Here is a 115051-nt window from a genome sequence, read left to right on the forward strand (position 1 = left end):
TGGTCCGGCGTCGCCCCGAACAGCGAATCGGTGACGTGCAGGTGGAGGGGTGTCGCCGGGCGGAGGGTCGGCAGGGTGGTGGGAAGCGCGGCCAGGGCGTCCGGCAGCGAACCCACGTCCGCCACCTCGAGCAGCGGGGCCCCGGCGGCGCGGGCGCACTCGGCGGCGAAGCGGGTCACCCCGTGCCCGGGCGGTCCCAGCGCGATGGTCAGCGGCAGGGTCGTCGGTGCGGTCGGCGGTGCGGTCGGCGGTGCGGTCGGCGGCGTGGTCGGCGGCGTGGTCGGCGGCGTGGTCACATCAGGCCCAAGAGCTCGATGCGGGCGGCGTGCCTGCGCAGCCCCTCCTCGACCACACCCGGCGTGGCTGCGTACCAAGTCAGGTGAGCATCGACGACCTGACGGGTGGGGACGGCGACGCCGTCGACCAGCCAGTCGCGCGGGCCGGTCTCCGGCAGGCCCAGGGCCCGCTCGACGGCGGGGTCCACGGGTGCCCGGGTGGCGCCCAGCGGTTCGCGGTCCCCGATCCGGGGCGGGGGGTCGATCATGCCGGCGGGCAGCTCGGCGAGGATGCGGTCGAAGACCTCTGCCAGGGTGGGGCGGTCCGGGTGGTTGATGGTGTGCCAGCGCGGGATGCCGGCGAGCAGGTCCGAGGCGGTCAGCGTTCCGTGGGCCTGTTCGCGGGACCGCAGCGCCTCAACCGATTCGTTCGCCGAAGCGTGCGCCCGGGTGGTGTCGGGCGCGGCGTCCAGCACGTCGCGGTCCCCGGTCGCGGCGGCGACGATCGCCCGGAGATCGTGGTACGGGGCGATCGGCGGGACCAGCGAGCGGTCGTGTGGGGGCCGGATCAACACCTGGTACGGGTGCAGCCCGGCGTACCGCAGCACGGGCACCAGCACGACGGTGGCCGAGGCCGGCAGCTGCGCGGCGAGCTGGCGGTGGCCGAGAGGCAGGTCGCGGTAGTCGTCCCGGACGGGTTGGACGATCAGCACGTCGGTCCGGGCGAGGTCGGCCTGCAGCGCCGGAACGTCCCGGGCTGTCATCTCGTACACGGGCCGCAAATCCGTCACCTCGACCCCGTCAGCGGAACGCAGCAGGTCGCGGTAGACGTCGGCCTGGCAGTTGCCGATCACCATGACGGAGGGGACGTCGGCGGTACTCACTTCGCCCGGGCCTTGACTGCGCCGGCCGGCTTCACTGCGCTGGGGGTCTTCACTGCGCCGAGCGTAGGCAGGCCCCGGGGGGCCGGCAACCGGCGGGAGGGGACGCCGCAGGTCAGGGCTCCAGCAGCGCCGGCGGCGGTAGGGGTCGGGGATGACGGGGGCCACCGGACCTGGCACGGTGGCGATGTGATTCCCCGAGTTCCCCGTGTCGCCCGCCCCGCACTCCGGGTCCGGTCCATCCCTGCTGGCCACGACTACGTCCGCCACGCCGTCGGCCCGGCAGCCGGGGTGCTGGTGCTCGCCGATCCTGTGCTCGACCCCGCCGACCCGTCCCGGTGGTGGCCGCATCCGGCTCTCGAGGCCGCCGGTCGACCCGAGGTGCTCGACGGCGCCGACGTGGTGCACGTGCACTTCGGCTACGAGCACCGCACTCCGGGGCAGGTGGCCGGGTTCGTCTCGGCCGTGCGGGACCGCGGGCTACCGCTGGTGGTGACCGTGCACGACCTGACCAACCCGCACGAGGCCGACCCCGCCGCGCATCTGGAGCGGACAGGGCATCTGGTGCGCGGGGCCAGTGCGGTCATCACCCTCACTGCCGGCGCGGCAGCCGAGATCCGGCGGCTCTGGGGAGTCGATGCGCAGGTCATCCCGCATCCACGGCTGATGCCTGCCGAGGTCACCGAGCCATACCGACTCCAGCGCTCCGAACGGCACGAACGGGGCCGGCAACCCGACCGGCCCCAGCGAGCCGAGCAAGGCGAGCGAGCCACCTCGACCAACGCCCCCGCCGAGCGGAAGACCGTGGGCGTGGTGCTGGGCTCGCTCCGCGCAGGCGTCGCCGCCGAGGGCCTGCTGCCGCAGCTCGCGGACGCTCTCCCCGATGGCGCGAACCTGTTGGTGATGGTGCGCTCGGACGCCCTCGCCGCGGCCCGCGATCCCGGCCACGCCCGCCACGCGGCCGCGCTCGCGTTGGGCCGTCTGGCCACGCGCGCGGAGGTCGAGGTCCGTCCGCACGAACTACTGACCGACGACGAGCTGTGCCAGTCCCTCTCCGGGTTCGACGCCCTGGTCCTGCCGCATCGCCACGGAACACACTCCGGATGGCTGGAACTGTGCCGCGACCTGGGGGTGCCGCCGGTAATCCCAGAGGTCGGGTGCCTGCTCGAGCAGTGGGGTCCGCCGGCCGGCTCCTACGACCCCGAGCATCCCGGGGCCGCTGAGCTCCGCCGGGCCCTGCAGACCGCCCTCGCGAGCCCGCCGGTCCCCGCGCGCACCGCCGATGCCGAGGACAGCGCGGTGCGCGCAGCCCACGCCGAGCTGTACTGGGCTGCGATCGCGAGCCGTGCCGCCTCCTCGAGCGTCGGGTCCGCGGGCTTGGTCGAGGACTGATGAAAAGTCGAGGACTGTTGAGATCTGGTCGAGATTCGTAGCCGGTTACTCGAAACCTCGTACGCTCCGGCAGCGTGTTCCGAGCACTCAGCGCGACCAGATGTGAAGAATCTCGACCACCAGTGCAGGTACCTCGACCAGATCCCCACGAGCGATCCGCGTGGAGTCACCCAGTCCCCCGTCGCAGCCGAGCGTCCTGGGCAAAGGCTGCACGGAGTGACTCCGCCGGGGCTAACGGTCGCCGGCGGCGCGGCGGCGCGGCGGCTCGCGGAGGCGGTCGGTAGTCGGCGCGGGTGATGCGCCCGCCCGCGGCTTCAGCCCTCCTTGCGACGCACCATCTCGCCGATCCACTCCGGGGCGAACGGCGAGGTGCAGTTCGGCGGAGTCGGATAGTCCCGCAGCACGCCCAGCCGCTCGCCGATGTCCAGCGCTCGCCCGCGCAGGTCCGCATTCTCGATCCCGATCTGCGCCAGGCAGGTGTTCATCTCCCACTGCAGCCGCTCGTGCGCGCTGGCCATCCGGGCCTCGATCACGTCGAGCAGGCCGGGCAGGTCCAGGCCCTCGGGCCGTTTGACCACACGATCCGCGGTGAGGGCCCAGCCGGCGGCGGCGACCACCGGGTCGGCGTCATCCAGCCACGCCACGCGGAGCTCCTCGGAATGCGGGCCCTTCATCACCACGTAGCCGACCAACCAGTCGTGCACCTTCCGGGTTCGCGCCTCGCGCAGCATCGCGTCCAACTGGGCGGGCGTGAACTCCCTGGGCCGGCAGATCAGGAGCGCCAGCAGACGTGCCGCCGAGTCACTAGTCCCCCACAGCTGTAGTGCGAAGTCGTGGTTCTTCTTCACACGCTTGGCCACCGCGCGCAGCTTGGTCAGGTTGACGGCGTGGTCGTCGCCGTGCCGCTGGTTGACCTCCCGGATCCCCGGGTCTTCGAGCGAGGCGAGCTCCGCCATCACGCCCGCGAGTGTTGGCGTTGTCGTCGTCGTCATCTCGGTCTCCCTCGTCTCCGCAGCGAGCCGCCGCCACGCCCCTCCGCCACGCGCATCCGTCACGCCCAACCGCCACGCCCATCAGCCATTCTGCGGCCGCCCTATACTCGCCGGATGCGCCTGTGGAGCATCCATCCCGACCTGCTCGACCGCGCCGCGCTGGTCGCCGGGTGGCGCGAGGGGCTGCTGGCTCAGAAGGTACTCCGCGGGCTCACCAAGGGGTATAGGCATCACCCGCAGCTGGAGCGCTTCCGCACAATGCGCGACCCGGTCGCCGGGATCGCCACCTGGCTCCACGGCCTCGCCGACGCCGCCGATGCCCGCGGGTATCGCTTCGACCGCACCCGGGTCGCCCTGCCCGCGGGCGACGACCGCCTCGAGCTGACCGACGGGCAACTGGCCCTGGAGTGGCAGCACCTGCGTGCCAAGGTCGAGGTGCGCGACCCGGCGTGGCTCGACCGGCTGACCGACCCGCGGCCCCACCCGATGTTCGACCTGGTCCCCGGCCCCGTCGCCGCCTGGGAACGTTCACCCCACCCGGAGGCGTGACCCGTGCTGCCGCTGCTCCTCATCCCGCCCGCCCTCTGGACGGCATTCGCGCTCACCCCGATCCGCAGGCCGTTCGCCGTGGCCACCGCGGGCTGGGTGGTCGGTCTCCCCGCCCAAGAGCTGCCGCTGCACGTGGGGATCTACACCGCGGTGGCGACGAGCGTCGCGCTGGCCCACGGGGAGGTCACCACGGCGGACCTGGTGGGCACCGGGATGGCGGTGGTGATCTGCGCGGGCCTGATCGCGCTGCTCGCCCGCCACGTCGCTGCGCAGCGCGCGCTGGACTGCGCGTTCGAGGAGTCCGCGCGGGGAGAATCCGCGCGGCAGGAATCCGCGCGGGACGAGCCGGTGCGGGCGGGCGGCGCCGGTGACACGCCGACAGGTCGGACGGCACGGGTGTCAGCAGGCGGGACGACGACGGGTTCTGCCACCCGTCACCGCACGCCGTGGCTCACGGCGCTCTTCCAGCCGTGGCCCCTCCGGCCCCGCGGCGTCGAGGCTCGCAAGGGCCTGACCTATGGGCCCGAGCCGCGTGCGAACCGCTTCGACCTCTACACCGGTCGAGGTCGCGATCGGGCTCGTACTCGGGGCGTGCTCATCCACATCCACGGCGGGCACTTCCGTGCGGGCGGGCCGAGCCGGGAGTCCCGGGCCATGCTGTTCGACCACGCGCTCCGGGGCTGGGCCGCGATCAGCACCACCTACCACCTGTCCCCCACGCCGGAAGGGGGCTTCCCCCAGCATCTGGTGGACGTCAAGAGGCTGATCCATTGGATCCGGACCGAGGGCCCGCGGGTCGACATCCCGGCGGACGCCCCGATCGTGGTGGCGGGCAGCTCGGCCGGCGCGCACATCGCCATGATGACCGCGCTGACCGCCGGTGACCCGCGGTACCAGCCGGGCTTCGAGCACACCGACACGACCCTCGCGGGCGCGATCGGGCTCTATGGCTACTACGGGCGCCTGGGCGCCGCGACCAAGGACGTCTCCGACCCGGTCCGCCACCCGGCCGCGGGCGCACCCCCGATGTTCGTCATCCACGGCACCGCCGACGTATACACGCCGGTGAGGGGCTCACGCCGGCTGGTGCGGCACCTGCGGAGTGGGTCCCCGAATCCCGTGATCTACGCCGAGCTACCGGGTGCGCAGTACGGGTTCGACGCGGTGCAGTCGGTGCGCTACCTGGCGGTGGTGACGGCGATCCGGCGGTTCACCGACTCGTTGGTAGCCGGACTAAGCGTAGATTCAACAACAGCTGACCGTCCGCGCAGGACGCTACCGAGGAACAGGGGTCCCCATGCCGTTGACCGGTGAGTATGAACCCAGCCCCAGTCAGTGGGTGCGGGATCAGGTCGAGCAGTACGAGAAGAGCGACGGGGCTTCGGGTTCCGAGCTGTCCGGCATCCCCGTGATCATCGTGACCACGGTCGGCAACAAGTCGGGAAAACTGCGCAAGACGCCGTTGATGCGAGTCGAACACGACGGCTCGTACGCCGCCGTCGCCTCCCAGGGCGGCGCCCCCACGCATCCCGTCTGGTACTGGAACATCACGGCTGACCCCCACGTGGAGGTGCGGGACAAGGACCGGGTCGGCGACTTCACGGCTCGGGAGCTGACCGGCGCGGAACGCGATCTATGGTGGCAGCGGGCGGTCGCGGTGTACTCCGATTACCGGGACTACCAGGAGAAGACGGAGCGGACCATTCCCGTCTTCCTGCTGGAACCCCAGGACTGACTGCTCGCGGCGCCGGAGACGGAGCCGACCACCCCATCACGTCTCACTTCAGGAGGCCCCGGATGAGCCGGACCGCCATCGTCATCGGCTGCGGCGGCACGATCGGTAGCGCGTGGGCGATCGCGGCTCTGCTCGCCCTCGCCGAGCAGACCGGCATCGACCCCCGGAACGCCGACGTCCTCCAGGGCACCTCGTCCGGGGCGGAGTTGGTGACCCTGTTGGCCGGTGGCGTCGGCGTCGACGAGCTGGTGGACATGCAACGCGGCCGGGCACACGACCGCCGGCTCCGTGAGCACATCGCGTCCACCCCGGCCAGCAGGCCGCCCATGCCCCGGCCACCCCTGCTCAATTCCGGCCTGCAGCGCACGCACTCGGGTCTGGCCGCCTTCACCGTCATGGCGCCCACCGGGCGCGGCGACATGGGATGGCTGCAGCGGCTGGCCGAGGGCTTCGAGGTGGGAGCCTGGCTGCCCCACCCCGCCGCCCGGATGGTCGCCTACGACATCCTGGCCCGTGAGCGGGTCGTGTTCGGCGCACCGGGCGCGCCGTTCGCCACCGTCAGTGAGGCGCTCCGCGCCTCCTGGGCGACTCCCGGGTGGATGACGCCGGTCCCCATCGGGAACCGGATCTTTGTCGACGGCGGTATCAGTTCGACCGCGTCAGTGGATCTGCTCTCGCCCGAGGACGCCGATCGGATCTACGTCATCGCCCCGATGGCCTCGGCGCCCGGCGTCCGTGTCCCCGGGACCGGTGGCGTGGTGGAGCATCGGCTGCTCCGCCGCCCGATGTCGGCGGGCCTCGCCGCAGAGATCGAGGCCGTCCGCGCGCGCGGGACCACCGTCGTGCCGATCCTGCCCACGGCCACCGACCTCGCGGGCCTGGGCGCCCACTTCATGAGCCGCTCGCACCGGGCGGCGGCGTTCGAGTCCGCGATGACGACCGCTCCGACAACGGTCCGCGACGCACTGGCCGGCTGAGGCCCGATCTGGTCTACCGCGCCGCCCGCCGGGTGACCGGCCGTGTCCCGTCGCCGAGGTCCGGGGCGGGCAGGCGGCGACCCGGGTCCGCGAGCCCCACGATGTGCCCGTCCACGCCCAGTCGCCGCATGGCCTCCAGCAGCATCCGGCGCCCGCTGGAGTTCACCGACGACACGCGGCTCAGATCCAGGGTGACCTCGCCCGGGCCCGGGGGGATCTCGGCCAGTCGCCGCAGGACCTGCTCGGCGCTCGCGAAGGTCATGGGGCCCTGGAGGCGGAAGGTGCGCCGACCGGTGGTCTCGTCGAACCGCACCGAGCGGACCGCGTCGACCTCGGTCACGGTGGTGTTCATCAGGTGGAGTTCCAGGTCGTGCGAGAGCCGCTCGAACGTCCTCACCCCCTCCACGCTGTGCCCGTGCTCGTCGAGCCGCGGGGAGAAGACGCCCAGTCCCACCTGGCCGGGGAGCGCGCCGAAGATCCCTCCGGACACCCCGCTCTTGGCGGGGATCCCGACGGTGGACATCCAGTCGCCGGCCGCGTCGTACATCCCGCACGTGGTCATCACCGCGAGCACCTGCCGGGCCACCGGCGCCGAGACCACGCGCTCGCGGGTGACCGGGTTGATCCCGCCCGTGGCCAGGGTCACCGCCATCACGGCCAGGTCGCGGACGGTCACCCGGTAGGCGCACTGGCGGGTGTACCCACGGACCGCCTCGTCGGGGTCGTCGTCGATGATCCCGCCGGCCCGGACCAGGTTGGCCATGGCCCGGTTGCGGAACGCCGTCCGCAGTTCGGAGTCCAGGACGGCGGTGTCCACCTCGAGGCGACGCCCGGCGAACGCCGACAGCCCGTCGGCGAGGGATTGGTCGCGCTCGGCTTCGCTCGCCCCCACCGGCCCGACCATCGTGTGCGTGGTGATCGCGCCGATGTTGATCATCGGGTTGCGAGGTCGGCCACTGACCTTCTCCAGGGAGATCTGGTTGAACGCGTCCCCAGACGGCTCCATGGCGACCTTCTCCAGCACCGCTTCGATCCCGCGCTCGCGCAGCGCGAGCGCGTAGGCGAACGGTTTGCTCATGGACTGGATGGTGAACTCGGCGTCCGCGTCGCCGGCGGTGTAGACGACGCCGTCCATCGTGCACGCGGCCACGGCGAACCGGTCCGGGTCCACGGCCGCGAGCTCAGGGATGTAGTCGGCGAGGTGACCGTCCGCCCCGACCGAGCAGAGGTCACGGATCTCGAGCAGATAGTCAGGTACCGGCGTCTTCACGTCCCCAGGGTGTCACGGAGCGTGCCGGTCCACGCCTCCGAGCGTCACGCGGCAGAGCCGCGTGGGGCCGCCGACGATCGTCACGGAGCTACAACAATCGAATTTCACCCGTTTCCCCGGAGAACAGCGAACCCACAGACTGGGCCCAACCCAACCCGACCGTCAACGAAAGGTTGCTCATGAAGCGGACGATCGCAGTAACGGGGGCCATCGGTCTCGCAGTGTTACTCGGTGCGTGCGGCACGGATGACACTTCGGACGAGACCACCATGACCACGGAGATGACCACCCAGGAGACCACCACCGAGGAGACGACAGCGGAGGAGACGACCGCGGCGCCGGCAGCCACGGGCGACATCGTCGACACCGCGATCGCTGCGGGCGACTTCACCACCCTGACCCAAGCGCTCGGGGCAGCGGGATTGGTCGAGACCCTCAAGGGCCCCGGCCCCTACACGGTGTTCGCACCCACAGACGAGGCCTTTGAGGCCCTGCCGGAGGGCCAGCTCGACGCGCTTCTCGCCGACCCCACAGGCGACCTCGCGGAGATCCTCAAGTTCCACGTCATCGACGGTGAGGTCATGGCCGCCGATGTGTTGGAGATGGACGGCCAGAAGGTCGCGACACTCCAGGGTGCCGAACTCACCGTCGAGGTCGAGGGCGAGACCGTCAGCCTGGTGGACGGCGCCGGCAACCGCGTCAACGTCGTCCAGACCGACGTGCCCGCCACCAACGGCGTCATCCACGTCCTCGACGGGGTCATGCTCCCCACGGCCTGACCCGCCCACCTCGGAACGCTCCGGCTCGGCCCGCTCAAGGGTCGGCCGGACGTTCTGTGGACTTGGGCGCCCGCTGTGGCTCACCCGGAACTCGAACGAGCGAGCACCTGCTCTGCACGGTCAGTTCTTGTCGTACCTCTTGAGGTCGCTGGTGGCGGGGCCTTCGAGCAGCTCGCCGCACGCCGAGAACCGCGAACCGTGCCACGGGCAGTCCCACGAGCGCTCGGCCTCGTTCCAGCTCAGGGCAGCACCCATGTGCGGGCACAGCAACCCGACCCGGCAGGTCTCGCCGTCGTCCCCCGTCGCCTCACCGATCGGCTTGATGCTCGGCCGGGGCGGGCGCACGGCCGCCTTGACCGCGCTCGCCGCCAGCTGCACCGGGAGGTCGCTGTACAGCGACACCGACGTGCGGAGCATGCCGGCGACCGTGGGTTTGCCAAAGGACACGCGCGGTTCCCGGCCGGCCAGCCGGTCCACCATGATCCCGGCCGCCGCCGGCGCGCCCGTCAGTCCCCACTTGCTGTAGCCACCGGCAAAGTGGACCCGGCCGCGCCCCCACGGCATCGGCCCGGACTTGGGGAGCAACGTCACCGGATGGAAGTCCTGGGCCGACCAGCCGTGGGTGAACTCGGCGCCGGGGAAGTACTTGGCGGCGTACTCGCGCAGCGAGTCGATCTTGGATTCGGTGCCCCCGACCGTGCCCGTCCGGTGGCCGTTGCCGCCCACAAAGAGGACCTCGCGGTCGCCCACGGGCACGGTCCGCAACGAGCGGACCGGGCTCTCGACCGAGCCGTACATCCCCTCCGCCAGCCCGCCGGGGAATTCGAACGCGCAGAGGTAGGACCGCTCGGGCTCCATCGACGCGACCGTCGGGCCGCGGTCCAGTGCGGGCGACGCGGTGGCCAGGACCGCGTCGCGCGCGGTGAGGATCCCGGCGTCGCTGGTGACGACGACGAGGGCGTCGTCTCCGCTGCCCTGTGCCTTGAGCCCGGTGACGCGGGAGTGCTCGACGATCCGCACGCCGAGGGCGGCGGTCGCCCGGACGAGCGCGGCGAGCGCCTGCACCGGGTCGATCTGCATCTGATCAGGCAGTTCGACGGCCGCCTGGACAGGGAACGGGACGTCGAGCGTGTCGTGCCACCGGGCCGGCAGGCCGAGGTCGGACAGCGTCTGTTGCTCCTTGCGCAGGGTGGCGGTGCCCTTCTTGCTGCGCGAGAACGTGACGGCCCGCCGCCGCTGCGCGTCCAGGTCGTGTGACTCGGAGAAGTCCGCCCACCAGTCCAGTCCGTACTGGTTGGCCTCGGCGTACGCGCGGGCGGTGTCGAGCCCGTGGTGCGACCGGATGGTGGACAACCGCGTGCCCTGCAGAACCGACACCTTGGCCGTGGTCGCGCCGCTGGCCCCGGCGCCGACGGTATGAGCCTCCAGCACCACCACCGAACTGCCCCTGGCGGCCGCCATCAGGGCCGTGATCAGGCCGGTGAAGCCCGCTCCCACCACCACCAGGTCCACGTGTTCACCCTCGGGGAACTCCGCTACCGGGGGGTCGATCGTCGTGCGTCGCCAGAATGATGTGCCCATCGTGCGTCTCCTACGAAGTCGGTGCGGACCCAGTGCGGTCACTGTAAAGCCGCAGGCCCGGGCCCGCACCCGCTCGGGCGGGTCCCGGCTACTTGGCGGTGAACCCCGCGTCCACCGGGAGGGTGACGCCCGTGACGTGGCGTCCGGAGTCCTCGACCAGGTAGAGGACGGCGCGCGAGATGTCGATGGGGTCGAGCATCGGCACGGGCAGCGCGTTGCCCATGTTGCCGCCCTCGGGGTTGTTCGCGAACCAGTTCATCATCTCCTCGTGGGCCACCATCGCGGTGGGCACGCCCGCGGGATGGATCGTGTTGATCCGGATGCTGTGCGGCGCGAGCCAACCCATGAGGCTGCGCATGATCCCCACCACGCCGTGCTTGCTGGCGGTGTACCCGGTGGCCGCACCGGAGCCGTCCCCGCCGCGCCCGTTGAGGCCCTGGGTGGAGGAGATGAGGACGATCGAGCCGCCCTCGCCGCGCTCGATGAGCAGCGGCGCGATCGCGTGCACGGTGTTCCACACCCCGACCAGGTTGACCATGATCGTGTCGACGAAAGCCGAATGCGGATCCGGCTCCTCGCCGCGCTGGGAGTTGATGCCCGCGTTGGCCACCACGATGTCCGGCACGCCGAAGGCCTCGCGGCACCGCTCGACCGCCGCCGCGATGTCGGCCGGCTCGCGCACGTCGCCCTGCACCGCGATGATCTCCCCGCCGACCTCCCGGACCTCGGCGACGGTCTGCTCGAGATCGGCGGACGTCCCCAGCCCGTACGGGACCGTCTCGATCTGCTCGCAGATGTCCAGCGCGAGGATGCGCGCCCCGCGCCGGGCGAGCTCCACCGCGTGGCTGCGACCCTGGCCTCGTGCGGCGCCGGTGATGAAGGCGACCTTGCCCGCCAGTGACTGCTCTTGCCCCATGTGTGTCCCGCTCCCAGGTCCGACGTCTCGTGTGAGTTGACTGCTGTCAGGATTCAAGCACCGTCCACGCACCCGCGGGCGGTGATCAGTCGATTCGCCACCGCTCCAGCACCCCTCGGAGCTCCACCGCGAACGCGGCCGCGTCGCGGGACGAGAGCCGCGAGTAGCTCAGCACCAGGCCGGACACGGCATGCCGCGCGGACTGCCCGCTGAGCGACCGAGTGCGCCACCCGGCCCGCTCGAGCTCGCGCACCACCTCGTCGTCGTCATACCCCGGCAGCACCACGCACAGATGCAGACCCGCCTCCACACCCGTGACCTCGAGGTCCGGGAGTTCCCGGCGCAGCGCCGCCACGAGCCGGGAGCGGCGGTCGCTGTACACGCGGGCCGCCCGCGCCAGGTGCCGGTCCATCGCGCCGGAGGAGATGAAGGCGCCCAACGCCTCGGCGGGCAGCGTCGACGGGCCCCGTCGGTGGACGGCGAGCCAGCGTTCGACCTCGCGTCGCATCGCCGCCGGCGGCAGGCACCACGCCACGCGCAGGTCCGGGGCCACGGACTTGGACGAGGTGCCCACGTAGGCGACGTGGTCGTCCGCCGCGGGCAGGCTCACCAGCGCGGGCAACGGGGCGACGCCGTAGCGGAATTCCCCGTCGTAGTCGTCCTCGATCACCAGCGACCCGGTGCGCCGTGCCCACTCCACCAGCGCGACCCTGCGGTCCACGCTCATGCGGTGCCCCAGCGGGAACTGGTGCGCGGGGGTGGTGAACACGATCGCCGGCTCCGAGCCCAGCCGCGCCGCGTCGAGGCCGCCGGGCCGCGCGGGATGGAACCGCACCTCCAGGCCCTGCTCCCGGGCCATGAGCACCGCACCGCGGTAGCCGGGGTCCTCGGTGTGGAACCGCACGGGCCGGCCCCCGGCCCGCCCCGGCTGCGCGGCGACGAACGCCGCACACAGGGCCGCGATCGCCGACCGCGAACTGTCGAACAGCACCGGGTCGCCCGCGGCGATTCCCCGGTGTCGGCGCAGATGTCCCGCCAAAGCGGTGCGTAGCGACGGACTCGGCTCCTCCCACGGGTTCAGACCCGCCAGCCCCTGCGCCGCGGCGGCGCGCACCGCCGACCGCCAGGCACGATCGTCGACGAGGGAGACGTCGGGGATCCCGGGGCGTAGATCGCGCGGTGACCGGCCGTGACGGGGTTCGGGGACCGGCGACGAGGGTGACGACGCCCGCGCGGATGACCGCGGGGACGACAGCGGGGACAAATGCGAGGACGACGACGAGGTGCGGCCCCCTCCGCGCGTCCGCGCCCCGGCCCGTGCCGCCTGACCGGCTCCGGCAGCGACCCGGGTGCCCGATCCCTGGGTGGAGTCGACGAAGCCGGCCGCCGACAGTTCGTCGAAGGCCCGGACGACGGTCCCGCGGGAGAGTCCGGTCTGCTCGGCGAGCGCGCGCGTGGAGGGCAGCCTGTCGCCGTCGGCCACGGACCCGGCGGCGACCAGGTCGATGATCGCGTCCGTCAGCTCCGCAGCGCCCGACACCTTGCCCACCACCAGCGATCCGGGACGAGCGGTACGGGCCATGGGCCGAGGGTAGCCCACGCCGCCGCTAAGTGGTCCTCCGAAAATGCGCAAAATGGACCTTCCGAGTGCACCACTTTCGGGGTGGGATGGTCCCCATGATGACCTACCGCCAATCCCGACGCCTGCGCGACGTGCGCTACGACGTGCGAGGCCCGATCCTCACCGAGGCGATGCGCCTCGAGGCCGAGGGGCACGACATCCTGCGACTCAACCTCGGCAACATGCACCCCTTCGGGTTGACCGCCCGGCCGGAGCTCGTCGACGCGGTGGCGGCGGGACTCGCCGCCGGGCAGGCCTACTCCGACTCCCGCGGCATCCCCGCCGCCCGCGAGGCCGTGTCGGACTACTACCGCCGGCACGGCATCGGTGGCGTCTCGCCCGAGAACGTCTTCCTGGGCAACGGCGTGAGCGAGCTCATCACGCTGGTCCTGCAGGCCATGGTCGACCCCGGCGACGAGATCCTGGTCCCCGCACCGGACTACCCCACCTGGACCGGCGCCGTGAACCTCACCGGAGGCGTGCCCGTGCACTACCTCGCCGACGAGTCCGACGGGTGGAACCCGTCGCTGGAGGACATCGAATCGAAGGTCACCCCGCGCACCACCGCCCTGGTGATGATCAACCCCAACAACCCCACCGGCGCGGTGTACAGCGACGACACCGTCCGGGGGATGGCCGACATCGCGCGTCGCCACGGGCTCGTCCTGCTGTCCGACGAGATCTACGAGAAGGTCCTCTTCGGCGACGCCCGCCACCACCACGCCGCGCGGGCCGCCGGCGACGACGTGCTGTGCCTGACCTTCGGAGGGCTGTCCAAGGCGTACAGGGTGTGTGGATACCGGGCCGGTTGGGTGGTCGCGACCGGCCCGGTCACCCACGCCGCCGATCTGCTGGAGGGACTGACCCTGCTGTCCAACATGCGGGTCTGCCCCGGCGTCCCCGCACAGCACGCGATCCCCGTCGCCCTGGCCGAGGACTCACCGTGGGGCCACGACGTGGTGGACCCGGACGGCCGACTCGAACGGCAGCTGGCCCTGACCGCCGAGCGCCTCAACGCGATCCCCGGCGTGAGCTGTGTGGCACCGCGGGGCGCGCTGTACTGCTTCCCGCGCCTGGACCGCGGCATGTTCGGCATCTCGAGCGACGAGGAGTTCGTCCTGGACCTCCTGCGCTCCGAGCACGTCCTGGTCACCCACGGCACGGGCTTCAACTGGCCCGAACCCGACCACTTCCGCATCGTGTGCCTGCCGGAGGCGCCGGTGCTCGACCGGGCCCTCGACGCGATCGCCCGACACCTGGACCGTCGACGCCTGGCTGCCGCCTGACCTGCCCTCCCCTCCCCCTCGACGAGAAGACGGTTCTGCACACATCGCCCGAGAGGCGGGTGTGCGGAACCGTCTTGTCGATGAGTCCTCGGCGGCGGCGGCCCGCCGGTGCGCCGGTGCGCCGGTGCGCCGGGATCAGTTCTGCAGCGCGGGCTTGATGTGGTTCCAGCCGGGCGTGATGTAGTCGACGAACGTCTGCCACCCGTGGAGGCCTTCGTCGCCGTAGTCCACGCGATGCGCGATGCCGTGGCGGTCGAGTTCGCGGGAGAAGTTCTTGGCCCCCTCGATGACCCCCTTCTCCAGGACCAGCCCCTGCAGCATGTCGAAGTAGTCATCGCCGTAGTTCTGACGATCCCCTTCGGAGATCGCCATGCCCCCGGTCGCGAAGTACACCGCGGTGCCCTCGAGACCTCCCACGTGGGAGATCGTGTCGTGGTACTTCCACCGATCGCTGCCGCGCGGGCCCCACATCTTGGCGGAATCACCGCCGCGGCCATCCACCGCACCGCGGATCGACTGGTAGCCCAGCTCGTCGGTGGTCGAGTAGTAGCCGGAGAGCCCGATGACGCCGTCATACAGCTCCGGATACGTGGCCCCCAGATGCATTGCGGCCTGCGCACCCATCGACGCGCCGGCGATGCCGTTCTTGCCGTTGTGCTTCGTCTCTCTGGTGTCCAGCTCCGCCTCGACGAGGTCGGGCAGTTCCTTGGTCAGGAACGTCTCCCACTTGTTGTAGCCGAAGACCTCGTCCTCGCTCTGCCAGTCGGACCAGTACGTGGAGGGCCCTCCCGTGGGCGTCACCAGGTGGACGTTCTCCCCACCGAAGCGCACGGGCAGGTTCCCGGCCCGCTTCCAGCCCGAGTTACCTTCGATAGAATCGACCCCGTCCAGGAGGTACAGCACGGGCGCCGGCCCCTCGTCCTCAACGCGGGACGGGAGCACTTCGAGCACGATCTCGCGCTGCATGGCAGCGGACGTGACGAGCCAGTGCTCGTACTCCCCGTGTCTGGTGATGCCGCGGAGTTCGACTGTCTCGATCGACTCGTCGCGAGGTCGCGGCGGGTTGGGGAGCTCCACGTATGACCCGGTGCCGCCGAGCGGGATGTTGGTGGAGCCGGCCGATCCGAGGGACCCGAGCGTCGAGCCCAGCGGGAGGGAACCGGCCGCGGACCCGATCAGCTCGACCTCCTCGAGCCCCAGCGAAGAGGTGTCGATACCGCCGCCGATCTGGGCGGAGGCGAGCCGAGCCGGCCCGAGGGCCATTCCGACGACGAGCGCGCCGACCACGGCGCAACAACGGAGACGAGTGTTCATCAGGCTCCCCAGCAGTGAGTTGTGGTTCTACAAGTGCGGCCCTGCGCCCCGGTATGGGAGCGCAGGACCGCCTTTAGGGATGTTGCTCAGGAACCGATCGACCCGGAAGAGCCCGCGGATCCGGAGCCCGGAGTGCCCGTCCCGGGCTCGACATCGTCGCCGTGCAGGGCGGGCATGATGTGGTTCCAGCCGGACTCGAAGTTCTTGAGGAAGTTCGGCCAGTTGTGCAGGCCGCTCTCCGCGTAGTCGACCTTCACGTCCTCGACACCGGCGCGGTCCAGCGCCCGCTCGAACGCCCGGGTGCCCTCGAGGACGCCGCTCTCCAGCAGCAGGCCGAGGAACATGTTGAGCTCCCAGCCCGGCTGCGTGCCGTAGTTGGCTCTGTCGTTGTCATCGACCATGGGCGCGCCCGAGGACATGTACACGGCCGTGTTCTCCAGACCCTCCGGGTGCGAGATGGTGTCGTGGCGCTTCCACTTGTCGCTGCCGCGCGGGCCCCACATGTTCTCCAGGTTGCCGCCGCGGGTCTCGATCGTGCCGCGGATGGTCTGGTAGCCGAGCTCGTCCATGGTGGAGTAGTAGCCACTGAAGGACATGACGCCCTGGTAGAGCGTGGGATAGGTGGCCGCGAGGTGCATGGCCGCCTGGCCGCCCATCGAGATGCCGCCGATGGCGTTCCTGCCGTTGGTGCCCACGTAGCCCTTGGCGGTAGACAGCTGCTCGGTGACGATGCCGGGCAGCTCCTGCGTCAGGAACGTCTCCCACTTGTTGTAGCCGAGCCGCGGGTCGGCCTCGTTCCAGTCGGTGTAGTACGCGGCGAAGGCACCGGTCGGTACCACCACGTGGACGTTCTCAAGAGCCAGACGCTGGTCGAGATGGCCCTGATGGTTCCACCCGGAGTTGAACTCGGGGGCGTCGACGCCGTCCAGCATGTAGAGGACCGGTGCCGCGCCCTCGTCTGTGATCTTGGACGGCTTGACCTCCACGATCACCTCGCGCTTCATGGCCTTCGAGTGGACGAGCCAGTACTCGTAGTCGGCGTTGGTCCCGTGCGCGACCTTCTCGACGAACTTCGACTCGGTGATGCTCTCGTCGACCGGGCGGGGCGTGCCGATCGGGCTCATGGAGCCGGTGAGCGGGAAGTCGGACGAACCCACGGTTCCGACCGACCCGAGCGTGGAACCGAGCGGGACGGAGCCGGCGGTGCTGAGGAGCGTGTCGAAGCCCTCCGGCCCGAGGGACGCGGGATCGAGACCGGCGAGCTGAGCAGAGGCCGGGGCGGCCGCGCCGAGAGTCAGAGCGACGGCGAGTGCGCCGGCGGTGGCGGCGAACCGGGGGAAACGGGAGGACATGAAGCTCCAATGTTGTAAGAGATGACTTAACGCAGGTTAATCGCGACCTACGACAAAGTGTTACTCCCAGACGGAGTCCGCTCCCCTTCGCTCCGCCCTCACCGCCCTGCCGACGGGTCACCCGTCACTGCGCCAGCGCCTCCTCCACGGCCGCGCGGAGGTCCTCCGGCTTCTTGTTGGGCCCGAAACGGCCCACCACGGTGCCGTCGCGCCCGATGAGGAACTTGGTGAAGTTCCAGGTGATCCGCCCGCCCAGCAGCCCCGACCTCTCGGACTTGAGCCAGCGGTACAGCGGGTGGGCGCCCGAGCCGTTCACCTCGATCTTGGAGAACAGCGGGAACTCCACGCCGAAGTTGCGCTCACAGAACGCACCGATCTCGCCGTCGCTCGCCGGCTCCTGGTGCGCGAACTGGTCGCACGGGAAGCCCAGCACCACGAATCCTCGGCCAACGAACTCTTCATATAGCGCCTGCAGACCCTTGTACTGCGGCGTGAACCCACACTTGCTCGCGGTGTTGACCACCAGGACGACCTGCCCCGCGTAGTCGGCCAGGTCTTTCTCGGTGCCGTCGAGCAGGTTGGCTCGGAAATCCGTGAGGGTGGACTGCTGGGCGGCCATGGCGGCTCCTCGTCGTCGTAGTGGATCCCACCGGCACTCACCGGCGAGACCATATTGCCGCGATTATCCCCGTTCCCGGGGCCCTGGTGCGGGCGTACGCTGGCAGACCCGCTCGAGGAGGCCCTCATGCGCACCCTGATCTATACCGCGTTCGTGTCGATCGACGGCGTCGTGGAGGCTCCGGGGGGCGAGCCCGGGTACCGGAACTCCGGGTGGACGTTCAACGCCGTCGAGTTCTGCGAGGACGCCTACGAACTCAAGGGCCGCGAGCAGGACGAGGCCGGGGCCATGCTGTTGGGCCGGGTGAGCTACCAGGCGTTCTCGGCGGTGTGGCCGTCGATGACCGACGAGTTCCCGCGGTACAACGCCTTACCGAAGTACGTCGTCTCCACCACGCTCACCCGGGACGACCTGGTGGACAACTGGGGTGAGACCACCATCCTGCGGAGCCTCGACGACGTGGCCGAACTGAAGAAGACCGACGGCGGGCCGATCTCCGTGCACGGATCGGCAACGCTGGCCCGCGACCTCGCCGACGCCGGGCTCATCGATCGCTACCACCTGCTCGTGTTCCCGGTGGTGCTCGGCGCCGGCAAGCGGATGTGGAGCCAGACCGACAAACCGCTGCAGAAACTCGAGCTGGTGGAGAGCCAGTCCTACCCCAACGGCGTACAGAAGCTGGTCTACAACGTGGTCAGGTGAGCGGGACTCGCTTCAGCTCAGGCGAGCGGGCCACCGCAGTTGGGCCACGCGCCGGCGCCCTGACCGGCGAGGACGCGCTCACCGATCTGGATCTGCTGCTCGCGGGAGGCCTGATCGGCCGTCGCCGCGTACTCGCCGCCGCCGAAACCGGACCAGGTCTGGGCCGAGAACTGCAACCCGCCGTGGTACCCGTTCCCCGTGTTGATCTGCCAGTCGCCGCCGGACTCGCACTGGGCAACCTGGTCCCAGGCGCCCGGCGCAGCGGCATTGGCGGCCGGGGTGGCCAGTGAGGCGCCGCCCGCCGCGATTCCGCCCGCGAGCATCACACCGGTCAGGGTTCGAACAAGCTTCTTCTGCATTCCTCGTGACCTCCTACAGGTCTCGTGTCGTGCTTTCGATAGTTCGTCGGACAGCCGCCGACCCTACGAGCCGATGGGCGGGCCGCCGCAACCCCCGCGCAGCTCCCGGCCCGGGATGAGCAGCTCACGGGCGGCGGGGTCGGTCGCGGTCGTCGCAGGTCGGAGTGCCTGTTTGCTCGATCCCCCCGGGTGGCGGGTCGTGGGGTGAGATGGCTCACCTCGCCGTCGTCACCCGGGGCGCGCCCCGAAGCGATCGCCGATCGAGTGGAGCCCGTGCCGACCCGCCGCCCTCGCCCCGCTCCTAGGCTGGCGGCCATGACAGAACACGTGGTGCACGTCAGCGAGCGTTCCGTGGCGGTCCACGAGTCCGGTGACCCGGCCGGTACGCCGCTGATCCACTTCCACGGCACACCCGGTTCGCGGCTGGAGGCGGACTTCGGATCGCCGCTCGCCGAGCGGGCGGGCGTTCGCGTGATCGGATTCGACCGCCCCGGGTACGGCCGGTCCGACGCCGGGCCGATCAGTCAGGACGGGATCGTGCGGGACGTCCGGGCGATCGCGGATCACCTCGGGGTGGAGCGCTTCGCGGTCTCCGCGTGGTCGGGCGGCGCTGCGTTCGCGCTGGCCGCCGCCGCCGCGCTGCCCGATCGCGTCACGCGTGCCGGGGTCTCCGGCGGGTTGGCGCCGTTCGAGCGGATGCCGGGCGCCCGCGACGCGCTGAACCCTAACGATCTGGAGGCGCTCTCCCACCTCCCCGCCGATCCCGCCCGCGCCGCAGCCCTGTTCACGGCCGGGAACTCAGGATTCCTGGACGCGATGTTGTCGGTCAGAGACGACGAGGCCGCGCCCTGGATCGACTGGATGTGGGCGAGCAGCGACGCGGCGGTGATCGCCGACCCCGCAGCCCGGCGCGCATTGTTCGCCAACTTCCACGAGGCACTGCGGCAGGGGACCGACGCGATCGCCTGGGACAACGTCGCCTTTGTGGGCCCGTGGGACTTCCGGGTCGAGGACGTCCGCGCGCCCGTGCACCTCTGGTACGGCGACCGCGACGAGATCGCACCCCCGGTCAACGGGCGATGGCTGGCCGGGCACCTACGCGAGGCCCACCTGACGGTCTATGCGGGCGAGGGCCATCTGCTGCCACTGGCCCACTGGGCCGAGATGCTGCGGGTGCTGACCTCGGCGGGGTGAGAAGGCTCAGCCCGCCTAGCCTGCGACGGCGGAAGCGAGGTTGCCCAGGGCGTCCTCGAGCTGCTTCTCCGACACCAGCGGAAAGGACACCTTCTTCAGGAGTTCCTTGTCGGTGACCTTGGACCAGTCGTAGGTGTGGCGCACCAGGGTGGAGTCGGGGCCCTGCGGCTCGAGCTCCCAGACCCATTCCCAGCCGGGGGGCTCCGTGCCGGCGGGAGCGGTCTTCCAGGCCAGGAGCTTGTCCTTGGCATAGCCGATGACGTGGTTCTCGGTGCGGTACTCGCCGCCCATGTGCTCGCCCTCCATGTCCATGGAGAACACGTCGCCGACCTGCTGGATCCGGTCGGACTTGTAGTCGCCGCGGACGAAGCCCGACCCGTCCAGGCGGGCGTGGTTCTCCGGGTTGGAGAGGAATTCGAAGATCTCGGCCGCCGAGTGGTCGATCACGCGCTCGACGGTGACGCTCGTAGATGTACTCATCCCCCCACCGTGCCCGCTGGGGCGCCGGAGCGCATCCGGTCGGCGCGTCCGGAACCCGGTCGCCGGGGCTGGGATCTCCGGCTACGGTCGTGAACATGAGCGGAAAACCCGAGCAGGTGACCGAGGCGCGCGCGGATCAACCGACGGGCTGGGCCATGCCCGTGATCACGCTCCTGGGCGTGGTGGCCGCGATCGTCGCGGCGTTTGTCGGGAGCGGCGCCCTCGGTGGCACCGCGGTGGCCGAGGCCGCGGGTGGAGCCCTCTCGGCGGACGCCACCCCGGTCGCGCCGGCGGGGTCGGCGTTCAGCATCTGGAGCGTCATCTACCTGGGCCTGTCGGCCTACGCGCTGTGGCAGCTCACCCCGACCGCACGACGGTCGACCCGCCAGGGCGCGCTGCGGCCGTGGGCCCTGGCCTCGGTGCTGCTCAACGCGGCGTGGATCTGGACCGTGCAATTGGATCTGCTCGCCGTCTCGGTTCTGGTGATCGTTGTCCTGCTCGCGGTGCTGATCCGCATCATGTATCTGCTCGGTTCGCCGCGCACAGGTGGCTGGGTGGAGTCGGTGGTCACCGACGGCACCTTTGGCCTCTACCTGGGCTGGGTGTCGGTGGCGACGCTGGCCAACGCTTTCGCGCGGCTCGCGGCCGAGGGGATCGACCCGGTCACCGGGGTGCCGTTCGGGATCGTCGGGATCGTCGCGGCCGCCGGCATCGGGATCGCGACCGCGTTGATCAGCCGCGGTCGCGTGGCCCCGGCGCTGGCCACCTCGTGGGGACTGGCCTGGGTCGCGATCGGCCGCACCGAGGGCCGCTACGAGTCCGCCGCACTGGTGTGGACCGCGGCGATCTCCTCAGCGGTCGTCCTGAGCGTGGCCGCGCTAAACCTGTTCCGACACCGCCGTCAGGACGCCCGCCGTGCCCACGGCGCGGCCGGCCCGGAGGCGTCGCGCCGGAGGAGGGCCTCCTCGACAAGCTGATCGCCGAGCACATCCAGCGGGGACCGGCCACCGGGCCCCGGTGCGGTGTACTGACTGATGTACCCGCCGTCTCCGTACCGGACCAACTGGTCCCGCGCCTCGTCCAGGCGACGCCCGAACACGCTCGCCCACTCGGTCGGGTGTTGGAACACGTGCAGACGGGCGGCCATCTTGGTGCGGGAGGCGGGGAGGTCCTCGAGCAGACCGCGGTACACCTGATCCGGGGTCAAGGCGGAGTCCCGGACCGTCGCGCGCAGGAGACTGTCCTTCCCCACGTCGCTGAGGGGGTCACCGGGGACCGTCACCCAGAACGTCCGATCCGGGATCGGGCCCACTCGCCCGCCCGCCACACCGCGGCCACCCGGGTCGCCGCTTCCCGGCAGCGAACGGCCGTGCGGCCGGCACGGATCCGCCATCAGCCCGACGCCCACCACCCGGTCCACCTGATCGGGGTACGCCTCCAGACAGTCCTGGACCACACGACACCCGCAGCGGCTGCCGAGCAGGATGATCTCGTCGGACGGGTGGAGCCGCACGATCCGGGCCAGGTCCGCCACCCCGGCTGCGGACGCCGCGTCCCATGACCTCGGTCGCCGGAGGCGGGTCTCGTCGGGCTCCGGCCACTGCACCCGGACGGGCGGGCGTGCCCCGAGCCGTGTCGCGAGGGTGGCAGCGAACTCGTCGATGACCGCGACCGAGTGGCGATAGCCTCCGTCGCCGTCGGCTATGAGAATTCTCACGATGCCCATCCCCCGTTCGCCCCGCCTGTCGGGGCAGGTGCCTGTAAAGCAACAGCGTCCCTGTCCCCCAGAACGTAGGTCACAACTTGCAGCTACGTCAATAAGTTTTCATTGACAACTCGGTGGTGCCCCGTTCGACCCCAGCTCACGGCGCCGGGGCGACCGCCCTTGCGGCCGAGATCAGCGCCCGGCGCGACCCATGACCACACCTGCCGCAGCGTCAGCGACCCGGAACGCGTCCGCCTCTCCCAACACCGTCGCCGCGACCTGCGCACCCTCGTAGAGCTGGTGGATCGCCGCCGCGGTGGCCCTGTCCCCTCCGGTCAGGGTCACGAGCAGCTCCCGCATCCACCGCTTCTCGTCCCGGATCGTCTCCGCGGCGGCCGATGCTCCCGCACCCCCGACCTCCGCCCAGGCGTTGACGAAGGCACAACCCCGGTGGTGCGACTGCGCCCACTGCTCGGCCCGCCGGAAGAACTCGGTGACGGTCCACCCCGTGGCGTCGAGGTGGTCCACGAGGTACTGCTGCCATCGGCTTCCGCGACGCCGCAGGTAGGCCTCGACGAGTCCGTCCTTGGACCCGAACCGCTGGTAGAGAGTGCGTTTGGTGGTCTGCGCCTCCTCGGCGATGAGTTCCACGCCCACCGCCGTGATCCCCCGGGCATAGAAGAGCTCGTCGGCGGCGACCAGGATGCGTTCACCCACCTCGGTCGTCGCAACGATCGGCCACGGTTCAAGCGCCACGGCGTCGTCCTCCTCTGGGGCTGCCAGGTGCACTGACAGTATACCGATCGGTATGCTTTGCTCGATCCCATGATCAAGTCAGCGGTGACCGTGGCATTTGTCCTGCTGTGGAGTTGCGGATTCGTCGGCGCCGCGTGGGGCACCACGGCGGCGGAACCCGCCGGCCTCCTGGCGTGGCGGTACGTCATCACCGCCGGGTTGTTGCTGGCGGTGGCCTCGATCTTCCGGGCTCGGGTCAGCCGGCGCGAGCTCGGTCAACAGTGCGTCCTGGGACTGGCCGCTCACGTCATGTTCCTCGGGTGCTTGTTCGCCGCAGCGGCGTCCGGGGTCGGCGCGGGCACGGCCGCTCTGGTGTGCTCGGCCCAGCCTCTGCTCGTCGCCGCCGCCGGCGCCGCCTTCTGGGGCGACCGATTGACGCCACGACAGTGGGCCGGGGTCGCGCTGGGGCTCGGCGCGGTCGCACTCTGCGTGGGGGGCGTCAGCGACCTCGGGCCCGCGATCGCCCTACCGGTGTTCAGCCTGCTCGGGCTGACCTGCTCCGCACTCCTCGAACGTCGCTGGACCCCTCAGGTCAGCGTGGTGACCGCCCTGACAATCCAGGTGAGCGCGGCGGCACTCGTCTTTGTGGCGGCCGCGATGGTCACCACGGGGCTGGCGGTCGAGCCGACGGCCAAGCTGGCCGGTTCACTCGCGTGGTTGGTCTTCCCGGCCGGCCTCGGGGGCTACGGGGCGTACCTCCTCGCACTCCGCCAGCTCGGCGCGACCCACACCAGCATGTTGCTGTTCCTCACGCCCCCGGTGTCGGCGATCTGGGCGTGGGCGATGCTCGGCGATCGGATCGGGGCGCCGCAACTCATCGCCATGGGGCTGGGGATCGTGGCTGTCCTGCTCACGGCACGTCCCGGGGGCCGCAGGCGAGAGGCCGCGCCTCACCGCGCATCGTGCGCGGGCCCCGAGTGCGCCGGCCCCGCGTGTGCCGGCCCCGAGTGCGCCGACCCCGCGTGTGCCGACCCGGTGCGCGAAGTCCCCGCCGCGGCGTCACCCGGGCCCGTGTCCTAGGTCCCGCAGTAGGTGACGTGCGCGGCGGCGCCGGGCGGGGCGGGTGCTGCGTAGCGCTCGAGCCCGGGGCGCTGGGTGTACGGCCTGGTGACGACGACGAGGAGTTTCTCGAACGGCCCCGGGTCCCCGGCCGTCGCCGCGTTCAGGGCTTCCTCCACCAGATGGTTCCGCGGGATGTAGACGGGATTGACCTCGGCCATCCTGGCGACCGAGGGATCCAACGCCCGCCACGTCGCCAGCCAGCCGTCAGCGAGGCTGCCCACCAGATCCCGCACCGGCGCGGAATCCCCACCCGCGGCTGCGGTGAGCGCGTGGAAGAACCCGGTGAAGTCGGCTCGGGTCGCACTGAGCAGGCGCGAGAGCTCGTCGATGAGGTCGGTCGCGGCCCCGTCCGGCACGCCCTCTGCCAGACCGAGCTTGTCGCGCATCCCGGCCGTCCACGCCTGCTGGTACCGCGCGGGGAACGTCCCGAGGGCCTCGGTGAGCAGCCGGACCGCCTCGTCCTGGTCGGGGTCGATCAGCGGCACCAGCGTCTCGGCGAAGCGCGCGAGGTTCCACTGCATGATCGGCGGCTGGTTGGCGTAGGCGTAGCGACCCTGGGCGTCGATCGAGCTGAACACCGTGGCGGGATCGAACTCCTCCATGAACGCGCACGGGCCGTAGTCGATGGTCTCGCCGGAGATGGTGGTGTTGTCCGTGTTCATCACGCCGTGGATGAACCCGATGAGCATCCACTGCGCCACGAGGTCCGCCTGGGCGCGCAGGACCGAGCCGAACAACTCGAGGTACGGGTTCGCCGAGTCGGCGGCGTGCGGGTGGTGCCGGGCGATCGCGTGGTCGGCCAGCCGGCGCAACAGCTCATCGTCGTCCATCGACCGGGCGTACTGGAACGTGCCCACCCGCAGGTGACTGTCGGCCACGCGGGCCAGCACCGCGCCGGGCAGGGGCGTCTCGCGGAGCACCGTGTTCCCGGTCGCCACCACGGCCAGCGAGCGGGTGGTGTCCACGCCCAACGCGTGCATGGCCTCGCTGATCAGGTACTCGCGCAGCATCGGGCCGACGGCGGCCAGCCCGTCCCCGCCGCGGGCGAACGGGGTGCGTCCCGACCCCTTGAGGTGCAGGTCGCGGCCGTCCGCCAGCTCGCCCATCAGCAGGGCCCGCCCGTCACCCAGGCGCGGTGAATAGCCGCCGAACTGGTGGCCCGCATACGCCTGGGCGACCGGGGTGGCGCCCTCCGGCACGTGGTTGCCGGCCAGCAGACGGACGCCCTCGTCGCTGCGGAGATACGCGGCGTCGAGGCCCAGCTCCGCCGCGAGCGGCTCGTTGAGGGCGAGCAGCGTCGGGCTCGCCGCCTCCGCGGCCTTCCAGGGCACGGCGAGTTCGGGGAACTCGCTCGCATACCGGGTGCCGAGGACGATGCCGGGAAGTTGCTGAGTTGTCATCCTCTCAACGGTACGTCGATGGACACTCGACGGACAGTCCCCCGAACCGCCACCGCTCCCGATTCGCCCGAGGTTATGAACCAGTGGGAATGAACCGGTGGTGATGAACCGGTGGTGATGAACCGGTGGCCGGGCCGGCCCACCCGACCTAGCATCGCCTCCACCCCGACCCGCCCCGACCCCGCCGTCAGGAGGTCCTCCGGTGCCCGCACCCTCGCTGTTCACACGGACCACCCCGCCGAGCCCGGACCGTCGACTCGTTCTCTCGGGATTCCTGTTCGGGTGCGGTATCGCCGGCGCGGTCATCGACCTGTTCGTCTTTCACCTGGTCCTGCAGTGGCACCACTTCTACGACCTGTCCACCACCACCGTCGCCCTGGTGACCGACGGGTTCTTCCACGGCGCGACCTGGCTCATCACGGTCTGGGGCCTGTTCATGTTCGCCGACGTCAGGGGCCAGATCAGGGTCTCGTGGGGCCGGTGGGCCGGGGGCGTCCTCACCGGCATCGGCTCCTTCCAGCTCATCGACGGCATCGTGTTCCACAAGATCCTCGGCATCCACCAGATCCGCTACCAGGTCGACCTGGTGGCCTACGACCTGGTCTGGATCGCCTCGGCGGTGCTCCTGCTGGCGGGCGGCCTGCTGATCCTGTGGCGGACCGCGGGCGCGACTGCCCCGCCGCAGGCAACGAGACCGGAACCGGAACGACGCCGGACACAGGACTGACGGCCTGTGCACCTGCAGCACGGGCCCCATGGAACCGAGAGTTGGTGGGTCCCGGAGACGATCGGCGCGGCACTGCTCGTGCTCGCCCTGGCGGCCTACGTGGTGGGCGTCCACCGACACAGCGACCGCGACCGCGGCCCCTGGCCTCGCCATCGCATCGCGCTGTGGGCCGCCGGCCTGTCGTGCGTCGGCGCGGCGTGGCTCGGTCCACTCGCCGAGGCCGCACGCACGGACTTCACCGCCCACATGGCCGGGCACCTGCTCCTGGGAATGCTGGGGCCGCTGCTCCTGGTGTGCGCCGCCCCGGTCACCCTGGCGCTCCGAACCCTGCAACTCCACCATGCGCGGGTCCTCTCCCGGGTGCTCCGCTCGCCGTTCGCGCGCGCCGTCACCCATCCCGTCGTGGCCACGGTCCTCAACGTCGGGGGCGTGTGGGTTCTCTACGGCACCGGGCTCTACGCGCTCATGCACCAGTCCATGGCACTGCACGTCCTCGTGCACGCTCATGTCCTCCTGGCCGGGGTGGCGTTCACCGTCGCGATCGTCGGCCCCGACCCCAATCCGCATCGAGCGGGCTTCGGCACCCGGGCCGCGGTGCTCGTGGTGTTCATCGCCGCCCATTCCATCCTCGGCAGATGGTTGTACGGGCACCCCCCGGCCGGCGTCGACCCGGCGGATGCCCGGGCCGGAGCCCAACTCATGTTCTACGGAGGGGAGCTCATCGACCTGGCGTTGCTCACCCTGCTGTTCGCCGGCTGGTACCCGGGGACACGGCGTCAACGCCGCCCGCGCGTTCCCGCCCACGCGTCAACCACCCCGAGGCCGGGCGAGACATTGCGCGGGTGAGACATGCGCCCGGACGCAACATCGCGGCCGGGCGAGACACTAGAGTCATGAGCACTCGTCAGTCATGAGCACTCGTCGATGAAGAGGCACCATGGTGAAGAAGAAGTGGAACGACCTGACCGACGCCCAGCAGACGGCCATCCTGATCCTGGCGTCCGTGCAGGTCTCACTGGCGGCCACCGCGTGGACGGATCTCGCCGTCCGGCCGCCGGAGAAGGTGCGGGGCAGCAAGGGCAAGTGGGCCGCGATCATCGCGATCAACTTCATCGGCCCGGCGCTGTACTTCTGGCGGGGACGGGTCCCGGACTCCGGCGACAGCCGCCCATCATGACCACCCCGAGACGGGCCGGGGCCGCTGCAGGCGTCCTCCTCGTCGTCGTCCTCGCACTCGGGGCGTGCGCAGCCGGTCCCAACGTCGACGTCGGCGCGGCGGGGGCCGGCTTCTGGCTGGGGCTCTGGCACGGGGTCATCCTCCCCGTCACCTTTGTCATCTCCCTGTTCACCGACACCGTGACCGTCTACGAGGTGAGCAACAACGGCAACTGGTACGACTTCGGGTTCGTCCTGGGTCTGGCGCTCTTCTCCGGGCCCGCGATGGCCGGCGGCCGGCGTACGCGCTGATGCGGATCCTGGTCACCGGAGGCGCACGCTCGGGCAAATCCCGGCACGCCGTGCGCCTGTTGGAGGACGCGGGCTCGGTCACCTTCGTCGCACCGGGCCGACCGGCCGACGAGCTCGACGACCCCGACTGGGCGCGCCGGGTCGCCCACCACCGGGCGCACCGACCGGCGGCGTGGCCGACCGTGGAGACCGCGGACGTGGCGGGCGCGCTGGCCGCGGCGCCGGGCCCGGTCCTGGTGGACTGCCTGGGCACCTGGCTCACCGCGACCGTGGACGCGCTCGACCTCTGGGACGCGCCGACCGACGACGCGCGGGCGGCGATCGACCGACGTACCGACGCGCTCTGTGCTGCGCTCACCGGCCGCGACAACGTGATCCTGGTGACCAACGAGGTCGGTTCGGGCGTGGTACCCGCGCACCGCTCGGGCGGGCTGTTCCGCGACCTGCTGGGCGCGGTCAATCAAGCGGTCGGCGAGGCGTGCGACGAGGTGCACCTGGTGGTGTGCGGGCGGGTGCTGCGGTTGTGAGTCCCGGAGCGGCGGCAGGCCGGTTCCGCGATTCGTCGCTCCCGGCCGGCCCCCCTCACGTGGCCCGCGCGATCACCGCACTCTTCCTGGCCGAATAACTTTTGATTCACCTTTCGCTCGACCATAATCGGGTTCATCCGCCTCGCTGACGGACCGAAGGATCGCCAGACCTGGCCTTCCCCGTCGCGGCCATCCCGGAGGGCAACGTTGAGCACAGATCAGATCGCCGAGACGACCGACGGGTCCGAGGGACCGTCGCCGCTGGCCAGGGCGGCCGGAGCGGTCGCGCTCGCCGCGCGCCGACTGCCGGTCACCGCGGCCGTCGTTGCCGCGCTGCTGGTGACCGGGGTGGTGTTCGAGACGCTGTGGCGATCGGCGCACAGTGCCCCGTGGTTCGACGGCGTGGCCTACGGCGTCCCCGCGCTCGAGGGCGGCCGGTGGTGGACAGTGATCGCCGGGCCCTGGTTCGGGCTCACCCCGCTGCAGCACATCTCACTGCTGATCCTGGTCGCGGTGGGGATCGGTGTCGGCGAATGGCGACTGGGCTCGGCCCGCACGGCGCTGGTCGCGATCGGCGGCCAGCTCATCGGGGTGCTGGGGGCGTTCGCGGTGGTCGTCCCCGGGAACGCGGTCGGCTGGGAGTGGGCAACGGAGCTGTCGGTTGTGCTCGACGTGGGGTGCTCGACCGCGGTGATCGCGGTCCTGGCCGCCACCACGGCAACCCTGGTCTCGCCGTGGCGGCTGCGCGCGCGGGCCGCGCTCTACGGCTACGTGATCGTGTCGTTCCTGTTCCTCGGGCGCCTGGCCGACCTCACCCACCTCATCGCCTTCGCGGTGTTCCTGCTCGTCGGCGAGCGGCTGTTCTCCCTCACCGAGCGCGGGCTGCGGCCCCGGACCCGCCGCGAGACCCGGCTCGTCGCCTCTGCGGGGATGTGGTTCCTCGCCGCGGTCCACGTGGTGGTGTACTTCCTCCCCGCCGACGGCCCGCTCGGCCCGACCGAGGCCGACGACGTGAGCCTGTGGGGCATGCTCCTGTCCGTCCTCGTCGCGGCGGTGACGGCGGAGCTGCTGCGCCGCGGGTACCGGGCGGCGTGGCTCGTGGCCCTCGTGTACGCACTCCTCACCGCGGTCGCCACCCTCGTCGTCACCGTGCTGGTCGTCGCCGCGGACTTCCAGAGCCTCGGCGCCGTGACCGCCGGTACCGGTCTGCTCTGGGCGGGCGAGGCGGTGCTGTTGATGACCGGCCGGGGCGCCTTCGGGGTGCGGGTGTGGAAGCGCATCACGGGGGCCGGCGTGCACTCCGAGGAGGTGATCGACCGCGTCCGCGACCTGATCCGGCGGCACGGCGGCAGCACGATGTCGTGGATGATCACGTGGCAGCCGATGAACTACTACTTCGCACCGGGCGACGGGCCCGACGCCACGGATGTAGAGAACGACGGTGTCGTGGGCTACCGCCTGCACTTCGGCACCATGATCGCCCTCGCGGACCCGATCGCCGCGCCGGGGAACCGCGACCGGCTGCTCACCGGGTTCGTGGAGTTCGCCGAGGCCAACGCGGCGGTGCCGTGCCTGTTCTCGGTGTCCGGCGAGACCGCCGACCGCATGCGCGCGCGCGGCTGGCGGTCGCTGCAGATCGCCGAGGACACCCTGATGGACCTGCCCGACCTCGCGTTCGGTGGCAAGAAGTGGCAGAAGATCCGCAGCGCCATGAACAAGGCCGAGAAGAGCGGCACCACCTATGTCTCCGGGCTGCTGCGCGAGCAGCCGCCGGGGCTCCTGGCCCAGGTCCGCGAGATCTCTGAGCAGTGGGTCGGGGACAAGGAGCTCCCCGAGATGGGCTTCACCCTGGGCACGGTCGAGGAGGCGCTGGACGGCGACGTCCGCATCGCCCTGGCCGTCGACGCCGAGGGGGTCGTCCAGGCCGCGCTGTCCTGGCTGCCCGTCTACCGCGGCGGCGCTGATGTCGGAGTGGGAGGGGGCGGGGTCCGCGGCTGGACGCTGGACGTGATGCGCAAACGCAACGGTCCCGGCGCCAACAACATGATCGAGTTCCTCATCGCCCGCTCCGCGATGGAGTTCAGGGACGAGGGCGCCGATCACGTCTCGCTCTCCGGTGCCCCCCTGGCGCGGAGTGGCGACGACGACGAGGTGGCCACCCTCGACCGCGGATTGGACCTGCTCGGCCAGGCGCTCGAGCCGTACTACGGGTTCCGGTCGCTGCACCAGTTCAAATCCAAGTTCAACCCGCGCATCGAGCCCGTCTATCTCTGCTTCCGGGACGAGGCCGATCTGCCGCGGATCGGGGTGGCCATCGGCCGGGCTTACCTGCCGGGCGCCACGACCCGCCAGCTGGCGGCGCTCGCCAGGTCGGGCAGAGGCGATACGGTCGCCGCCGCCGGGTAGAGCGTCCGCTCCCGCGCGGGGCCGGTGGGGCGGAGCCGGTGGGGCCGGTGGGGCCGGTGGGGCGCCGAGGGGGCTCAGGCTCGCCGGGCCAGCACCGCGTCCCGGGCCTCGCGGGCCGTGTCGCAGTCCAGCGCTGCCGCCGCCAATCCCCGACACTCCTCCAGCGTCACCTCGGCCAGCGCCGCCCCGACAAAGGGGAGCGCGGCGGTCGCCGCCGAGAGCGAGCTGACACCCAGCCCGAGTAACACGCACGCCAGATTCGGGTCGGCCGCGGCCTCGCCGCACACGCCGACCGGGACCGTGCGCCCGTCCGGAGCGCTGCTCGCGGCCTCGGCGACGGCCCGGATCAGCCGGAGCACGGCGGGCTGCCACGGGTCGGTGAGGGCCGCCAGGTCGGAGGACATCCGGTCGGCGGCCATCACGTACTGGGTGAGGTCGTTGGTGCCGATCGACAGGAAGTCGACGTAGGGCAGGAAGCGGTCCACCGTCACGGCCACCGACGGGACCTCGACCATGATCCCGGGGGTCAGACCCCGTTCCCGGCAGCGGTGAGAGAAGTCCCGGGCCTCGTCGACCGTCGCGATCATGGGCGCCATCACCCAGGGTGCGGACTGCGCCCCGCCCACCCGACGGCCCGCCTCGGCCAGGGCGTCGAGCTGGCGGTCCACCAGCCCGCGGTCCAGCAGGTCCACCCGGATCCCGCGCACCCCGAGCGCGGGATTGTCCTCCCTGGTCATCCCGGCGAAGGCCAGCGGCTTGTCCGATCCCGCGTCCAGGGTCCGGGTGACCACCCGGGCGTCGGGGAACGCCCCCAACACGCGGGCGTAGAGCTCGGCCTGCTCGTCGGGCGTCGGTTCGGTGGGCCGGTCGAGGAACGCCAACTCGGTGCGGAACAACCCGATCCCGCCGGCCGGTCCCGCCGCCGCGGCCTCGGCGCTGCCGGCGTCCTGGACGTTGGCCAGCAGACGCACCGGGTGCCCGTCGGCGAGCACGGCGGGACCGGACCACCCGGCCGCCTTCGTGCGCAACTTCTTGTCCGCCGCGGCGGCGGCCGACGCGGGCCCCTCATGCGGGTCGACGGTCACCGTTCCCGCTCCCCCGTCCACCAGTACGAGCGCGCCGTCCCGGGCCCCGGTGAGCCCCGACGCGGCGACCACGCACGGGATGCCCAGTTGCCGGGCGATGATCGCGGTGTGCGAGGTCGGGCCGCCGTGCTCGGTGACGATCCCCAGCACCTTCTCCGGGTCGAGGCCCGCGGTATCGGCCGGGGCGAGGTCGTCGGCCAGTAGCACGCCGGGCTCGTCGAACTCGGGGATGCCGGGTTCGGGCAGGCCCCGAAGCTCGGCCACCACACGAGCGCAGATGTCCCGCAGATCGGTGATGCGCTCGGCCTGGCGGCCGCCGACCTTCGCGAACATCGCGACAAAGGTCTCGGTGGCCGCGACCGTGGCCGCCTCGACGGCCAGGCCCTTCTTCAACTCCTTGACCACTGCCTTGGCCCAACCCCGGTCCCGCACGAGCACGGCGTTGGCGGACAGCACCTCGGCGCTCACGCCCGTGGACTGTGACGCGCGCTGGTCGAGCCTCCCCGCGACCGTCGCGGCGGCAGCGGTGAAGCGCTCCCGGTCCCTCTCCAGCTGCTCCTCGCTCGGCGGCGTCCCCGGGGCGGCACCGACAGCTGGGCCGTCAGAGCTGTCGGTGCCGTCGGGCTGCTCCGTGCGCCCGACCCACCGTGCGGCTCCGTAGGCGAGACCGGCCACCACGCCGGTCCCTCGGATGACCTGACCGGTCTGCGATTCCTGCGACATGGGGACTCCTTAGCGGATCGGGCTCGCCGTTCGGGGCGCGCACCGGAATTGTGACGAGACTAACTAAAATGACTTGACTTTCCAACCGGATCGGGCAGACTTCCACACAATCGGTCAACAACGAAGGGTCGGTCCCACGATGTACGGCAGCGAACGACGGCGACGCATCACGGAGACACTGGCCGCCTCGGGCCGGGTCGCCGTCGCCGACCTCGCCTCCGGGCTGGACGTGAGCGCCGAGACCATCCGGCGCGACCTCTCCGTCCTCGAGTCCGAAGGTCACCTGGAGCGCACCCACGGCGGCGCGGTCCCCGCCGTCCCCGGCGGCCGCGTCGAGCGGACCCTCGCCGCGCGCCGGTCGGAGAACGTGGCCGCCAAGTCGGCCATCGGTCGGGCTGCGCTCCGCCTGCTCCCCGCGGCCGGCGGCAGCATCCTCCTCGACGCCGGGTCCACCACCGCCAGCCTGGCGGACGCCCTCGGCGAGGCGCGTCCGGACGGCCCTGAACTGGCACTCATCACCAACTCGGTCCCGCTCGCCGACTGTCTCCACCGCTCAGGGGCGCCCGGCCTCCACCTGCTCGGCGGCGCCGTGCGCGGCCTGACCGGGGCGTGCGTCGGCGCGTCGGTACTCCGCGCGCTGGACGCGATCCGCGTGGACGTGGCGTTCCTCGGGACCAACGGCCTGCACGCCGAGCGCGGCCTGACCACCCAGGACCCCGACGAGGCCGCCGTCAAGGCCGCGATGTGCCGCGCCGCCCGGCGGGTGGCCGTGCTCGCGGACTCGAGCAAGTTCGGGCACGAGTTCCTGGTCTCCTTTGCCGGCCTCGACCTGATCGACGTGCTGGTCACCGACGTCCCACCCACGGGCCCACTGGCCGCCGCGCTCCACGACCGGGGAATCGAGGTCCTCCTGCCATGATCCTCACCCTCACCATGAACCCGTCCGTGGACCGCACGGCCACGCTCTCCGCGCCGCTGGCCGTCGGCGGCGTCAACCGCATCGCCGAGGTCGACGACTCCCCCGGCGGCAAGGGTGTCAACGTCGCCCGCGTGCTGGCCGCGGGCGGGGTCGAGGCGCGGGCGGTCTTCCCCGCCCCGGCGCAGGACCCGTTCGTCGCCATGTGCGCCGGCGCCGGGGTCCTCACCACCGTGGTCCCCGCGGACGGCCCAGTCCGGATCAATCTCACCCTCGCCGACCCCGACGGCACCACCACCAAGATCAACGCCCCCGGCCCCGAGGCCGGCGAGGCCACCCTCCTCCGCGTGCGGACGACCGTCGCCGACCTCGCGCGCGGCGCGGCGTGGGTGGTGCTGTGCGGGTCGCTGCCGCGGGGCGTCCCGGACGACTTCTACGCCGACCTGGTCACCGAACTCCGGTCCTCGGGGGCCCGCCTCGCCGTCGACACCTCCGACGCGCCGCTGGCCGCCCTCGCCGCCCGGCTGCCCGGCGCCGCCCCCGACCTGGTCAAGCCCAACGGCGAGGAGCTCGGCCAGCTCGCCGGGGTCGACGGCGTGGAACTGGAGCGCCGCGCGGCCAGCGGCGACCTCGCCCCGGTCGTGGAGACCGCCCGCTCGCTGCGCGGACAAGGCGTGGGAACGGTGCTGGTCACCCTGGGCGGCGCCGGCGCCGTCCTGATCGACGACGACGAGGCCTGGTTCGCGAGCACCCCCGCCATCCGGGTCCGGTCCACGGTCGGGGCCGGCGACTCCGCGCTCGCCGGGTACCTCCTCGCCGAGGCCCGGGGGGCCCGACCGGAGGAGCGCCTGGCCTGGGCGGTCAGTCACGGCAGCGTGGCCGCCTCCCTGCCCGGTACCGGGATCCCGCTGGGGCTCGACCCCGCCACCTTCCGCACCACCCTGCTCAGGCTCGACTGACTCGCCCGCCGAGCCCAGAACCCCGTTCCCCAGTCAGACCCACCCGACCCGAGACACCTCGCAGAAGACACGGAGGAAGGCCATGAGCCAACCGATCATCGAGACCGCCACGGTGCGGCTCGACGCCGACCTCGGCAGCAGCAAGGAGGAGGTGATCCGCTCACTGGCCGGAGCGGTCGTCGACGCCGGCCGCGCCGACGACCTCGAGACCATGATCACCGACCTGCTGGCCCGCGAGGCCAAGGCCGCCACCGGCATGAAGGGCGGGATCGCGATCCCGCACTGCAAGTCCGAGTCCGTCCGGACCCCGAGCCTCGGGTTCGCCCGGCTCGACCCGCCCGTGGACTTCGGCGCCAAGGACGGGCCCGCCGACCTGGTGTTCCTCATCGGCGCGCCCGCGGGTGGCGGCAAGGAACACCTCAAACTCCTGGCCACCCTCGCCCGCAGCCTCGTACGCGCCGATTTCGTGGCCGCACTGCGCGAGGCGGCCACGCCCGAGGACGCCGTCGCGGTGATCCAGGGAGTGCTCGCACCGGCGGCGGACGCCTCGTCGTCGTCGTCGTCGTCCGCATCCACGTCCGGCTCCACTGCGTCGGTAGAGGGCGCGTCGGTAGGGGGCGCGTCGGTAGGGGGCGCGGCAGCGGGCGGCGCGGCGGCAGGGGGCGCGGCAGCAGGGGGCGCGGCGGTGGGCGGCGCAACGACCGCGACCACGGACCCGGCCGGCGGCGGTCGGCCCCGCCTGGTGGCCGTGACCGCGTGCCCGACCGGCATCGCCCACACCTACATGGCCGCCGACTCGCTGGCCCAGGTCGCCGCCAGACGCGAGGTGGACCTGCAGGTCGAGACCCAGGGTTCGGCCGGGGCCACCCCGCTCGATCCCGCGGTGATCGAGGCCGCCGACGCGGTCATCTTCGCCACCGACGTGGGCGTACGCGACCGCGGCCGCTTCGTGGGCAAGCCGGTGGTCGAGTACGGCGTCAAGAAGGCGATCGACTCCCCCGAGCAGGTGCTCGACGAGGCGCTGGCCGCCGCCATCAACCCCGACGCCCGCCGGGTCTCGGGCGGATCCGGGGGCGGCGAGTCCGCGGGGTCGTCCGGGAAGGACGAGCACTGGGCGCGGGGGCTGCAGCGGGCGGTGATGACCGGTGTGTCGTACATGATCCCGTTCGTGGCCGCCGGTGGTCTGCTGCTGGCGCTGGGCTTCCTCTTCGCGGGCTATGACGTCGCCTTTGTCTGGCAGGAGCTGGCCACCGGGTTCTCCCTGACCGACCTGCCCGGCGAGATCTGGTACCTCGACGGCGAGATCGTCAGCGCCGGCACCGCCGGGGCCGAGATGCTCACCCACGCGGGCCTGCGGCTGTACCTCGGCGCGGTGTTGTTCGCGATCGGGCAGGCCGCGATGGGCTTCATGATCGCGGTGCTCTCCGGTTACATCGCCTACGGACTGGCCGACCGCCCGGGCATCGCGCCGGGCTTCGTCGGCGGCGCCATCTCCGCCACCCTGGGCGCCGGGTTCATCGGCGCGCTCATCACCGGCGTCCTCGTCGGCTACCTGGTGCGGTGGATGTCCACGTGGAACACCCCGCGCTGGCTGTCCGGCCTCATGCCGGTGGTGCTCATGCCGCTGCTCGGCTCCCTGGCCATCGGCCTGCTGATGTTCCTCCTGCTCGGACGGCCATTGGCCGCGCTCACCTCGGCCCTGGAGTCGTGGCTCAACGGCATGACCGGCTCGTCGGTGATCCTGCTGGGCGTCATCCTCGGGTTGATGATGTGCTTCGACCTGGGCGGTCCGATCAACAAGGCCGCGTACACGTTCGCGACCGCCGGACTGGCCGCCGACAACCCGGCCTCGCTCAAGATCATGGCCGCCGTCATGGCCGCCGGTATGGTCCCGCCGCTGGCCATGGGCCTGGCGACGGTCCTCCGCAGTCGACTGTTCAGCGAGGTCGAGCAGGAGAACGGCCGCGCTGCGTTCCTGCTGGGCGCCAGCTTCATCACCGAGGGCGCGATCCCGTTCGCCGCCGCCGACCCGCTCAGGGTGATCCCGTCGATGATGGCCGGCGGCGCCGTGACCGGCGCGCTCATCATGGCGTTCTCCGTGGAGTCCTACGCTCCGCACGGCGGATTGTTCGTCGTCTTTGCCATCAACCCGGTGTGGGGCTACCTCGTGGCCATCCTCGCGGGGATGCTGGTCTCCACCACCGCCGTGATCGTGGCCAAGAGCGCCCGCCGCGATCCCGTCGAGGTGCCGGAGGCCGCGCCCGTCGCGGTCGCCGCCTGAGTTCGCCACCCACCTCTCCCCGCCCACCCGCTCGCCCGCTCGCCCGCTATCCCAGGAGACTCCATGCCCAGTCAGACCGTGATCGTCGGATCCGCCGAGGGGCTGCACGCCCGCCCGGCCGGGATCATCGCCGAGGCCGCTGAGAAGTACGACACCGACATCGAGATCACCTTCGAGGGCGAGGACGCCGACGCCGCCTCCGCGATGCTCATCATGGCGCTCGGGGCGGAGAAGGGCGCCGCGGTGCTGGTGAGCGGGGAGAACGCCGACGCTGTGGCCGAGATCGCCGCTCTGATCGAGCAGGACCTCGACGCCGGCTAGGTCGCCTCGCGGCCTCATCGCCTCCCCCGCCCGCCGCGTCCGGTCGACGCCGGTCGCGGACACTGTTCAGGATTTCCGTCGATGGGTGGACCGAACACCTGGCGGGGTGGGCGAGGCTCTGGAACCGTGGCGACATGACAGTCCTCGTGGTGGGGTCCGGAGGGTACGTGGGCTCGCGGCTCGTGCCCGCCCTCCTGGACCGCGGACACCGGGTCCGGGCCGGCTTCACCGACCCGGGCCGGGCGTCCGGTTTCGAGTGGGCCGGCCGCGTCCGGCCGGTCCGCTGCGACGTCCTGGATCCCTCGTGCCTCGCCGACGCCCTGGACGGAGCGGACTCGGTGGTCTACCTGGTCCACCGGATGGCCGCCGGCCCGGATTTCCGGGACGAGGACGCGGCGGGGGCGGCGGCGATGCGCGACGCGATGGCCGCAGCGGGTACCGGCCGGTGCGTGTTCCTCTCGGGCCTGGCCCCCTCGGGCGGTGGTGCACGGCCGCTGTCCCGACACATGGTCTCGCGCCTCGAGGTGGAGGAGGTGCTGTCCGCCGGACCCACGCCCGTGTTCACCCTCCGGGCCGGCGTCGTGCTCGGCGCCGGGTCGACCAGCTTCGAGGTGCTGCGCGCCCTCTGCGAACTCCTGCCGATCCAGCCTCTTCCCTGGTGGATGCGCCGCCAGCGGGTCGAACCCGTCTCCGAACGCGACGTCCTGGAGGCGCTGTGCCACGCCCTCGAGGGCGCACCCGGGACGGGCCACGGTGACCTCGGGTGCGGCGAGACCCTGACCTACCCCGAACTGCTGCGCCGCTTCTCGCGGGTCGCCCGGACCCCGACGATCCGGGTGCCGGTGTTCGGTGTGCCGTGGGACCTGGTGGCGGCGGGCCTCACTCCCGTGATCGCGCAGGATCCCGTCACCGTGGCCGCCCTGGTCGAGAGCCTGCATCACGACATGGTGACCGCCGGTCCGTCCGCGGACCTGGTGCGTCCGGGCTGGGAGATGACGGGGATCGACGAGGCGATCCGGGTGGCCCTGGCCTCGACCGGTCCGGCCGCCCCCGGACGGAAGGGTGCGACATGAGTACTGGAAGACCGTGGTCGAGCTACTACCTGGTGGCGGGGACGTCGTTCTGGTCGGTGATGGCCCTCGGGGGAGGTTACGGCCTCGCCTCCGCCCCGGACGGTGCGGCGCTGCACTTCGACACGGCGTGGCTGTCGGGCACGCCGTTCCGCGACTATCTGGGCCCGGGGCTCATCCTGGCCGGGTCGGGCGTGGCCGGTCTCGCCTCGTCGGCGCTCGTCGTCCGAGCGCTCCGCGCGGCTCGTGACGGACGCGCCGTCCCGGCCCGCGACCGGTACCTGGTGACCGGCGTGGCCGCCGTCCACGCCGGGTGGATCGCCGGGGAGCTCGTCCTGCTGTGGGACGTGGTCGCCGGGCTACCGGCCGAGCAGCGGCGGTTCTTCCACGGTTTCTGGTGGGTCTTCACGCCGCTGACCGCACTCAACCTGGCAGCGGCCCTCGCTCCCGCGACGCGTCGGACGCTCGGGCGACGGGGTGGGAGTAGCCGGGTGTCGCACTGACCCCGGCAGGCGCCGGCCGCCTGGGGGATAATCCGCCCATGACGTCGAATCTGCCCCTGACCGCTGCGGCGTTCCTCCGGGCCGCTCTGGACCGCCAGGTCCCCGGCGGCACCACCGACGCGATGGGCGAGCAGCTCATCGACGCGGCGATGCGGCAGTTCGAGTTGTTCGGGGTGACCCGGTCGACCATGGGGGACATCACGCGGCGATCCGGACTGTCCCGGATGACCCTCTACCGTCGGTTCGCCAACAAGCAGGAACTGGTCAATGCCGTCCTGCTCCGCGAATCGGCGCGGATCCTGGCCGGTCTGAAGAAGGAGATCGACCGGTACGACGACGTGGAGTCCAAGTTGACCGAGGGTTTCCTCTACATCGTGGACACCCTGCGGGGACACAGCCTGCTCAACCGGCTCCTGGAGAGCGAGCCCGAGGTCTCCGTCCCCTATCTCACCGTCCGGGGCGAACCGCTGGTCCGCAGCAGCGCCGAGTTCCTGGCCGCGGAGATGGCCACCGACCTCGACGACTCCCGGACGCACGAGGAGTTGCTGGTCGCCGCCGAGGTGGCGGTCCGGTTGGTGATCTCGTTCGTCCTCACCCCGTCGACCACCATCGACCTCGACGATCCCGACGTCGCACGGGAGTTCGCCCGGACGCACCTCGGCCCGCAACTGCAGGGCCGGCGGGACCGCCCGACAGGCGAGTAGGGAGCACCCGATCGTTGACACCGCGCATCCGCCTGCCTAGCCTGAGGTACAAAGAGACCGAAGTTGTCACTCTGTACTCCTCGGTCTCGCCACCCCGGTCCACCGAGGCCGGAACGGAAGGATCGCCATGACCGTGGACTCGCCCGCACCACTTACGTCTCGCGAAGAGTACGACGCCACCCTGCTCAGGCTCTCCGAAGCGTCGGTCCGGCGCCACTTCGACGCGTTCGTCGACGTGCCCTGGGACCACCCCGATTTCCGGGTGGACCGGAGTGACGCGCGCTGGGTGTTGCCCGCGGCGACCGATCCCCTGGGCGCCCATCCCTGGTACCGGGGACTGCCGCTCGAGACCCAGATAGAGATCGGCCTGTGGCGCCAGGCCAACATCATGAAAGTCGGCCTGCAGTTCGAGAACATCCTCATCCGCGGGATCATGCAGTACGTCTCGACCCTGGACAACGGCTCCGCCGAGTTCCGGTACCTCACCCACGAGGCGACCGAGGAATGCCATCACACGCAGATGTTCCAGCAGGGCGTCAACCTGATCGGGGCCGACGTGCCCGGGCTGCCGCGCTGGATCCGTCGGGCCTCACCGATCATCCCCCTGTTCGCGTCCCTCGCACCGGTGGGCTTCTTCATCGGCGTACTGGCCGGCGAGGAGCCGATCGACCACACCCAGAAGCAGATCCTGCGTGGCGCCGACGAGATCCCGCCCGTCCTGAGCCGCATCATGGAGATCCACGTGGCCGAGGAAGCGCGGCACATCTCCTTCGCGCACACCTACGTCGCCCGACACGCCTCCCGGTTGAGCCGGGGTCAGAAGTTCGCGGTGTCGCTGGCCTTCCCCGTGATCATGCGGGTGCTGTGCGACGCGATCCTCAAGCCCACGAGGGAGTTCCGCGAGGAGTTCGACATCCCCCGCGAGGTCGTGGACGAGCTGTACTGGGACGGCCCGGCCTCCAGGGAGTTCCTCTCCGACCTGTTCTCGGACGTCCGTATGCTCGCCGAACAGTCCGGATTGATGACCCCGCTCTCGCGGCGCGTCTGGCGCGCGCTGAAGATCGACGGTCGCGCCTCCCGCTACCGCAGCGAACCGCCGGTCACGTTCTCGACCCACGCCTGATGCCCCACGTCGTCACCCAGGCGTGTTGCGCCGACGCCTCGTGCGTCAACGCCTGCCCGGTCAACTGCATCCACCCGACCCCGGACGAGCCGGACTTCGGCACCGCCGACATGCTCTACATCGACCCCGACGTCTGCGTGGACTGTGGCGCCTGCGTGGGCGCGTGCCCGGTCGGCGCGATCGTGCCCGACGACCGCCTCGCCCCCGACGAGCGCGTCTTCCTCGACCTCAACGCCGCGCTCAGCGAGCCCGGCCGGACGTACCCGCCCCAGGCGCCCGTCCCCGCGATCCGCCGACTGGAGCCCGCCCGCGGGCCGCTGCGGGTGGCGATCGTCGGAGCCGGCCCCGCCGCGCTGTACGCCGCCGACGAGCTGCTCAGGCAACCGGGCGCCCGGGTGACCGTCTTCGACCGCCTGGCCGTCCCCCACGGACTCGCCCGGCACGGTGTGGCTCCCGACCACCCCCGGACCCGCGCGGTGACCGACCTGTTCGCCCTCATCGAGGCCCAGCCCGGGTTCGACTACCGGCTCGGGGTCGAGATCGGCCGGGACCTGACCGTCGACGAGCTCGCCGCGCAGCATCACGCCGTGGTCTACGCCACCGGGGCCAGTACCGATCGCCCCCTCGACATCCCGGGCCTCGACCGACGCGGGAGCATGTCCGCGACCGAGGTCGTGTCCTGGTACAACGCCCACCCCGACCATGTGGACGCCCGGGTCCCGCTCGATCACGAACGAGCCGTCATCGTGGGCAACGGCAACGTCGCGCTGGACGTGGCCAGGATCCTGGCCACCCCTGCCGAGTCCCTCGCCCGGACCGACATCTCACCCCTCGCCCTCGCGGCGCTGCGGGACAGTCGCGTGCGCGAGGTCGTCGTGCTGGGTCGGCGCGGGCCCGCGCAGGCGGCGTTCACCCTCCCCGAACTGGTCGGACTGGCCGCGCGCGAGGACATCGACCTCCGGGTCGAGGCCCCGGACGGGATCGCCCCGGACGCGGAGCCCGATCTGCAGCGGCGGCTCACCCTGGAATGCCTGGCGGAGGTGGCCGCGCGCCCGCCGCGGACGGGCAGCCCCCGGATCGTCCTGCGTTTCCAGGCCGCGCCGGTGGAGATCCTCGGCGGAGAGCGAGTGGAGGGCCTGCGGATCGCCCGGACGGAGCTGACGGCCGAAGAGGACGGCGTGCGTGCGGTCGTCCTCCCGGGCTCGGAGGAGGTCCTGCCGGCCGGGCTGGTGCTGCGGTCGGTGGGGTACCGCGGCGTGCCCGTGCCCGGGGTGCCGTTCGACCCGGTCACGGCGACCATCCCCCACCGCGCCGGCCGCGTCCTCGACCGTCCCGACGGGACCGAGGTCCCGGGGGCGTACGTGGTCGGGTGGATCAAGCGCGGCCCGCGCGGGTTCATCGGTTCCAACAAGACCTGCGCGCAGGAGACCGTCGACGCGCTGCTCGCCGACGCCAACGCTGGGCGACTCGCTCGCAGTGCGGCCCACCGCGTCTCCCGGAACCGGTAGCTCCAAGGCCCGTCGCGCCCCGCCCGACTCCGATAGTATTGACAGTCGTCAAGTGATGACGGCGCCGGCGTGTGCCCTCGGGGACCCTCATCACCGGAGAAGAAGAGGTCACACGTGATGACGCCATTGGTCGCCACCTCCCGCGAGGCACTGTTCCGGCCCTTCCGGGTGCGCAGCCTGGAACTGGACAACCGCCTGGTCATGTCCCCGATGACGCGCATGGGCTGCCCGGGCGGACTGCCCGACGAGGTCAACCGCGACTACTACGCCGACCGGGCCGCCGGCGGCACCGCGCTCATCGTCACCGAGGGCATCGGCGTGGACCACCCGACCTCGGTCGACCACTCGATGATCCCCCGCCTCGACGGCCCGGAGTCGGTCGCCGCGTGGCGGGCAGTGACCGATGCGGTCCACGCCGCGGGCGGCCGGATCCTCGCGCAGCTCTGGCACGTCGGCCCGCTGTGGGGCGCCAACGCGCGCTTCGACCGGCCCGACCGGGACCGGTTGATGCAGATGCACCCCATGCGCCCGTCCGGCCGCTGGGGCACCCCGGGTGTCACCACCTACTCCGAGCGCAGCATCGCCCGCTGGCTCCCTGAGGTCGCGCCGATGACCGAGGCCGACATCGCCGAGACGATCGCTGCCTTCGCCCGGTCCGCCGCGCTGGCCACCCGGGCCGGTTTCGACGGCGTGACCCTCCACGGTGGCCATGGCTATCTCCTCGACGCCTTTGTCTGGGCCGACACCAACCAGCGCACCGACTCCTGGGGCGGCGACCTGGCCGCGCGCAGCCGCTACCCCGCTGCGGTGGTGTCCGCGGTGCGCGAGGCGATCGGCCCGGACACCCCGCTGTTCTACCGCTTCTCCCAGCACACCCAGCAGGACTACACCGCCCGCAAGGCCACCACGCCCGACGAGCTGGCCGTCTACCTGGGCGCCCTCGCCGACGCCGGGGTCGACCTGTTCGACGCCTCCACCCGCCGCTTCGACGACCCCGCCTTCCCCGACCTCGAGGGGGACGACGGCGAGGTGACGCTCGCCGGATGGGCCCGCCGCCTGACCGGATTGCCGTCCGGAGCGGTGGGCGGCGTGGGGATCGGCACCTCGCTGCGCGAGCAGAAGACCGGCAAGCCGACCCACTCCGCCGACAACATCGACGCCGTGGTGGACGCCATGGGCCGAGGCGAGTTCGACCTCATCTCCGTGGGCCGCCTGCACCTGGCCGACCCGGCGATCGCCCGGGTCCTGCGCGACGCGGCACCGCTGCCGGAGTTCGTGCGTGAGGTGCACGAGATGCCGCTGCGGTAGTTCGAGAACCGAAAACCCGAACTCGCTACGCGCGAGGCCGCGGTCAATGCCGCGTTCCCGCCGGCCAGGCGGCTACCGGTGGATCGGTCCGGGCCGCACCGCCGGGAGGTCCCGGACCGCGTACTCCTACTCGACCGACGGCGCCCACTGCACGCCGTTGATGTGCGACCCGCCGTCCACGTACAGCGTGTTGCCCGTCAGGTAGCGGCTCGCGTCCCCGGCGAGGAATGCGGCCACCGGCCCGATGTCCTCGAGCGGGTCGCCGACCCGGCCCATCGGGTTGGCGGCCGCCATGCCCGCCGCCATCTCCGGGTTGGCCTCGGCGACGCGCTTGTAGGCCTCGCTCTGCGCGCCCGGGCAGATGACGTTGCAGCACACCTGCCGCGGCGCCCACTCCCGGGCGGCGGTGCGGGTGAGCGTGCGGAGCGCCTCCTTGGCCGCGTTGTACTGCGCCGAGTACATGTGGGCGTTGACGCCGTTCAACGAACACAGGTTGATGACGCGCCCGGTGCCATGCTTCTCCAGTTCCGGCAGGGCGGCCTGCATGGCCCAGAACGCGGCCATCACCGCCATGTCGAAACCCGATCGGAGGTTCTCATCGGTCATGTTCTCCAGCCGCGCGAACCCCGAGCCCTTCCAGGCGTTGTTGACCAGGATGTCGAGTCGACCGAACCGGCTGACCGCCGCGTCGACCATGCCCACGACCTGGTCCTTGTCGGTGACGTCGGTGCGCACGAACTGCGCTTCCGCGCCCCACTCGGCACACAACCACGCGGCAGTCTCGGCGCCGGCGGCCTCGTTGATCTCGGCGACCACGATCGCCGCACCCTCCCGCGCGAGAGCTCCCGCGATGCCGCGTCCGATGCCCATCCCTGCGCCGGTGACCACTGCCACCCGGCCGTCTAGAGTTCCCACTACGCCACCTTTAAGTCGGTTTCTTAAACCTGTACGAGGACAAGTTCTACGCAAGTGACGCCCCGGGCGGGGCGGTTCGGGCGAGACGGTTCGGGCAATGCTGCATCCGCTGCCCTACAAGATCTCGTCAGGGCGAGCGCAACCCTGGTGCGGGCCGCCGGGCCGGGGTTAGATTCCCACCCATGACCGTCACCGATGAACTGCTCGAGGCCGCCGAGGCCTACAAGGCCGGTTTCGACAAGGGCGCCCTGCCCATGCCACCCGGCCGCAAGGTCGCCGTGGTCGCCTGCATGGACGCCCGCCTCAATCCTTACGGCCTCCTCGGACTGACGGAGGGCGACGCCCACGTCATCCGGAACGCCGGCGGCGTCGTGACCGACGACGTCCTGCGCTCCCTGTCGATCAGCCAGCGACTGCTGGGTACCCAGGAGATCGTGCTGATCCACCACACCGACTGCGGGATGCTCACCTTCCGCGACGACGACTTCAAAGACCAGATCCACGCGGACACCGGCCTGAGGCCGCGGTGGGCGCCGGAGTCGTTCCCCGATCCGGAGGCGGACGTCCGCCAGTCGCTGGCGCGCGTCGAGGCCGACCCGTTCCTCCTGTATCCCACCGCGGTTCGCGGCTTCGTCTACGACGTGGCCACGGGCGAGCTGCGCGAGGTCACGAGGGGCTAGGCAGTCCGGGTGCCCGCCGATTCCGGGGGCACCCCCGTGGTGTCGCACCTGCTCGACATGATCGAGACGGGTGGTCGAGCTAGGTGTAGAGCGAGGTCTTGCTGGTCTCCGGAGCCAGGACCAGGGAGACGATGGTCAACACACCCAGACCCACCAGGTAGTACCCCACGTAGGCCACCGAGAAGTTCTGCACCAGCCACACGGCGACGAACGGCGTGAGCGCTGCGCCCAGGATCGCGGAGAAGTTGTACGCCACACCCGATCCCGTATACCGCGTGTTGGTGGGGAACAGCTCGGGCAGGACCGCGGACATCGGACCGAAGGTCAGACCCATCAGGATCATCCCGACGCACAGGAACAGCAGCATCCTGACCACGTCCAGGTCCTCACCGGTGCCGATCTTCGCGGGATCGAGCCACCAGCCGAAGGACAATCCGAAGACGATGATCGCGGCGGTGACGCTGATGAGCATCCGCCTCCGCCCGAACCTGTCAGCCAGGAGGCCCGCGACCGGTACGAACACCGCGAACAGGATGATCGCGAGCACCTGGAGGATCAGGAAGGAACGGTAGCCGTAGCCCAACCCGCCGGTGCCCTCGCCGCCGATCGCGAAGGACAGGATCCACGTGGTCATCAGGTAGAACAGGCCGTAGGTGGCCAGCATGATGAACGTGCCGAGGATGATCTCCCGCCAGTTCTTGCGGAACACCTCCGACACCGGGGCCTTGACGCGCTGGTCGTTCGCGATAGCGCTGGCGAAGACCGGCGTCTCCTCGATGCGGAGCCGGACGTACAGGCCCACCGCCACCATCACGATCGAGAGCAGGAACGGCAGTCGCCAGCCCCACACCAGGAACGGATCCGACAACTCGCTGGCCGTGGAGTCATACGCGAACCAGGTGGTCAGGAGCAGGAAGACACCGTTGGCCAGGATGAACCCGAACGGGGCTCCGAGCTGGGGCCACATCGCCGCGAACGCGCGCTTGCCCGGTTGCGCCGTCTCGGCGGCGAGGAGCGCTGCACCCGACCACTCGCCACCCAGCCCGATCCCCTGGAAGAAGCGCAGGATCGTCAGCATCGCCGGCGCCCAGAGCCCGACCTGGTGGATGGTCGGCAGCAGGCCGATCAGGAACGTGGCGATGCCCATGGTGAGCAGCGCCCCGACCAGGGTGACCTTGCGCCCCAGTCGGTCCCCGAAGTGGCCGAAGACGATCGACCCCACCGGGCGGGCGATGAACGCGGTACCGAAAGTTGCCATGGACGCCAGGAGCGCGGTGCCGGAGTCGCCGCCGTAGAAGAACAGCAACGGGAACACCGACACCGCGGCGGTGGCGAAGACGTAGAAGTCGTAGAACTCGATGGTCGTACCGATGAGCGAGGCCAGGATGATGCGGCGCCGCGCGGCCGGGTCGGTCGGAACCGCCGCGTCGACGGCACCTCCGCTGTGGCCGTGGGGCTCGGCGAGTGCGTCCGGCGTTCCCATGTCTTCTCCTAGAGCTGTAGCTGTCAGTCACGACCTCGGCCGACCCGGGCCAGGAATGCCCGCGCCACGCTATGGGCGTTTGTGACACCCGTCACGTCCACGGTCGGCGTGCGTACACATGGTACGAGAACGGGTCACGAGCCTCCGCAGTCGCTGTGCACCCTGCTCAACTCGACGTGGTCTGTCCGGATGAGCCCCGTCGCGCCGCCCTGTCGCGCACCGCCCTCTCGCGCGCCTCCCTGTTGCGCACCCATGCGACGAGTCCGCTCGTCTCGCTGAAGAACAGCGCGCGAGACAGTCGGCCGCTAGGAGCTCGGAACCGTCCCTCGTGGACGTTCACGCGCAGTAACCGGAATCTGTCGGTGGTGGCGCGGTTGACTCCCTCGCTGGTTGTCACCGCGCTGGAGAACCCCGCGTCGACGACCGTGGAGACGTCACGGTCGAGGAAGTCACCCGGCCCGCCGTTGGGGTAGGCGAAGTGGCGCGGCGCGGCGCCCAGCTCAGCTGCGAGGTGGTCCCGCGAGCCGAGGATCTCCGAGGTGGCCGCACGGTCGTCGGCGTTCGCGAGGATCGGGTGGTGGACGGTGTGCGCGCCGATGTCCACGCCCCAGCCGCTCAGCCGGCGCACCTCATCCCAGTCCAGCATGTCGCCGGTGCGCGGGGGCACGGTGGAACCCAGGCCGGCCATGACCTCCGACAGGGTGTCCGCGAACTCCGCATATGGCACGGTCTTGAGCGCCGCCACCAGCCGTTCCAGCACCTCCTGCCGCCGGACCGGCGAATCCAGGCACACCGTTCCCGGCCCGAGGAGTTCCAGCTCCACCGACCGGTGGGGGCTGTGCGCGACCGCGTCGGACAGCGCGTACGGCCACAACGTGTCCCGGCCGATGTGGCCGGTGGCCACGTACAGCGTGGCCGGCACCGGCAACCCGAGGGACGCGAGCGCCTCGAGGTTGTCGCGGTAGCCGTCGTCGACCGTGATCGCGTACCGCACCCCCGCCCGGCGCTCGTCCAACGCTCGGAGCCCGGTGTCCAGATCCACCAGGGCGCCCCGGGCGCGGCACCACGCGGCCAGCTGCCGAAAGGTCGCGGGGCGGACGGTGATCGGGTGCGGATCCGGGACGTCGCTGAAACGGTGGAACATGAGAAGGACCAGGCCGGGGCCTCCCCCACGCCGGATCACGGCGTCGACGCCCAGGTAGTGGCCGACGACGGCGACGGCGTACACGAGCCACGGGCGGAGCACCGTCGTCGTGGCCACTCTCGCGCGTCCGGCCCACGGGGGCAGCCCGAACGACGGTGAGGGCGGTGGCGGCGACGTCCGTCCCGCAGGTCGCGCCGCCCGCGTGAACAGTCGCGAGAGGTCGGCCACGCTGGCGTCCAGCTCGAACTGTGCGCGCACCAGCTCGCGGCCGGCTCTGCTCATGCGTTCGACCGCGGCGGGATCGGCCGCCATCTGCTCGATCGCGCGGGCGAGGTCCGGGGCGTCGCCGGGACCGCACAGCAGGCCGGTCTCCCCGTCCACCACGATCTCGCCGATGCCGGACAGTCGGGTCGACACGGTGGGGACCCCGCTCGCCAGGGACTCCATGAGCGCCACCGGGAGTCCCTCCATCTGGCCGTCGGCAGCCACCACACTGGGGAGGACGAACAGGTCGGCGGCCTCGAGCGCCGCAGCCACCTCCGACTCCGGGAGGGCGCCCCGGAACCGGACGCGGTCCGAGATCCCCAGCTCGTCCGCGCGGGCGGTCAGGTCGGCGCGGAGCGGACCGTCACCGATCAGCTCCAGCTCGACTCGCTGCACGGCCGGACCGCCCGCCGCCAAGGCCTCGAGGAGGAACCGATGTCCCTTGTACTCCTGCAGCGACGCCACGCAGAGCGCACGGATCGGGCCCGTCGAGGGAAGCCGACGGGGCCGAAAGGGATACCCCGCCGTGTTGATGCCACAGTGCACCAGTTCGACCGGGACCGCGACCCCGAGCCGGCCGCGGAGCAGCTCTCTGTTGTGCCGGGAGATGGCCACCACGAACTCCGCCTCCGCGCAGCGGCGGGACAGACCCGAGGTGTCCACGTAGATGTCGTGCGCGTGGGTGGTGACGCTGTAGGTCACGCCGGTGAGGCGGTGGCAGACCCACGCCGCCAGCAGGGGGAAGGTGGCGTAGTGCGCGTGCAGGTGCACGTCAGGGGCCCGCGAGAGCTGCCGGGCGTGCGCAGTGGCCACCACGAGTGTCGCGAGCGCCCGCAGGAGCATCCCCGGTGAACGGTGGAAGTCCTTGGTGACCTCGGCCAACAGACGGGCGAACCGGGCGGGGTGGGCACGGAGCGCCCAGACGAGACCGGCCCCGGCCTCCCGGCTCCCCGGCCGCCACACCCGGTCGACCCAGCGGGCGGCTACCGGGTGCACCGTGGTGTCCGGGGAGGGGAAGAGCGAACGGATGGTGCCGATCGAGGTGCCATTGCGGGCGAGAGCGTCGATCTCACGCACGATGAACGTCTCCGAGGTGCGCGGGAACCGTGACACCAGGTAGTCGATACGTGCCGGGTTCATCGCGATACCTCCCGGTAGATCTCGCCGAGGCGGTTGACCCACGCGTCGGCGGAGAACTCCTCCCGGATCCGGGACGTGGCCTGCGAGCCCATTGCGGCGCGCAGTTCCGGGTCGTCGACCAGGCGTAGGATCCGCTCGGCCATCGCAGCAGGGTCGGCGGGCGGGCACAGCAGCCCTGTGACGCCGTCGAGCACGATCTCGGGGATGCCGCCCACCGTTGTCGCCACCACGGGACGCCCCGCCGAACCGGCCTCGATGAGCACGGTCGGCAGGTTCTCCACCAGTGACGGGAGAAGAACGGCGTCCGCGGCGCGGTACACCGCCGCCATGTCGGTGCGGACGCCGGTGAACACCACCGAGCCCTCGAGCCCGTGTTCGCGGACCGCCTCCCGCAGTACCGGCTCCTCGTCACCGCCACCCACCAGCGCCAGCAGCGCTTCCGGGTGAACCTCGACCACCCGGCTCCACGCCGAGATCGCGTGCGTGATGCCCTTCTGTTCCCGGAACGCGGCGGGCAACACGGCCAGGAACCCATCCCGGCCGCCGGTGAGCTCCCCGCGCACGCCGGCGTCGGCCGGCCCCGGACGGAAGCCGGCGACATCGATCCCGTTGTGGACCACTCGCCAGTTCGTAGGGGCCACGCCGGAGTAGTGGAGCTCGGCGTATGAATCGAGCGAGGCGCGAGAGGCGAACAGCACAGCATCCGACCGGGTGGCGGCGAGGACGGCCAGACGTTCCCGAACCCGGGCGCGGCCCTCGTACCGGGGGGCCAAGGTGTGGAAACTGGTCACCACCGGCCGCCGGGCCAGTCGAGCGGCCGGCACAGCGAGCGTGATGGCCGTGGCCAGGTGCGCGTGCACCACGTCGTGTCTGCCCTGGCGGATGTACCGGACCAACTGCAGGACGGCACCCGGTTGGAGCAGACGAACGATCTCCAGGGAGTTCACCGTCAGTCCGGCGAGTTCGTACTGGTCGAGCACCCCTGGGGCCGCGTCCGCCATCGGTGCCACGCTCACCAGGTCCACCGCGATGCAGGCCTCCTGGGCGGCCGCGGTGAACGGGATGAGCAGCGTCTCCGCCCCACCCAGTCGGAAACCGTCGATCAACACGAGGATTCTCATCGGCTCTCTCCTGTGAGCAGCTGGAGCCGGTCCCACGGGATGCCCGCGAGCCCGTCGTAGTCCCAACGCAGGTCGGATTGTCGGTACACCTCGCCCGGGTAGGTGCCCTCCGCATCCGGCGCCAGTTCGAAGCTGATACTCAGCGGCGCTCCACCCACGTCGACCACATATCCCCCGTACAGCTGGAACGCGCGGGCGATCGCGAGCTGCGCGGGGGGCAGGTCGAGGACATCGAGGTCAAGTGTCGGGTCCAACCTGATCCTGGACCCTTCCGGGACGCAGTCCGGGCGATCCGACCGGCCGTCCGTCTTGATCGCCGGCGCCCGGAACGACCCGGCGCAAGCATTGTTCGACTGCAGGGCCAGCGCGTGGTCGATCACGCCCCGTCGGATCTCGTCCGTTCGCACCACACCCGCCAGCCGAGAGGCACCCGAGCCCGTGGCGGCCCCGCCCCAGCCACTGCCGTTGAGCGGGTTGACCGCACCGAAGGACGTCATCCAGCGTCCGCCCACACGTTTGACCTGCCAGAACTCGTAGGACAGCTGCGCTTGCTCATCCACCACGACCATCGCCCCGTCGGACCCGGCATGCGGGCGTGCACCGTCGGGGATCGGCGTCTGCCTGTGGGCGAACGGACAGGGACCCCACTGCGCCTGGAGGCAGATCACCTCATCCCGGGGTGTCTGCTCGTCGGCGGTGTAGATCGGGATGCCGAACTCCACGAGTGACGCGTACACCCGGCCCTCGCCGACCAGGTGTGCGGTGACCGCCGGACTGGCCGGGTCGATCTCCGCGCCAATCGGCACGGGCGTCCGGAACGGGCTGTCGGGGCGGAAGGGCACCGCCGCGGTAGCGCGGTACTCCGCTTGCGCCGGCAGCTCCGTGCCGGGCCCGGCCACCACGCGCACACCTACCACGAGGACCAGAGCCAGCACGACTACGAGCATCGCGGGCAGGACGAACCGCATCGCGTTTCCCGGACCGGCCGTCATCGGTTGTCCCCCGGCCCCGTACGGCACCGGTCGAGGGAATCCGACACCCGTCGGGCCGCTTCCTCCCCGGTGCCGGCCAGGCCTTCGTGACCGCGGGTTCCCAGACGCCCTGCCAGCGACGGATCCAGGAGCAGTCGGGTGATCGCCCCGGCGAGCGCTGGCACGTCCCCCGGAGGTACCACCAGGCCGGTCTCGCCGTCGTTGACCGCATCGGCGAGATCACCGACCCCGGTGGTCACCACCGGGCGGCCGTGACTGAACGCCAGATGGATCACGCCGCTCTGGCTGGCTCGCAGGTACGGGGTCACCACCATCCGCGAGCCGCGGATCAGCTCCGGTACGTCGGCGGCGTCCACGTACCCGGGCCGCAGGTCGACGTTGCCGACCGTGCGGGCGAGCGCGGTGACCGCACCCTCGTCGAGGTCCGCGCTCACCGCCCCGGCGAGGACCAGCCGGGCCTCGGGGACGGACCTCCGCACCTCACTGAACGCGTGCAGGAGTGGTTCGATCCCCTTGTAGCGGGTCCAGGTGCCGAAGAACAGGACCGTACGGTCGGTCAGGGCGGCGGACGCCGCGCGGTCGAAGTCGCCGAATACCGAGACCGGCCCGTGCGGGATCACCACCACCTCCCCCCGGGGTTCCCAGTTGTCCAGCACCACCTGTCTGGCGTTCTCCCCCAGCACGTAGGCGACATCCATCCGGCGCCACGCGGCGGCGAATGCCGCCAGAAGCAGCCGGCCGGTCCTGGGAGTGCTCGTATCCCGGGCGTCCGAGCGCGGGAGCGGTTCATGCGCGATGATCCCCACGGCGGTTCGGGGGAGCAGCCACGTGATGGCCACCACGAAGAGAGGCTCGAAGAGGAACCGCCAGTTCGACCACAGCACCACGTCGGGTCGCATTCGCACGAGCTGAGCGGTCAACACACACCATGCCGCGACCAGCCGCAACGCCCGAGTCCCGCGCCGGAGTACCCGGAGCGCCGGGGACGTCGGGGACGCCGTCGCCGGATGCCAGGTGGGTAGAACAGCCCGGATCTCCATCCCGGGAACGGTCTGTCGTATCTCCGGATCCGGCCCGGTCAGAAGAAACACCTTCTCGCCGCGCTCGGCCAGCGACGTTCCCAGGCGCACGCCGAAGTGGAACAGGCCACCGGAGGGCGAGAACTCGACCAGGACGATCCGTCGTGCCGTCATGGAGTGCTCCTCGTTGTGAGTGGGTAGTTCGAGTGCGGGGGCTCCGCTGCGCGTCCCCGTGGTCGGCCGGCCCTCCGCCGCTGAACGCCCCAGCCCAGGATCAGGACGCCCACCCCGGCAGCCGCGCCCGCCATGAGCGCCGCCGGCGTGTGGTCACGACCCTGCGTGATGTCCGGGGTGCCGAGCATCACCACGCGGAAACTCGAGGTCATCCCGAACTCCTCGAGACGATCCCGTGCGGCGATCTCCGCGGCGCGGAGCATCGCGCGGACGGCCGCGGGATCTGTCGCGGTGACGTGCACCGTCACCACCCCGCGCACCGGGTCGCCGATGTACCTGGTGTCCGGGACCCCAGAGTCGAAGAGCGCGGCGAGGGTCGGCATGATGGTCTGCCGCGACCGGACGTCCATCGGCCAGGCCGACAACGCGTCGGGCGTTCCGCTGGGTACCGCCACCAGCTGCGCGGACACCCGCACCTCGTCTCGGCTGAGCGCCGTCGAGGTTCCAGCGGCGACGAGAGCCGCGAGCACCACGACCGGCACCATCAGGGAAAGTGAGCGGACAAGTCCTCGCCCGTCGATGGGCCGCGGATCCGGTTCCCTCTGGGAACAGATCACCGCCGCGAGCACCACGAGAAGACCGAAGGTTCGGAAGTAGGCCAGGTGGAGGAACACGCTCGCTGCCGACCAGGCGACGAGACCGCCGAGGACGGCGGCTGCGAGGCGCCGCTGCGCGACGTCACGGGTGGCGAGAAGCCAGCGCAGGACCAACCCACTGAGACCCACGACCAGCACCACCCAGCCGATCAACCCGATGACTCCGGTCTCAGCGGCGAGTTCGGCGTAGAGGTTGTGGGTTGCATCGGTGGGGTCGGCCACAGCCGTCTTCACGCGGCCTGCGTACTCCTGCACGAGCCCCGCGTAGCTGCCGACCCCGAAGCCGGTCAGCGGCCGCTCGGCGAACATCTGCCACGCGATCTCCTGCGCGGCGGACCGACCGAGAACCGACGGGTCCACCCCCGCGGTGGCGCCATCCGAGCTCAAGTCCTCCACCAGGGCGAGAAAGCGGTCGCCGACACCGGGCAGCAGGGCGAGGCCGGCCGCGGCCGGGATGAGCCAGAGTCCCCGCAGGCGGACCGTCCGGTCGGCCAACAGGAGAAAGAAGACGATCCCCACGACTGCCGCGAGGTAGGTCCCGCGCGACTGGGTGAGATACATCCCGACCGGTAACACCGCCACCGCGGCGAACCACAGGGCAGCTGCCACCCGGCGTCGTTCCCGGACCGCACGCAGCGCCAGCGCCACCGCCAGCGGAAGTCCCAACGCGAGGTGCCGGCCCCAGAAATTGGAGTCAGGGAGGGGACCACCGAATCTCACCGTGGTCGTCAGCTCGCCCGAGGCCTGGGTGACCACCGAGAATCCCATCATGTCCGACGCGCCGTCCAACATGACGAGGTTGATCACCGAGACGGCCGAGAGGAGCGCGAGCGGGACGACGACGGCGCCGGCCACCCGCCAACCACTGTCCGTGGCCACGGCGAGCATCAGGAGAATGATGAGGAAGAGACAGTCGACGGCGCGCTGGTCGACCGCCGTGACGGTGGCCGCGAGGTCGGAGGTCACCATGATGCTCGACGTCTGGGTAGCCAGATAGACCAGCAGGAGCGCTGTACACAGCCAGGAGTGGTGTCCGATCCTCTGCCGTGCCTGCTCCCGGCGAAGGACGGTGACGAGCGCAACCGCAGCCAGAATCAACAGCGCTTGGAACACGCCCGGGACACCCAGCCCCGCCGCGACACCGGGCAGGTTGACCACCTCTGCAGCCACCGACAGCACCAGCATGGCCACAGGCCGGACAATCGCACACCAGGTCAGCAGGCCGGCGAGGATGCCCGCCGCCACCGCCAGCTCCGCCGGTAGGCGCAGTGGCACGAGTGCGACGAGGAGCGCGAGACCTGCCGTAGCCATCCCGAAACCGGCGGCAGTGTGGGAAGCGGGGCCGGCGGAGAGCCGCGTCCCGACTCCGGGCGGTTCGCCGCCTTCTCCCGCGGGTGCGGGAGCCGGCACGATGTCCGACGCAGCGGTCATGGTCATCGCGGTCTCAACCGGAGGCCGGAGCGGTCCCCGCGGCGTGGCGGCCCGCGATGGGATCCCCGGGGTATGTGCCCTCGGGGTGTGCGTACTCCACGTCGGCGACCTCGAGTCCGGGGTTCACGGGCTCAGGGCCCCGGGGCCCGGGACTCCCGGGCGCAGGGTCCACGCCGTCACGGTCCCGTCGGCGGATACCGGCCAGCACCAGGCCCGCACCGGCGCCCACCAGAGCACCGGCCACGGCCGACGCACCGAGCAACTGCATCGTCGCGCCCGGACGTGCTGTCGCCGCCGGCTGGACGGAGGCCTGACTGATCACGAACGGTTGGAGGATCTCTGTCGCCGAGGTGCCCGCCGAACCGAGAATCATCGCGAGGGCCGCGTCGGCGGTGCCGGTCGAACCGGACTGCACGCTGACCTCCACCAACGTGGTGTCCACCAGAGCGGTGGCCGAGAGCTCCACCTCGGACCCCGGCACTCCGAGTGCTCTCGCGGCGTCGGCGGCCCACTGGCCGTTGCCGTAGATGGTGGCCGCGGTCCGGACCACCTGCTCCTCGCTCAGTACCTGCCAGAAGTCGGCCGCGAGGTCTTCGGCGAGGTCGGAGGCGGGGACGATCGCGACCGTGGCTGTGGACTCGTAGCGGGCGGAGTCGCCGGTCAGTGCGGCCCCGGCCCCGGCGCCGGCGAGGGCACCGATCAGGGCGGCGACCGCGACTATCCGTCCTCGTCTTCTCTGTGTGGTCATCTCATGCTCCCTGTGAGGTCGGCGCTCTTGCGACAGAGCCTGGCGGCACGGGCCCGACCGACCAGGCCGACACCCGTGGAGAAGAGAACTGGGGCGGTGACCCGCAGCGCGATCGGGTACACCGACAACCCGACGGGAACCAGGATCGACAGGGCGACTGCCGGATGGAGGCCGGCCGTGAGGAGCGACGTCAGCCACACCACGCCGGCCATCACCGCAGCCGCGACCAGCGGACGCAGGATCGAACCCAGGAGAGTGCCCATCGGGGACGCGGTCACCCGGGTGAGCACCCACAGTCGCAGACCCGAGCTGACCAGCTCGACCGCCACCAACACCGCGGCCACCGCGACCGCTCCGTGTCCGGCCGCCCACCACACCGGACCGACCATCACCACTAGTTTTCCGGCGTTCAGTGCGGTGAGGATCCCGGGTCGACCGATGGCCTTGAAGACATCACCGGTGTGGAAGGACGTGGCGTAGGCCACGGCGAACAGGCTGATCAGCGCCAGCATCGGCGCCGCCTCCGCATACCGGTCGCCATACAGTGTCCGGATCAGCGGGTCGGCGACCACCATCAGTCCCAGACCCACCGGGGCGGCCACCGCGATCACCCACGCGACCGCGTCCCGGTAGTGACGGACCAGCGCCTCAGAATCGTCCTGGAGCCGGGACAACGCGCTGAACAGCACGTCACTGACGACGATGCACAGATTGAGCACGAGCAGCTCCGGCACACGGTAGGCCAGGGTGTAGAGACCCAGGGTCCCGTCCCCCAGTCTGGCGCCGATCGCCAGGTAGTCGACGTTATAGATCCCATACGCCACGATCGTCACCATGGAGACGGGCAGGCCGAACCGGAGCAGTTCGCCGAACACCCTGCGATCGAACCCGAACCTGAGCCCCGCGCCGCCGGCGCGCCAGTACAGCACCGTCGTCACGAACACCCCGAGGATCTGCGCGCACACCAGGCTCCAGACGCCCTGACCGGCGAAGGCCAGGACGATCGCGGTAGCGGTCTTCACGGCAGCACCACCTGCCTCCGGGATCAGTCGTCCCCGGAAGTCCAGGCGCCTGCGGAGCGCGGACTGGGGGAGGACTCCGAGAGCCGAGATCACCAGGGCCACCGCCAGCCCCCGTACCGGCGACGCGAGCTCCGGTCGGGCCGCCACGTCGGCCAACGCGGGCGCGGCCACCAAGAGGATTCCCGCCGCGGCCACCCCGGTCAAGGAGGTGACGAGCAAGCCGGTTGGGGCGATCTCGGCCCAGGGCCGGCGGGATTGCACCACCGACGCACCGAACCCGAGGTCCTTGACGTAGTCGAAGAAATTGACGACGAGTAGAGCGAACGCGAACAGTCCGAACTCGGCGGGTTCGAGAAGTCGGGTCAGGACGATCATCATGATCAATGCTGATGACTTGCTGAGCGTGAAGACGATGTAGTTCCACGCCGACTGACGGCCGGTATCCGGTGTCGCGATTGAGGGTCCGTCCTGCACGGGGCCTCCGAACTGCGTAGGAGAGCTATTGATTCCCTGAGCTTCGCGGTCCAGAGATTCAGATGCGCTTTCGGCACACTGTTGACATGATAGGCCTCTTATCTGAAGCTGGGAATGTTCACCTCGGTCTTAACCGAGGTGGCCCAGACCACCTCAGGGGGCTACCCGACAATGTCACGCCGGATCGCGATAGTCAGCGCCGTGAACCCGTACCCATCGGACGCGGGGAAGAAGGTCGTGCTCGCCGGACTCCTGGAGTATTTCGCGCACCGCCACGGGGCGGATTCCGTGCACTACATCCACGTGGGCCCGATGGGGGATACATTTCCCACGGCCGTGACCACGGTGTCGGGTCCCCGGACCCACGAGGCGATGTGGCAGGTCCTCACCCGCACGACCACCGGGCGGGCCAGTCTGCAGGAGTCGCTCCTGCGCTCCCCTCGGACCGGCGCCGAGATCCGTCATGCTCTCGGACGATTGCGGCCGGACGTGATCGTCTACGACACCCTCCGTATGGCGCAGTACGCCGGGGAGACGGGGGCGACGCAGCAGATCTGTTATCTCGACGACCTGTTCTCCGAGCGGTACTCCACCATGCTTCGGACAGCCGCCCAGTATCCCGAGATCGACATCGCGCCGCTGGGGAACTTCGCCGCGTTCGTACCGTCGCTGCTCCGCCCGATCGCCGGACACCGCCGCGGGTGGCAGACCCTGCTGGCCGTGGAACGACGACTGGTCCGGCGTGGCGAGGACCGCATGCCCCACCGACTCGACCGCGCTCTACTCATCAGCGAACCCGAGGCGCGCACACTACGCGCCCGGACGGGGCTGGGCGACGACCGGATAATGTCGGTCCCGCCCCTACTCCGTGAGCCGGCGAGGCGCCCTCGCCGGCCGTCCGAAGACCCCACCTACGTGTTCCTGGGACAGCTTTCGCTCCCGCACAATGACGACGGGCTACGTTCGTTCCTCGGCGTCGTGTGGCCGCTGGTCCTCGCCGCCGAGCCCAGAGCACGGCTCCGGATCATCGGCCGCTCGCCGAGGGACGGGCTGACGGAGGCCGCAGCAGCGCACGGCGACTCGGTCTTCTTCGAGGGATTCGTCCCGGACCTCGGGGAAGCACTGGGCTCCGCCACAGCGATGGTCAACCACCTGCGTTTCGGCTCCGGGATCAAGTTGAAGGTGATCGAAGCGCTCGGCCACGCCCTACCCGTGGTCTCCACGCCCATCGGTGCGCACGGCATCGACAGCGGCGACGGGTCCGGACTACTGGTCGGCGAGACCCCGGAGAGCTTTGCCAGTCACCTGCTCTCGCTCACCGACGCGACACGAAACGCCGAGTACTCCGAGGCGGCCCTGTCCCACTTCACCCGGGCGTACGCCCGCGACGCGGTGATGGCGAGCTACGACCGGGCCTTCGCGGCCGCGTAGGAACAGCCATGTCCCGGATGGTGTCCAATGTCCTGGGAACAGTCATGACGCTGGTGGCGCTCGGTGGCCTGGCCGTGGGGGGGATCCAGCAGCTCGAGAACCGGGTGGATCACGGAGTCACGCGGGTCGACGCCGCCTTTCCCCCGGAGAGCACCCGGCCGCCACCGGAACCGGAGGAACTGACGGTTCTCCTCCTCGGACAGGACTGGCATCCCGAGACGCAGGAACACGGCCGGAGTGACGCGGTGATACTCCTTCGGGTGCCCGCGCATCGCTCCTCGGTGATGGCCGTGTCGATCCCGCGGGACTCCTGGGTGCCACTGCCGGGCCATGGTGAGGGGAAGATCAACGCGGCACTGGTCCTGGGCGGCCCAGCCCTGGCGGTCTCCGCCGTGGAGGAACTGACCGGGATCCGGATCGACCACGTGATGCTGATCGACGGAGACGGCTTCGGCACACTGACCGACGTGGTGGGCGGGGTCACCGTGGACATCCCTGAGACGGTCTATGACAACGCTCGCGACATCACATGGGTGGCGGGACCACACCACCTGGACGGCGCCAGGGCACTCGAGTACGTCGGTCAGCGATACGGACTGCCCAATGGTGACCTGGACCGGGTACGTAGACATCAGAACTTTCTCCGAGCGCTCCTGACCGAGTTCGTCGGGAACGCCATGCCAGAAGATCCACTCGCCCTGTACGGGCTGGTCGACGCCATGTCCAACTCGATCGTGCTCGACGACGAGTGGAGCATCGACGAGCTCCGGGAACTCGCGGCATCCCTCCGCTACCTCGAACCCCCGGACCTGACCTTCACGACCGCACCCGTGTCCGGGCTGGATCAGGTGGGGGGACAGAGTGTGGTCCGTCTGGACCCAGTGCGCGGCGACGAGCTGTGGACGGCGATGCGACAGGACTGGGCCGCGGACTGGGTCCGTCAGCAAGGCGTCGCGTTGTCCGGGCCCGTGGCCTGATCGCTGCGATCCGTCCCGCACGTCCCGCTTACCGGGCTCGTACCTGCCGGTCGCGTCCGCGACCCAGGAGCGCCCGGAGCCCCACGTTGCCCGAGAGGTCCACCAGCTCACTCGGCAGCTCGGCGGGAAGTCCGGGGCGCCAGCGGACCGTGGGCGCGGTCTGCATCACCACACGGTCCCGGCCGTGATCCTTGGCCAGGTACACGGTGCGATCGGCTTGCCAGGTGAGCGCGTCGATGATCTCCGAGATGTTGGAGTGCCCCTCGCGAGCGCGCTCGATCGGGGCGTATACCGCACCCACGCTCACGGTAACCTGATCCCCCGCCGCGACGGCCGCGCGGATGCGCGCTGCCTTGGCACTCATGTCCGCGACGCTGTCCACGCCGCACAGGACCACGAACTCCTCGCCGCCGATCCGGCTGACCAGGCTCTGGGACGGGGCGGCCGCCGCGATAGCTCGCACCGTGTCCACGAGCACCTTGTCGCCCGCAGCATGGCCGCGGCTGTCGTTGACGGCCTTGAAATGGTCGATGTCGATGAGCAGGAAACCGGCCGCCTGGCCGTTCCGGGTACAGCGGTCGAAGACACGGGCATGACGCTGGATCAGACCGCGTCGGTTCAACGCACCCGTCAGCGGATCGATCTGGCCGAGCTTGGCCACCTTCTCCACCGCGAACTCCAACGAGCTCCGCAGGACCGCCACCATGAAGACCGGCATACAGATGGTGAGGACCGACGCACCTGCGGCGACCAACCGGGCGGTGTTGGACGCCGACCAGTAGACGGAGAGGACCACGGCGATCAGGATCGCAACCGTGGTGAACAGGGTCGTGACCCGCCTCGTCGAGGCCATCGCGGCGATCGCCGGGATGGCGGACAGCAGCGCGACGATCGCTCTCGCGGCCGCCGGGTCGGTCACCAGGAACGCCGAGACCGCGACGCCGATCATCCCGCCGAATCCGATTACCACGAACTGCCGGTCGCTCAACCTGCCAGCACGCAACGTGTAGGCGAAGGAGGCGATGGTGAACAGCCACACCCCGACAAGAGCCGGCATCCCCCCGGCTCGGATGAACTCCGGACTCCCGAAGGCAAAGAGCGGCAAGACGAACGCCCCGCTGGTACTCACGAGGACGGCAGCGGACCTAGCGTCGAACCGTTCCCAGACCGGACCCCCCATAAACGGATCGTAGTCGGGATCGTGCGCAATTGGCGTCCGCACGTCTCGGCCCCGATCACCACGCATTCGTCGAACAGGGTGGTCACAGCGGCGCTTCACCATCCGGGAGGGAATGGCCGGGGGTAGCATTCCCTTCATCTCCACTGATCCTTTGTGGCGGTGGAGTTTTGCCGTTCCCCTCACCCCGCCCCTAGTGCGGGTCGCCATCCCGGCTGGCCGGATCAAGGAGATCTCATGTCTGAATCGCGGCCCGTCTCGTCCGCCCGTCCCCCGGCATCGGAGACCCGCCCGATGGCGCGGGAGAACGGGATCTCCCTGGTCCTCTCCACGCCATCAGCCGCGCCGGAACTCTGGCGCGGGTACCTGGACGGTGCCCGCGACAGTTACGCCGAGCACGGGGTGTCGGCAGCGCTGCCGTACGCCGAGGTGGTCGACGGTGCGAGCACGATGCTGTTCTTCGCCGCGGTGGACGCGCGCGGCTCGGTGGTCGGCGGGGTCCGCGCGCAGGGCCCCTACCGGAGCCACCACGAGTCGCACGCACTCCTCGAGTGGGCGGGGCAGCCCGGCGTGAATCAGGTCGCCGATTCCATCGGCCAACGCCTGTCCGACGGGGTCGTGGAGATGAAGACCGCCTGGACCGCCTCGGGCCCCGACGCCGCCACCGTTGCCGCCCTCCTGCCCCGGACGGCGCTGCCCACCATGGTCCTCACCGGGGTTCGCTACCTCATGGCCACCGCCGCCGATCATGTCCTGCGTCGGTGGGAGGTCTCCGGCGGGCGGGTCGCCGAGCAGATCCCCCCGGCGCCCTACCCGAACGCCAAGTACCGGACGAATCTCATGTGGTGGGACCGCGAGCGACTTCACCTCGATGCCCATCCCGACGTGCACCGGGAGATGCTCCGGGACGTCGCCGCGGTCACCAGCGGCGCCGGGTCCTCGGAGGGCTGAGCCGGTGCACGGGGAGGCTGCGTCACATTCCGCCGAGGTGCTCGACGAGCGCGAGCCCGCGCAGGCAGTACGCCTCGCGCAGCTCCGCGACGCCGGCGCGCTCGTACTGGACCACTCGGCGAGCCAGATCGAGGCGCTCACCGCGCTCGCCGAACCGTTCGACGGCGACCCGACCGATACCCGATGGGTGCACTACCCGTGGCGATCGACCCTGGTCAGGCTGCTCGCTCCCGCTGGCTTCCGACGCCTCCGGCTCGACCGGAACCGGAACAAGATCACCAACGACGAGCAGCAGCGCGCGGGCGCCCTGAGCATCGGCGTGGTGGGGCTGAGTGTCGGCCACGCCGTCGCCCACACGCTCGCCCTCGAGGGATTGTGCGGCAGGCTCCGGCTGGCCGATTTCGACCACCTGGAGCTGTCCAACCTCAACCGCGTGCCGGCGACCGTGTTCGACCTCGGGGTGAACAAGGCGGTGGTCGCCGCCCGGCGGATCGCCGAACTCGACCCGTACCTCGTGGTGGAGGTCGAACCCCGGGGCATCACCGAGGACACCCTCGGCGCTTTCCTCGACGGCCTGGACCTGGTGGCCGAGGAGTGCGACTCCTTCGACGCCAAGGTGCTGGTGCGGGACCGCGCCCGGGCGGCCGGGATCCCGGTGATCATGGAGACGAGCGACGGCGGGGTGCTCGACGTGGAGCGGTTCGACCTGGAACCCGGTCGGCCCCTCTTCCACGGGCTGGTGGGCGACCTCGACCGCGACGCGTTGGCCCGGTTGACCACCGAGCAGAAACTCCCCTTCGCACTGGAGATCCTCGACGGCTCCGCGATCACCCCGCGCATGGCCGCCTCAGCTCTGGAACTCGGGAGGACGCTCTCCGCCTGGCCGCAGACCGGTGGCGACGTCGCACTGGGCGGGGCGAGCGTCGCCGCGGCGGTTCGGCGGCTGGTCCGGCGTCAACCGCTCCCCTCCGGCCGCATCCGGGTGGACCTCGACGTCGCGCTCGATGGTCTCGGATCCAGCGACCACTCCACCACTGCGGGACCCCGGGCGAGCGGCTCGGCACCGCCCGTGCCAGCGCGCCCGCACGTCGATCCCCGTCAGGCCGCGCGCGGCACGGGTGCGGTCAACACCGTGCTCCACGCCGCCTCGCGGGCGCCGTCGCTCGGGAACATGCAGCCCTGGCGCTTCCGCCTGGTGGACGCGTCTCTCGAGGTGCGCCCGGCGCCGGTCGCCGACTCCCCGGTCGACCTCGCTCGGCGCGCGACGATGATCGGGGTCGGGGCGGCCTGGTTCTCCGCCGCCGTCGCAGCCCGCGCCGTCGGGCTGAAGGGTACGACCGGGCTCCGCGGCGACGCGGGCGACCCCCGCGTCGTCGTCGACCTGACGGCCGCGGAGACCGAGGGCGAGGCCGCGTTGCACGCCCTCCTCGCCCGGCACACGTCCCGTGCTCCCGGTGCCGGGTCGCCCCTGACGGTCGCGGAGCTCGACGCCGTCCGTGGCCGCCCGTTGGTCGAGGGCCCGTTGGAGGGACCCCCGCCCCGCGTCGTCCTTCTCCACGACCCCGCAGAGCTCGCCGCTCTCGCCGAGATCCTGGGTCGCGCCGAGCGTCTCCGCTTCCTCACCCCTCGACTCCACGCGGACTGGGTGGCCCTTCATCCCCGCGACCCTGAGCCGGTCGGGGTTCCCGACTCCGAACGCGCACTGGCCCCGCCGCAGGTCCCGCTACAGACGATCTTCCGTCGCCCCGACGTGATGGATCACCTGCGCGAGTGGGACGCCGGGCAAGCCCTCGGCGCCGACGTCGCGGCGCGGGCGGGTTCGGCGTCGGTTGCGGCGGTGATCCTCGCGCCCGATGGTTCCGCGCTCGCCCACCTCGGGTCGGGTTGGGCCGCCACCGATCTCTGGGTACGGGCCAACGGCGCCGGGGTGGCGGTGCACCCGATGACGCCGGTCTTCCTGCACGCCGGGTCCCGGACCGACCTATCGGCGTTGGCGCCGGGCCACTCCGAGGAGCTCACCGACCTCGCAGATCGCTTCCGTGCGCTCACCCGCGCGACCGTGCACGAGGTCCCGGCGGTGCTACTCCTGCTGTCACACGCCCAGTCGTCGTCACACGCTCCGGCGCCCGGGCCGGTGAGCCTGCGTCGTCCCGTCGAGGACCTCACCGACTGACGCCGACCGCGGGTGGCCGACTCAGGAGCCGGTCCTCGCCACCACGGCCCTGACGGTCAGCAGCAGGATCTTGATGTCCAACCACACCGACCAGTTCTGGATGTAGAAGTTGTCGTAGAGCGCACGGTCCCCGATGCTCGTGTCGCCGCGGAGACCGTTGATCGCCGCCCACCCGGTGAGCCCGACCTTGACCCGGTGGCGGTCCCCGTAGGAGGGGAAGGTGCGGGCGAACTGCTCGACGAAGTGCGGGCGCTCCGGCCTCGGACCCACCAGGGACATGTCCCCGCGGACGACGTTCCACAGCTGGGGAAGCTCGTCTATCGAGGTCGCGCGGAGGAAGCGCCCGACCGGGCCGATCCGGTCCTCGGGATGCCAGTCGGTGTCGGAATCCGTGGCTTTGACCGGGCGCATCGAGCGGAACTTGTAGAGCATGAACTCGCGCCCGTCGCGGCCCACCCGGACCTGACGGAACAGGATCGGCGCCCCGCGGCCGGACACGCTCACGGCCAGCGCGCAGAGGGCGAGCAGCGGAGAGAGCAGGATGAGCGCGGTGCCGGCCACCGCGATGTCAAACACCCTCTTGAACTGCCAGTACCAGGTCCGATAGATGTGCCTCCGCACCCGGATGAGCGGGATGGTGTGGATCCGGTCCATGTCCGAGTTCATGTGCACGAACTCGAACAGGCGGGGGACGAGGAAGATCTCGCAGTCGAGTTGATCGCACTGGCGCAGCGCGGAGACCAGCGCCGAGTCCGGGCGGTTCCGGAACGCCACGATCACCGTCTGGGCATCGAGGTCCACCACCACTTCCCGCAGCGGTCGGTCGAGAATCGGCACGGGCAGACGGTCGGCGCCCAGCAGCGGGTCGGCGTCGATCACCGCCACCGGCTCGAGGCCGAGTTCGGGGAACCGTTGGATGCTGTCGAGCAACTCCGAGGCCACCAGTCCGCCGCCCACGATGACGGTCCGGCGCCGAGCTGACGGGGACAGCCGACGACGACGGATGACGGCGTAGTAGAGGACGCGGATCGCGAAGAGGGCCGCGAAGATGCAGGCCGCCATCTCGAGGAGGTCCCCGATCGGGTCCTGGCCCCCGCGGGCGAACTCCACCACCAGCGAGCCGACGAGTGCGGCCCCGGCGAGCCGCGGCGCGTCGTTGAGCGCGGACAGGGTGATGAGGGAGCGGTAGTTCCCCGATATCTCGACGGTCAGCACCACGGCCAGCGCGGCCGCCACCGCCGCCCACACGTTCTCCAGCAGAACGGCCATCACGGCGGTGAACACCACCGTGTCCAGCAGCGCCAGGAAGAAGTCGGCGCGACGCCGGGAGAAGCGGAGGTTTCTGTGGGGAGGCGTCGTGACGACCTCCGCGCTCTGCACGGTCATACCAGCGCCTCCTGCCGGCGGATTTCGTCGTTGAGCTCCTCGGTCTCCCGCATCGTGCTCAGGTGGTTCCGGCGGCTGAAGCGCGAGAAGAAGGTCTCGGCGTCCAGCCCGGACTCGGCGTAGGCGCGATGCAGCTCGACCACACCGTCCGCGATCCCCCACCGGGCCTCGAAACCGACGGCTCGACGGATCGCCTCGAAGCCGACCCGACAGGGCCTGGGACTGGACGGGTCCGTCCCGGTGGGGCCCAACATCGCGCCCGCGATCTCCTCCACCACCGTGCGCGCGATCTCCGCGCCACTCATCGTGGCAGCCTCGCTGCCCACGTTGAACGCCGCGCAGTCCACCACCTCCGGTCGAGCGGTGAGGCAGAGCAGGAAGGCGTCGGCAGCGTCCCGCACGTGCACCATGGGCCACCTGGTGTCCTCGCCGGCCGGTGCCTGCACCCTTCCGGTGAACACGGCGTCGCCCACCATGTGATTGAGCAGCATGTCGGAGCGGAGCCGGGGAGAGAACCCGAAGGCGGTGGCCAGGCGCAGGAACACCGGGACGAACCCCGGCTCCGCGAGCCCGGCGAGCTCCTCCTCCGCCCGCGCCTTGGACTGCGCATACGGGTTGCACGGGTGCAGCGCGGCGGACTCGTTGACGGGCTCATCCCGCCTCGTCCCGTACACCGAACACGTCGAGGCAAAGAGGAACCGGCCCACCCCGGCCGCCTTGGCAGCGCGGGCCAGTCGCACGGTGGCGAGGTGATTGACGTGGCCGGTGATGTCCCGTACGGCCGCGTCGCGCGGGGGTACGGGGAGGGCCGCGAGATGGACCACCGCGTCGAACCCGGTGAGATCAGACGCGGTGACGTCCCGCAGATCGGTCGCGAGCGTCGGGGGGTCGAGCGGCCCCCGCCCCACCACGCACCCCGCGAACAGCCCCGTGTCCAGACCGGTGACCTCGTGTCCCGCATCGCAGAACACCTCCGCGGTCACGGTCCCCAGGTATCCCTGGTTGCCGGTGATCAGGACTCGCATGAGGAGCCCTCCCCCCGCGACGGACGTGATCCAACCGGAGAGATGCGCGCGGCCCCGGGCCGCATGTCGATTCGCCTGTTCATCGGAGTACCCCACCTACTCGACTTCTGGGCGGACCCCCCACGAACCACGCCCCCAAACTGACATGAGGATATCCTCATTGAGGCGATATGAGAAGGCCTGCCTCGACCTCAGGGGTCCACTCAGGGATTGACGAGGTCGGCCGCCGGCGCGGGGCGCCCGAAGTGGAATCCCTGGGCGTGGGTGAAACCGAGTTCCCGCAGCTGGGGGATCTGATCCTCGTGCTCGATGCCCTCCGCCACCGTCTCGATCCCGAGCGAGCGGGAGATGTCACAGACCGCCCCCACGATGCTCCGGATCGACGGATCCTCACCGACAGCACACACCAGCGAGCGGTCGACCTTGGCCACGCTCACGGGGAGGTCGGCCAGATAGCGCAGTGCGGCGAAGCCGGTCCCGAGGTCGTCGACGCAGATCACGCAACCCAGTTCGGCGAGCGCTTCGATCGTCCGGGTGGCCGGAGACCCGAAATTGATGAGATCCCGTTCCGTGATCTCCACCCAGAGCGTGGACGCGCTGAGGGCCAACTCGTCCAGCACACGCTCGACGTGCGGCAGCAGGAGAGCATCGGACAGTTGCCGGGCGGAGTAGTTGACCGACATGAAGAGAGGTCCGTCGGCGCGCCCCTCGTTCCACCGGGCGGCCTGCCCCAGCGCCACGCGGGTCCCCACTCTGCCGATGGGCAGAATCAGGGACGTCTCCTCGGCGGCGGCGAGGAAGGCCGGAGGAGCGAGCAACTCGCCCTCACTGCGCCACCGAAGAAGGGATTCGTACCCGAGGACCCGGGCGGTCGTGAGGTCGACGATGGGCTGGTAGTGCAACTCGAAGTCGCCGCGGACAGCACGCGCCATCGCAGTGCGCAGCGTCGCTTCCCGACGGGTCTCCGCCACGAGGGAGTCCGTGGCCTCATGGACGAGCACCCCCGACTCCATCGCCACGTGGGCGGCCGCGAATGCGGCATGGACCAGGTCTCCGAGGTCCGTTGTCCCGACCGCCGCCGCCGTGGCCAGCCCCACGCGGGACTGGACGAAGTGCGCTTCGCCGGAGAGCTCCAGGGGCAGCGCGAGGTGGTCCAACAGCGCCGCCACCAGGTCACCCGGGTCGTGGACGTCGGTATCGAACAGGACCACAGGCGCCCGGTCGAGCGGGCCCGGCAGGACGACGGCCCGGTCACCCACAGCGGTCCTGAGCGCGGCCAACCCCGCCGAACCGATCGTCTCGGCCTCGCGGAACCCCCGGGCGGCGATGAGTCCGCCGGAGTGGTCCAGCACCACCAGGATCACTCCGGGCGAGGAAGGGGTGAAGGACCGCCCGTCAGCGGCCAGAGCGGCCAGACCGTCAGCCAGGAAGCCCTCGTCGGATTGCAACTCGGACACACTCACCTCCTCCACCCATCACTCCCGCACCACAGAAGCGGATCGAGTCGACACGACTTCCGGCGGGTTCACATCACAATATGTCTACCGGTTTCCGGTACGTTCGCTCGACCGAGCCACTGGCGTGTTCCCCGCTGCCCTCCGGGCTCGCGCGCAGGTGCGGAGCGGGGCAATGGTCGCGGAGGACGTGGGCTCCCGGTGGCGGTCGCCGGACGAGGAGTGCTGGTCCTCGAGTCGGGCCAGAGTGGTCCGGTTACGCTCTGGACATGGCGAATCCTCGTTGGGCGCAGGCGCGCGTGTCGGCGGCTCGTGTCGCAGCGGGCGCACGGGAGGTCAACCGACACCCCGGGGCGGTCGAGGTGCTGCGCCGCGCCAGGCGGGTCCTGCCCGGGGATTCCGGCTTCGGCGACCCGCTCTCGGCGGCCGGTCGAGACAGCGCGGGGACGATCGCCCGGCTCGCCGGCCGCATGTTCGACGAGCAACCCACCGCATCGCGTGAGTTGACGCTGGGCGGGCTGCAACTGTGGCATTCGCTGCTGGAACGCACGGGTAGAGGGGCCGGCGAGACCGAGGTCACCATCGTGTTCACCGACCTCGTCGGCTTCTCCACCTGGGCCATGCGCGCCGGCGATGAGGACTCGCTGCTGCTGCTCCGCGAGGTCGCCTCGGCCCTCGAGCCCGAGGTGCGCGCGCATCGCGGACACGTGGTCAAACGACTGGGCGACGGACTCATGGCCGTCTTCCCGTCGCCGCAGCTCGCCTTTGACGCGGTCGTCGCCGGTACCGCCGGCGTGGGCGAGGTCATGGTTGCCGGCTGGCAGCCCCGGTTGCGGGCCGGAATCCACACCGGGCACCCGCGCATGATCGGTGGCGACTACCTCGGGGTCGACGTCAACATCGCGGCCAGGCTGGCGGAGAAGGCCGGTTCGGGCGAGATCCTCATCAGCGAGACCACGCTCGCCGGTCTGGACGACTCGCGCGTCGCCGCTCGGCGCAAGAGGGCCTTCCGGCTCGCCAGGATCAAGGGCGTGCCCGACGAGATCGCCGTCTACACGGCGATCCCCCGCTAGCGCGGAATCCCCTACGTTCCACGTGGAACCTGACCGTTTTCCCTAGAGGCGCGCCGACCATCCGATGTCACCGTGCGTCACCGGCCTTCATCGCGGTGAAGATCGCGTGGGTGAGCTGGGCGCGGTCGTCAAAGGAGATCGCATGGTCGCCGTAGCGCTGCACGTGGTCGTTGCCGCGTCCCGTGACCACCACAACGTCAGTCGGGGCGGCGGTGGCCACGGCGAGCTCGAAGGCGCGGGCCCGATCCGGTTCCTCCACGACCCGGGCGTGGCGTGCCCGGCGGGCCCCGGCGAGAACCTCGGCCCGGATCGTGGCGGGGTCCTCGTCGTTCGGACTCTCGTCGGTCACGATCACCACGTCGGCGAAGGAAGCTGCGGAATAGCCGAGTGGGCCGCGCTTGGTGGTGTCGCGGTCGCCGGTCGCCCCGATCACCAGGATGAGCCGACCGCCCGCCAGCGAGTCGAGAAAGGGCAGTAGGACCCGTTGGCCGGATTCGTTGTGCATGTAGTCGACGATCGCGGTGAACGACTGCCCGGCGTGGACAGGCTCGCAGCGTCCCGGTATCCGGCTGAGGGACTCCAGGCCGCACGCGACCGCTGCGGGATCGAGCCCGTCAGCGAGCAGACTCGTCAGCGCTGCGACGGCGTTGGGAACCTGATGCGGCCCCATCACCTGGAGGTGCACGGGAAGAGCACCGAACGGCGTGTGCGCGACGAACCGCGAACCAGCGGAATCGCAGACGATCCCGTCGGCGTAGACGTCGACCGATGGGTCGCGCACCGAGAACCGCCACGTAGGTCGCACCGCGGACGCGGCCAGCCGACGGCCGTATTCGTCGTCGACACAGATCACCGCGGTGTCCGTGCGCTCGGCGGTGAACAGCGACGCCTTGGTCCGGTAGTAGGCCTCCATCGTGCCGTGGTAATCGAGGTGATCGCGCCCGAGGTTGGTGAACGCCATCGTGCGGAACCTCGTGCCGTCGATGCGGCGCTGGTCGACCGCGTGGGAGGACACCTCCATCGCGCAGGCGGTGACGCCGCCGCGACGGAATCGACCGAGCGTCCGCTGCAGGATGGTCGCTTCCGGTGTGGTGCGTACCGGCCGCAGCTCGATACCGGGGCCGCGGATCGTGGCCCCGGAGACCAGGCCGGTGATCTCGCCGGCCGCAGCAAGACCCGCGTCGAGGAAATGCGAGGTACTGGTCTTCCCGTTTGTCCCGGTGACGCCGAAGACCCGCATGTCGCCCGACGGCGAGCCGTGAAACCAGGCGCACAGCGGGCCGCCGATCGCACGGGGGTCGTCGACTATGACGGTGGGCAGAAGCGACGAGGGACGGTCGCTGATCGCCACGACGGCTCCCGCGGCCGCCGCCTGGGCCTGGAAGTCGAGGCCGTGCCAGCGGCTGCCCGGGACGGCGAGATACGCGTCGCCGCCCGAGAGGGTCCTGGAGTCGTCACTGATATCCCGAACCGGCAGCGACCCCGACGCCGGATCACCCACCAACGGGGCGCCCAGGAATCCCGCGAGGTCCGACACCGTCCTCACCACCGCCGGGGCGGTGGGATGCCCGAGCAGGTCAGTCACCGCGCTCCCCGGGAGACGGTGGTGACCCTCCGGCGGAACCGTCGCCGAGCGTCGTCGGTCCGGCCGGATTCACACCCCGTGACGACGACGACGGCGCCACCTCGCCCGCCTTGCCGTTCAGCGCAGCGCAGATGTTCTGCGGCCGCGCGGCGATGGTCGTCACTACCTCCCACCTCTTCCTCCCTGGCACGATCCCGGGCTGCCGGATCCGCCTCGCGGGCCTGTCCGGTCGCTGCGGTGCCATTGGCTGCCGTGCCGGTCGCGGCCGTGCCGTTGGCTGCCGTGCCGACGAGAGTAAGAGGTGGATCAGGCGTGTGCATCCGGTGGCGAGTGAACTCGGGTTGCTCCGGCACTGTCGGGACTGACGGGAACTGTCACCCGGTCCCGTCGACGATGTTGTCCAGTTGCATCCGGTCCACGAGCTCGCGGGCGAGCGCGAGCGAGGACGTCGCGGCGGGCGAGGGCGCGTTGCGGACGTGAAAGGCGCCCGGCGTCTCGCTGATCACAAAGTCGTCGAGGAGGGCGCCGTCGCGGCCAACGGCTTGAGCTCGTACGCCACTCCCCGAGCCGGGGTCGAGTCTCATCGATGCCAGGACGGGCACATAAGCCGCGCAGGCCGACACGAATCGACGTCGGCTCGCGGCCAGCCGGAGCTCAGCGATACCGGTGCGCCAGAACCGCCGTGCAACCTTCCAGGTCCCAGGCCAGGTCAACGTCGCCACCGCGTCACGTGGCCGCACCTTGAGCGCGGAATACCCCTCGCGCGAAGCCACCAGCATCGCGGACGGACCGAGCGAGACGCTCCCGTCGATGTGCCTGGTGACGTGCACTCCCAGGAAGGGTAGGTCGGGGTCGGGCACCGGGTAGACCATTCCGCGCACAACCGGCGCCTGATCCCTGGCCACGTGGAGGTAGGCACCACGGAACGGCAGGATCCGAGGATCGCTCGAGGCGCCGGCCGTCATCGCGAGCCGGTCCGACCACAGCCCGGCGCAGAAGACAGCCCGCGAAGCGCTGAGTCGCCCGCGGTCGGTCTCGAGGACCGACTTATCACCGATGCGGCTGACAGTTGCCACCTCGTGGCCGAGCGCGAAGTCGACGCCCCTGGTCCGCAGCTCACGCTCCAGCGCGCGCGACACCTCTGCATAGTCGACGATGCCGGTGTCGGCCGAGTGGAGAGCAGCGATCCCGCGGGCCTCGGGCTCGATCTCGCGGATCTCCTCGGCCGTCACCCGTCTGAGTCCCGTGACCCCATTGGCGCGGCCACGCGCCTCGAGTTCCCAAAGCCCGGGGAGTTCGTGCTCGTGCAGTGCGACGATCAGCTTGCCGCACCGCTCGTAGGGGATGTCATGGGCGTCGCAGTATTCGTACATCAGGCGGGATCCCTCGACGCACAGGCGGGCCTTGAGCGAGCCGGGGGCGTAGTAGATGCCGCTATGGATCACGCCGGAGTTGTGACCGGTCTGGTGCGTTGCGACCTCCGACTCCTTGTCGATCACCAGGACTCGCAGGTCGGGCCGCCGCATTACTATCTCGCGAGCGACGGCGAGGCCGACGATCCCTGCACCCACCACGGCAACGTGGTGATCCTCTGCCGTCACGCCCATGTCTACTCCCCCGCCTTCGTAGTCATACCTCGGAGAGCGAGGACGAGTCGGGAGGATAGAGGACTTTCCAGGTGTCCGTGAGCGGGCCCTTGCCCGGCGCCTCCAGCTCTGTCCGCTACTTCCGTCTGCCGCGATTCCTCGTTCACGTGACCCTCCCTGTAGGTGCTGATCGCCGAGTCGCATCCGTGGGTGAGGAAAGAGTCCCAGTTACGCCCGGCGCTCGTGGTGGACCTCACTCTTTTCGTTCGCCCCCATCCCAATTGGCGATCGCTCTATCGCGACATGCCTCAGCCGGGTCTCGATAGCGCCGGAACTGGGGGCCCACGCGTAACCGATCGCGGCGAAGACGCACCTTCACACCCGGAGCTCACGCTCCACGGTTGTTCCGCCCCGTTCTTCCATGGCGTTCCCGGGACCTCGGAGGGGCGAACGAGAGCGACATATGTACTGGTCAGGGGGCTTCCGTCCTTACACTCGTTCTTCGCGCGGCCATAAGTCAGCTACGTCTCTTGTAAGAGTTGGCGTCTCATCACGATCCGCGGGTAGCCCGCCGCCACGGACGCCGTATCAGCCACCTTGGTGAAGCCCGCATGCTCGAACAGGGCGCGGAATCCGACGAAGGCCATGGTCAGATCCACTTTTCCGGCACCGTTGTCGACGGGGACCGCCTCGACAGCGGGGGCTCCGTGCTCGCGAGCGAACTCGACCGCTCCCGCGACGAGCTGGTGGGCTATCCCCCTGCCCCGATACCCGGGCCGCACCCGGACACAGAAGATGGACCACACCGGCTGCGAGTCCACGGTCGGCACCACCCGCGACCGCGCGACCGGAAGTTCGCGGCGCGGGGCGACCCCCGCCCACCCCACGGGCTCGTCCCCGAGGTAGGCGAGCACGCCCGGCGCGACGTCCCGACCGCACAGTTCGCGCACGTAGTCTCCACGAGCGGGCCCGACCAGAGCGGCGTTGGTCTTGGAGTCGAGGCGATGACTCAGACACCAGCAGACCGAGGCGTCCGGGTTCTTCTTGGGTCCCAGGAGGACTGCCACGTCGTCGAACCGTTCGGCGGGGCGTACCTCGATCATCATCGCGCCCTCTTCCGGCCGACCAAACCGACGACGTAGGCAGGGGTGTTCTTCGCGACCATCCTCACAAACCGAGTGCTCGGGTGTCTATCCCGACGACGGGCCACCTCCCGCGTGCCCCGCCGGGCTACCGGGCTGCCGCCCGGTTCACGGTGGCGAGGACCTTGGCGAAGCCTGCAAGGAAGTCGTTGCTCTGCCGGGCGGCCTGGTGCTCGAGGAGCCCGGTAGCCAGCGCTCTCGACACCACCGAGACGTCGTCTCCCGCGTCCAGGTGCCCCAACCCGGTCCCCGCCGCGGCGGCCTGCCCTTCGTGGAATGCGAGGTCGGGAAGGATCGAATGAAGGGCTCGGGTGAGCTCACCGACGCCCCGATCCTCGATGATCGGGGTCACGGACACCCGAAAGTTCTCGAACTGGTCCTGCGAAGCCTCGAGGTTCTGGCGAAGGCTGGAGATGTCAGACATGGGCCCCTACATCGTGATCGGTGAGTGAACTTGCTGCGTACGTCCGAGGTTCATGGTCCCGTGTGGGCGGCCCCCGTTCGGGTCGACACGCGCCGGCAGGTGATCTGGGGGCGGACGATCAGGCCCCCGCGGTGGCGGCGGCCCTCACCTCACACTTCTCGGCGCATGCAGGCCCGCGGCCACTGATCCAGACCGCGGGCGTTCTCCTCGGCGCGGATCGCCCTGAGGCCAGGGGTCTCCTCGTCCTGGGCAAGGTAGCGAGAGAGTCTGAGCCTCGACTGGTGTGAAGAACTCGTCGTCGTCGGCCAGTTGCGCGGCGATCCCGAGTCCCTCGCCGTACCAGACGGCGGAGGGATTGACTCGGGACGCGAGGGTGAGCTGGTTCAGACCAACAGCAAGGTCCTGAACGCGGCGTCAGTGCCTGACAGGACCTCACGCCACGGCATCTCGGGGCCCTTTGGTGAGCACCCGGCTGATGACGTAGCTGGCCACCGACGCGATCCCGATGCCGATGACCGGCGGGATGCCCCACTCGAGTTGCGCTGAGAGCCAGGCCGAGAAGCTGGCAGCGACATAAATCGTCAGGTTCGCCACATTGACCCCTGGAAGATCGGCGCCTTCGGCCATGCCCTTACGCCAACGGCCCAGGAAGTCGCCGATGATCACGCCGCCCAGCGGTGGGATGAAGATGCCGAGCAGCGCCAGGTAGTCGACGAGATGGTCCTGGACGCCCACCAGTGCCAGCACCGTGCCGATCACTGATCCTCCTACGATGAAGGGGATCTTGGTGGGCTTGTGGAACAGCTCGGCCCCTGCGACACCGAAGGCATAAGCGGTGTCGGCATTGCTCTTCCACAGGTTCCCGAAGAGGAGGAAAAGGCCCCAGCCGACCAGGCCGAGTTGGAAGAGCACGAGCACGAAGTCGCCTTCGCCATAAGTGATCGCACCGATTGCTCCAAATAGGATCATCGCCCCGTTCCCGATCAGGAAGCCGATCAGGGAGGCCCAGACGGCCTGAGCGCCGGTCCGCCCGAAGCGAGTCCAGTTTGGAGCCTGGGTGCCGGCCGAGACGAAGGTGCCGACGACGGTGGTGACCGCTACTGCGGTGGTCATCGACGTCGATGGCTCGATGGCGGCCAACCCAGACCAGCCACCGACCTCGTTGAGGGAACGGGAAGTGACCCAGAGAGCGAGGACGATGATGAGCGGGGTTGAGATGAGCGAGATCCAGTACATCCCGCGGTAGCCGTAACAGGCGGTGGCACACATCAATACGCTGGCCACGATCATGACCGCAGCCCTGGCCGGGTACGAGTCCCACTCGAGGGCTTGGGCGGTGAGGCTGCCGATCGTGCCGATGATCACGCCGTACCAGCCGATCTGCGTGCCCCCGAGGAGTACGGAAGCCAGCTTCGCGCCCTTGGTGCCCAGGCTGTAGCGCGCCATTACGACTGTGGTCAGCCCGGTGCGGCTGCCGATCCAACCGAGCGCAGCGACGTAGGCACCGAGCACGGCCGAGCCGATCAGGATTACCAGGAGTAGGTCTGGCAACGAGAACGCTCGTCCGAGCGTGGCACCGGCGAGCATCGTCGGTGTGAAGATGGTGAAACCCAGCAGCACGACGGCCAGGGAGAAGAACGACTTCCGGGCATGGGCCGGGACCGGGGTGATCGGGTAGTCAGGGTCGACCGCGGGCTCGCTGTCGTCAGAGGAGACCTGACGCGTGGTGGTCAGGAGACTTCCCCGATGTCCTCGGCCCAGACCTCGGGCCGCTCGTGGAGCATCTTCGTCATCAACGCCCGGCATTCCGGGTCATCGAGGACGTCCACGACGATCCCGCGTGAACGGAGCCAGCCCTCGGAGGTCTCGAAGGACCGATTCTCGCCCACCACGATGCGGGGGATGTCGTAGAGCACTGCGGTTCCGGCGCACATGAAGCACGGGGAGAGTGTCGTGTAGAGCACGCTGTTGCGGTAGATCTCGGCCGGCAGTCGACCGGCTCGCTCGATGCAGTCGGTCTCGCCGTGTCGGATGGCGCTGTCCATCTGGACGCGGCGATTCCGTCCCACTGCGAGAACCTCGTCGTCGTGGACGAGAACTGCTCCGATGGGCACTCCCCCTTCCTCCCAGCCGATCTTGGCCTGTTCGATGGCCAGGTCGAGATACTTGCGGTCGTTGTTCGCTGTCATCACGGGTGACTTCTTCCTCCGGGCGAGAGTGGTGCGACCCACAACCCTAACCTCGGCCTTTCACGGGCCGGCGAGTAAGGCAATCCGTGTCGGCCGACAACGAAATCCAGTGATGAACGGACCGGTTCCGGACGAGGTACCGATGAGATTGCCGTCGAATCCGATGCTCGGCTTTCGGGACGATTAGTCGTTACTCAGATGACGGTGCCGGCCACCCAGGGCGCGCCGATCAGGTGTGGCGCCCGCACCACGCAGTAGGCCAGAACCACCGTGACGGCGGTACAGGCAACGGCCAACAATTTGTCCATGCCAGCGCCTGCGCGGATCCGCAGCGGTCCCGGCAAGCGGAAGTTCCACCATCGCTTGCCTCCGATGCTGACGACACCGCCGAGTAGAGGCACACCCCGCTTAGTGATCATGTCGCCGAGGATGTGCACCACGACACCAGCAGTGACAGCTGCGCCGAGCGCTGCACTGCCAGCCGAAGCTGGCAGTGCGAACCACACTGCTACCGCAAGCGCCAACGAGAGTCCGGTGACGTAGACCCAATCCTGCTTCTTGGCCCAGTTCGGTGCCAGGCCGCGGATCGCCAGGCCAAGCATGAAGAACAGCACCCCGATCGCGCTGTTCTTGCCGTACGCCGAGACGAGGGCGGCGGTGCCGGCACCCGCAAGGAGTGCGAACCACAACGTGTGGGTCGCGGTGCGGTGCCCGTTGTTGATCCGGGCGTCTTTGCGAGTCATCGTCAGCTTGTAGATGGTCTTCGAGACGCTCTCAGTGATGTGAGCGAGGGCCTTCGAGACCAGCCCGAAGCTGCGAGCCAGCGTGCCCTGCGCCGTATCGAGGTCCGGAAGAAGCGCCGCTCCGGCAGTGACACCGGCAAACACGAACACCTCGGTCGCCGAGGTGGCCCCGCCCCATTCCACGGGGAGAAAAGCCCCGATAGCCAGCCCCGCGCCGGCGCCGCTCATCGCGTGCGTAGGTCCCATAACCATGTGCAGCACACCTTACTGTCCACCGAAACTCGCCTCCGGATCCGGAGGAGATGTCCTCAACCAGAGCGGCTACGCCAACGATGGAATCTATCTTCAGTCGACCCGATGGCCAGTGACTGGCGAACTCTGACCCTGATCTCACGACGCCACTTACCGGGCCTCCTGGCCGACCTTGCACTGACAACCCAGCGGCAATTTACTGACACCGAAAGTGGCGGGCTGACAACTTGTTCGGCAACCGACACGACGCCGTGTCCGCCAGTGGTACGACATTTTCCCGGTCGCGGCCCGCGGTGTAAACGAATGCGCTGTCCGCCACACGTGGGGCCTGATCGGCCAGAGCGTCAGTGATGAGAGGCGCGCAGGCTGCGCAAACGGCTGACGGTTCTGGCGACATCTAGTGGTGGAAACGCCGAGGCGGCCAGGTCGTCGGGCGTTCCCGGGGAATGGATCGTCAGCGGGGCATCAACGTCGTACGCGACGTCAACGAGGTTGGCCAGGCGCTGCCCTGGTTCCCGACCGATTTGTGCAGGGTGCGGAACGTCATGGATGACAAGAGGGCTTCGGTCAGCGAGGAGGGTGAGGTAGTCACTGGTCGACCACGGCAGCTCGCAGAGCGCGGCGAAGGTCGTCTCTATTGTTCGCGTTCCCATTGGCTGCGACAGGACAGGCAGGCTTCGGTTTCCCAGCGTGAGTGATGAGGTCGAGGGCTTGTGCGAGAGGGGCGGTAACCATCCTCCCGCCGTGAAGCCCTTCTCGCTGCCGGTCGCGGTGGCGCGGTGGTCGATGCCCTCATCGAGATCAATCACTGCGAACCTCGACCGAATGAGACTTATAACCGGCTCGGCCGCGGCATGTAGGAGGGAGTTTGGCAGAAGCTCTTCGGGCACATAGTTCGACGTGGCAATCACTCGTACCCGATGCGCGCACCACCAGGTCAACGCACGATGTAGGTAGATCGCATCGGCGACATCGTGGACGTGAAACTCGTCAAAGAACACTGCACGAGCCCGACCTGTCAGTGCTCGTACCGTTGTCTCCAGGTCGCGCCCATGTCCGGGTAGTTCAGCGTGGACCGCGCGGAAGAACTCGGCGCAGTGCCACCGCACCGATTCTGGCGCCTCGCTATGGGCCGAGTCGAGCAATGTCGTCTTCCCACTACCAGGGGGCCCGTAGACATAGACGTGGTCGCGGCCGCCCATCGAAACCATCACAGTGTGCTGGCGTGCGGTGAGCTCGATAGCGCCAGCCGATCGGGTCCCCGCCGAAGGTGTCCACACACCTGAGACTCTAGCTTCCTAGAGGGTCTGACGGTAGGCTGGGCTAGTGCCCGAGCGACTATCCAGACGTGACCAGATCTGTCAGGCCGCTATCGCGCTGGCTGCCCGAGGCGGAAGCCATGCCCTCACCCACCAGGCGATTGACGCAGAGCTCGGCATAGCCAAAGGATCGACCTCGTACTACTACCGCACCCGCGCCGCGCTCATTGCCGGCGTCGCCGAGTTCCTCGCTGCGCAGTCGCGTGCGGTGTTCCACGACCTCTTGGCCCGGCACGCAGGGGAGGACCCCGACACCGTGATCGACACCTACCTTGCGCACCTTGCCGCCTCCCGGCGAGACCACGTCCGCGCGCGACTCGCCCTGGCCCTGGACGCCGATTGCGGAGTGGAACAGCGGACTGGGCTCGCTGAGTGCCTCTTCTCCCTCGAAGGCGCGGTGGCACTGCTGCGCTCGCGAGCGCACCCGCAACCTGAAGTCGGCGCATCTGACCTACTTGACCGCCTCGAAGGACACATTCTGCGCAAGCTGATTCTCGCTGACCCGGCATGAACAGGCGGTCGCGCAAACCGAGTAACGCAGGCGTGGTGCATTCGGCGTATTCCGCCCGCGCACACGAGTACATCGACCTGCTCGGCAACATCGACACGACGGCACCTGAGGACCGAGCGATGGTTGCCTTCTGGGCTCGCGGCTGCACAGGACGCGTAGTCGACATCGGATGCGGTCCCGGACACTGGACCGCCTACCTGGCAGGGCTTGGCGTCACTGCCGAAGGAATCGACCCGGTGCCAGAGTTCATCGACCACGCACAGCGCACCTACCCGAAGGTGCCCTTTCGACAAGGAACCGTCGGCGATTTGAGCGACCTCCCGTACCCCCTGGGTGGAGTCTTCTCCTGGTACTCGCTGATCCACCTAGACCCCGCGGACGTGCCCGAAGCGCTGGCGACGATGCGTGGGGCCCTGGCACCAAGAGGTCGTCTACTGCTTGCGTTCTTCGATGGAGACAGAATCGAGGAGTTCACCCATGCAGTGGCACCCGCCTTCTACTGGCCCCTGGACACGATGATCAACACCGTCCACCGTGCAGGGTTCACAGTGACCCATCGGGAACATCGACTCGATCCCGGGCAGCGGCCGCACGCTGCGCTGTTTGCAGTCGTGGATAGGGACCCGACGGCCGCCTACCGCCCTGGTGATCGGCTGAGCCACAGCCAGGTACAGGGCTCCGGCGGCGACTTCGACGCACACCATCGCGGGTGAACTGCTGGCGCCACTGCAGCTACAGCCCCCGCGCCATGTCCACGAACCGCGAGTAGTGGAGCTGGTGCGCCACGGTGATGGTGGAGGTCGGCCCGCCACGGTGCTTACCGAGGATCAGGTCGGCCTCGCCGGCGCGCGGGTCGTCGCGCTCGATGGAATCGGGCCGGTGGAGGAGCATGACGATGTCGGCGTCCTGCTCCAGGGAGCCGGACTCACGGAGGTCGGAGACCTGGGGTCGCTTGTCTGTGCGCTGCTCGGGGCCACGGTTCAGCTGCGAGATCGCGATCAGCGGCACGTCGAGTTCCTTGGCCAACAGCTTGAGCTGGCGGGAGAACTCCGAGACCTCCTGCTGACGCGACTCGACCTTCTTGCCCGAGGACATCAGCTGCAGGTAGTCCACCACGATCAGCCGCAGGTCGTGCTTCTGCTTGAGCCGGCGGGCCTTGGCGCGGATCTCCATCATGGTGAGGTTGGGCGAGTCGTCGATGAACAACGGCGCCTCGGAGATCTCGCCCATCCGCCGGGCCATCCGCGTCCAGTCCTCGTCGGTCATCTTGCCGGACTTCATGTCGGACAGCTTGACGCGAGCCTCGGCGCTCATCAGACGCATCACGATCTCGGTCTTGCTCATCTCCAGCGAGAACAACACCGAGGTGAGCCCGTTCTTGATCGAGCACGAGCGCATGATGTCGAGCCCGATGGTCGAGTTGTGCGTGGGGATCGCGGCGGGCCCGGCGAGGTACAGGTGATCGGGGGCGGCTACCTCGATGCACCTGACCGGAACGCTCTCAGCCACACGCACGTCGATGATCAACCGCTCGGGCCGGCCGGAGCCCGGATTCTCGGGAACCACCATCCCGAAGTCGTTCACCAGCATCAGCGTCTCGAGTGACTTGGTGGTGACGACCTGCTGCGTCCCGCCCATCTCGATGCGCCACTCGTGCTCGGCGTCGGCCACGATCTCCGCGCCGTCGTTGAACCGCACGGTGAAGCACGGTCGGTCCTGCCACACCTCGGTGACGGCCACGACGTCGGTCGGCTGCCCGTCGGCGCCCAGGACCCGGTCCCCGACGGCTACCTCGCCCATGGTGGTCTGGCCGTCCGGCGTCGGGAGCACGGTGTCCAGCGCCAGCGCTTTTCCGACACCGGGGCGGGCGGCGATGATGATCATCTGCCCGCCGTGCAGCCCGTTGGTGATGGCGTCGAGGTCGGCGAAGCCCGTGGGCACGCCGTGGCTCAGGCCGCCGGCGGTGTGGATGGCGTCGATCTCGTCCATCGTGGGCTGCAGGAGCTCCTCGATGATCACGTAGTCCTCGGTGGTCCGACGCTCGGTGACCTCGTAGATCTCCGCCTGCGCCCGGTCCACGACCTCGGCGACGTCGGCCCCCTCGGACCCCGAGTAGCCGAACTGGACGATCCGTGTCCCGGCGTCGACCAGACGGCGCAGGATCGCCTTCTCCGACACGATCTTCGCGTAGTAGCCGGCGTTGGCGGCGGTGGGCACGGTCGAGATCAGAGTGTGGAGGTACGGAGCCCCGCCGGCACGACGGAGATCGCCCCGGCGTTCCAGCTCTGCCGAGACCGTGACGGCGTCCGCGGGCTCACCGCGCGCGTACAGGTCCAGGACGACGTCGTAGATCGCCTGGTGCGCGGGTTTGTAGAAGTCCCCGGGCTGGATCTCCTCCACCACGTCCGCGATGGCGTCCTTGCTCAGCAGCATGCCGCCGAGCACGGACTGCTCCGCGGTGAGATCCTGCGGTGGAGTCCGGCCGAACTCGGTGCTGCCACCCTCGTCCGGCGGCGGCATCGCACTGGGACCGCTATATCCCCCTTGCGCCATGGCTTCCTCTCTCCGCTCCACGCCTCACGCGTGTCGTGCTCGCCGGGCCGCCCCGCCAGTCCGCGCGACCCCACCACTGTAGGGCACCGCCGCGACACGCCCGGCTGTCGGACACCGAGTTATCCACAGGCTTATCCACAATCGCTGGTCGGCTTCTGTGGACAACTGTGGATGAATGATTGTTACGCAGGGCCGATACCCGTCTCACTGTGGACAACCGGTGGAAAGTCCAGGCGAATTTGAGCATAACCGCTGGTCACCGGTATCTTCGCAGGTCAGCGGGCCGGTGGAGTACTCCGGTTACCATGCCGACATCGGCATCGTCCTGGATAACGAAAGATGAACGGGGACTCGTCCGGACCCGACATCCGTGTAATTAGCTTGTGCTGTTATCCACAGCCCGTCCACAACTCGGCGGGTGTGTCCCCGCTCCCACGACGAGGGCCCCGGTCGTCGTGGTGACGACCGGGGCCCAACGCGAGCGATCAGGCGGGAACGACCTCGACCGCGACGCGCGCGGTGGTGTCATGTCCCAGGTCGACGACGACGCTGTGGGCGCCGGTCGACTTGATGTGCTCAGCAGGCATCTGAACCGAACGCTTGTCGAGCGCCGGTCCACCGGCGGACTTGATCGCGGAGGCGACGTCGCCCGCGGTGACCGAGCCGAACAGCTTGCCGGTATCAGAGGTCTTGACGGGGACCTTGACGTCAGCGAGCGACTCAAGCTTCTGCTTGAGCTCGTTGGCGTGGTCCGCGTCGCGCACCTCACGGGCGTCGCGCGCCCGCTTGATGGAGTCGATCTGGCGCTCGGCGCCCGGGGTGGCCGTGATGGCCAACCCGCGCGGGAGCAGGAAGTTACGACCGTATCCGCCCTTGACCTCGACGATGTCGCCCGGAACTCCGAGCTTGTCGACGTCGGCGGTGAGGATCAGCTTCATGATCCGTCTACCTTTCTTTCCTCCGACGAGCCGACCAGGGCCAGACTCTCGCGAGGTCATGTCTTAATGCTTATGGGGCGGGGCGCTCAGCGCACCCCGAGGGGCACTTGCCCCGGAGATCAGAACTGGTCAGAACGGGGGCTCGTCGTCCATGCCGCCGAAGCCACCGGAACCGCCGGCCTGCGGGGCGCTGCCCCACGGGTCGTCGTTCTGCTGACCACGGCTCTGACCCTGGCCGCCACTGAAGCCACCCTGGGCCTGGCCGCCGGACTGGAATCCGCCGCCCTGCTGACCGCCGCCTTGCTGACCTCCGCCCTGGGAACCGCCCCCGCCGCCCTCGCGGTTGGTGCGGGTCACCTTGGCGGTGGCGTACTTCAGCGACGGGCCGACCTCGTCGACCTCCACCTCGTAGACCGTGCGCTTCTCGCCCTCACGGGTTTCGTACGACCGCTGGCGTAGACGTCCGGTCACGACGACGCGCATCCCCTTCTGCAGGGACTCCGCCACGTTCTCGGCAGCCTGGCGCCAGACGTTGCAGGTGAGGAACAGGCCTTCGCCGTCCTCCCACTGATTGGTCTGGGAGTTGAAGCGGCGTGGCGTCGAGGCGATCCGGAAGTTCGCCACCGCGGCACCCGACGGCGTGAACCGGAGCTCGGGGTCCGCGACGATGTTCCCGACCACGGTGATGGGGGTGTCGCCCTGTGCCATGCGCTTGTCCTCCGTGTTGAAGCTGAGGTGGATAGTGATCGGCTAGTCGACCGACCGCGCCCAGGTTACCGGGGCAGCCGGCGACTCCGGGTCACTTGTCGGCGCGGAGCACCTTGGTGCGGACGACGCTCTCGTTCAGACCGAGCTGACGATCCAGCTCCTTGACCGCGTCCGGGTTGGACTTGATCTGGACGACGGCATAAATGCCCTCGGTCTGCTTGTTGATCTCGTAGGCAAAGCGGCGCTTTCCCCAGACATCGACCTTGTCGACCGAACCGCCCTCTTGCCGGATCACGTTAAGGAACGTGTCCAGCGACGGCGCCACGGTGCGCTCGTCGAGACTCGGATCGAGGATGACCATTACTTCGTATTGACGCATGGGACCTCATCACCTCCTGTGGACTACAGATTCGGCCACGGAATTTCCGTGGCAGGAGGGTCGTTGCGTCAGCAACCCGGTAAGGCTACCCCGCATGAGCTCGGTGAACGAAATCAGGAGAGGTCCGACCACCGGGCCCGGTCACAGGTCATCGAGCCGGATGTACCCGTCCTCGACCGCCCGGAGCAGCAGCCGCACCTTGGTTCTGGCCGGCCGGCCCACCGCGTCGTACTTGGACCGCACCCGCTGGATGTAGGTGCTGACGGTGGAATCGGCGAGGAACAGTCGTTCGGTGACCTCCCGCTTGCTGTCCGAGGCGAGCCAGGCGATCAGCACCTCGACCTCGCGGTCGCTCAGGGCCGGCCGCTCCGCGGCGTGCGATTGGATTGTTGATGTCACTGCGTCCTCCGTCAGGTGAGAGTGAACTCATTCTGGACGACTGCCTTTAAACGGCTAGCCCGCAGGAGTTGTCCGTACGACTCCGTACGACCACCTTGAGCTCTCGGCAGAAAACGCTGCACTACAGCGGGATTTCCGCCCCGTACGGGACGGGTTCGACCGTACGATGTTTACCGTGGACACCACTTCTGAGCCACCACCGGCTCCCGGGTCATCATCAGTCCCCTCTCAGCTTCGTACCCGCGAAGAGCTCGGGGCGGCCCTCACAGAACTCCGAGTGGCCGCCGGCCTGTCGGTACGGGACGTTGTCCGGCAGGTACCCGCACTCTCGCTGGGCACCGCCTCCGGATGGTTCTCCGGCCAGCACGTTCCCACCCGCTCGAGCGAGGCGACTCTCGTCACGGTCCTCGGTCTCCTGGGCGCCTCCGAGGATGCCGACGAGTGGCGCGCGGCCGTCGAACGAATCCGCTCGCGTCCCGGTCCGCGTCGTCTCGGCCGCCGGAAGGAGAACGTGGTCGGCACCCGGGATCCGGGTCGGGATCCCGGTCGGGGCCCCGGTCGGGGTCCGGGTGACGCCGCCCCGGGCGAGGTGGTCCCTGCTGAGGCGACCCCGGCGCGACCCGCCGTCCCCCAGCCCGACGACACGGGCAGCCCCTATGTGGGACTGCGCCCGTACGTCACCGCCGATGCCGCCCTCTTCCGCGGTCGCGGGGCCGAGATCGATCAGATCCTCAGGAGGGCCGCCGCGGCGCGGACCCGGCCCCTGGTTGTGGTGGGGGCCTCGGGGTCGGGCAAGTCGTCTCTGCTCGCGGCCGGCGTCGCGCCACGCTGGGCCGCCGACGGATCGTCGGTGTTGATCATGCATCCGGCGGAGGTGGACGCCGAACCGGCCCGTTCCGCAGACTTCCTGGTGGTCGACCAGCTCGAGGAGATCTGGGCGGGCCACGTCGACGCAGCCCGACGGGCCGAGGTCCTCGCCCTGATGGCAGGTCGCGCGGCGGCCGGGCTGACCACCGTGGCCGCTCTCCGCGCCGACTTCTTCCAGTCCGCGCTGGCCGACCCGGTGCTGCGCGGGTCTCTGGACGATCCCGTGGTGATCGGCCCGCCTAGTCGAGAGGCGCTCGCCGAGATCATCGTGGAGCCGGCCCGTTCCCTCGGATACACCGTCGAACCCTCTCTGGTGACCCTGCTGGTCGACACCGTGTCCCCGGCGGACTCCGCGGGGGACGAACGTTCCCTGCTGCCGCTGCTGTCCCACGTTCTCCTGGTCTGCTGGGAACGCAGCCGGCGGCGGCGCATCACCGTCGCCGACTACTACTCCACAGGGGGCGTCGAGGGCGCGATCCGGGCGACCGCGGAATCGGTCTACCAGGAACTGGGTCCCGCCGGGCGAGCCGACTGCAGAGCACTCTTCCTCCGCCTCGTCGACGTCCATTCGGCCCGGACGGTCCGCCGCCACGCCCCGCTCGCCGAGCTCTCCGACAGCCTCCTCGCCGTCGCCGCGCCGTTTGCCGCCGCGGGGCTCCTCACCGTCGACGGCGAGGCCGTCACCCCCACCCACGAGGTCCTCTTCTCCTCGTGGCCCCGGTTGGTCGACTGGATCGACGCGGACAGGGAGGGGCTGCGGATCCTCGGACGGGTCCGCTCCGGTGCCGCGGACTGGGAGGACAGCGGCCGCAGTGACGGCGCTCTTCCCCCTGCCTCCGCCACGGCCGACTACCTCCGGTGGCGCGACCTCCTCGCGGACGGATCGGGAGTGCATCTCGGCCCCTCCGAGAAGGACTTCCTGGACGAGGCCGCCGATCATCACGAATCGGTCAGCCGCCATGACCGCAGACGGATCCGGACGCTCACCACTCTCGCCGCCTCGCTCGCGACGGTCACCATCCTGGCGTTTGTCGCCAGCGGCTTCGCGCTCCGCGCGACCGCGACCGCGGAGGCGACCCGCGATACCGCTCTGTCCCGCTCCGGGGCGGTCTCCTCGACCACCGCGTTCTCCCGGGACCCCGCACTGGGGAGGGCCCTCGCGCTGGCCGCCTACCGGATCCATCCCACCGCCGAGGCGCGGTCGGCGCTACTCAACACGAGTCGGGCCGACGTGCCCCTGCGGTTTCAGACCGCCCCCGGTACCGGACGGGTCCTGCCGCTGGCGGGGGCTTCCTCCTTCGCCTCCGTCGGCGCCGACGGCACCCTCAGACTGTTCGGTGAGGGAGGAACCGGATTGACCGCGTCGCTCGACCTGGCCGCGGTCGGACGGAGCGAACTCTATGCCGCCGACCTCTCCGCGGACGGGACCATCCTCGCCGTCGCCGGTCAGGGCGGGGTCCACCTGGTCGACGTGCGCGATCCCGCCGCGCCCGTGCCGCTCACCACCCTCGAGCCCGACTCGGTGTCGTTCCACTCCGTCGCCTTCTCCCCTGACGGCCGGACTCTCGCGGCCGGGTCCGGGGACGGCCGGGTCCTGCGCTGGCCGGTCGCGCGGCGGGGCGACCTGCCCGCCGTGACCGACCCCCGAGCCGCCGTGGCCGCGCCCGATCCCGGCGGCGAGGTCGCCAAGGCAGTGGAGTCTCTGGCGTGGCTCCCCGACTCGACGACCCTGCTGGTGGCCAACCGGACCCCGGGCCTCAAGACGCTCCTCGATGCCGGAGCCGACGGGACCGGACGACGCGGCCCCACCCTCGACACCGGAGCGGCGAACATCCCGCTGGCCGTCGCGGTGAATCGGGACAGCACCCAGATCGCGGCGGGGACCACCGGCCGCGCGCTGCACCGCTGGGAGCTCCGGGGCGGCGACCTCTCGGGAGCCCGACCGCTGACCTCGCTCGGGGACTGGAACGCCTACGTCAACGACGTCTCCTACGACGACCGGGGACGTCTGGCCGCGGCGGGCTCGGACGAGCGGATCCGCGTCTACGACCCCGCCGGGGCCATGCTGATCGAACTCCCTGCATCACAGGTGGCCACCGGGGTCAGCTTCCTGGGAGAACACCACCTGATCACGTTCTCCGTCGACGGCCTCGTCCGTCTCTGGCCCCTGGACCGCCTGGGGGCCGCCTCGGAGACCAATTCGATCTTCCAGACCGCCTCGTCCGCGGATCGGGCCACCGGGGCGCTCGGCGTGACGGCCTCGGAAATGCACCACACCGTCGTCGACACCAGGGGAACGGTCCCGGTCGAGACAGGGCGCGTCGTCCCCGACCCGGGGACCAGGTTCAGCGGCTCGTTGGCCATGTCCCCGGACGGACGGACCATCTATTCCGGGCTGTCGGACGGCGGCGTCCAGATCTTCACCGCCCCGTTCGGGCCCGCCACCCGCTCGGCGGCCAGGCTGCCCGTCACGTCCGGGGTCGTGGTCGCGACTCCCTTGAGCCCGGACGGCCGCACCCTTGCCGTCTGCAGCGACACCAGCCCGGAGCTCGGACTGGTGGACGTCAGCGACCCGTCCCGGCCGCGGCTCCGGGTGACCGTCCCGCTCCCCGACGCCTGTGTGGTCGCGGAGTTCTCCGCGGACTCCCGGCAGCTCGTCGTGACCACCCTCGGCCCGGAGACGGTGATCCTCGACGTCGCGGACCCGGGCCGGCCCACGGTCGTGCACCGGCTCGACACCGGGATCGGGGGCTCACCGGCGGCGGGCTACGCCCACCGCGAACCACTGCTGGCCACCTCCGGCGGGGACAAGACGGTGCGGTTGTGGGATGTGGCCGACGCGGCGGCACCCCGGGAACTGTCGTCCTTCACCGCGCCGCCCGGAGAGATCTACTGGGCGGCGTTCTCCGCCGACGATTCCCGGTTGCTGCTCACCTCGAGCACCGGGCAGGTCACCGTCGTCGACGTCTCCGACCCCGGCGCCCCGGAGCCGTGGGCGGTCCTCGGCTCGACCACCGACCCCCTGCTCTACCAGGGGCGGATCGCTTCCCCGACGGGCGCGCTGCTAGCGGTGGGGGCGGAGGGGGCGCTCTGGATGTGGCAACTCGACGTCGACCGCGTGGTGAGCGAGTCGTGCGCTGGCGGAGTGCAACTCACCGGCGAGGAGTGGGAGCAGCACTTCCCGGACACCGAGCCGTTCGACCTGTGCGGGTGAGGCGCCTCAGCCGTGCTGGAGCCCGATCGTGAGCGAGAGGATCACCGGTATCACGGTGAGGAAGAGGAACGCCGCCACGGTCCAGGAGATCCACACGGGCTGACGCCAACCCGCACGGAATCCGCCGGCGGCGGTGACCATGCAGATGAAACCGACGAGGATGCACAGGAACATCCAGATCATGGCGCTGGTGCTCATCGGACGGTGTTCTCCTTCTCATGGAACCGGGCGGGCGGCGGGGCGCCTCGGTCGGGCGGCGGGGCACCTCGGTCGGCCGGCGGGGTGCCTCGGTCGGCTGGCGCTCCGATCAGGGGTTCGTCGGGGTCGGCGAGCACCCCGGCCAGCGGATCCGGCCCCCCGGGCGTGCCCTGGTGCGTCATCCGGACCAGGTCCAGGTGCGGCCGGTAGATCTCGCGGATCACCACCGCGCAGATGGCCACCACCATCAGGTCGCGGATCAGGACGAGCGGGTGGAACGTCTCGGGGCCGATGCCCTTGTTGGCCACACCGTGGAAGTACGACATGTGCGCCACCCACAGCAGCGCGTCGAAGACCATCCACGGGACCAGCAACTTCACGCGCGGGACGGCGAGCACCGCCAACGGGACCAGCCACAGCGAATACTGCGGGCTCCACACCTTGTTGGTGAGCAGGAACGCCGCCACGATGAGGAATGCCAGCTGGGCGACCCGGGGAGTGGTGGCGGCGGTGAGGCCGATCGCGAGCACGGCCACACAGCTCAGGGCGAACAGCATCAGGGAGACCATGTTGAGGGTGGCGGGAGCCTCGCCCGCCGCGCGCCCGACATCGAAGCCGCCCCAGCCGGTGAGGGTCTGGACGACGGCGTAGATGCTCTCCGGGTTCGCGGGCCTGACCGAGTTGAGGCGGAAGAACTCCTTCCAGCCCTCGGGGAACGGGATCATGACGGGCAGGTTGACGGCCAGCCAGGCCGCCACCGCGGCCGCCGCCGCCTTGCCCAGATCCGCGAAACGCCTGCGGCGGATCGCGACCACGAGCAGGGCGCCGAAGAGGAACAGCGGATAGAGCTTGGCCGCCACGCCGATGCCCAGCACGACACCGGCCCAGACCGGCCTGCTCCGCGCCCACAGCAGCAACGCCGTGGACGCGAGCGCGACGGCCATCAGGTCGTAGTTGGTGAACGCCTGGAAGATGATCAGCGGGCTGGCGGCCATGAGCAGGGTGTCCCAGGGCCGGCGCCCCGCGGAGAGGTAGGTGGCCCAGACGGCGACCATCCACAGGAACGCCAGGATCACGCAGCCCAGCAGGAAGTACTTGACCACCTCGATGGGTCCGCCGGGCGCAACGGCGTGCCAGGCCTGGGCGGCCTGCGCGGTGACGTACTGGAACATCCCGGACACCACCGGGTACTCCATGTACCGCACCACACCGTCGTCGCTGACCCACATGTACTTGTAGGGCAGCGCCCCGGTGTCCAGTCCCTCCGCGGAGTAGAGGGGCAGCGGATCGGCGTAGCACGCCTTGAAGTACTGCTGCCCGTCCCAGTTCAGCCCGGGCTGCGAGCCGTCGGTCGGCGTGGTGGTCTCCAGGCAGGCCGCCTTGGAGAAGAACCCGAATGCCAGGAACAGGACCGCGAACATCATGATCACGCGCAGCGGCGTCCAGAACCGCTGGCGGCCCACCGCCGCGTGTCGCCCGACCGGCCCGCCCCACGCGTCCAGGGCCGCCGCGGCGCCACCGCCACCGCCGTCACCGGCCCCGTCGCCGTCGCCGGGGCGGAGCCGGTCCTGCGGCCCGAGGACACGCAGATCGTCGTCGAGCGGCAGCGGGGAGATACGGCCGGGGCTCTGCACGGTCACACCCTAGTGCAACCGCATTTCGCCTCAGGCGCCGTCGTCGCCCGCAGTGCCGCCGCCGCCGGCTTCTCCGCCACCGCCCGGCACCGCCGGTTCGGGGGCGGGCGCGGGGACGGGCGCGGGGACGGGCGCCGGTGCCCCGGCTCCGGGGATCACGATCTCCGGCAGACCCGGGACGTTGAGCGTGAGCGGGCCCGGGGCCTGGGGCGCGGGAGCGGGCGCTACGGGCGCGGGAGCCGCACTGGTCTGCGGGACGAACTGCTCCGTGGCGACGGTCTCGTCGCCGGTGCCCGAACCGGTGCCCGAGGACTCCCACTGGGACGTTCCGGCCTGACCACCGATGTACCCGGGTTCGGGGAAGTCCTCCCACGGGGCGTTGGCGAGCGCGCCGTCCATGGCCGATTTCCAGATGTCGGCGGGCACTGAGGCGCCGTACATCACGCCGCCGTAGGAGTTGAACAGCGGCTTGTTCTCGTCCGTACCCACCCAGACCGCCGTCGCGTTCGACGGGGTGTAGCCGACGAACCAGGCGTCCTTGTTGTATCCGGTGTCACCGAGCTGGGTGGTGCCGGACTTGGCGGCCGAGGGCCGGCCGCCGGCCAGCGAGTGCCCGTTGGAATAGGCGGCGATCGGCTCCATGGCGGAGGTGAGGTTGTTGGCCACGTCGGCGCTGACGACCTCCTCGCCCTCGACCGAGGTGCTGTCCAGCAACACCTCGCCGTCGGCGGTCTCCACCTTCTGGATGAAGTGCGTGGGCCGGTGGACGCCCTCGGCCGCGAACGTGGCCAGGCCGGTGGCCATGTCGCGCACGCGGATCGGGTACTGACCCAGGATCAGACCGTCGTAGGGGTCCTCGCCCTGCTCGCTGAGCGTCTCCCAGGGCAGGCCCGGGATCTCCTTGGGGATGCCGACCCGGTGGGCCATGTCGCGGACGTCGTTCGCCCCGTTGTCCAGGAGGCGCTGGAGCCGGATGAAGGAGGTGTTGAGCGACATCTTGAGCGCCTGCGAGATCGAACACGACCCGCAGGACTGGCCGTCGACGTTGGTGACGGTGACGTCGCCCGTGGTCACGGGGGCCGACGAGATCTGGGTGCCCAGGCCGATGCCCTGGTCCAGGGCCGCGGCCACGCCGAAGACCTTGAAGGTCGAGCCGGTCTGGAGCGGGGCGTTGGCGTAGTCCCAGCCCTCGGCCTCCTCGCCGCCGTAGTACCCGATCACGCCGCCCGTCCGGGGGTTGATGGAGACCACGGCGGTCCGGTTCTCCGGGTTCTCCCCCTGCATGTTGGTGCGCGCGGCGTTCACGACCGCGGCCTGGGTGGTGGGGTCGATCGTGGTGGTGATCTTCAGGCCCCGGGTGTTGAGCATCTGCTCGTCGATGCCCGCCTGGGCGAGCTCGGCCAGGACCTGGCGGCGGATCGGACCGTTGGTCGGATCGCCCACGTTCTGCTCGACCGCCTGCGGGTCCTCGACGACCTGCGGGAAGGTCGCCATCCCGCGCTGCTGGGCGTCGATCGCACCCATGTCACGCATGCCGTCCATGACGTAGTTCCAGCGGGACTCGGAGGCGGAGGCGTTGTTCAGCGGGTCCAGCGCGGACGGCGACTGGATGACCCCCGCCAGCATCGCGCCCTCCTCCACCGTGAGGTTCTCGACCGGCTTGTTGAAGTAGGCGGTGGACGCGGCGGCGATCCCGTAGGCGCCACGGCCGAAGTAGATGGTGTTGAGGTAGGCCTCGAGGATCTGGTCCTTGGACCACTCGTTGGTCATCTTGGCGGCGATGATGATCTCTTTGGCCTTGCGCTCGTAGGTGCGCGCGTCGCCGACCATGGTGTTCTTGACGTACTGCTGCGTGATGGTCGAGCCGCCGCCGGCGCCCGACTTGCCCGTGACCTGGCCGACCACGGCGCGGCCGATGCCGGTCGGGTCGAAGCCCTCGTTGGTGTAGAAGCTGCGGTCCTCGGCGGCGATGACGGCGTTGCGCACGTGCACCGGGATCGCGTCGATCTCCACGAGCGTGCGGTTGCCCTCCGGCGGGACGATGCGGCCGACCATCGTGGTGCCGTCGCTCTGGTAGATCTCCGAGATCTGGTTGGTGGCCACGCTCCCGGGACGCGGGATCTCCGTGCGGTTGTAGGTCACCCCCACGATCACGAGGGGGATCACCACCAGGACGACGGCGAGGAGGATCAGCGTCGTCCAGACCGGATGACTCCGGAACCACCCGCGCGGACGCTGGGAGCCGCCCCGGTCCTCGTCGACTCCCCGACGGGCCCTCTCACTCTGCGACATCTTCCACCCTCCTGCGAGCAGGTCCGGCCGTCCGGGAGTCCCCCGGTGACGGTGCTCTGGCGACCATTGTGTACGAAAATGCCCCCAGTCCTGAACTCGACGCACCTCCCCGGGTGTTCCCGCGGCGTCGCTCAGCGGTGTCGGCGGAGCTCCCGGACCGCCCGCCGGACCCGCCGGCCCTCGCCTGATTCGAGTCCCACGTCGTAGGACTCCACCAGGTGGTTCCACGAGCAACTCCGGCACACCTCGACCACGTGGACGGTGAAGGCGTCGTGCGTCAGGGCCAACTGCTCGATCTCGTCGGCACCGCGCGCCGAGCCCGACGCGGCGCCCAGGTCGTCCCCGAAGACCCAGGAGACCTCGGCGAGGTTCTCCTTGCGGCACACCGGGCAGACCGTGTCGGTGACGACGCCGTGGAAACCGGCGGCGCGCAGGAGGTAGACGTCCGCATCGCACACCTCGTTCAGCCCGAGGGCACCCTCCCGGAGTTCTGCCAGGACCCCACGACGACGCAGCGCGAAGTCCACCACCCGACGACGCCTCAGCGCGTCGCGGCCGGTGGGATCCTCCGGACCCGGTGGGAGACCGGGTGTCGGGTAGCGGGAGTCGGCCTGGTCCACGCAGCAAGCCTACGACTCTCCCCGGGTGCCGGGGAGAGACCGGGGTGGACTCGGATGCGATCCGTCGGGGCGATGCCACGAGCCGGTATATCGGCTCGATACATCAGGAGGTGTACTGTCGGTATCCGTCGCGGAAACCCGCAGGCATGACAGGCGGGAAGGAGGAGGTGTAGTGCTCGAACTGGCCATTCTGGGACTGCTCGACGAGCGCCCCATGCACGGTTACGAGCTGCGCAAGCGGCTGTCCGAGATGCTCGGGACGGTCCGGACCGTGTCCTTCGGCTCGCTCTACCCGACACTTCGCCGCCTCCAGCAGCAGGGCGACATCGTCGAGGACGCCTCTGCGGCCACCGCCACCCGTCCGCCGGCCACCGCGCGACGCGGTCGCAAGACCTACCGCATCACCGCCGGCGGCAAGGAGACGATGTCCGCGCTGCTCGACGAGCCGGGAGCCGCCTCGTTCGGCGACGACGGCTTCGGTGTCCACCTGGCCTTCTTCGACCGCATCCCCGGGCCCGCCCGGGTACGCCTCCTGGAGGGACGGCGACGAGTGCTCGAGGAGCGTCGCGAGGGACAGCGGGACGCCGCCGCCCGCACGGGCCCGACCGAACTGCGCTACGCCCGGCAGCTCACCCTGCTCGGTCTCGAGACCAGCGAGCGCGAACTGCGTTGGATCAACGAACTCATCCACACAGAGAACCCATCACAAGGAGAACCCCAATGACCGACCAGAAGGTGCGCGTCGCGATCGTCGGCGTCGGCAACTGTGCGTCCTCGCTCGTCCAGGGCGTCGAGTTCTACAAGGACGCCCGGATCGACCAGGCCGTCCCCGGCCTCATGCACGTCAAGTTCGGTGACTACCACGTCAACAGCGTCGAGTTCGTCGCCGCGTTCGACGTCGACGGCAAGAAGGTCGGCATGGATCTCGCCGAGGCCATCAACGCCTCCGAGAACAACACCCTCAAGCTCTGCGACGTGCCGCCGACCGGCGTCACCGTCCAGCGCGGCCCCACCCTCGACGGCCTGGGCAAGTACTACCGGATGACCATCGAGGAGTCCGACGCCGAGCCCGTCGACATGGTCCAGGCCCTGCGCGACGCCGAGGTCGACGTCCTGGTCAGCTACCTGCCGGTGGGCTCGGAGGAGGCCGACAAGTTCTACGCGCAGTGCTGCATCGACGCGAACGTGGCGTTCGTCAACGCCCTGCCCGTCTTCATCGCCTCCGACCCGGTCTGGGCCGAGAAGTTCCGCGCCGCCGGCGTGCCGATCGTCGGTGACGACATCAAGTCCCAGGTCGGCGCCACCATCACGCACCGCGTCATGGCCAAGCTGTTCGAGGACCGCGGCGTCGCGCTGGACCGCACGTACCAGCTCAACGTGGGCGGCAACATGGACTTCAAGAACATGCTCGAGCGCGACCGCCTGGAGTCCAAGAAGGTCTCCAAGACCCAGGCCGTCACGTCCAACCTCGAGGGCTCGCTCAAGAACAAGGTCCACGACCGCAACGTCCACATCGGCCCGTCCGACTACGTGGAGTGGCTCGACGACCGCAAGTGGGCGTACGTTCGCCTCGAGGGACGGGCGTTCGGTGATGCTCCGATCAACCTCGAGTACAAGCTCGAGGTGTGGGACTCCCCCAACTCGGCCGGCATCATCATCGACGCGGTCCGGGCTGCCAAGATCGCCAAGGACCGCGGCATCGGCGGACCGATCCTCCCGGCGTCGGCCTACCTCATGAAGTCGCCGCCGGTCCAGATGGCCGACGACAAGGCTCGCGCCGAGCTCGAGACCTTCATCATCGGGGCCTGACCACCCGCTGCAGACAGGAACGTATGACCCCCACCGCGACGGACCACATCAGCACCCGAGACGTCGCGGCCGGTCGCCGGGGCTCGGCCGTCATCGCGCTGGCGATGGCGGCCGGAGTCGCTCTCGCCGGATGTTCGGGGGGCGGGGAGCCTGAACCCGCCACGTCGCCGACCACGCAGGTGACCACCTCGTCGTCGTCGACCCCCACGTCCACCCCACCCGCGACGGAGACCGTCGCTGCGATCTCGGTGCCCACCTCGACCGCGGCCCCCGCGGCCCCGGCGCCGCCACCCGCCCCGTTGCCCGCCAACGTGGTGGGTACCGGGGGGCCGTGTCAGCTCGTCGGCGACCTCGCGCAGGCCGACGACGGCTCACCGCTGTTCTGCCTGGAGGACCCGGGCGGGGCCGGCCCGCTGTGGCTCCCGCAGCCCGGCGCGGGCCCGGACGGGACCGGCCCGGGGGTGCTCGGCCGGCCCTGCATGCAGGAGGGGGTGGGCGTCACCACCCCGGACGGTGCGGTCCTCACCTGCCGTCTCACCGGCGGCGGGGACGTGCCCGGCGGGCTCTACTGGCAGTAGAAGCGTCCACTCCGGTTGCAGTCGGACCAGTACGTATATTGACTGGGCAACATCCGACCGACCCCTCATCCGGAGGCCTGATGACCCAGACACGGTTCGCCCACATCGAGGTCGACGACGGTGTCTACGCACCTCAGCACGACTCGCTGCTCCTCTGCGAGGCCCTGGATCAGGTCGACCTGGTGGCGGGCAAGCGGGTCCTCGACATCTGTACAGGAAGCGGGATCCTGGCGATCGAGGCCGCGCTGAAGGGGGCGCGGGAGGTCCTCGCGTACGACATCTCCCCCGACGCGGTCGCCTGCGCCGCCCGCAACGCCGAGCGCGCGGGGGTCCGGGTGGACGCCCGGGTGGGGACCCTCGCCGACGCCCGCCGGGCCGGACCCTTTGACGTGGTGATCTCCAACCCGCCCTACGTCCCGTCCGACACACCCCTCAAGGGGACCGGTCCCAACCGGGCATGGGACGCCGGGGCGAACGGGCGGGTGGTCCTGGACGAGCTGTGCGATCTGGCCCCCGAACTGGTGACCCCCGGCGGGTCCATGCTCATCGTGCACTCGGAGTTCTCGGACCCCCCGCAGACCATCAGTCGACTCCAGGGCGTGGGCTTCGACGCGCGGCAGGTCGCCAGCCAGGTGGTGGACTTCGGCCCGGTCATGCTCGACTACGCCGAGCGGCTCGAGGCGGCCGGACTGCTCGAGCCCGGTCGCCGGACCGAGGAGCTGGTGGTGATCCGTGTCGACCGCCGGTGAGCGGGCGGCCCGGGTGGTCCGGATCGTCCCCGGTGGGCCGATGCTGGTGGAGGGGCCGGTGGATCTGGTGACCGCTGACGGCGACCGGGTGTGCTCGGACCGCTTCATGGTGGCCGTGTGCACGTGCAGGCGCAGCAAGAACTACCCGCTGTGCGACACCAGCCACCGACGCAAGGTCCGGTCCACCGACCCGGAGTGAGCCGGCCCTCGCCATGCTGCAGGTCGTGTGGCGGAGCGGACTCCGGGCTCAGACCAGCAACGAGGACTCCCCGCGGCGCCACGCGGCCAGCATCTTCTCGGCCGCAAGCTCGTCGAGGTAGTCCAGCGTGCGCATGCCAAAGACCACGTCGGGCGCGAGCTCCGGTTCCCGGTGCACCAGGTCGCCCACCACGTCGTGGCGCATGACCTGCTCGTGAACCGCGTCGGCCTCCACGTGCTCGGCGTAGAAGTGCACGCACTCCTCCGGGGCGCCCATCCGGCGCAGGCCCGCGACCAGCCGCGCTGATCCCGGCGACGACGTGATCTCGATGGCGGCGAAGTGCCCGATCGCGGCGCCGCGCAACGACCGGTGCAGCCCGAACAGCGACATGAGGTTCACCGTGGCGAGCGTCTCCGCGGACACCCTGTCGAGGTAACCCAGGTATGTCGCGTCCAGCCCGGCTGCGGTCATGAGGTCGGCCCACAGCTGCTGGTGCACGCGCTCGCCGCGGCCGCCGCCGAACTCGTCGAACTCCACGGCCACGAACGACGCCTTGGCCTGGCCCTGCAGGCGCGGGATCGTGAACGCGTGGGGGTCGCCCTCCTTCAGGTGGTACAGCGACCGGTGCGCGAAGTACTCGCACAGCTGATCCCACGAGCCCTCTTCCTTGAAGTACCAGGACGGGCCGGTGCCGGACGTCGCCTCGACCGAGAGCGCGTCCATCTCCGCGACGGGGTCGTCTCCGGGTTCGACCGCTCCACGCAGGTGGTCGAGGAAGAGCGCCTCCAGGTCCCGCCGCAACCGCAGCAGCTCGGGGTCCCACTCCAGGTCGGCGTCGACGCCGTCGAAGCCGCGGTAGTGGAGCTCGTAGAGGGTGTACAGCGCAAGCTGCAGGTCCCGGCCCAGGGGTTCGGTGTCCGCGGGGACGGCCGGGAGTCCATCGGTCCGGCCCGTCGACAACGCCGTGACAACCGCCTCCGACAGCGGCCCGCTGGAGGCGGGCAGCGCAGGGGCGATCTGCGGGGTCGTGGTCTCAGGAGTCGCGACAGTCATGCCTCTTGTCTACCCGTGATCGCGCAGGGCCTCCACCGGCGGCCTGCTGGTGACCGGGGAGATCACTGGCACGCTGACGGGCGGGACCGGCACGACCGGGCGGGGTGCCGCGGGGCCCGTGTCGCCCGTCCCCGAGTTGCCCGGCAGAGCGCCATCGCAAGCGCCGCCGGTCGCGCTGCCGGCAGCCTAGGCCCAAGAGGCAGTGTGAGTGGCGGGGCGTGCGCTGCGGGAGTGCTCGCCGGTCTCGATCTGCACGCTCAACCCTCGCGGTCGAGGCGGGCGAACGCGTCGAGGATGCGGGCGCCGTGCGGCAGCGCACGCTCGTCGAGGACGAACGCGGGGTGGTGCAGATCCGACTCGCGAGAGGACCCGTCCCACACGCCCAGGCGCAGGTAGACGCCGGGGATCTCCTCGGTGTACCAGGCGAAGTCCTCGCCGCCGCTCGACTGCGTGGCGGACCCCACCCCGTCGGCTCCGAGAACCCGCTCCACGGCGGTCGCGGCCAGTTCGGCGCACTCGTCGTCGTTCACCACGGGCGGCACGCCCTGGACGTACTCCACCTCCGTTCGGACGCCGTACAGGGCGCCGATCTTCTCGACGGCCTCGCGGACCAGGGGCTCGACGGTGGCCCACACGTCCCGGTCGGCGCTGCGCAGGGTGCCCCAGATCTCGCCCGAGTCGGGGATGACGTTGGGCGCGGACCCGCCGGCCTTGATCGAGGCCCAGGTCAGGACGGTGCCCGAGCGCGGGTCGATCTTCCGGTCCACCACGCCCGTGACGCCGGTGACGATCTGGGCGAGGGCGAAGACCGTGTCCTGGGTCTCGTGGGGGCGGGCGGTGTGCCCGCCGTCGGAACGGACGGTGATGCCGATCTTGGCGTTGGACGAGGTGATGGCACCACCCGTTACCCCCACCTCGCCGACCCGCCGGTGGGGGTCGCAGTGCAGCGCGAGGATCCGGTCCACGCCCTCCACGACGCCCTCCTCGACGCAGTCCTTGGCGCCGCCGGGCATGGTCTCCTCGGCAGGCTGGAAGATCAGCCGCACCGGGCGGGGCGGCGGGTCGGCGACCAACAGCTCGGCCGCGCCGAGCAGCATCGCCGTGTGGCCGTCGTGCCCGCAGGAGTGGCTGACGCCCTCGACCTCCGAGGAGAAGGACTCGCCGGATTCCTCGCTCATGGCCAGCGCGTCGATGTCCGCGCGCAGGGCCACCACGTCAGTCGCGGTGGCGCCGGAGGCAGCCGCGACGTCGCACCACAACCCGGTGCCCAGCTCGAACCGCTCGGGCTTCAGCCCCATCTCCCGGAGCTCGGCCTCGATGTAGTCGGTCGTCTCCCGCTCCGCGTAGGACAACTCCGGGTGAGCATGGATGTGCCGCCGCCACGCGACCAGCCGGCTGTCGAACCCTGCCGGATCACGCGGTTCACTCTTCTTGTTCCCGAACACCGAACACCTCCTGACAGAACTGGACCACCCGGTCGCCGAGTAGCTGCCGGTTGGCCAATTTCACGAACTCGTGACCCTCGTCCTCGAAGAGCAGCACGTCCACCGGCACCCCGCGCGCCCGCAGTGCGTCGACGGCCTGGCCGGTCTCGGTGAGCGGGACGTTGGTGTCGTGCGCGCCGTGGATGAACAGGACGGGGACGTCGATCCGGTCGTACCGCCGCAGCGGCGAGGCCTGCAGGAGCAGTTCCCGCTCCTGCAGGGGGTTGCCGTACTTGGGGTACGCGGCCGCGGCGATCCAGGGCTCGGTGGTGCGGTAGAAGGTCAGCAGGTCACTCATCCCGCACGCGGCTATCCCCCCGCACCACCGGCCGGCGTGGCGCACCAACGAGGCGTTGACCAGGTAACCGCCGTAGGAGCGGCCCGAGACCACGGCCCGGGCGGGGTCGGTGATCCCCTCCTCGACGAGGTGCAGCAGAGCGTCCTCGACGTCGTCGATCCCCGAGAAGCGCCCGTAACGGTCGTCGGCGTGGCTGAAGAACCGCCCGGACCCGGTCGAGCCGCGCACGTTGGGCAGGAAGTAGTTCACGCCGATGTCCAGACAGCGGCGGGCGATGTCGTTGAAGACGGGCCTGGACTGACCCTCCGGGCCCCCGTGGAGATGCACCACGGTGGGCGCGGGCTCGCCACTGGGGTCGAACCGGTAGAGCCACCCGGTCAGCTGGAGCCCGTCGCGGGCGGCGAAGCGCACCAGATCAGGTGCCGGATCGGGTTGTTCCGGCGGCCGGCCGGTCCACCTGTGGTTCTCCAGGTCGTACATGACCACGCGGGGCGGCTGGTCGAGACTCTGGACGGTGAGCGCGAGCAGCCTGCCGTCAGCGGTGAGGGTGGGTGACGACGCGACGACCTCCGGCAGCGGGGGCCTGTGGACCACCCGGGGGCGGTTCCGCGTCAGGTCGAGCACCTCTATCTCGGACAGGCCGCCCCGCACGTTCCACAGCAGTACGGCGGTGGACCGGTCCAGGCTCACCTCGACCCGGTCGAGGTCGGCGTCGTCGCGGAACGCCACCGGCCAGGACTCCGTGCTGTCCTCGTCCGCCACCACCGCGAGCAGGCCCATCCGGTCCGCCGAGTGGTCGCTGCGCACGATCATGCGCATGGGCTGGTCGTCGCCGCCGGCCTCGAGGATGACGCCGGCGTCCGTCGTGGACCCCGTGTCGACGGGTAGCAGGGGCCACCACTGGCCGTCCGGTGCGATGCGCAGCAGTTCACGGTGCCCGCGGGCGCCCACCCGGAACAACGCGGCACCCCCCCGGGCGTGGACCAGGGCCCCGCCCATCCGGCGGTCCACCACCGTGATGTCCCCGGTCTCGGGATCCACGAGCCGGCCCTCGGCGAGTCCCTCGGAGTCGAAGGCGGTCACCGCCAGCAGGTCGCCGTCCCAGCCGACGATCTGCACGGTGGCGTCGCCCAAGGTGTCGATGGGGTAGACCTCGTGGTCGTCCGGGTCGGTGGTGACCAGCCAGATCCGCTCGCGCTCACCGCCGTCCGGGGCGACCTCGCAGGCGAGCCACCTGCCGTTGGGCGAGTACGCCACGCGGCGGACTGGACCGTTGACCGGCAGCACCACGTCCCGCTCCGGTCCGGCCCCGTCGAGGCCGCCCGGCCCCAGCGGCCGTTGAACGGCGCGCGGGTAGCCCGTGCGCTCGGTGACCACGCACGCCAGCATTGACCCGTCCGGGGACAGGTTCGGCGAGGTGGTGTGCCGGATCTGGGCGGGCCCCCCGACGGCCTCGTCAGGGGGGCCCGCGGCGTCCCGCGACGTCGCCTCTTCGGTGACCTCAGTGGTCTCGGTGCTGTCAGGCACGGTGAATCCAGGTGTCCTTTCCGCCGCCTCCGCTCGAGGCATTGACCACCATCGTGCCCGCCGGCGCCACCCGCGTCAGTGCGACGGGCGGGGCAGAGGCGAGGATCTCACCCGAGGCACCGGCCCGCAGCATGACAAACGCCCTCATGTCGACGTGCCGCCGCTGGAGTTCGCGGCCGTCGAAGGTCGGCAGCGTGGACAGCGGCTGCACCTCCTGGGCGACAAACCGGTCTCCGTGACGCCGCAGTTCCTCGCGCCGCTCGTCCAGCTCGCGGGGCGAGCACTCCGGGCCCACGGTGATGTCGGACCCTCCGTAGCCGTCGATCGGCTTGACCACCAGCTCGCCGAGCCGGTCCAGGACCTGCTGCAACTGCTCGGGGTCGGCGCACAGCAGCGTGTCCACCTGGCCGATGAGCGGCTTCTCGCCCAGATAGAAGTCGATGATCTTCGGCACGAGGGCGTAGACCGCCTTGTCGTCGGCCGCCCCGTTGCCGGGCGCGTTGACCACGGCCACCCCGCCCTGGGCCATGGCGCTGAGCAGGCCCCGGCGGAGCACCGTGCCGTCCGCGCCGGTGGAGGACAGCAGCATCTCCTCGTCCATCCGGACGAACAGGAGGTCCACGGGTTCGCTCCCGGACCCCTCGGTCCGCCACACCCGGTTCCCCTCGCACCGCAGCTGGTCCGGGGTGACCAGCACCCCGCCGATCGCGGCGGAGACCTGGTTGAGGTCAAAGGACCCGCGCTCGTCCTCGGCGATCACCACCGCGATCGCCGGGTCGTCGACGCCCTCGGGCGCGGCGGCACGCAGCGTGTCGGAGAGCATGCCGAGCGCGTCCCGGGGGTCGTGCACCTCGGAACGCGCGCCGAACTCGGGGTAGCCCTCGGTGATCCGGTCGCGCAGCGCGACCGCCATCGCCAACCCCCCGGGCATCCGCAGGTTGTCCTCGAGGACGATCCACTCGCCCGGCGCGGTGGAGACCAGGTCCACACCACAGACGGGCGCGTGCAGGACGCCCTCAGGGACGGAGCGCCCGGTGGGCCGGAATCCCGGCGCCCGTTGGAGCGCCTCGGCGGGGACCACGCCCGCCCGGGTGATCTCGCCCGCCCCGTAGATGTCGCGCAGGAACATCTCCATCGCCCGCGCCCGCTGCTCGATGCCGGTGGTGATCCGCGCCCACTGGTCGGCCGGGACGATGCGCGGGACGGCGTCGAGCGGGAAGACCTGCGGCTCGTCCCTGCCGTACACCTTGAGGGTCACCCCGAGGGCGCCCAGCCGTTCGTCCACCTGTTCCTTGCGCTCGCGCAGCGCCTCGGGCCCCAGGTCGGAGACGGCCTTGAGCACGTCCACGTACTCGGGCCGCGGGACGCCGTTCTCGGAGATCGCCTCGTCGTGCACCTCCTCGGTCACCGCCTCACCGAGCGGCGAGTACGCGCCGAGCATGGACCGCATCCCCGGGTCGTCCGCCGTCTCGCGCGGCCGGATCCGGCCGACGGTCTCGGCCATCAGGACCGCGATCACGTCGGACCGGCGCCCCCTCCGGCGGTGCGCCGCCCGCTGGCGGGTGGCCGAGGTCCCCGAACTGCGGACCCCGTCGAGCAGGTCCAGCACCAGCTCCATCTCGCCGCCGGACCGGAGGTGCTCGGCGTGGTCGTCGACCAGTCCGGTGAGCACCTCGGTGGCGGGCCGGGGGCGCCCGGTGGCGACGTCCACCAGGTCGCCCTCCAATCCCGACCGTGCCGCGCGCCAGAACGCCGCCGCCAGGACTGCGTCGGAGGGCCCGTCCCAACGGCCGGACCCCGTGTCGTGTCCGGCGCCCCGTGCCGCGAGGACGCGGTCCACCGCCGCGCGGAACAGGGCGGCGACGACGACGAGGGTGTCGATCGTGCTACACGAGTCGCAGGCGACGAGTTCGATCCCGGCCCCGTCCCGGGAGGGCCGGACGTCGACCGAGATCGCCTCCCGTCCCGCGACCACGCCGGTGGCCACGACCTGGTCCTCCAGGGCGAGCGCCTCGGCGGCGGTGTCGGCCGCGTACGCGGGCAGGTGTGCGGGCGACCACTGGGCCTCGAAGTAGCGGGTGGAGGCGTAACCGGAATCGCTGCCGTCCGCCCAGTAGGGCGAGCTCGCCGACAGCGCCAGCAGCACCGGCACGACCGCGGCCACCCGCCGGGCGGCGTACTGGGCCTCGTCGGCGTCGGCGGTCTGGACCACCACGCGGAACCCGGCCGAGGCGCGGGTCTGGGACTCGCGTCCCGGTGCCGGGTGGGGGTGCTGCGGCGCGGGTTCGAACGCCACGCCCGGCGAGGCCAGCGACCCTGCCGCGATCACCCCCGTCCGCAGCCCGCCCGCGACCTCGGCCAGGCGGGCGCGGTTCCGGCCGAGGGCGTCCCCGAGGCGGCCGAGCCCGGTGTGGGTGCCGGCCTCAACCGCCAGGAGGGCGCCGTGCTGCTCCGCCCGGACGTGGCCCTCCTGCCCGGGCTCGCCGGTGTCGCCGAGCGCGGCGAGCACGTCCGCGGCTCGTCGAACCGGTCGCCGGGTCTTCATGTCGACGAGGTGGAGCTCCTCTTCGAGCCTGATCCATCGCTGGGCGTCGGTCATCATTCCCACGCTAAGGGAACTCGGGCCTGCCCGCACCCGCGGGTCGGTGTGGGTCGGCCCCGTCGGGTGTGGACCGGCCCCGCGGCCGTGCAGGTCGACCCTGCGGCGGTGTGGACCGGCCCCGCGGCGGTGTCACCGCGGGATCCAGGTGTCCTTACCACCGCCGCCACGCGAGGAGTTCACGATCATCGAGCCCGCCGGTGCCACCCGGGTGAGGCCGGCCGGGACCGCGTGCGCGGTCGTCCTGCCGCCGTCGCGCCGCACGTGGGCGAAGGCGCGCAGGTCCACGTGGCGGCGCTGCATCCGGGTGCCGTCAAAGGTGGGCAGGGTCGACAGCGGGACGACCTCCTGGGCGATGAACCCCTCGGGCCGGGTGAGCAGGTCCTCGCGCCGGGCGGCGAGCTCGGCTTCGGAACACTCCGGGCCGATGGTGATCCCCAGCCCGCCGTACCCGTCGATGGGCTTGACCACGAGCTCGCCGAGCCGGTCCAGGACCAGGTCACGCTGGGTCCGGTCGGCGCACAGGTACGTCGTGACCTGGTCGAGGACCGGCGTCTCACCCAGGTAGAAGTCGATCATGGTGGGCACGCAGGCGTAGATCGCCTTGTCGTCCGCCACCCCGTTGCCGAGCGCGTTGGCGATCGTCAGACGTCCGGCGCCGAGTGCCTCGAGCAGTCCGTCGCGCAGCGACACGCCGTCGTCGCCGGGTGAGCTGAGGAGCATGTCCTCGTCGATACGGGCGTACATCACGTCCACCCGGTGCAGCTCCCGGCCTTCGCGGTAGTGCAGGACGCCGTCCCGGAACGTCAGTCGGTCGGGGGTGAGCAGCGGTAGGCCGGTGCGCTGCGCGATGAGCCGGTGCTCGAACCACGCCGAGTCCGTGGGCCCCGAGGAGACCACCGCGAGGTGCGGGTCGTCCCCGGCCGCCGGCGGCGCGGCCGCCTCCAGCGTCTGGCGGATCATGGGGAACGCCTGGTCCGGCGCGTGCAGGTCGAAACCGTCGGTGAGGTCACCGAACAGGGAGGTGGTCATCTGCCGCAGGGAGTGGGAGAAGGCGATCCCGGACGGCACCCGGACGTTGTCCTCCAGGACGAACCACTTGCCGTCGTCCCCGCACACGAGGTCGATCCCGCAGATGTGGGCCCGGACCCGTCCCGGTCGTTGCACCCGTCCCGTACTGCGGTGGCCGGGCGCGCGGTCCAACGCCTCGGGCGTCAGGTGCCCCGCGCGCACGAACTCCCGCTCCCCGTAGATGTCGTCGAGGAAGGCGTCCAGGGCGCGGGCGCGCTGCTCGATGCCCGTGGACAGCGTCCGCCACACCTCCGGCGCGACGATGCGGGGCACGAAGTCCATCGGGAACGCCTGGGGCCGCTCCTGCCCGGTGACCCGGAACGTCACCCCGGCCACCGAGGCCTCCTGTTCGGCCATCACCTGCCGCGACCGCAGCCGCACGGTGCCCATCCGGTCCAGCGCCGCCACCACCGGGGCGTAGACCTCGCGGGGCGAACCCCCCTCCTCGACCGCCTCGTCCCAGCTGGGGTCGTTGTCGAGCCCCTCGATCGGCTCGTAGACCCCGAACAACCGCGAGTGGGCGTCGGGGACGGCTGAGCGTGGCCCGCTGGCGCCGGCGGTCTCCGCCAGGAGCAGGTCCACCACGTCCTGGAGGAGGCCCCGTCGGCGGAGGGCCTGGCGCTGCCGGAAGGCGCTACAGCCGTTGTAGAGCGCGTTGTCGAGCAGGGTGTGCACGGTGCCGAGATCACCCGAGCGGCCCAGATCGCCGGTCAGGGCCTCCGCCAGGGCGGGAACGACCTCGGCGGCGGGCCGGGCCCGGAACGTCGCGGGGTCCACGAGGTCGCCCTCCAGGCCCGACCGGGCCGCGCGCCACAGGGCTGCCCGCAGCCTGGTCTCGGCGGGGGCCGACACCTCGGCGCCGAGGGCGAGCGCGGCCGCCTCGCGCTCGACCAGTGCGCGGAACAGCGCGGCCACCAGGACTGTGGCGTCTGCGGACGGACAGGCGTCGCCCACCTGGAGCTCCACCGAGCGGCCGTCGGGCCCGGGCTGCACACCGAAGCCGACCATCGACGCGTCGGTCACCACCCCGCTCGCCACGAGGTCGGCCACCAACTCATCGAACTGCGCCGCCGAGCACACCCCTGCCACGGGGGCCGCGGTGGGCCACTGCGAGAGGGCCACCGACCGACAGCTCGCGTAACCCGAATCCGACCCGTCCCGCAGGAAGGGTGAGCTCGCGGTGAGCGCGAGGAACACCGGCAGGTACGGCGCGACCCGGCAGGCCACCCGGATCGCCTCGTCGGCGTCGCTGGCCTCCACCCGGATGCGGACGCCGCAGTAGATCTGGTCGCGGGCCAGGTATTCGTAGTCGGCCAGGAGCCGGCGTGTCCGGGGGGTCTCGTCGACCAGTGCGGATCCCGGGGGCACGAGCGGGACGGCCCCGGCGGCCAACACCGCCAGTCCGAGCTCGGCTCCCGCCGCGTTGAGTGCGGCCCGTTCGCCGCGCAGAGCGGTCCGCAGCTCCGCGGCGGTCCGGGCGGGCGCGGTCGCCGTGCGGATGACGCAGGAGCGCAGTGGCTCCCCCGCCCCGGTGTCGCCCCGGCGCGCCAGCAGCTCCGCCGCTCGGGGCGTCAACTCCCGACTCGCAGTGTCGAGGACGTGGAGGTCCTCTTCGATGACGATCCACCTGCAGCCAGCATCCATGAGGGAAATCTAGGGCCGGGTGGCCGCGACCACATCCGGTCGGGATGTGGGATCTGTCTCAGCGGTCCCGCCAGACCGGATCGCCGGTGCTCAGCGGGCCCGCCAGACGGGTTCGCGCTTCTCGGCGAACGCCCGGGGTCCCTCCATCGCGTCCTCGGACGTCATCACCGTGATCATCTCGGTGTCGCTGACCTTCCACCTGTCCTCCTCCGCCGGCCGGGCCCCGTCGCTGATGCCGAGGGCGATCCGCTTACTGGCCTGCACTGCGAGCGGGGCGTTGGCGGCGATCACCGCGGCCAGCTCGAGCGCGGCGTCGAGCAGCTCCTCGGCCGGGACCACGCGGTTGATCAGGTGCAGGTCGAGGGCACGCTGCGCCGTGATGGGCTCACCGGTCAGCATCATCTCCATGGCCACCCGGTGGGGCAGCTGGGCGGGCAGGCGGAACGCGCCACCGGCGGCGGCGACGAGACCGCGCTTGACCTCCGGCAAGCCGAAGATCGCGTGCTCGGCGGCCACCACGAGGTCGCAGGTCAAGGCGATCTCGCAACCCCCGCCCAGGGCGGCCCCGTTGACCGCGGCGATCACCGGCACCGAGACGTGGTGCTGCACCAGTCCGGCGAACCCCCACTGCCGGTTCTCCGGCGAGAAGATGTCCTCGCCGCGGAAAATGGCCTTGAGGTCGGCACCCGCACTGAACGACTTGTCCCCGGCGCCGGTGAGCACCACCACCCGGATCTCGGGGTCCGTGTCCGCCTCGTGCAGCGCGCGGCCGAGCTGGGTGCTCACCCCGCAGTTCACGGAGTTGCGGGCTTCGGGCCGGTCGATGGTGATCAGCAGGACGTTGTCGCGGCGCTCGGAGCGGACGACAGGGGTGTCGATGTCAGTCATGCGTCCAGTCTCACCTGCCCCGGCCCGCCGCGCAGCGCCTCCGGGCGATCGCACTGCGGGGCGGGCCGGGGCGACCGGACCGATCGGAGCGATCGGAGCGATCGGAGTCGAACAGACAGCGCCACCGCGGCCCTCCGACGTCAGCTACCCAGCGGCGTGATCGGCGGGACGAATTCGCAGCCCACCGCCCGCGGGCGCTCCGGGTCGAGGGCATTCAGCACCAGGTCGCGGGCCACCGGGTCGGTCACGATCGAGACGTGCTCGGAGAAGTCCTGTGCGCAGAAGTCCTGGACCACATGGTTCACCGCGTTGGGCCCCTCCACATACCCGCTGGTGAACGGGGTGACGATCTCGTCGTAGCGCGTGAGGATGTTCGTGTACTGCACGTCCGGGTGGTACGGGGTACCGCTGCGCCACAGGTGATGGAAGAACTCGCTGCCGGCGAGGACCTGGTTGCACGACCCACAACCGACCGTGTGGATGAAATTCTGGACCTCGTCGCGGAGGCCCACCTGCCCGAAGGCGTCGAAGATCGTCGAGAGGAAGAACGCCGTGCTGCCCCGCCACACCGATCCCAGCCCCACGTAGTTCTCCACATACCGGTGCCCGCCCAGCTCGTTGACGTACACCGCGGGCATGATCGTGCCCTGCGAGTGCCCCACCAGGTCGACGGTCTGAGCGCCGGTCGCCGCGCGGACGCGGTCCACGAACACCGCGAGGTCAGCGGCCCCCTCCTCCATCGTGCGCGCGCCGCCCAGCGCGCTCAGCGGCCACGGGGCATCGGGGTGCGCCGCGTAGGTCAGCGCAAACACGCAGTACCCCTCGTTGGCCAGCGACGGCGCGAGATACGCCCAGTTGTCCTGGCGGTTGAGGAACGTCCCGTGGACGAGGATCACCGGCCGCGGACGGGCCTCGGTCAGCTGGCAGTCCCAGTCGTTGGTGGCCGGGTGTTGCCCGCCCGGGTTCTGGACCTCGGCCCGGAGTCCGTCGACGAACGAGGCCGGGACGGGGTGGGGGCCGCCCGCCGTCGGGGCGGCGGCGATCGGGGCGGTGGCCGGAGCAGCCGCGGCGGTCGACGGGACGACGACGAGGGCGGCAACCGCCAACGCGAGCGCGATCCGCGAGATTGACATCGGGACTCCTGTAGCGGGGGCGACGCGTTCACTCGGTGTTGGGCGAACGCATCCGCCTCGGATATATTTGATTCGATTATCGGCCGGGCGCACCCCGGTCGTCCGTGGTTCCCGGAAAAGAGGTGGCTGAGATGCCCGCAACACGGCTCGCGCAGCGTCCCCAGCTCTCAGAGGAGGTCGCGGACCACGTCCGGACCCGGATCATGAGCGGAGAGGTGCGTCCCGGTGACTTCATCCGGTTGGACGAGACCGCCGCCGCGCTCGGAGTGAGCGTGACCCCCGTCCGCGAAGCCCTGCTCACGCTCCGCGGGGAGGGGCTCGTGGACCTCGTTCCGCGGCGCGGATACCTGGTTTCGCCGATGAGTCGCCAGGACGTCGAGGACATCTTCTGGCTGCAGGCCCACCTGTCCAAGCGGATCGTCGATCGCGCCATCGACCGGTTCGACGTGGCCGGCCTGGACAACCATGCGCTCCTGGTGGAGGACTTCGAGACGGCCGCCGCGCTCGGGGACCCGGACGGCGTGGTGCGCGCCCAGTACGCCATCCATCGCTCCATCAACCGTGCCTCGCAGTCGGACAAGCTGTCGCGGTTCCTGTCCAACGCGGCCCGGTACATGCCGTACCGGCTCTACGCCGAGGACCCGGTCTGGCGTTCCACCGCCCCCGAGGACAACCGCCGGATGCTCGATGCACTACGCACCGGCGATGTCGAGACCGCCCACGCGGTGATCGACACCGAGTTCGCCAACGGTTCCCGGCTGCTCGTGTCGCATCTCGAGCGGGCCGGGGTGTGGGACGACAGTCTCGTCGCGGAGCCGGCCGCCGAGGCCTGAGCTCGTCGCGGAGCCGGCCGCCGGGGCCTGCTCCCCGGTGAGGCGGAGGTCTGGATCCGGCGACCGACGCTGCTCACATGAGCGGCCGACCGCTGTCCAGCCGCCGCTTCAGGTCGATCAACAGCACCCGATAGGTGATCGTCCGCACCACCCGGGGCAAAAGCCGGTTCACCGCTGCCGTTGCGGCCAGGAATGCCTCGAATCGCCGCTGGTCCTGCGGGTTCCACGGCAAGCCGAGCGCGTCGCGGAACTCGCTCCGCAGGAAGCCCGTGGTGAGCCACTTGTTGGCCTTGCCGAACAGCATGGTGGTGGGTTGCGGCAGCATCCGCAGCTCCGCGATACCCACGAGGTGCCGGCGGACCGGCTCGTCGAAGTGGATCCGGGACATGCCGTCCCGCCAGTAGTCATCGAACTCTTCCCTCGTGGCCGGCCACTGTTCCGGACGCACCTGGAGCGTGGTGCCCAGCGACGGCGCGGACTGGTAGAACGCCTCGCGATCGGAGTCCGTCATCGGCCCGTACAACCACTCGTAGACGTCCTCGAACCCGACGTACAGGCACGCGGCCACCCACATCTGGAGTCTGGGGTCGAGGGCGCTGTACTTCACCCGGCTCTCCGGGGTGGAGAACACCAGGCGATGGATGCGGGTGACCTCCTCCCGGTACGCGCGCTTGTCGTCGTCGCTCCCCAGGGTCGCCACCGCCAGGTACTGGAACGTCGTGCGCGCCCGTTTGAGTGGCCGTTTGTAGACGTTGCCGCTGTCCACCCGGCTCTCACGCACCCCCCAGCCCACCTCGGGCCAGGAGAGTTGCATGATGACGTTGGCCGCGCCGGTGGCGGCGCCGATCGAGTCGGCGGCGTCGGTGATCGCCGGCGGGACCGCTCGGGCTACCGGGGTCGCGGGGTTGCGGTGCAGGTCGGTGAGCATGGTCGTTCTCCTTCGAATCGGGAAGCTGGACGGGACGGTCGAGGCATGTTCTGTGCTGGTCGGTGCTGGTCAGGCGAGCTCGGCGGCGTCGAGTAACCACCTGTCGCCGTCACGGATGAGCGTCACCACCATCCGGCTCGAGTCCACCCTCCCCTCGGGGACGGTGACGTTGGTGACCTCTTGGTCGAGGAACACCAGGACCACGGCGCGCCCGGCATCGACGCTCTGCACACCGGCGTATGCCGCGGTTCCGGCCGACGTGCCCTGTCCGCTGGCGAGCAGCTCGCGCAGCCCCTCGGACACCTCGCGGTAGCGGTCTGCGAACCCGGGCGTGGCCTCGGCCACCACCGCATCGAGGTTGGCGTCCACGTCGGTGTGGTCGTAGGTCGCGAGCTGCACCACGAGTCGAGCGGCGTCCTCGGTCGCGCTGCGGCGCAGCTCGTCCTCCCGGTGGTCCGCCCACGCCAGAGAGCCGAGATAACCGCACGCCGCGAGCAGCGCCACGACGATCAGCGCCACCGCCACCCGACCGGGTCGGATGGGCCGTCCGGGCGCGCGGGCGGCGCCCTCGTCCGTGGTGCTCTCGGCCGCACTCCCGTGCGTCGTCGTGTCGTGATCGGAGGTGGCCTCGGTGGCCACCACGTTGTCAGCCGTCATCGCGCAGTCCTTCCATCATCGTCGCCCAATAGGCGGCGATCTCTTTGCCGGTCGGGACGAGAAGGGGGTCGACGGCCGCGTCCGGGCCGATCCTGGTGCCGGGTTCGGTCGCCCCCACCAGCCCCTCGTCGTTGGGCCGGGGCGCCGCTCGCGACCCCCGCTGCCCGAGGTCCTCGCCCGGCGGGCAGTACAGCCGCAGGTCCGTCTCGCGCGGGGAGTCGTCGAGGATGTCCCGGGGTTCGTACGGATACACGCACACCGGCCCCTGGGTGGCGACCAGTTGGAAGTCGGCGCGGCCGCCTCGCACCGTCCCCGCCAAGGCCCGCAATCCCCGTTCGCCCTGGGTGAGACCGTCCTCCCAGGCGGGTCCCCGCTCGCGGAACACCGGCGTGACGACGAGGGTGTTGCCCAGCAGACCGGCCGCGTTCTCCCTGTTCGCATCGAGGAGCACTTGCGCGCGGTCCATCGCCTCGGGTGAGTGGTCGAGCAGGTACACCAGCGTGTCCTGGCGGCGGGCCAGTTGCCCGGTGACGTCCCGGGCCACGGAGACCGACCCGGTGACGGGATCCGGGCGGGCGGCCAGTGCGCGGACGGTCACGAGGCCGTCGCCCACGAGCCCGCGGAAGGTGGGCGCCTGCTCGCCCAGCACCGTGGTCAGTCGCGCGGTGTCCTCGAGGATCGCGCCCAACCGCGGGCCGTTGCCCTCGAGCGCGGTGGCCACGCTGCCCCCGAGCGACTCCAGCGACTCCGGGTTCAGCGCCCGCAGCGAGGTGTCGATGCTCGCGATGAGGTCCTCGAGTGCTGCGGGTTGTTCGTCCCCGGGGACGAGCAGCTCGCCGCCGTCGCCCAGGTACGGTCCAGCGTCACTGATCGGCCGCACATCGAGCCGGGCGTCCCCCAGCGCGGTACTGGTCACCACCCGGGCATGCGCGTTCACCGGGATGAGCGTGCCGTCGACGATCCGCAGTCCCAGCCGGACCCCGCCGGCCCCGTCGAGCTGCGCCTCCCGGACCTCGCCGATGTCCACCCCGCGGTAGGTCACGCGGACCCCGGGCCCGACGCCCCGTGCATCCTCGACGTGCGCCACCACCCCGAAACCCCGGGCGACGTCGGCGTCCTCCCCGATGTACCGGATGCCGTACCCGATCGCGACCACGGAGATGAGAGCGAACAGCAGCGCCTGCGCGACGACGTGGCGGTTCACGGCGCACCCCCCACGGGCGGCTGGGCGTCCGGCGGCCCGGTGGCACCGAGCGGCAGCGGTCGGCCCGCTCGCGCCTCGCCGCCGGTGCCCAGGGCATCGAGGGAGCCGGGGAGGTCGAGTGCACCGTCGAACATCATGTGCTCCCCGCGGATCGCGACGTCGAAATTGGTGACGAAGCGCTGCAGCGCGTCCAGGGTGGGGGCCACCTCGGCTCCGAAGCCCTCCATGTCCTCGAGCAGGACGGTCAGGGTTCTCAGTGACGGGGTGAGTTGTCCCTCCGTGCCCGAGGTGAACTGCTCGACCTGGACGGTCAGCGCCGTTGTGGTGTCCATGAGCGCGCTGATCGTGTCCCTGCTGGCCGCGGCCTCCGAGACGAGGTCGGCGGACACCTGCATTCCGCGGTCGATGAGTACCCGGCGGCCGGCGAGCGAGGCGCTGACCCGGTCCAGTGCCAGGATCGTGCGGTCGATGTCGTCACGGTTCGTCTCGTACAACTCGAGCGCCCGGTCGCCTCGTTCGCGGATCCGCCCGATCTCCTCACCACGCCCGTCCAGCGCCACGGCGAGTTCCTCCATCACCGAACCGAGCTGGGCGATCCCACTGCCGTTGAGCAGCAGCCCGAGCGAGGCGAGGCTGGACTCGAGGTCCGGCCCGACGCCCGTGTGCGCGCGGGAGACGAACCGGGTGTCCTCGAGCAACGCCCCGGTAGTGGACGCACCGGTCGTGGACTCACCGCCCGCGGGCGCCCTCGGTGGGGTGAGCGCGACAAAGGGGCTGCCGAGCGCGGTCGGCAGGCGGATCTCGGCGAACACGGCGGCGGGGACGCCGGAGTCGCCCTCGAGACGCACTCCGATCACCGCGTCGGTGCCATCTGTGCCGACGCTGCGGACCCGGCCGACCAGGCGCTCGCCGTAGCGGACCTCGGCACCGGGCGCGACCCTGTCGGCCCGCTCGAAACGCATCTCGACGTCGGTCGAACCCCCTCCGGCGTCCATCCCCAGCGGCAACGACTGGAGAGCGAGCTGCGGGGTGTTCATGGCCACCATCGCCGCGCACCCGAGCAGCACGACCCCGAGGAGCGCGACGAGGCCGCGCACCAGGTGCGGTCGGGTTCTGGTCTCCCGCATCCGCGTCTCCCGTCTTCCTGTCTCACGCATCGCGTTCACCCGCCCCCCGCCGCGCGCTCGAGCGCCCCGAGGAGCCCGAGCGGGTCGCTCTGTTCCACGGGAAACATCAGCGGGTTGGTCAACCCGGCGCCCGTACACAGGGGAAGGGGCTCCCGCTCGCAGAGTTCGCGACCGCGGGCGAAATGGGTGATGTTGGAGGAGACGTTGAGCCGGATGCGCGCCCGACCGTCCGGCCCGACGCCCTCGGCGAGGTTGTCCATCATCACCGGGTAGAGGTCCAGGAACTCGGCGAAGTCGGCGCGGTGCCGCGCGTACAGGGCGGTGACCTCGCGGGTGGCGTCGGTGGCCTCGGTGATGTCGTCCCCCCGGCTGGCCACGATCGCGTCCAGCTCGTCGAGGATCACCCGCAGGTCCCCCGCCGGGGCGGCCACGTCGATCTGGTCGTCCCGTAGCTGCCGGCCGAGTTCGTCGAGCCCCAGGACGAGGTCGCGCATGGTCTGATCGCGACCGCCCGCGGCCTCCATCAGCACCGCGAGTTCGCTGACGATCGCGTCGAGATCCTCCGCCCGGTCCCCGCCGACGGCGGAGACGGTGGACAGGTTCCCGATTGCCCGGCTCAGCGTCTCCCCCCGACCGTCGAGGGCTTCGGCGCCCCGGTCGAGTCCCTGCGCCACCTCGTCCGCGCCGGGCGCGAAGGCCGAGCTCAGGGTGTCCAGGCTGGAGACGAACTCATCGAAGTCAAGGGGCGCCCGGGTGCGCGCCGGCGGGATCACCCCGCCGTCCGGGAAGGTAGGGCCACCGACGTAGGCGGGGGTGAGTTCGACGAACCGGTCGGCGATGACGGCCGGGTTCATCACCACCGCGCCGACGTCGGCGGGCAGTTGTGTGCCGGGGTCGAGTGAGAGGCTCACCCGGGCGACGGCCCCGATGGGTTCGATCTTCTCCACGATGCCCACCTCGACCCCCACGATCCGGACCTGGGAGCCGACGTAGACGCCTTCGGCGGACGTGAACTCGGCGGTGAGCACGTGGCGACCGCCGTCCCCGCGGGCGCCGCTCAGGAGATAGACCAGCACGAGCACTGCGGCGAGGGCGGTCGCGAGGATCGCGACGACCCGCACGAGACCCGAGCGCCGGGTTCCCCGCGGCGCGGAGTTCAGTTGCATCCGTCCATCACCCCCAGTGCGCAGAGGGCGGAGTCCGGGATCGGACCGGTCGGCGTGGCGACATCCGTCCACGGGCCGTTCCCGGTCGCGTCGGTGACCGCGCGGAGCCCGGGTGGCATCCGGGTGAGGACCTCGTCCATCGTCTCGATGTTCCGTTCGTAGGTCTCGCTGATGGAGCGCATATTGCGCAGGAGCTGGTCGACGTCCTCGGCCTCCTCGTCGAGCAGGACCCGGACCCGTGCCGAGAGTTCCTCGAGCGACGACACGAGCGCGCTGAGCGACTCGCGGCGTTGGGTGAGCACGGTGACCAGCACGAGCGACTGATCGGTGAGGGCGCGGATGCTCGTCTCCTGGGATACGAGGACCCCGGTGAGTTCCCGGGTGGTGGTGACGACCCTGTTCATCCGCGCGTCCTCGCGGGCCAGTAGTCCGAGCGCGGCCGAGACGTCGTCGATCGCCTCACCGGTGGCCCCGGCGTCCTGCGGCAGGATGCTGTCCAGGTTGTCGATCATCGCGCTCACGGCCACCGTGTCGAGCCCGTCGGCGAGGTCGGTGATCGCGCCGCCGATGTCGTCGATCATGTAGGGCGAGGTGGTGCGTTCCACGCCGATCCGGTGCTGCGGTCCCAGGTCCCCGCCGCCGGCCGGGGTGACCTCGAGGTATCGGTTTCCGAGGATCGACTTGAGCCCGATGGTCGCCGTACTCGCCTCGCCGAGGTCCTGGCCGCGGTCGAGCCGGAACGCGACCACCGCGAGCCCGTTCTCCAGGCCCAGGGAGTCGACCCGGCCGCTGGGCACCCCGGCGACGAGGACCGGATCCCCGGCCCGGAGCCCGCCGGCGTTGGAGAACTCGGCCGCGTAGTGGTCGGTGCGCAGGACGTACCACAGGCGGGGCAGGGTCATGCTCGCGGCGAAGACCGCGATCACCAGCAGGATCGACGCCACCCCCACGAAGACGGTGTTGCCGCGACGGGTGTGCCGGGGGTCGCGGACGAGGTCCACCAGGCTCTCGCGCAGCACGGTGAGCGGTCTCATCGGCACACCTCCGAGTTCCGGTAGCCGAACAGGCTCGTCTCCCAGTCGTCCCACTTGACCGTGAAGTTGCACATGTAGAGGGACAGGAATCCGCCCTTCTGGGCCTGGGCGTTGACCTCACGGGCGAACAGGGGCGCCTTGCCCAGGGCGGTGTCGAACGCCGGGGTGTTGGGGATCCATCCATCGGTCGTGAGGCGGGTGGCGTCCACGCTCGCGCGGAGATCGGGTTCGGTCTCGCGGAGCATCGACGCCAGGGTCGCGGTGGAGGCGTCGCCGCGTTCGATCAGCAGCGCGAGGTCGTTCCCGCCGTCCTCCGCCAGCGCCGCCGAGACCGTGTCGAGCCCGTTGAGGAGCCGCTGGAGGTCCTCCTCCCTGTTGGTCAGCGTGGTGTTGAGCGCCACGATGTTGTCCGCGAGTCGGCTGTACACGTCCTCCTTCTGGATGACGTCCCGGCTCAGCAGCGCCAGGCGGGCGAGCAGGACGTCCATGGCGCCGGGCTCACCCTGGAACGCGGCGACCACGGTGGTGGACAGGGTGTTGACCTCCTCCGGCCGCACCGCCTCGAACAGGGGTTTGAACCCGTTGACGAGCGCGGTGAGGTCCACGGGATCGGTGGTGGCCCCGAGCGGGATCCGGCTGTCCTCGGGCAGCCTGACCCCGGGCGGTGTGTCCGCCCCACCGACGGCCGGCCCACCGTCCTGCGCGGGATCGAGGGACAGGTAGCGGATGCCCAGCATGTCGCCGTAGCGGACCGACGCCCGCGCGCCGCGGGTGACCGGGCTCGCGCGCTGGACCTCGAAGTCGACGACGGCGATGATGTCACCACCGGGCCCGACCTCCCGTTCCACGCCGAGCACCCGGCCCACGCGGACGCCGGCGACCGTGACCTCCGAGCCCGGTCCGAGCCCGCCGACGTCGCTGAACTCGGCGCTGTACTCACGCGCGCCCCAGCCGATCGGCACCCGGAGCGTGTTGACCACCAGCACCGCGCACAGGACCCCCACCAGGAAGTAGGCGAAGAGCGCGAGGGTCGGCCGCAGGCCACGGTGTCTTTTCACCCGGTGCTCGTTCACCCGGCGACTCGTCATCGGATCGTCACCTCGGTGCCCCGCACGAGGGGGCCGAGCATGGTCCACGCCGCGGCGTCGGGCCCGGCCGCGGGGTCGGCGGGTGGCGGCACCGGGGATCCGGGTTCGGACGCGGCCGCCGCCTGGAGCTCACGGATCAGCTCCCGTTCGGATGCGGCGGCGACCGTGTGGCCGGCGCCGGGACCGGGACGGTGGCCGCTGCCGGCTGCCAGCACGCCCGAACACGTGGACCCGGCCAGGTCCGGGTAGCGGGGGCAGTCCTCGGGCCCGTAGGGCATCGGGTCCGCGAACGACGGGACCGCCGTGATGTTGAAGCGGCCGGTGGAGAACGCCGCCTCCCCGGCCTCCCCCATGGGGCGCATGGCGTAGAGGGTGCGGATGACCCCGTGCGGGTTCCGGGCGGTCCGGTCGAACACCGCTGACGTGTCGTCGACCAGCCGGATCGCCCCGGCCACGGTCCGGTCGGCCATGACGGCGCCCGACCCGGTGACCGCCAGACCCGCGTCGAGGAGCCGGCCGAGGGAGTCCGGGCGGTCCAGGACGAGCTGCGACAGCCGCGTGGCCTCCTGCAGGGTCTCGAGGATCTCCGGGCCGGCCGTTGCCAGGTCCTCGGCGAGGTAGGCCACCTCCGAGGAGGCCTCGGCGGTCTCCTCCA

103 protein-coding genes and 1 pseudogene (2 of these 104 cut by a window edge) are annotated in these 115051 nt (G+C 70.6%); 42 read left to right on the forward strand and 62 right to left on the reverse strand.

Going from position 1 to position 115051, the window contains the following annotated elements:
* Both R4P08_RS01525 and R4P08_RS01530 read right to left on the reverse strand, forming a co-directional pair.
* Window positions 1-296: the start of a hypothetical protein gene (locus R4P08_RS01525; RefSeq protein WP_317811982.1), read on the reverse strand. The gene continues 790 nt to the left of window position 1, outside the view; 296 of the gene's 1086 nt are visible here — the first part of the coding sequence; the start codon lies at window positions 294-296; the stop codon falls past the left edge of the window.
* Window positions 293-1159, reverse strand: coding sequence for a WcbI family polysaccharide biosynthesis putative acetyltransferase (locus tag R4P08_RS01530; protein ID WP_317811983.1), 867 nt, complete (start codon window positions 1157-1159; stop codon window positions 293-295). The genes R4P08_RS01525 and R4P08_RS01530 overlap by 4 nt, the downstream gene beginning before the upstream one ends.
* A gap of 186 nt (window positions 1160-1345) precedes the next feature.
* On the opposite strand from R4P08_RS01530, the gene R4P08_RS01535 reads away from it, so the two are divergent.
* Window positions 1346-2548, forward strand: coding sequence for a glycosyltransferase (locus R4P08_RS01535; protein ID WP_317811984.1), 1203 nt, complete (start codon window positions 1346-1348; stop codon window positions 2546-2548).
* 314 nt (window positions 2549-2862) lie between these two features.
* Here the strand turns inward: R4P08_RS01535 and R4P08_RS01540 are convergent, their stop codons facing one another.
* A complete protein-coding gene (locus tag R4P08_RS01540) occupies window positions 2863-3540 on the reverse strand; it encodes a DNA alkylation repair protein (protein ID WP_317811985.1) in 678 nt (225 codons plus the stop codon).
* A gap of 114 nt (window positions 3541-3654) precedes the next feature.
* On the opposite strand from R4P08_RS01540, the gene R4P08_RS01545 reads away from it, so the two are divergent.
* From R4P08_RS01545 to R4P08_RS01560, 4 genes are all read left to right on the forward strand, one after another.
* The gene (locus R4P08_RS01545; protein ID WP_317811986.1) at window positions 3655-4089 is read left to right on the forward strand and encodes a pyrimidine dimer DNA glycosylase/endonuclease V; all 435 of its coding nucleotides are present in this window, start codon (window positions 3655-3657) and stop codon (window positions 4087-4089) included.
* Window positions 4090-4092: 3 nt separating this feature from the next.
* Window positions 4093-5403: an alpha/beta hydrolase gene (locus R4P08_RS01550; RefSeq protein WP_317811987.1), complete on the forward strand. Its 1311-nt coding sequence runs from the start codon at window positions 4093-4095 to the stop codon at window positions 5401-5403.
* The gene (locus R4P08_RS01555; protein WP_317811988.1) at window positions 5387-5824 is read left to right on the forward strand and encodes a nitroreductase family deazaflavin-dependent oxidoreductase; all 438 of its coding nucleotides are present in this window, start codon (window positions 5387-5389) and stop codon (window positions 5822-5824) included. The genes R4P08_RS01550 and R4P08_RS01555 overlap by 17 nt, the downstream gene beginning before the upstream one ends.
* Before the next feature lie 62 nt (window positions 5825-5886).
* On the forward strand, window positions 5887-6801 hold the full coding sequence (locus R4P08_RS01560; protein WP_317811989.1) for a patatin-like phospholipase family protein: 915 nt from the start codon (window positions 5887-5889) through the stop codon (window positions 6799-6801).
* A gap of 13 nt (window positions 6802-6814) precedes the next feature.
* Here R4P08_RS01560 and R4P08_RS01565 read toward each other — a convergent pair whose 3' ends face one another.
* Window positions 6815-8071, reverse strand: coding sequence for a glutaminase (locus tag R4P08_RS01565; protein WP_317811990.1), 1257 nt, complete (start codon window positions 8069-8071; stop codon window positions 6815-6817).
* A gap of 269 nt (window positions 8072-8340) precedes the next feature.
* Here R4P08_RS01565 and R4P08_RS01570 point away from each other — a divergent pair, with 269 nt between their 5' ends.
* Window positions 8341-8850, forward strand: coding sequence for a fasciclin domain-containing protein (locus R4P08_RS01570; protein WP_317811991.1), 510 nt, complete (start codon window positions 8341-8343; stop codon window positions 8848-8850).
* A 120-nt stretch (window positions 8851-8970) separates the two neighbouring features.
* On the opposite strand, the gene R4P08_RS01575 is transcribed toward R4P08_RS01570, so the two are convergent.
* From R4P08_RS01575 to R4P08_RS01585, 3 genes are all read right to left on the reverse strand, one after another.
* Complete coding sequence (locus R4P08_RS01575; protein ID WP_317811992.1) at window positions 8971-10431, reverse strand: FAD-dependent oxidoreductase; 1461 nt, start codon at window positions 10429-10431, stop codon at window positions 8971-8973.
* Between the two features lie 88 nt (window positions 10432-10519).
* Entirely contained in the window at window positions 10520-11347 is an 828-nt protein-coding gene (locus R4P08_RS01580; protein WP_317811993.1) for a mycofactocin-coupled SDR family oxidoreductase, read from the reverse strand.
* Between the two features lie 85 nt (window positions 11348-11432).
* The gene (locus R4P08_RS01585) at window positions 11433-12929 is read right to left on the reverse strand and encodes a PLP-dependent aminotransferase family protein (protein ID WP_317811994.1); all 1497 of its coding nucleotides are present in this window, start codon (window positions 12927-12929) and stop codon (window positions 11433-11435) included.
* 95 nt (window positions 12930-13024) lie between these two features.
* On the opposite strand from R4P08_RS01585, the gene R4P08_RS01590 reads away from it, so the two are divergent.
* Window positions 13025-14254, forward strand: a complete 1230-nt coding sequence (locus R4P08_RS01590) for a pyridoxal phosphate-dependent aminotransferase (RefSeq protein WP_317811995.1) — start codon at window positions 13025-13027, stop codon at window positions 14252-14254.
* A 135-nt stretch (window positions 14255-14389) separates the two neighbouring features.
* On the opposite strand, the gene R4P08_RS01595 is transcribed toward R4P08_RS01590, so the two are convergent.
* The 3 genes from R4P08_RS01595 to R4P08_RS01605 form a co-directional block, all read right to left on the reverse strand.
* Window positions 14390-15568, reverse strand: a complete 1179-nt coding sequence (locus tag R4P08_RS01595; RefSeq protein WP_317811996.1) for an alpha/beta hydrolase family protein — start codon at window positions 15566-15568, stop codon at window positions 14390-14392.
* 86 nt (window positions 15569-15654) lie between these two features.
* Window positions 15655-16920, reverse strand: coding sequence for an alpha/beta hydrolase family protein (locus R4P08_RS01600; protein ID WP_317811997.1), 1266 nt, complete (start codon window positions 16918-16920; stop codon window positions 15655-15657).
* 124 nt (window positions 16921-17044) lie between these two features.
* On the reverse strand, window positions 17045-17539 hold the full coding sequence (locus R4P08_RS01605; RefSeq protein WP_317811998.1) for a glutathione peroxidase: 495 nt from the start codon (window positions 17537-17539) through the stop codon (window positions 17045-17047).
* Window positions 17540-17665: 126 nt separating this feature from the next.
* Between R4P08_RS01605 and R4P08_RS01610 the strand changes: the two genes are divergently transcribed.
* Window positions 17666-18241: a dihydrofolate reductase family protein gene (locus R4P08_RS01610; protein WP_317811999.1), complete on the forward strand. Its 576-nt coding sequence runs from the start codon at window positions 17666-17668 to the stop codon at window positions 18239-18241.
* A 17-nt stretch (window positions 18242-18258) separates the two neighbouring features.
* Here R4P08_RS01610 and R4P08_RS01615 read toward each other — a convergent pair whose 3' ends face one another.
* Window positions 18259-18600 carry a transglycosylase family protein gene (locus tag R4P08_RS01615; protein ID WP_317812000.1) on the reverse strand — a complete coding sequence of 114 codons (342 nt, stop codon included), beginning with the start codon at window positions 18598-18600 and terminating at the stop codon, window positions 18259-18261.
* 315 nt (window positions 18601-18915) lie between these two features.
* On the opposite strand from R4P08_RS01615, the gene R4P08_RS01620 reads away from it, so the two are divergent.
* Window positions 18916-19794, forward strand: coding sequence for an alpha/beta hydrolase (locus R4P08_RS01620; protein ID WP_317812001.1), 879 nt, complete (start codon window positions 18916-18918; stop codon window positions 19792-19794).
* Between the two features lie 15 nt (window positions 19795-19809).
* Here R4P08_RS01620 and R4P08_RS01625 read toward each other — a convergent pair whose 3' ends face one another.
* The gene (locus R4P08_RS01625; protein ID WP_317812002.1) at window positions 19810-20274 is read right to left on the reverse strand and encodes an SRPBCC family protein; all 465 of its coding nucleotides are present in this window, start codon (window positions 20272-20274) and stop codon (window positions 19810-19812) included.
* A 95-nt stretch (window positions 20275-20369) separates the two neighbouring features.
* Here R4P08_RS01625 and R4P08_RS01630 point away from each other — a divergent pair, with 95 nt between their 5' ends.
* A complete protein-coding gene (locus R4P08_RS01630) occupies window positions 20370-21251 on the forward strand; it encodes a tryptophan-rich sensory protein (protein ID WP_317812003.1) in 882 nt (293 codons plus the stop codon).
* Here the strand turns inward: R4P08_RS01630 and R4P08_RS01635 are convergent.
* Window positions 21176-21991, reverse strand: coding sequence for a hypothetical protein (locus R4P08_RS01635; protein ID WP_317812004.1), 816 nt, complete (start codon window positions 21989-21991; stop codon window positions 21176-21178). The two genes, R4P08_RS01630 and R4P08_RS01635, sit on opposite strands and share 76 nt — an antisense overlap.
* A gap of 180 nt (window positions 21992-22171) precedes the next feature.
* Entirely contained in the window at window positions 22172-22735 is a 564-nt protein-coding gene (locus tag R4P08_RS01640) for a helix-turn-helix domain-containing protein (RefSeq protein ID WP_317812005.1), read from the reverse strand.
* A gap of 69 nt (window positions 22736-22804) precedes the next feature.
* Between R4P08_RS01640 and R4P08_RS01645 the strand changes: the two genes are divergently transcribed.
* On the forward strand, window positions 22805-23794 hold the full coding sequence (locus tag R4P08_RS01645) for a DMT family transporter (RefSeq protein ID WP_317812006.1): 990 nt from the start codon (window positions 22805-22807) through the stop codon (window positions 23792-23794).
* Here R4P08_RS01645 and R4P08_RS01650 read toward each other — a convergent pair.
* Window positions 23791-25236, reverse strand: a complete 1446-nt coding sequence (locus R4P08_RS01650) for a protein adenylyltransferase SelO (protein ID WP_317812007.1) — start codon at window positions 25234-25236, stop codon at window positions 23791-23793. The two genes, R4P08_RS01645 and R4P08_RS01650, sit on opposite strands and share 4 nt — an antisense overlap.
* A 202-nt stretch (window positions 25237-25438) precedes the next feature.
* On the opposite strand from R4P08_RS01650, the gene R4P08_RS01655 reads away from it, so the two are divergent.
* The 6 genes from R4P08_RS01655 (at window position 25439) to R4P08_RS01680 (ending at window position 30363) form a co-directional block, all read left to right on the forward strand.
* On the forward strand, window positions 25439-25963 hold the full coding sequence (locus R4P08_RS01655; protein WP_317812008.1) for a DUF2243 domain-containing protein: 525 nt from the start codon (window positions 25439-25441) through the stop codon (window positions 25961-25963).
* A gap of 6 nt (window positions 25964-25969) precedes the next feature.
* Window positions 25970-26809: a cytochrome c oxidase assembly protein gene (locus R4P08_RS01660; RefSeq protein WP_317812009.1), complete on the forward strand. Its 840-nt coding sequence runs from the start codon at window positions 25970-25972 to the stop codon at window positions 26807-26809.
* A gap of 91 nt (window positions 26810-26900) precedes the next feature.
* Window positions 26901-27140 carry a hypothetical protein gene (locus R4P08_RS01665; RefSeq protein ID WP_317812010.1) on the forward strand — a complete coding sequence of 80 codons (240 nt, stop codon included), beginning with the start codon at window positions 26901-26903 and terminating at the stop codon, window positions 27138-27140.
* On the forward strand, window positions 27137-27430 hold the full coding sequence (locus tag R4P08_RS01670; protein ID WP_317812011.1) for a hypothetical protein: 294 nt from the start codon (window positions 27137-27139) through the stop codon (window positions 27428-27430). The genes R4P08_RS01665 and R4P08_RS01670 overlap by 4 nt, the downstream gene beginning before the upstream one ends.
* On the forward strand, window positions 27430-27957 hold the full coding sequence (locus R4P08_RS01675) for a bifunctional adenosylcobinamide kinase/adenosylcobinamide-phosphate guanylyltransferase (RefSeq protein ID WP_317812012.1): 528 nt from the start codon (window positions 27430-27432) through the stop codon (window positions 27955-27957). The genes R4P08_RS01670 and R4P08_RS01675 overlap by 1 nt, the downstream gene beginning before the upstream one ends.
* Window positions 27958-28164: 207 nt before the next feature.
* Window positions 28165-30363 (forward strand): DUF2156 domain-containing protein, encoded by a 2199-nt coding sequence (locus R4P08_RS01680; RefSeq protein ID WP_317812013.1) that lies wholly within the window; start codon window positions 28165-28167, stop codon window positions 30361-30363.
* A gap of 74 nt (window positions 30364-30437) precedes the next feature.
* Here the strand turns inward: R4P08_RS01680 and R4P08_RS01685 are convergent, their stop codons facing one another.
* Window positions 30438-32171 (reverse strand): phosphoenolpyruvate--protein phosphotransferase, encoded by a 1734-nt coding sequence (locus R4P08_RS01685; protein WP_317812014.1) that lies wholly within the window; start codon window positions 32169-32171, stop codon window positions 30438-30440.
* A 139-nt stretch (window positions 32172-32310) separates the two neighbouring features.
* On the opposite strand from R4P08_RS01685, the gene R4P08_RS01690 reads away from it, so the two are divergent.
* From R4P08_RS01690 to R4P08_RS01735, 10 genes are all read left to right on the forward strand, one after another.
* Entirely contained in the window at window positions 32311-33090 is a 780-nt protein-coding gene (locus tag R4P08_RS01690; protein ID WP_317812015.1) for a DeoR/GlpR family DNA-binding transcription regulator, read from the forward strand.
* Entirely contained in the window at window positions 33087-34046 is a 960-nt protein-coding gene (locus R4P08_RS01695; protein ID WP_317812016.1) for a 1-phosphofructokinase family hexose kinase, read from the forward strand. Before R4P08_RS01690 ends, R4P08_RS01695 begins: the two co-directional genes overlap by 4 nt.
* An 82-nt stretch (window positions 34047-34128) precedes the next feature.
* Entirely contained in the window at window positions 34129-36327 is a 2199-nt protein-coding gene (locus R4P08_RS01700) for a fructose-specific PTS transporter subunit EIIC (protein WP_317812017.1), read from the forward strand.
* Window positions 36328-36390: 63 nt separating this feature from the next.
* Window positions 36391-36648, forward strand: a complete 258-nt coding sequence (locus tag R4P08_RS01705; RefSeq protein ID WP_317812018.1) for an HPr family phosphocarrier protein — start codon at window positions 36391-36393, stop codon at window positions 36646-36648.
* A 134-nt stretch (window positions 36649-36782) separates the two neighbouring features.
* Window positions 36783-37721 (forward strand): NAD(P)H-binding protein, encoded by a 939-nt coding sequence (locus R4P08_RS01710; RefSeq protein ID WP_317812019.1) that lies wholly within the window; start codon window positions 36783-36785, stop codon window positions 37719-37721.
* Entirely contained in the window at window positions 37718-38221 is a 504-nt protein-coding gene (locus R4P08_RS01715) for a hypothetical protein (RefSeq protein ID WP_317812020.1), read from the forward strand. Before R4P08_RS01710 ends, R4P08_RS01715 begins: the two co-directional genes overlap by 4 nt.
* 38 nt (window positions 38222-38259) lie before the next feature.
* Complete coding sequence (locus R4P08_RS01720; protein ID WP_317812021.1) at window positions 38260-38925, forward strand: TetR/AcrR family transcriptional regulator; 666 nt, start codon at window positions 38260-38262, stop codon at window positions 38923-38925.
* 127 nt (window positions 38926-39052) lie between these two features.
* Window positions 39053-40048 (forward strand): diiron oxygenase, encoded by a 996-nt coding sequence (locus R4P08_RS01725; RefSeq protein WP_317812022.1) that lies wholly within the window; start codon window positions 39053-39055, stop codon window positions 40046-40048.
* A complete protein-coding gene (locus tag R4P08_RS01730; protein ID WP_317812023.1) occupies window positions 40048-41556 on the forward strand; it encodes an FAD-dependent oxidoreductase in 1509 nt (502 codons plus the stop codon). The genes R4P08_RS01725 and R4P08_RS01730 overlap by 1 nt, the downstream gene beginning before the upstream one ends.
* 117 nt (window positions 41557-41673) lie before the next feature.
* Entirely contained in the window at window positions 41674-42864 is a 1191-nt protein-coding gene (locus tag R4P08_RS01735; RefSeq protein ID WP_317812024.1) for a 12-oxophytodienoate reductase, read from the forward strand.
* A gap of 126 nt (window positions 42865-42990) precedes the next feature.
* Here R4P08_RS01735 and R4P08_RS01740 read toward each other — a convergent pair whose 3' ends face one another.
* The gene (locus R4P08_RS01740) at window positions 42991-43779 is read right to left on the reverse strand and encodes an SDR family NAD(P)-dependent oxidoreductase (RefSeq protein WP_317812025.1); all 789 of its coding nucleotides are present in this window, start codon (window positions 43777-43779) and stop codon (window positions 42991-42993) included.
* A 182-nt stretch (window positions 43780-43961) separates the two neighbouring features.
* Here R4P08_RS01740 and R4P08_RS01745 point away from each other — a divergent pair, with 182 nt between their 5' ends.
* Window positions 43962-44459, forward strand: a complete 498-nt coding sequence (locus R4P08_RS01745) for a carbonic anhydrase (RefSeq protein WP_317812026.1) — start codon at window positions 43962-43964, stop codon at window positions 44457-44459.
* Between the two features lie 79 nt (window positions 44460-44538).
* Here R4P08_RS01745 and R4P08_RS01750 read toward each other — a convergent pair whose 3' ends face one another.
* From R4P08_RS01750 to R4P08_RS01785, 8 genes are all read right to left on the reverse strand, one after another.
* Window positions 44539-45942 carry an MFS transporter gene (locus tag R4P08_RS01750; RefSeq protein ID WP_317812027.1) on the reverse strand — a complete coding sequence of 468 codons (1404 nt, stop codon included), beginning with the start codon at window positions 45940-45942 and terminating at the stop codon, window positions 44539-44541.
* A 166-nt stretch (window positions 45943-46108) separates the two neighbouring features.
* Window positions 46109-48490 carry a glycosyltransferase gene (locus R4P08_RS01755; RefSeq protein ID WP_317812028.1) on the reverse strand — a complete coding sequence of 794 codons (2382 nt, stop codon included), beginning with the start codon at window positions 48488-48490 and terminating at the stop codon, window positions 46109-46111.
* Window positions 48487-49611: a glycosyltransferase gene (locus R4P08_RS01760; protein WP_317812029.1), complete on the reverse strand. Its 1125-nt coding sequence runs from the start codon at window positions 49609-49611 to the stop codon at window positions 48487-48489. Before R4P08_RS01760 ends, R4P08_RS01755 begins: the two co-directional genes overlap by 4 nt.
* A complete protein-coding gene (locus tag R4P08_RS01765; protein WP_317812030.1) occupies window positions 49608-50603 on the reverse strand; it encodes a hypothetical protein in 996 nt (331 codons plus the stop codon). Before R4P08_RS01765 ends, R4P08_RS01760 begins: the two co-directional genes overlap by 4 nt.
* Complete coding sequence (locus tag R4P08_RS01770) at window positions 50600-51796, reverse strand: glycosyltransferase family 4 protein (RefSeq protein WP_317812031.1); 1197 nt, start codon at window positions 51794-51796, stop codon at window positions 50600-50602. The genes R4P08_RS01765 and R4P08_RS01770 overlap by 4 nt, the downstream gene beginning before the upstream one ends.
* A complete protein-coding gene (locus R4P08_RS01775) occupies window positions 51793-53763 on the reverse strand; it encodes an O-antigen ligase family protein (RefSeq protein ID WP_317812032.1) in 1971 nt (656 codons plus the stop codon). The genes R4P08_RS01770 and R4P08_RS01775 overlap by 4 nt, the downstream gene beginning before the upstream one ends.
* Before the next feature lie 133 nt (window positions 53764-53896).
* On the reverse strand, window positions 53897-54631 hold the full coding sequence (locus R4P08_RS01780; RefSeq protein ID WP_317812033.1) for a hypothetical protein: 735 nt from the start codon (window positions 54629-54631) through the stop codon (window positions 53897-53899).
* A complete protein-coding gene (locus R4P08_RS01785; RefSeq protein WP_317812034.1) occupies window positions 54628-56127 on the reverse strand; it encodes an oligosaccharide flippase family protein in 1500 nt (499 codons plus the stop codon). The genes R4P08_RS01780 and R4P08_RS01785 overlap by 4 nt, the downstream gene beginning before the upstream one ends.
* A gap of 201 nt (window positions 56128-56328) precedes the next feature.
* Here R4P08_RS01785 and R4P08_RS01790 point away from each other — a divergent pair, with 201 nt between their 5' ends.
* The gene (locus tag R4P08_RS01790; protein WP_317812035.1) at window positions 56329-57558 is read left to right on the forward strand and encodes a glycosyltransferase family 4 protein; all 1230 of its coding nucleotides are present in this window, start codon (window positions 56329-56331) and stop codon (window positions 57556-57558) included.
* Between the two features lie 8 nt (window positions 57559-57566).
* Window positions 57567-58535: an LCP family protein gene (locus tag R4P08_RS01795; protein ID WP_317812036.1), complete on the forward strand. Its 969-nt coding sequence runs from the start codon at window positions 57567-57569 to the stop codon at window positions 58533-58535.
* A gap of 28 nt (window positions 58536-58563) precedes the next feature.
* Here R4P08_RS01795 and R4P08_RS01800 read toward each other — a convergent pair whose 3' ends face one another.
* Complete coding sequence (locus tag R4P08_RS01800; RefSeq protein WP_317812037.1) at window positions 58564-59715, reverse strand: diguanylate cyclase; 1152 nt, start codon at window positions 59713-59715, stop codon at window positions 58564-58566.
* 234 nt (window positions 59716-59949) lie between these two features.
* On the opposite strand from R4P08_RS01800, the gene R4P08_RS01805 reads away from it, so the two are divergent.
* Window positions 59950-60663 carry a hypothetical protein gene (locus tag R4P08_RS01805; protein WP_317812038.1) on the forward strand — a complete coding sequence of 238 codons (714 nt, stop codon included), beginning with the start codon at window positions 59950-59952 and terminating at the stop codon, window positions 60661-60663.
* Window positions 60664-60667: 4 nt separating this feature from the next.
* Window positions 60668-62836: an Rv1355c family protein gene (locus R4P08_RS01810; protein WP_317812039.1), complete on the forward strand. Its 2169-nt coding sequence runs from the start codon at window positions 60668-60670 to the stop codon at window positions 62834-62836.
* Window positions 62837-62857: 21 nt separating this feature from the next.
* Here the strand turns inward: R4P08_RS01810 and R4P08_RS01815 are convergent, their stop codons facing one another.
* The 3 genes from R4P08_RS01815 to R4P08_RS01825 all read right to left on the reverse strand — a co-directional run bounded on the left by R4P08_RS01815 (window position 62858) and on the right by R4P08_RS01825 (window position 66704).
* Window positions 62858-64222, reverse strand: a complete 1365-nt coding sequence (locus R4P08_RS01815; protein WP_317812040.1) for a sugar transferase — start codon at window positions 64220-64222, stop codon at window positions 62858-62860.
* Complete coding sequence (locus R4P08_RS01820; protein WP_317812041.1) at window positions 64219-65247, reverse strand: SDR family oxidoreductase; 1029 nt, start codon at window positions 65245-65247, stop codon at window positions 64219-64221. The genes R4P08_RS01815 and R4P08_RS01820 overlap by 4 nt, the downstream gene beginning before the upstream one ends.
* 203 nt (window positions 65248-65450) lie before the next feature.
* Window positions 65451-66704, reverse strand: a complete 1254-nt coding sequence (locus R4P08_RS01825; RefSeq protein ID WP_317812042.1) for an EAL domain-containing protein — start codon at window positions 66702-66704, stop codon at window positions 65451-65453.
* Between the two features lie 266 nt (window positions 66705-66970).
* On the opposite strand from R4P08_RS01825, the gene R4P08_RS01830 reads away from it, so the two are divergent.
* Window positions 66971-67774: an adenylate/guanylate cyclase domain-containing protein gene (locus tag R4P08_RS01830; protein ID WP_317812043.1), complete on the forward strand. Its 804-nt coding sequence runs from the start codon at window positions 66971-66973 to the stop codon at window positions 67772-67774.
* Window positions 67775-67841: 67 nt separating this feature from the next.
* Here the strand turns inward: R4P08_RS01830 and R4P08_RS01835 are convergent, their stop codons facing one another.
* The 9 genes from R4P08_RS01835 to zapE form a co-directional block, all read right to left on the reverse strand.
* Window positions 67842-69359 carry a UDP-N-acetylmuramoyl-L-alanyl-D-glutamate--2,6-diaminopimelate ligase gene (locus tag R4P08_RS01835; protein WP_317812044.1) on the reverse strand — a complete coding sequence of 506 codons (1518 nt, stop codon included), beginning with the start codon at window positions 69357-69359 and terminating at the stop codon, window positions 67842-67844.
* On the reverse strand, window positions 69352-69522 hold the full coding sequence (locus R4P08_RS01840) for a hypothetical protein (RefSeq protein ID WP_317812045.1): 171 nt from the start codon (window positions 69520-69522) through the stop codon (window positions 69352-69354). The genes R4P08_RS01835 and R4P08_RS01840 overlap by 8 nt, the downstream gene beginning before the upstream one ends.
* 211 nt (window positions 69523-69733) lie before the next feature.
* Entirely contained in the window at window positions 69734-70966 is a 1233-nt protein-coding gene (gene lhgO / locus R4P08_RS01845) for an L-2-hydroxyglutarate oxidase (protein WP_317812046.1), read from the reverse strand.
* 500 nt (window positions 70967-71466) lie between these two features.
* Window positions 71467-72051, reverse strand: a complete 585-nt coding sequence (locus tag R4P08_RS01850; protein WP_317812047.1) for a GNAT family N-acetyltransferase — start codon at window positions 72049-72051, stop codon at window positions 71467-71469.
* Between the two features lie 124 nt (window positions 72052-72175).
* Entirely contained in the window at window positions 72176-72511 is a 336-nt protein-coding gene (locus tag R4P08_RS01855; protein WP_317812048.1) for a hypothetical protein, read from the reverse strand.
* Between the two features lie 432 nt (window positions 72512-72943).
* The gene (codB, locus tag R4P08_RS01860; protein ID WP_317812241.1) at window positions 72944-74272 is read right to left on the reverse strand and encodes a cytosine permease; all 1329 of its coding nucleotides are present in this window, start codon (window positions 74270-74272) and stop codon (window positions 72944-72946) included.
* Complete coding sequence (locus R4P08_RS01865) at window positions 74242-74700, reverse strand: nucleoside deaminase (RefSeq protein ID WP_317812049.1); 459 nt, start codon at window positions 74698-74700, stop codon at window positions 74242-74244. Before R4P08_RS01865 ends, codB begins: the two co-directional genes overlap by 31 nt.
* Before the next feature lie 194 nt (window positions 74701-74894).
* Window positions 74895-75695 (reverse strand): metal-dependent hydrolase, encoded by an 801-nt coding sequence (locus R4P08_RS01870; protein ID WP_317812242.1) that lies wholly within the window; start codon window positions 75693-75695, stop codon window positions 74895-74897.
* A 344-nt stretch (window positions 75696-76039) separates the two neighbouring features.
* Window positions 76040-76906, reverse strand: coding sequence for a cell division protein ZapE (gene zapE, locus R4P08_RS01875; RefSeq protein WP_317812243.1), 867 nt, complete (start codon window positions 76904-76906; stop codon window positions 76040-76042).
* A 115-nt stretch (window positions 76907-77021) separates the two neighbouring features.
* Between zapE and R4P08_RS01880 the strand changes: the two genes are divergently transcribed.
* Both R4P08_RS01880 and R4P08_RS01885 read left to right on the forward strand, forming a co-directional pair.
* Window positions 77022-77525, forward strand: coding sequence for a TetR family transcriptional regulator (locus tag R4P08_RS01880; protein WP_317812050.1), 504 nt, complete (start codon window positions 77022-77024; stop codon window positions 77523-77525).
* 32 nt (window positions 77526-77557) lie between these two features.
* The gene (locus R4P08_RS01885; protein ID WP_317812051.1) at window positions 77558-78238 is read left to right on the forward strand and encodes a class I SAM-dependent methyltransferase; all 681 of its coding nucleotides are present in this window, start codon (window positions 77558-77560) and stop codon (window positions 78236-78238) included.
* 19 nt (window positions 78239-78257) lie between these two features.
* Here the strand turns inward: R4P08_RS01885 and dnaB are convergent, their stop codons facing one another.
* The 5 genes from dnaB to R4P08_RS01910 form a co-directional block, all read right to left on the reverse strand.
* Window positions 78258-80045 carry a replicative DNA helicase gene (gene dnaB, locus R4P08_RS01890; RefSeq protein WP_411741134.1) on the reverse strand — a complete coding sequence of 596 codons (1788 nt, stop codon included), beginning with the start codon at window positions 80043-80045 and terminating at the stop codon, window positions 78258-78260.
* 518 nt (window positions 80046-80563) lie between these two features.
* Entirely contained in the window at window positions 80564-81016 is a 453-nt protein-coding gene (gene rplI / locus R4P08_RS01895) for a 50S ribosomal protein L9 (RefSeq protein WP_317812053.1), read from the reverse strand.
* Window positions 81017-81145: 129 nt separating this feature from the next.
* On the reverse strand, window positions 81146-81724 hold the full coding sequence (locus R4P08_RS01900) for a single-stranded DNA-binding protein (protein ID WP_317812054.1): 579 nt from the start codon (window positions 81722-81724) through the stop codon (window positions 81146-81148).
* 91 nt (window positions 81725-81815) lie between these two features.
* Window positions 81816-82103: a 30S ribosomal protein S6 gene (gene rpsF / locus R4P08_RS01905; protein ID WP_317812055.1), complete on the reverse strand. Its 288-nt coding sequence runs from the start codon at window positions 82101-82103 to the stop codon at window positions 81816-81818.
* A 141-nt stretch (window positions 82104-82244) separates the two neighbouring features.
* Entirely contained in the window at window positions 82245-82502 is a 258-nt protein-coding gene (locus R4P08_RS01910) for a LuxR C-terminal-related transcriptional regulator (RefSeq protein ID WP_317812056.1), read from the reverse strand.
* A gap of 166 nt (window positions 82503-82668) precedes the next feature.
* Here R4P08_RS01910 and R4P08_RS18525 point away from each other — a divergent pair.
* Window positions 82669-84960, forward strand: a pseudogene (locus R4P08_RS18525) (hypothetical protein); the annotation flags it as partial.
* A gap of 1629 nt (window positions 84961-86589) precedes the next feature.
* Here R4P08_RS18525 and R4P08_RS01920 read toward each other — a convergent pair.
* The 4 genes from R4P08_RS01920 to R4P08_RS01935 all read right to left on the reverse strand — a co-directional run bounded on the left by R4P08_RS01920 (window position 86590) and on the right by R4P08_RS01935 (window position 91237).
* Complete coding sequence (locus R4P08_RS01920; RefSeq protein WP_317812058.1) at window positions 86590-86781, reverse strand: hypothetical protein; 192 nt, start codon at window positions 86779-86781, stop codon at window positions 86590-86592.
* On the reverse strand, window positions 86778-88415 hold the full coding sequence (locus R4P08_RS01925) for a glycosyltransferase family 87 protein (protein ID WP_317812059.1): 1638 nt from the start codon (window positions 88413-88415) through the stop codon (window positions 86778-86780). The genes R4P08_RS01920 and R4P08_RS01925 overlap by 4 nt, the downstream gene beginning before the upstream one ends.
* Window positions 88416-88445: 30 nt before the next feature.
* Window positions 88446-90707 carry a transglycosylase domain-containing protein gene (locus R4P08_RS01930; RefSeq protein ID WP_317812060.1) on the reverse strand — a complete coding sequence of 754 codons (2262 nt, stop codon included), beginning with the start codon at window positions 90705-90707 and terminating at the stop codon, window positions 88446-88448.
* Between the two features lie 131 nt (window positions 90708-90838).
* Entirely contained in the window at window positions 90839-91237 is a 399-nt protein-coding gene (locus tag R4P08_RS01935) for a DUF5318 family protein (protein WP_411741141.1), read from the reverse strand.
* 262 nt (window positions 91238-91499) lie between these two features.
* On the opposite strand from R4P08_RS01935, the gene R4P08_RS01940 reads away from it, so the two are divergent.
* The 5 genes from R4P08_RS01940 (at window position 91500) to R4P08_RS01960 (ending at window position 94662) form a co-directional block, all read left to right on the forward strand.
* On the forward strand, window positions 91500-92051 hold the full coding sequence (locus tag R4P08_RS01940; RefSeq protein ID WP_317812061.1) for a PadR family transcriptional regulator: 552 nt from the start codon (window positions 91500-91502) through the stop codon (window positions 92049-92051).
* Complete coding sequence (locus R4P08_RS01945; RefSeq protein WP_317812062.1) at window positions 92048-93136, forward strand: inositol-3-phosphate synthase; 1089 nt, start codon at window positions 92048-92050, stop codon at window positions 93134-93136. Before R4P08_RS01940 ends, R4P08_RS01945 begins: the two co-directional genes overlap by 4 nt.
* A 23-nt stretch (window positions 93137-93159) precedes the next feature.
* Window positions 93160-93714 carry a hypothetical protein gene (locus tag R4P08_RS01950; protein ID WP_317812063.1) on the forward strand — a complete coding sequence of 185 codons (555 nt, stop codon included), beginning with the start codon at window positions 93160-93162 and terminating at the stop codon, window positions 93712-93714.
* Window positions 93715-93794: 80 nt separating this feature from the next.
* Window positions 93795-94463: a HemK2/MTQ2 family protein methyltransferase gene (locus R4P08_RS01955; protein WP_317812064.1), complete on the forward strand. Its 669-nt coding sequence runs from the start codon at window positions 93795-93797 to the stop codon at window positions 94461-94463.
* Window positions 94464-94503: 40 nt separating this feature from the next.
* Window positions 94504-94662: a CDGSH iron-sulfur domain-containing protein gene (locus R4P08_RS01960; protein ID WP_317812245.1), complete on the forward strand. Its 159-nt coding sequence runs from the start codon at window positions 94504-94506 to the stop codon at window positions 94660-94662.
* A 48-nt stretch (window positions 94663-94710) separates the two neighbouring features.
* Here R4P08_RS01960 and R4P08_RS01965 read toward each other — a convergent pair whose 3' ends face one another.
* The 7 genes from R4P08_RS01965 to R4P08_RS01995 all read right to left on the reverse strand — a co-directional run bounded on the left by R4P08_RS01965 (window position 94711) and on the right by R4P08_RS01995 (window position 106359).
* Entirely contained in the window at window positions 94711-95715 is a 1005-nt protein-coding gene (locus R4P08_RS01965) for an iron-containing redox enzyme family protein (RefSeq protein ID WP_317812065.1), read from the reverse strand.
* Between the two features lie 257 nt (window positions 95716-95972).
* Window positions 95973-97160, reverse strand: a complete 1188-nt coding sequence (locus R4P08_RS01970) for an amidohydrolase (RefSeq protein WP_317812066.1) — start codon at window positions 97158-97160, stop codon at window positions 95973-95975.
* Window positions 97138-99024 carry a prolyl oligopeptidase family serine peptidase gene (locus R4P08_RS01975; RefSeq protein ID WP_317812067.1) on the reverse strand — a complete coding sequence of 629 codons (1887 nt, stop codon included), beginning with the start codon at window positions 99022-99024 and terminating at the stop codon, window positions 97138-97140. Before R4P08_RS01975 ends, R4P08_RS01970 begins: the two co-directional genes overlap by 23 nt.
* Window positions 99017-101623 (reverse strand): carboxylate--amine ligase/circularly permuted type 2 ATP-grasp protein, encoded by a 2607-nt coding sequence (locus tag R4P08_RS01980; RefSeq protein ID WP_317812068.1) that lies wholly within the window; start codon window positions 101621-101623, stop codon window positions 99017-99019. Before R4P08_RS01980 ends, R4P08_RS01975 begins: the two co-directional genes overlap by 8 nt.
* Window positions 101624-101755: 132 nt before the next feature.
* Window positions 101756-104338, reverse strand: coding sequence for a carboxylate--amine ligase/circularly permuted type 2 ATP-grasp protein (locus R4P08_RS01985; RefSeq protein ID WP_317812069.1), 2583 nt, complete (start codon window positions 104336-104338; stop codon window positions 101756-101758).
* Between the two features lie 90 nt (window positions 104339-104428).
* Window positions 104429-105226 carry a crotonase/enoyl-CoA hydratase family protein gene (locus tag R4P08_RS01990; RefSeq protein ID WP_317812070.1) on the reverse strand — a complete coding sequence of 266 codons (798 nt, stop codon included), beginning with the start codon at window positions 105224-105226 and terminating at the stop codon, window positions 104429-104431.
* A 140-nt stretch (window positions 105227-105366) separates the two neighbouring features.
* A complete protein-coding gene (locus tag R4P08_RS01995) occupies window positions 105367-106359 on the reverse strand; it encodes an esterase/lipase family protein (RefSeq protein ID WP_317812071.1) in 993 nt (330 codons plus the stop codon).
* Window positions 106360-106490: 131 nt separating this feature from the next.
* Here R4P08_RS01995 and R4P08_RS02000 point away from each other — a divergent pair, with 131 nt between their 5' ends.
* Entirely contained in the window at window positions 106491-107192 is a 702-nt protein-coding gene (locus tag R4P08_RS02000) for a GntR family transcriptional regulator (RefSeq protein ID WP_411741135.1), read from the forward strand.
* A 73-nt stretch (window positions 107193-107265) separates the two neighbouring features.
* Here R4P08_RS02000 and R4P08_RS02005 read toward each other — a convergent pair whose 3' ends face one another.
* The 8 genes from R4P08_RS02005 to R4P08_RS02040 all read right to left on the reverse strand — a co-directional run.
* Window positions 107266-108120, reverse strand: a complete 855-nt coding sequence (locus R4P08_RS02005) for an oxygenase MpaB family protein (RefSeq protein ID WP_317812073.1) — start codon at window positions 108118-108120, stop codon at window positions 107266-107268.
* A 69-nt stretch (window positions 108121-108189) separates the two neighbouring features.
* A complete protein-coding gene (locus tag R4P08_RS02010) occupies window positions 108190-108777 on the reverse strand; it encodes a hypothetical protein (RefSeq protein WP_317812074.1) in 588 nt (195 codons plus the stop codon).
* Window positions 108767-109981 (reverse strand): MlaD family protein, encoded by a 1215-nt coding sequence (locus R4P08_RS02015; RefSeq protein ID WP_317812075.1) that lies wholly within the window; start codon window positions 109979-109981, stop codon window positions 108767-108769. Before R4P08_RS02015 ends, R4P08_RS02010 begins: the two co-directional genes overlap by 11 nt.
* On the reverse strand, window positions 109978-111108 hold the full coding sequence (locus tag R4P08_RS02020) for an MlaD family protein (protein ID WP_317812076.1): 1131 nt from the start codon (window positions 111106-111108) through the stop codon (window positions 109978-109980). Before R4P08_RS02020 ends, R4P08_RS02015 begins: the two co-directional genes overlap by 4 nt.
* 35 nt (window positions 111109-111143) lie before the next feature.
* Window positions 111144-112274 (reverse strand): MCE family protein, encoded by a 1131-nt coding sequence (locus R4P08_RS02025; protein ID WP_317812077.1) that lies wholly within the window; start codon window positions 112272-112274, stop codon window positions 111144-111146.
* Entirely contained in the window at window positions 112265-113308 is a 1044-nt protein-coding gene (locus R4P08_RS02030; RefSeq protein ID WP_317812078.1) for an MlaD family protein, read from the reverse strand. The genes R4P08_RS02025 and R4P08_RS02030 overlap by 10 nt, the downstream gene beginning before the upstream one ends.
* The gene (locus R4P08_RS02035; RefSeq protein ID WP_317812079.1) at window positions 113305-114396 is read right to left on the reverse strand and encodes an MCE family protein; all 1092 of its coding nucleotides are present in this window, start codon (window positions 114394-114396) and stop codon (window positions 113305-113307) included. Before R4P08_RS02035 ends, R4P08_RS02030 begins: the two co-directional genes overlap by 4 nt.
* On the reverse strand, window positions 114393-115051 hold the end of the coding sequence (locus tag R4P08_RS02040; RefSeq protein ID WP_317812080.1) for an MlaD family protein. Its footprint extends 673 nt past the window's final position; the window shows 659 of its 1332 coding nt (coding positions 674-1332); its start codon lies off the right edge, out of view; it ends in the stop codon at window positions 114393-114395. Before R4P08_RS02040 ends, R4P08_RS02035 begins: the two co-directional genes overlap by 4 nt.

It is taken from the genome of Rhodococcus sp. IEGM 1408 (assembly GCF_033142235.1).
Taxonomy (GTDB): Bacteria; Actinomycetota; Actinomycetes; order Mycobacteriales; family Mycobacteriaceae; genus Dietzia.

Excerpts from the sequence above, each read along its gene's own strand:
- R4P08_RS01690 (WP_317812015.1), top strand. The coding sequence starts at position 32,311 with ATGTACGGCAGCGAACGACGGCGACGCATCACGGAGACACTGGCCGCC.
- R4P08_RS01605 (WP_317811998.1), bottom strand. The coding sequence starts at position 17,539 with ATGGCCGCCCAGCAGTCCACCCTCACGGATTTCCGAGCCAACCTGCTC.
- R4P08_RS01725 (WP_317812022.1), top strand. The coding sequence starts at position 39,053 with ATGACCGTGGACTCGCCCGCACCACTTACGTCTCGCGAAGAGTACGAC.
- R4P08_RS01600 (WP_317811997.1), bottom strand. The coding sequence starts at position 16,920 with ATGTCCTCCCGTTTCCCCCGGTTCGCCGCCACCGCCGGCGCACTCGCC.
- R4P08_RS01945 (WP_317812062.1), top strand. The coding sequence starts at position 92,048 with ATGACCGACCAGAAGGTGCGCGTCGCGATCGTCGGCGTCGGCAACTGT.
- R4P08_RS01575 (WP_317811992.1), bottom strand. The coding sequence starts at position 10,431 with ATGGGCACATCATTCTGGCGACGCACGACGATCGACCCCCCGGTAGCG.
- R4P08_RS01795 (WP_317812036.1), top strand. The coding sequence starts at position 57,567 with ATGTCCCGGATGGTGTCCAATGTCCTGGGAACAGTCATGACGCTGGTG.
- R4P08_RS01625 (WP_317812002.1), bottom strand. The coding sequence starts at position 20,274 with ATGAGTACATCTACGAGCGTCACCGTCGAGCGCGTGATCGACCACTCG.
- R4P08_RS01930 (WP_317812060.1), bottom strand. The coding sequence starts at position 90,707 with ATGTCGCAGAGTGAGAGGGCCCGTCGGGGAGTCGACGAGGACCGGGGC.
- R4P08_RS01900 (WP_317812054.1), bottom strand. The coding sequence starts at position 81,724 with ATGGCACAGGGCGACACCCCCATCACCGTGGTCGGGAACATCGTCGCG.
- R4P08_RS01685 (WP_317812014.1), bottom strand. The coding sequence starts at position 32,171 with ATGTCGCAGGAATCGCAGACCGGTCAGGTCATCCGAGGGACCGGCGTG.
- R4P08_RS01700 (WP_317812017.1), top strand. The coding sequence starts at position 34,129 with ATGAGCCAACCGATCATCGAGACCGCCACGGTGCGGCTCGACGCCGAC.
- R4P08_RS01870 (WP_317812242.1), bottom strand. The coding sequence starts at position 75,695 with ATGGTTATGGGACCTACGCACGCGATGAGCGGCGCCGGCGCGGGGCTG.
- R4P08_RS01735 (WP_317812024.1), top strand. The coding sequence starts at position 41,674 with ATGACGCCATTGGTCGCCACCTCCCGCGAGGCACTGTTCCGGCCCTTC.
- R4P08_RS01695 (WP_317812016.1), top strand. The coding sequence starts at position 33,087 with ATGATCCTCACCCTCACCATGAACCCGTCCGTGGACCGCACGGCCACG.
- R4P08_RS01745 (WP_317812026.1), top strand. The coding sequence starts at position 43,962 with ATGACCGTCACCGATGAACTGCTCGAGGCCGCCGAGGCCTACAAGGCC.
- R4P08_RS01995 (WP_317812071.1), bottom strand. The coding sequence starts at position 106,359 with ATGTCAATCTCGCGGATCGCGCTCGCGTTGGCGGTTGCCGCCCTCGTC.
- R4P08_RS01855 (WP_317812048.1), bottom strand. The coding sequence starts at position 72,511 with ATGTCTGACATCTCCAGCCTTCGCCAGAACCTCGAGGCTTCGCAGGAC.
- rpsF (WP_317812055.1), bottom strand. The coding sequence starts at position 82,103 with ATGCGTCAATACGAAGTAATGGTCATCCTCGATCCGAGTCTCGACGAG.
- R4P08_RS01950 (WP_317812063.1), top strand. The coding sequence starts at position 93,160 with ATGACCCCCACCGCGACGGACCACATCAGCACCCGAGACGTCGCGGCC.
- R4P08_RS01595 (WP_317811996.1), bottom strand. The coding sequence starts at position 15,568 with ATGAACACTCGTCTCCGTTGTTGCGCCGTGGTCGGCGCGCTCGTCGTC.
- R4P08_RS01755 (WP_317812028.1), bottom strand. The coding sequence starts at position 48,490 with ATGAACCCGGCACGTATCGACTACCTGGTGTCACGGTTCCCGCGCACC.
- R4P08_RS01580 (WP_317811993.1), bottom strand. The coding sequence starts at position 11,347 with ATGGGGCAAGAGCAGTCACTGGCGGGCAAGGTCGCCTTCATCACCGGC.
- R4P08_RS01670 (WP_317812011.1), top strand. The coding sequence starts at position 27,137 with ATGACCACCCCGAGACGGGCCGGGGCCGCTGCAGGCGTCCTCCTCGTC.
- R4P08_RS01630 (WP_317812003.1), top strand. The coding sequence starts at position 20,370 with ATGAGCGGAAAACCCGAGCAGGTGACCGAGGCGCGCGCGGATCAACCG.
- R4P08_RS01920 (WP_317812058.1), bottom strand. The coding sequence starts at position 86,781 with ATGAGCACCAGCGCCATGATCTGGATGTTCCTGTGCATCCTCGTCGGT.
- R4P08_RS02030 (WP_317812078.1), bottom strand. The coding sequence starts at position 113,308 with ATGAGACCGCTCACCGTGCTGCGCGAGAGCCTGGTGGACCTCGTCCGC.
- R4P08_RS01710 (WP_317812019.1), top strand. The coding sequence starts at position 36,783 with ATGACAGTCCTCGTGGTGGGGTCCGGAGGGTACGTGGGCTCGCGGCTC.
- R4P08_RS01800 (WP_317812037.1), bottom strand. The coding sequence starts at position 59,715 with ATGGGGGGTCCGGTCTGGGAACGGTTCGACGCTAGGTCCGCTGCCGTC.
- R4P08_RS01665 (WP_317812010.1), top strand. The coding sequence starts at position 26,901 with ATGGTGAAGAAGAAGTGGAACGACCTGACCGACGCCCAGCAGACGGCC.
- R4P08_RS02035 (WP_317812079.1), bottom strand. The coding sequence starts at position 114,396 with ATGACGAGTCGCCGGGTGAACGAGCACCGGGTGAAAAGACACCGTGGC.
- R4P08_RS01590 (WP_317811995.1), top strand. The coding sequence starts at position 13,025 with ATGATGACCTACCGCCAATCCCGACGCCTGCGCGACGTGCGCTACGAC.
- R4P08_RS01705 (WP_317812018.1), top strand. The coding sequence starts at position 36,391 with ATGCCCAGTCAGACCGTGATCGTCGGATCCGCCGAGGGGCTGCACGCC.
- R4P08_RS01820 (WP_317812041.1), bottom strand. The coding sequence starts at position 65,247 with ATGCGAGTCCTGATCACCGGCAACCAGGGATACCTGGGGACCGTGACC.
- R4P08_RS01805 (WP_317812038.1), top strand. The coding sequence starts at position 59,950 with ATGTCTGAATCGCGGCCCGTCTCGTCCGCCCGTCCCCCGGCATCGGAG.
- R4P08_RS01720 (WP_317812021.1), top strand. The coding sequence starts at position 38,260 with ATGACGTCGAATCTGCCCCTGACCGCTGCGGCGTTCCTCCGGGCCGCT.
- R4P08_RS01990 (WP_317812070.1), bottom strand. The coding sequence starts at position 105,226 with ATGACTGACATCGACACCCCTGTCGTCCGCTCCGAGCGCCGCGACAAC.
- R4P08_RS02020 (WP_317812076.1), bottom strand. The coding sequence starts at position 111,108 with ATGCGGGAGACCAGAACCCGACCGCACCTGGTGCGCGGCCTCGTCGCG.
- R4P08_RS01815 (WP_317812040.1), bottom strand. The coding sequence starts at position 64,222 with ATGACCGTGCAGAGCGCGGAGGTCGTCACGACGCCTCCCCACAGAAAC.
- R4P08_RS01570 (WP_317811991.1), top strand. The coding sequence starts at position 8,341 with ATGACCACGGAGATGACCACCCAGGAGACCACCACCGAGGAGACGACA.
- R4P08_RS01645 (WP_317812006.1), top strand. The coding sequence starts at position 22,805 with ATGATCAAGTCAGCGGTGACCGTGGCATTTGTCCTGCTGTGGAGTTGC.
- rplI (WP_317812053.1), bottom strand. The coding sequence starts at position 81,016 with ATGAAGCTGATCCTCACCGCCGACGTCGACAAGCTCGGAGTTCCGGGC.
- R4P08_RS02005 (WP_317812073.1), bottom strand. The coding sequence starts at position 108,120 with ATGCTCACCGACCTGCACCGCAACCCCGCGACCCCGGTAGCCCGAGCG.
- R4P08_RS01620 (WP_317812001.1), top strand. The coding sequence starts at position 18,916 with ATGACAGAACACGTGGTGCACGTCAGCGAGCGTTCCGTGGCGGTCCAC.
- R4P08_RS02000 (WP_411741135.1), top strand. The coding sequence starts at position 106,491 with ATGCCCGCAACACGGCTCGCGCAGCGTCCCCAGCTCTCAGAGGAGGTC.
- R4P08_RS01770 (WP_317812031.1), bottom strand. The coding sequence starts at position 51,796 with ATGACGGCACGACGGATCGTCCTGGTCGAGTTCTCGCCCTCCGGTGGC.
- R4P08_RS01980 (WP_317812068.1), bottom strand. The coding sequence starts at position 101,623 with ATGACCGACGCCCAGCGATGGATCAGGCTCGAAGAGGAGCTCCACCTC.
- R4P08_RS01650 (WP_317812007.1), bottom strand. The coding sequence starts at position 25,236 with ATGACAACTCAGCAACTTCCCGGCATCGTCCTCGGCACCCGGTATGCG.
- zapE (WP_317812243.1), bottom strand. The coding sequence starts at position 76,906 with ATGGTTTCGATGGGCGGCCGCGACCACGTCTATGTCTACGGGCCCCCT.
- R4P08_RS01765 (WP_317812030.1), bottom strand. The coding sequence starts at position 50,603 with ATGACGGCCGGTCCGGGAAACGCGATGCGGTTCGTCCTGCCCGCGATG.
- R4P08_RS01555 (WP_317811988.1), top strand. The coding sequence starts at position 5,387 with ATGCCGTTGACCGGTGAGTATGAACCCAGCCCCAGTCAGTGGGTGCGG.
- R4P08_RS01780 (WP_317812033.1), bottom strand. The coding sequence starts at position 54,631 with ATGACCACACAGAGAAGACGAGGACGGATAGTCGCGGTCGCCGCCCTG.
- R4P08_RS01850 (WP_317812047.1), bottom strand. The coding sequence starts at position 72,051 with ATGATGATCGAGGTACGCCCCGCCGAACGGTTCGACGACGTGGCAGTC.
- R4P08_RS02025 (WP_317812077.1), bottom strand. The coding sequence starts at position 112,274 with ATGCAACTGAACTCCGCGCCGCGGGGAACCCGGCGCTCGGGTCTCGTG.
- R4P08_RS01775 (WP_317812032.1), bottom strand. The coding sequence starts at position 53,763 with ATGGCTACGGCAGGTCTCGCGCTCCTCGTCGCACTCGTGCCACTGCGC.
- R4P08_RS01750 (WP_317812027.1), bottom strand. The coding sequence starts at position 45,942 with ATGGGAACGCCGGACGCACTCGCCGAGCCCCACGGCCACAGCGGAGGT.
- R4P08_RS01865 (WP_317812049.1), bottom strand. The coding sequence starts at position 74,700 with ATGACAGCGAACAACGACCGCAAGTATCTCGACCTGGCCATCGAACAG.
- R4P08_RS01985 (WP_317812069.1), bottom strand. The coding sequence starts at position 104,338 with ATGGATGCTGGCTGCAGGTGGATCGTCATCGAAGAGGACCTCCACGTC.
- R4P08_RS01560 (WP_317811989.1), top strand. The coding sequence starts at position 5,887 with ATGAGCCGGACCGCCATCGTCATCGGCTGCGGCGGCACGATCGGTAGC.
- R4P08_RS01960 (WP_317812245.1), top strand. The coding sequence starts at position 94,504 with ATGCTGGTGGAGGGGCCGGTGGATCTGGTGACCGCTGACGGCGACCGG.
- R4P08_RS01830 (WP_317812043.1), top strand. The coding sequence starts at position 66,971 with ATGGCGAATCCTCGTTGGGCGCAGGCGCGCGTGTCGGCGGCTCGTGTC.
- R4P08_RS01730 (WP_317812023.1), top strand. The coding sequence starts at position 40,048 with ATGCCCCACGTCGTCACCCAGGCGTGTTGCGCCGACGCCTCGTGCGTC.
- R4P08_RS01675 (WP_317812012.1), top strand. The coding sequence starts at position 27,430 with ATGCGGATCCTGGTCACCGGAGGCGCACGCTCGGGCAAATCCCGGCAC.
- dnaB (WP_411741134.1), bottom strand. The coding sequence starts at position 80,045 with ATGCCGCCGCCGGACGAGGGTGGCAGCACCGAGTTCGGCCGGACTCCA.
- R4P08_RS01955 (WP_317812064.1), top strand. The coding sequence starts at position 93,795 with ATGACCCAGACACGGTTCGCCCACATCGAGGTCGACGACGGTGTCTAC.
- lhgO (WP_317812046.1), bottom strand. The coding sequence starts at position 70,966 with ATGGGCGTGACGGCAGAGGATCACCACGTTGCCGTGGTGGGTGCAGGG.
- R4P08_RS01615 (WP_317812000.1), bottom strand. The coding sequence starts at position 18,600 with ATGCAGAAGAAGCTTGTTCGAACCCTGACCGGTGTGATGCTCGCGGGC.
- R4P08_RS01965 (WP_317812065.1), bottom strand. The coding sequence starts at position 95,715 with ATGACTGTCGCGACTCCTGAGACCACGACCCCGCAGATCGCCCCTGCG.
- R4P08_RS01610 (WP_317811999.1), top strand. The coding sequence starts at position 17,666 with ATGCGCACCCTGATCTATACCGCGTTCGTGTCGATCGACGGCGTCGTG.
- R4P08_RS01545 (WP_317811986.1), top strand. The coding sequence starts at position 3,655 with ATGCGCCTGTGGAGCATCCATCCCGACCTGCTCGACCGCGCCGCGCTG.
- R4P08_RS01715 (WP_317812020.1), top strand. The coding sequence starts at position 37,718 with ATGAGTACTGGAAGACCGTGGTCGAGCTACTACCTGGTGGCGGGGACG.
- R4P08_RS01760 (WP_317812029.1), bottom strand. The coding sequence starts at position 49,611 with ATGAGAATCCTCGTGTTGATCGACGGTTTCCGACTGGGTGGGGCGGAG.
- R4P08_RS02010 (WP_317812074.1), bottom strand. The coding sequence starts at position 108,777 with ATGACGGCTGACAACGTGGTGGCCACCGAGGCCACCTCCGATCACGAC.
- R4P08_RS01540 (WP_317811985.1), bottom strand. The coding sequence starts at position 3,540 with ATGACGACGACGACAACGCCAACACTCGCGGGCGTGATGGCGGAGCTC.
- R4P08_RS01585 (WP_317811994.1), bottom strand. The coding sequence starts at position 12,929 with ATGGCCCGTACCGCTCGTCCCGGATCGCTGGTGGTGGGCAAGGTGTCG.